We start from the raw sequence: 115,343 nt of genomic DNA on the forward strand, positions 1-115,343 counted from the left end.
GCCACTGACAAGTTTATTATGCGTTCTCGTCACCAGCGTAAGAAATAGGAAAGGCAGTCTAAAGTGGTTCGTTCAGTTTGGAAAGGTCCGTTTGTTGACGGCTATCTTCTTAAGAAAGCAGAAAAAGTTCGCGCTAGTGGACGTAATGAGGTAATTAAAATGTGGAGTCGCCGTTCTACTATTTTACCACAATTTGTTGGTTTGACTTTTGGTGTTTACAACGGCAATAAACATATTCCTGTTTCTGTTTCTGAAGAAATGGTCGGGCACAAATTTGGTGAATTTGCTCCCACCCGGACCTATTATGGGCATGGTGCAGATAAAAAAGCGAAGAGGAAGTAGGAATGGGCAAAGCTAAGGTTCCGCGCCAACTTAAAGATATTGAAGCAAAAGCTGTCGCCCGAACAGTTCGTGTAAGTCCGCAGAAGCTTAATTTGGTTGCTGAAATGATACGTGGTAAAAAAGTTAATATGGCATTGGCTGATTTGGCATTTTCGCGTAAGCGTATTGCTGGTACTGTTCGAAGTGCTCTTGAATCGGCAATTGCTAATGCGGAAAATAATCATAATCTTGATATTGATTCCTTGATCGTTGCAGAAGCATATGTTGGTAAATCTATTGTAATGAAGCGTTTTCATGTTCGAGGGCGTGGTCGAGCTAGTCGAGTGAAGCGTCCATTTTCTCATCTCACTATTATTGTTCGTGAAGTTGTAGAAAAAGGGGAGGTTGCATAATGGGACAGAAGATCAATCCAATAGGACTTCGTCTTGGAGTTAATCGGACCTGGGATTCACGGTGGTATGCTGATAGTGGTGAATATGGGCGTCTTCTTCATGAAGATGTAAAAATTCGCTTGTATGTAATTGAGGAATTAAAGCAAGCTGCCATTTCTAAGGTTGTTATTGAGCGTCCTCATAAAAAGTGTCGTATAACTATTCATTCAGCACGCCCTGGTTTAATCATTGGTAAAAGAGGTGCTGATATTGAGAAGTTGCGTCGCAAGCTTTCAGAAATGACTGATGCTGAAACTTCACTGAATATTGTTGAAATTCGTAAACCAGAAATTGATTCCACAATTATTGCTCAGTCTATTGCTCAGCAACTTGAGCGTCGTGTTGCTTTTCGACGTGCAATGAAGCGTGCTGTTCAGTCTGCTATGCGTCTTGGAGCTGAAGGGATTCGTATTAATTGCTCTGGTCGTCTTGGAGGGGCTGAGATTGCTCGTATGGAATGGTATCGCGAAGGTCGTGTTCCACTTCATACATTGCGAGCTGATGTTGATTATGGTACAGCAGAAGCTAAAACTGCCTATGGTATTTGTGGTGTTAAAGTTTGGGTTTTTAAGGGTGAAATTCTTGAACATGATCCGATGGCTTCGGAGCGTCGTGCTGTAGAGGGTGATCATTCGAATTCTTTATTGAATCGTCGCCGCGAAAATGTTTAATTTTGTGGTTGAGTTAGAAATTTGGAGTAGAGAGCAATGTTGCAGCCAAAGCGCACAAGGTTCCGTAAACAATTTAAGGGGCGTATTCATGGTTCTTCAAAGGGAGGAACAAGCTTGAATTTCGGTGCTTATGGTTTGAAAGCTATTGAGCCAGAGCGTGTTACTGCCCGTCAAATTGAGGCAGCGCGTCGTGCAATTACACGTTATATGAAGCGTTCTGGTCGTGTGTGGATTCGTATTTTTCCGGACGTTCCTGTTACGTCTAAGCCAACTGAAGTTCGTATGGGTAAAGGTAAGGGGAGTGTGGATTATTGGGCGGTGCGTGTTGCACCTGGGCGTGTTATGTTTGAGCTTGATGGGGTTCCTGAGGATGTGGCGCGTGAAGCACTTAGGTTAGGTGCAGCAAAGCTTCCTGTTAAGACTCGTTTCGTACAGCGTATTTCTGAATAAAGAGGTTAGGCAATGAAAGCTGCAGAATTACGAGCGCAAACGCTCGAGCAAATGAAAAATGAATTGGCTAAATTAAAAAAAGAGCAGTTTAATTTGCGTTTTCAGAAAGCAACAGGTCAGTTAGAGAAGACTATACGGGTTAAACAAGTTCGTCGTAATATTGCACGTATTAAAACATTTCTTCGTCAGAAAATGAACGAAAACAAGGCTTAAGGAAGTAAGATATGCCTAAACGCATTTTGCAAGGTGTTGTCGTTAGTGACAAGAGTGATAAAACTGTCGTTGTTAAGGTGGAGCGTCGCTATTCTCATCCGTTGCTTCAAAAGACGGTTCGGCAATCTAAAAAATATAAAGCACATGATGAGAATAATCAGTTCAAAATTGGAGATCGGATTTTTATTCAGGAATCTAAGCCAATCTCGAAAGATAAGCGTTGGATTGTCGTTAAAGATAGTGTAGCGTAGTTAACTAGGTGGGTTGTTTTAAAATTTAATTTTGGTTTATATTCATTGGTGGGTTTTGAAATAAAAACTTTGTCGTTATTTGGCGGGTGAGTTCGGGTATATCAAATATTTATCCGGATATGGGTGTTTAAGAAAAGGTGGCCATTCATGATTCAGATGCAAACAAACCTCGATGTTGCAGATAATTCTGGTGCACGTCGTGTCATGTGCATCAAAGTGTTAGGCGGTTCAAAGCGGAAGTATGCTTTGGTCGGCGACATTATTGTTGTTTCGGTTAAGGACGCTATTCCTCGTGGACGTGTAAAAAAAGGAGATGTGATGAAAGCTGTAGTGGTTCGTACTGCCAAAGATATTCGTCGCGTGGATGGTAGTGTAATTCGTTTTGATAGGAATGCTGCTGTTTTAGTTGATAATAAGAAAGAACCAATTGGTACACGTATTTTTGGGCCGGTTCCCCGTGAGCTTCGTGGTAAAAACCATATGAAGATCATTTCTCTTGCTCCTGAAGTATTATAAGGGGTGGATATTATGCAAAAGATTCGAAAAGGTGATAAAGTGGTTGTCTTGTCCGGTAAGGATAAGGGATGTAAAGGTGAAGTCATCAAGGTGAATCCAAAGGAGAATAATGCTCTTGTGCTTGGGCTTAATATGGTTAAACGTCATCAACGTCAAACGCAAAAGCAAGAAGCTGGAATTATTTCTAAGGAGGCTCCTATTCATTTATCTAATTTAGCACTTTCTGATCCTAGAGATGGTAAGCCTACTCGTGTAGGTTTTCGTTTGAATGCGGATGGTGATAAGGTTCGCTTTGCCAAGCGTTCAGGAGAATTAATTAATGGCTGAGGAAAAACAAAAGCCGCGTATGAAGGCGCGTTATTTTGAAGTGGTTCGTAAAATACTTCAAGAAAAGTTTAATTATAAAAATGAAATGCAAATACCCCGTCTTGATAAGATTGTGATTAATATGGGGATCGGTGAGGCAACGGCTGATTCAAAAAAGCCCTCTATTGCAGCTGGAGATTTGGCATTGATAACGGGTCAAAAAGCTATTGTTACCCGTGCACGTAATTCTATTGCGACCTTTAAAGTACGTGAAGGGATGCCTCTTGGAGCTAAGGTAACACTACGTAAAGATCGTATGTTTGAGTTTTTGGATCGTCTTATTACAATTGCGCTTCCACGGGTTCGTGATTTTCGTGGTTTGAATCCAAAAAGTTTTGACAGTCGTGGCAATTTTGCTATGGGTATTAAAGAGCATATTGTGTTTCCAGAAATTAACTACGATAAAGTCGATCAGATTTGGGGTATGGATATTATTGTTTGTACGACAGCGAAAACGGATGATGAAGCGCGTGAGTTATTACGTGCTTTTAATTTTCCGTTTCGTTCGTAACGGCAAATATAGTGAGGTGAAGTTATGGCTAAAGTGAGTGCTGTTGAAAAAAATAAACGTCGTGAAAGGATGGTGAAGCGTTATGCTGCACGTCGTGCGCGTTTAAAAGCAATAGTGATGAATCAGGAAGTTTTGCTTGAAGAGCGCTTTAAAGCTTCTATTCAGTTGGCACAGTTACCTCGTAATTCTGCAAAAGTTCGTATTCGTAACCGTTGTGAAATTTCGGGTCGTCCGCGTGCTTATTATCGTAAATTAAAGATGTCACGGATTGCATTGCGTGATCTTGGGTCTTTGGGGTATATTCCTGGAATTGTTAAGTCTAGCTGGTAGGGAGAGGTTATTAGATGTCTATGTCAGATCCTCTTGGTGATATGTTAACCCGTATTCGGAATGCGCTTGGTCGTAAAAAAGGAAAGGTCATTACTCCTGCATCTAAACTTCGTGCAGGGGTTCTTGATGCTCTGAAATTGGAAGGTTATATTCGTGGATATAATCAGGTTGATTTAGGTAACGGAAAATCTTCAATTGAAATTGAGCTAAAATATTTTGAAGGTTCAGCCGTTATTCGTGAAATTTCGCGTGTTTCAAAGCCAGGTCGTCGTGTTTATGTTTCTGCTAAAGCTATTCCTCCAGTGGCGAATGGTCTTGGTATTTCAATTTTATCAACTCCTAACGGAGTGATGGCGGATCATGAGGCGCGTAAACAAAATGTTGGTGGAGAGCTTCTCTGTCGTGTTTTCTGATTAATTTAAAAAAAATGGAAGAAAAACAGGTTAAGAATAATGTCTCGTATTGGAAAAAGACCCATTCCAGTTCCTTCTGGAGTTACCGCTATCATTGACGGCCAGTTGGTTAAGGTAAAAGGTCCGAAAGGTGAGCTGAGTTATGTCGTTAATGATGAGGTTTTAGTTAAGCTTGAGGAAAATGTTGTATTAGTAGAGCCACGCGATCAATCAAAGGGTGCTCGTTCTAAGTGGGGTATGTCACGCTCAATGATTGAGAATATTTTTTGTGGTGTAAAAGATGGTTTTGAAAAGAAACTGGAAATTAATGGTGTTGGTTATCGTGCTGCGTTGCAGGGTAAAGATATTCAGTTATCATTAGGTTTTTCTCATGATGTCATTTATAAAGTACCAGCTGACGTTACTATAACAGTTCCTAAGCCGACAGAAATTGTTGTTTTCGGAATTGATAAACAGAAGGTTGGACAAGTAGCGGCAGAAATTCGCAAATATCGTGCGCCTGAACCTTATAAGGGTAAAGGTGTGAAGTATGCAGATGAGCATATTGTTCGTAAAGAAGGTAAAAAGAAATAAGGATTTCATGACATGGTTTCTTCTAAGCGGATTGTTCAACGTAGAGCCCAACGTGTTCGTCGTCAAATTAAAGCGGTTGCTAATGGTCGTCTACGGCTTAGTGTTTATCGCTCAAATCAGAATATTTATGCTCAAATTATTGATGATACACGTGGACATACTCTTGTTTCTGCGTGTACTCTTGAAAAGAATTTAAAGAACTCTTTAAAAAGTGGTTCTGATAAAGAAGCTGCTTTTGTTGTTGGTAAGTTAATTGCTGAGCGTGCGAAAAAGCTGGTGTTAATGAAGTTGTTTTTGATCGTGGGCCATATGTTTATCATGGTAGAATAAAAGCTTTGGCCGAAGCTGCTCGTGAGGGTGGTTTAAATTTTTAAAGTGTATAGCTTAGAAAGTTTAGTAAGGAGATCTTTAGGATATTTCATGCGAGTTCCTTTGATTTCGTGCTGGGACTTTGTTAGCGTGCTTCCGGAAAAGAAAAAAGGAATGAGGAATGGCACAAAAAGAGCGTAGTGATCGGGATGAACGTGATAGTGAGTTTGTTGATAAGCTTGTTCATATTAATCGTGTTTCTAAAGTTGTGAAGGGTGGTCGGCGTTTTGGTTTTGCTGCTCTTGTTGTTGTTGGAGATCAAAAGGGGCGTGTTGGTTTTGGTCATGGTAAAGCGCGTGAAGTGCCTGAGGCAGTTCGTAAGGCTACAGAGTCTGCAAAACGTGAAATGATTCATGTACCGCTGCGGTCTGGACGTACATTACATCATGATGTTGAAGGTCGTCATGGTGCTGGTTATGTTTTGTTACGCGCAGCTTCTGCTGGTACTGGTATTATCGCTGGCGGACCAATGCGTGCTATTTTTGAGACACTTGGTATGCAGGATGTTATTGCGAAATCATTAGGGTCATCAAATCCCTATAATATGGTACGTGCTACCTTTGATGCGTTAAAGCGCCAAGTACATCCTAAAAGTATTGCGGCCCAGCGAGGTATTAAGTATTCAGTATTGCAGTCGCGTCGTCAAAATATGATTGATTCGGAAGAATAATGTCTAGGCTTGTCGAAAAGGGAATTAAAAATGATTCAAAAAAAATCTCAGATTAGCAAGACTGTGACGGTAGAACAAATTAGAAGTGCGATTCGAAAACCGCGAGTTCAATGTGCAACATTAAAGGGACTTGGATTAAATAAAATGCATCGTCGTCGTGTTTTGGAAGATACACCTTGTGTGCGGGGTATGATTGCTAAGGTTAAGCATCTTGTTCGCGTTATAGAAAAAAATTAAAGGTTGCAGGAGTATATAAAATGAAGCTCAATGAATTACGTGATCGTGAGGGCGCAACAAAGAGCCGTAAGCGTATTGGGCGTGGTATTGGTTCTGGAACCGGTAAAACTGGTGGTTGTGGTGTTAAAGGTCAGAAGTCACGTTCTGGTGTGTCGCTTAATGGTTTTGAAGGAGGGCAAATGCCTATTTATCGCCGTTTACCAAAGCGCGGATTTAAGAATTTATTTTCTAAAGCTTACAATGAAGTTTCATTAGGCCGTATTCAGTTAGCAGTTGATGCGGGTAAATTGGATATTGAGAAATCAGTTGATGTTGTTACATTAAAAGAAGCTGGTATTATTAGTCGGGTAAAAGATGGTGTGCGTCTTCTTTCTGATGGAGAGCTAAAAGTTAAGATGACATTTAATGTTTCTGGGGCTTCTGAAATGGCTCGTAAAAAGATTGAAAAGGCTGGTGGTCAGGTTAATTTTTGCAAAGTTACTCAATAATTACGGACTAAATAATGCAGGGAAATATGAACTCTCTTTTACTTCATTGTTTATAAAGAATATTGAGCCTTTCGTTTTTTATATGGTGGTATGAATTCTAAAGATTATGTTTATTTAAGTTAAAGATTTAGCCTATAAACTGGAGAAAATTTATGGCATCGGCTGCAGAGCAATTGGTTTCCAATATGAATTTTGGCGCTTTTTCGCGTGCAACTGAATTAAAAAAACGTATTTGGTTTACTTTGGCTGCGCTTCTTGTGTATCGTTTTGGTACTTATATTTCTCTACCGGGTATTAATATTGATGTTTTACGACAAACATTTGAACATCATGCATCTGGTGTATTAGGGCTGTTTAATATGTTTGCTGGGGGTGCTGTTGGGCGTATGGCAATTTTTGCTTTAGGTATAATGCCTTATATATCAGCATCAATTATTGTACAGTTATTAACATCGATTGTTCCTTCATTAGAAGCTCTCAAAAAAGAGGGGGAATTGGGTCGTAAGATCATCAATCAATATACTCGTTATATGACCGTTATATTGGCAATTTTACAAGCTTTTGGTATTGCAGTTGCGCTTGAAACTGGCATAGGAACAGGTCTCCAAATAGTTATAGAACCAGGTATAATATTTCGTATTTCAGCAGTTATTTCATTAGTTGGTGGCACAATATTTTTGATGTGGCTTGGTGAGCAGATTACATCACGTGGCATTGGTAATGGAATTTCTCTCATTATTTTTACAGGTATTGTAGCAAATTTTCCTTCTACGTTTGCTCAACTTTTAACTGCTCATAGTCAAGCTGATTTATCAACTTTTTTATTAATAGGAGTTGTTGTTGTTGCTGTTCTTATTATTGGAGTTATTGTTTTTGTAGAGCGGGCACAAAGGAGGATTATTATTCAGTATCCAAAGCGTCAAGTTGGAAATCAGATGTTTCAAGGTGATATGTCTCATTTTCCTTTGAAGTTAAATACTGCTGGTGTTATTCCGCCAATTTTTGCTTCATCTTTATTATTATTACCTGCAACTATTAATAATTTTTCTGATAAAATGCCGCAATGGGTTCAAAATATTTCTTTTTTCCTTAGTCATGGACAACCACTTTATATGATTGTTTACGCTGCTTTGATGGCATTTTTTTGCTTTTTCTATACAGCTATTGTATTCAGTCCAAGTGATACAGCTGAACAATTAAAAAGGCATTCTGGTTTTATCCCAGGGATTCGCCCTGGTGAGCGTACGGCTGAGTATATTGATTACGTTTTAACGCGTATTACTGTTATTGGAGCTATTTATATTATTCTGATTTGTTTACTTCCTGAGTTTATGATATCAACATTGCATATTCCTTTTTATCTTGGTGGTACATCTTTACTCATTGTTGTTACTGTTACACTTGATACAGTTGCTCAAATTCAGGGGAGTCTTGTTGCGCACCAATATAAGGGATTGATTGAAAAATCAAAACTTCGTGGAGGTAGAAGAAGACGATGAAGGTGATTCTTTTAGGTCCTCCTGGTGCTGGCAAAGGTACGCAAGCTAAAATGCTTACAGAGGAATATAATATTCCTCAGTTGTCCACCGGTGATATGCTGCGTGCAGTTATTATGAAAGAAACAGAAGTTGGTAAAGAAGCTAAAGCAATAATGGAATCTGGTTCTTTGGTTTCTGATGATATTGTTAATCGAATTGTATCAGATCGTATTAGTGAAAGTGATTGCGTGGGTGGTTTTATATTGGATGGGTATCCGCGGACCTTGGCACAAGCAGAGGCATTGCAGCAAATTTTAAAATCAAAAAATGTACAACTTGATGCGGTTATTGAGCTTGTTGTTGATGAAGATGCGTTGATTGAGCGTATAAAAAAGCGTGTACAGGAAACGGTTGTTTCTGGTGGGCAGGTTCGTTCAGATGATAATCCTGGTGCTTTTGCAAAACGACTAGTTGAGTATCGTGAGAAAACAGCTCCTGTATCAAAGTTTTATTCAGATATTGGATTACTAAAAACGGTTGATGGAATGGCTGATATTTCTGATGTATCGCGCGCAATTAAAGAGCTTTTTAAATGAAGGACTTTATCAGAAATAAATTGAAAAGAGTTGACTTTTATAATGAAATCTATCAGAAATCGCTTTGATTCATTTCAGTAGGAATAACGGGATTCGGAATATTTTTGAACCGAAGCCATTTTTTTCTGTAAAATGCTTCAAGTATTTTATGGTAAACTGTTAACATACTCAAGGAGAATAGGCGTGGCCCGTATTGCTGGCGTCAATATCCCGACAAATAAGCGTGTAGTTATTGCGCTTCAATATATTTATGGGATTGGACAAAAATTTGCTCAGGAAATTATCGAGAAAGTTGGTATTTCTCCAGAGCGTCGTGTACATGAGCTTTCGGATGCAGAAGTTTTACAGATTCGTGAGACAATAGACCAAAGCTATCAGGTTGAAGGGGACCTCCGTCGGGAGGTTGCGATGAGTGTAAAGCGTTTGATGGATCTTGGCTGTTATCGTGGTTTACGCCATCGTCGCTCTTTGCCCGTTCGTGGGCAGCGTACGCATACAAATGCGCGTACACGTAAAGGTCCTGCTAAAGCAATTGCTGGTAAGAAGAAGTAAAAATCTTTAATTGCTTTAATTGATTGTGAAGGTTTTATTTTAGATATTTTGTTTTTGTTGAATATTTAAAACAAGAGCGAATAAGGTGGAGCTGCTGGTATTACGGCAGTAAAGAGATCGTTGAAAGGAAGACTATGGCCAAGGAAGCCACACGTATTCGTCGTCGCGAGCGTAAGAATATTTCATCAGGTGTTGTACATATCAATTCAACATTTAATAATACAATGATTACTATTACTGATTCTCAGGGACATACAATTGCATGGTCATCTGCTGGAGCTCAAGGATTTAAGGGATCACGTAAGTCTACGCCTTTTGCTGCACAGGTTGCTGCAGAGGATTGTGCCAAAAAAGCACAAGAACATGGTATGCGTTCGTTGGAAGTTGAAGTTTGTGGGCCCGGAGCAGGTCGTGAATCCGCTTTACGTGCATTGCAATCTGTTGGTTTTTTAATTACTTCCATTCGTGATGTGACACCAATTCCTCATAATGGATGTCGTCCGCGAAAAAGGCGGCGTGTTTAATTTGGGTATTGTTTTTCATTGTCGGAGGTTTCTCCGATGTTCACGCTGGCCGTTGCGATTGAATGGTAACGGAACTAAAGAACAGGAATAAAAATATGATCCAGAAAAACTGGCAGGAATTAATTAAACCCAGTAAAGTTGAGTTTCACGCGCATAATGATCCGAATATTGTAAGTGTGGTTGCAGAACCTCTTGAGCGTGGTTTCGGTTTGACATTAGGAAATGCATTGCGTCGTGTGTTGTTATCATCACTTCGTGGTGCTGCAGTTACTGCTGTACAAATTGATAGTATTTTACATGAATTCTCGTCAATTCCGGGTGTTCGTGAAGATGTTACAGATATTATTTTAAATATCAAAGAGATTGCTATACGTATGGAAGAGGAGGGGCCTAAGCGGGTTATTCTCTGTAAAGAGGGACCCGGAGTGGTTAAAGCTGGAGATATACAAACAGTTGGAGATATGGCAATTCTTAATCCGGAGCATGTGATTTGCACATTGGATGAGGACGCAGAAGTTCGTATGGAACTTATTGTCAATACAGGAAAGGGTTATGTTCCATCGGAGAGAAATTGTATTGATGATGCACCAATAGGACTTATTCCTGTTGATAGCCTTTATTCGCCAGTTCGTAAAGTATCCTATAAAGTAGAGAATACACGTGAAGGACAGATTCTAGATTATGATAAATTGACATTAACAATCGAAACGAATGGTGCTGTTAATGGTGAAGATGCGATTGCTTTTGCAGCTCGTATTCTTCAAGATCAATTGTTGGTATTTGTTAACTTTGAAGAACCACAAAAAGAATTGGTGGAAGAGCCGGATTCTGAACTTTCCTTTAATCCAGCCTTGCTCAAAAAGGTAGATGAATTAGAACTTTCAGTGCGTTCAGCAAATTGTCTTAAAAATGATAATATTGTTTATATTGGTGATCTTATACAAAAAACAGAAGCTGAAATGCTTCGGACACCAAATTTTGGACGGAAATCATTGAATGAAATTAAGGAAGTTCTCGCATGTATGGGACTCCATCTTGGGATGGAAATTCCTGCGTGGCCTCCTGATAACATTGATGATCTTGCGAAACGTTATGAAGATCAGTATTAAATTAACATTGAAGGAGAAGGCTTATGCGCCACAGTAAATCAGGTCGTAGGCTGAACCGGACTGCTAGTCATCGTAAAGCAATGTTTGCAAATATGGCGGCTTCGCTTATTGAGCATGAGCAGATTATGACGACGCTTCCAAAGGCTAAAGAAATTCGTCCTGTCGTTGAAAAATTAGTTACGCTTGGTAAGCGTGGAGATTTGCATGCGCGTCGGCAAGCGATTTCAGCTCTTCGTGATGCGAAGCATGTTGCGAAATTGTTTGATACGTTAGCGGTACGTTATGCATCACGTAAAGGTGGTTATTTGCGTATTATGAAAGCAGGTTTTCGTACCGGTGATAATGCTCCTATGGCTGTTATTGAGTTTGTTGATCGCGATGTTGACGCAAAAGGTGCTGTTGATCGTGCACGTATGGAAACAACAGCTGTTAAAGAAGAAGCTGCTTCATAAAAGGAGCAATTTTTCTTATTAGCTTTTTAAAAACCGTCTTTTAAAGGCGGTTTTTTTATTAAATTTTAAGGGCGTTTTTTCATTAAAATTGTAGAGCTAATTTTTTCTATTATGTAAAAAGGAGAGAGGTGACTTTATTCGTTGAGTTGTTTAATTTCTAATTGTTTGTTGTTTGGATAAATTTTTTGTGCCTAAATCATTGATTATTTAGTGATGATCACCGATTTTCAAGGTAAGTAAGGAGGTCTTCTTATCTTATTAAGAAGTAAGCTTTTGTTTTTGAAGGAGCTAATAATGAAATATTCTATTTTAATAGGGCTTTTTTTGTGATTATGGCACAAATAACGTTTTGTTATGCGAATGCTCAAATTCCACAAAAACAGTCAGATATTACTTTTTCATTTGCTCCTTTAGTGAAAAAGACTGTTCCATCCGTTGTGAATATTTATGCTGCACGAAAAGTTAGAGTACGTTCGCCTTTTGAGGGAGATCCATTTTTTGAACAATTTTTTGGTCGTTATCAAGGTAAGCGATCTTTGCGTACTCAGTCATCATTAGGATCTGGGGTGATTGTTGATGCACGTGGTTTGATTGTTACTAGTTACCATGTTATTAAGGATGCTAGCGAAATTAAAGTTGCTTTTTCTGATGGCCGGGAATTTGAAAGTAAAGTTATATTAAAGGATGAAACAACAGATATTGCAGTACTTGAAATTAATTCAAAAGATGCTCAATTTCCTGTTCTCCCTTTGGGAGATTCTGATGCAGTGGAAGTTGGAGACCTTGTTCTAGCAATTGGTAATCCTTTTGGTGTTGGTCAGACGGTTACAAGTGGCATTGTTTCAGCACAAGCACGTACGCGTATAGGTATTTCTGATTTTGATTTTTTCATTCAAACAGATGCTGCTATTAATCCAGGTAATTCTGGTGGGGCTTTAATTGATATGAAAGGTCAATTAATTGGGATTAATACGGCTATTTATTCACGTTCAGGTGGTTCTGTAGGGATTGGATTTGCTATCCCAGTTAATCTTATTAAAGTTGTGCTTGATACAGTGAAGCGTGGTGAAAAGTTTCTTGTGCCCCCTTATATTGGGGCATCTTTTCAAAGTATTACACCTGATATTGCAAGTGGTTTGGGTTTAGAACATTCGTATGGTGCGCTCATTATTGAGATTATCAAAGGTAGTCCGGCTGAGAAAGCTGGTTTGAAAGTGGGTGACGTTATTTTGAGTGTGCAAGGAATGCAAATTGAGAGTCCAGATAGTCTTGGATATCGTTTGATGACAACTAGGATTGGGCAGAGCCTTGTTTTAGAATATTTACGGGATGGAAAAATTTTTAAAACAGAAATAACTGTATTATCAACACCAGAATCTGCATTTGCACAATCTGAAAAAATTGTGGGAGAAAATCCCCTTTCTGGTGCTGAAGTATTAGATTTAACGCGGTACAATAGTCGACGATTTCATCTTCCTGTTACTGTGAAAGGTGTGATAATTACTGAGGTTGACCAAAGAAGTAATGCTGCGGGTATTTTTCGTCCTGGAGATATTTTGCATACTGTTAATGGTCATAAAATTCAAACTGTAAGTCAGTTAAAAAAAGTGCTTATGCAAAAACACTCACATATTTGGGAAATAGAATATGAGCGCAATGGTTTACATATTCGTCAATTGATTCATTGAGAGTTTTATTTGAATAAAGATTTTTATACTTTACCCTTTGATTCTTGTGTTAATCAAAATCGTCCCCTTGCAGAAAAGATGCGTCCTCGCTCTCTTCATGAAGTGGTAGGGCAAAACCATTTAATTGGAGCGGAGGGCTTTCTTTCGCGCATAGTTGCGTCTGGCTCTTTTAGTTCTATGATTTTCTGGGGACCACCAGGCACAGGTAAAACGACGGTAGCACGTTTGTTGGCACTTGAAACAAATTTTGCCTTTGAACAAGTTTCTGCTATTTTTACTGGAATATCGGAACTAAAGAAAATTTTTGAAGCAGCCCGAGCCCGTTTGATGTCTGGATGTCAGACATTATTATTTATCGATGAAATTCACCGCTTTAATCGCTCTCAACAGGATAGTTTTTTACCTTTTATGGAAGATGGAACTATAATTCTTGTAGGAGCAACAACTGAGAATCCTTCATTTGAACTTAATGCTGCTCTTCTTTCACGTGCACGTGTTTTAACTTTTCGCGCGCATGATAATGCAAGTTTGGACATACTTTTGAAACGCGCTGAAAAAGTAGAGGGAAGATCACTGCCTTTAGATGATCATGCGAGAGAAATTTTAATAAGGATATCTGACGGTGATGCACGAGCAGCTTTAACATTAGCAGAAGATATTTGGCGTGCTGCACAGTCAGAAGAAGTTTTTAATGCCGAAACTCTGCAAGCCATAATTCAGCGTCGAACTCCGATTTATGATAAAGGACGAGATAGTCATTATAACCTTATTTCAGCACTGCATAAGTCAGTTCGTGGTTCTGACCCTGATGCTGCACTGTATTATCTTGCACGTATGTTTGATACGGGTGAAGATCCTTTATATATTGGGCGTAGGTTGGTTCGCATAGCTATTGAAGATATTGGTTTAGCAGATCCACAAGCTCTTGTAATTTGTAATGCAGCAAAAGATGCCTATAGTTATTTAGGATCACCTGAAGGAGAGTTAGCTCTTGTGCAAGCATGTCTTTATGTTGCAACTGCACCAAAATCAAACGCAACTTATCTTGCTTATAAAGCGGCAATGCATAGTGCTCGCAAAAACGGTTCTTTATCTCCTCCTAAGCACATTCTTAATGCTCCTACAAAATTTATGAAAGAAGAGGGATATGGGCATGGTTATCGTTATGACCATGACGAACAAGATGCGTTTTCAGGGCAAGAATATTTTCCTGAAGAACTTGGGCATCAGATCTATTATCAGCCACAAGAACGTGGTTTTGAGCGGGAAATTATAAAGCGTCTTGATTGGTGGAAGAAGTTACGACAAAAACGAGTTAATCAAAAATAAAATTTTAGAGAGAGTAAGAGAGAATGTATTTTTGATTGTTTTTTTGTATTTAGTCATAATTATTATAATTTTAATTAAGATTCAGATTAAACTAAAAGAACTTACTGCTGTTCTATAGAGTAGGGGGTATTTGATTTATTTAAAGAAAAAGGTATTAACGGTATATAAATTTAGTGTGTAAGCGACTCTCTCTAATATGTTATCTCTTGAAGAAAACGTAGTTTCTTTTAAGTGGAGGGAATTGGATTTCGTTGAATCTAACTAAGAATAAAAGAAATAGTCTGTGAACATCCAAATTCGAGGCTTTAATTAGGCGAAGAGAACAGTATATACTGTATATTAAATTTGTTATAACTCACTAAGGATATAGTTGTGGATAAAACAAAAGCTCTAGAGGCTGCTCTTTCACAGATTGAACGTTCATTTGGTAAAGGCTCGATTATGCGTCTTGGGCAGAAAGAGCAAGTTGTTGAAATTGAGACCGTTTCGACTGGTTCGTTATCTTTGGATATTGCTTTGGGGGTAGGTGGACTACCAAAAGGGCGCATTATTGAGATTTATGGGCCAGAAAGTTCTGGGAAAACAACATTAGCTCTTCATTCTATTGCTGAAGCGCAGAAAAATGGTGGAGTTTGTGCTTTTGTTGATGCAGAACACGCTCTTGATCCTATTTATGCACGTAAACTTGGTGTTGATTTAGCAAATCTCTTTATTTCTCAGCCAGATACTGGTGAACAGGCATTGGAAATTACAGAAACACTTGTTCGTTCTGGTGCTGTTGATGTACTGGTTGTTGATTCAGTTGCAGCTTTGACACCACGTGCAGAAATTGATGGTGAAATGGGCGATTCTTTACCTGGATTACAAGCTAGGTTGATGAGTCAAGCATTACGAAAATTAACAGCATCGATTTTTCGCTCTAACTGTATGGTTATTTTTATCAATCAAATTCGTATGAAAATAGGTGTGATGTTTGGTTCTCCTGAAACAACAACAGGTGGAAATGCTTTAAAGTTTTATGCTTCTGTTCGTTTGGATATTCGTCGCATTGGAGCTATTAAAGATCGTGATACAATTATTGGGAGTCAGACTCGCGTTAAAATTGTAAAGAATAAGTTAGCACCTCCATTCAAGCAAGTTGAGTTTGATATTATTTATGGTGAGGGCATTTCTAAATTAGGAGAATTAATAGATTTAGGTGTTAAAGTTGGTCTTGTAGAAAAATCTGGTTCATGGTTCTCTTATAATTCTCAGCGTTTAGGGCAGGGGCGTGAAAATGCAAAGCAGTTTTTATGTGAACATACAGAGATGGCGGCTGAGATTGAAACAGCTTTACGACAGAATGCTGGTCTAATCGCAATTGAATTGCTAGAAAATTCTGGAGTAGAAAGTACAGAGGGTGAGGAAACAATCTGATATAATATTAGTTTGAATAGGATTCCTTTATTTAAAGTTTGTTCTGTTTTTATTTGTTAGAATTTTGAAGTACAAGATCGTTTACTTTTTATTTTTTTGCAGAGAATATTTTTGTCTTGATTAAAGCACTAAAGCGAGCAAAGAGTGCTGTATTAGGTAGTTATTTGGTTTTGCGATTTTTTACTGTATTCTACAGGTGTAAATATGAATAGTGTTAATAGTATCAGGTCAGCTTTTCTGGATCATTTTCGTCGTAATGGACATGAAATTCTTTCTTCGAGTCCACTAGTTCCACGCAATGATCCTACATTGATGTTTACAAATGCAGGAATGGTTCAGTTTAAAAACGTTTTTACTGGACTTGAACAATACCCTTATAAACGAGCAACAACAGCGCAAAAATGTGTTCGTGCGGGTGGAAAGCATAATGATCTTGATAATGTTGGTTATACAGCGCGTCATCATACTTTTTTTGAAATGCTTGGGAATTTTTCTTTTGGTGATTATTTTAAAGAAGAAGCCATTTTTTTTGCATGGAATCTTTTAACCAAAGAGTTTTGTCTTTCGCAAGATAAATTGTTGGTTACAGTTTATCATACTGATAATATTGCAGCTGAATTATGGCGTAAAATTTCGGGGCTTCCGAACGAAAAAATTATCCGTATTGCAACCAATGATAATTTTTGGTCGATGGGAGATACAGGTCCATGTGGTCCTTGTTCAGAGATTTTTTATGATCATGGCGATGAAATTTTGGGTGGGCCTCCTGGAAGTGCTAATGAGGATGGTGATCGTTTTATTGAAATTTGGAATCTTGTTTTTATGCAATATGAGCAAGTTAATAAAGAAGAGCGAACTGAATTACCTTGTCCTTCTATTGACACTGGTATGGGATTAGAACGCATCGCAGCTGTTTTGCAAGGTGTTCATGATAATTATGATATTGATCTTTTTTGTAAATTAATTCACGCTTCACAGGAGATAACAGGTATAAAGGCAACGGGTGAGTTTGTTGCCAGCCATCGTGTTATTGCTGATCATCTCCGTTCTTCTGCGTTTTTGATTTCTGATGGTGTTCTTCCTTCCAATGAGGGACGAGGATATGTTTTACGTCGTATTATGCGTCGTGCTATGCGTCATGCTCATTTTCTTGGTGCTAAAGAGTCATTAATGGAGAAACTTTTGCCTGTTTTAATACGCGAAATGGGGCAAGCTTATCCCGAGTTAGTGCGTGCTGAGTCCTTAATTTCAGAAATCTTAAAGCTAGAAGAAACGCGTTTTCATAAAACTCTTGAACGAGGGCTTAGTTTATTAAATGAAGCAAGCATTGATCTTAAAGAAGGTGATCATTTGGACGGTGAAGTTGCCTTTAAACTTTATGATACATATGGTTTTCCACTTGATTTGACGCAAGATGCCCTTCGCCGTCGCGGAATATCTGTTGATATTGATGCTTTTGAAAAAGCAATGGAGCTTCAGAAAGCTGAAAATCGCGCCAATTGGTCTGGTTCTGGCGCATCAATAACAGAAACAATTTGGTTTTCTATTCGTGATAAGGTAGGCGCTACAGAATTTTTAGGTTATGAAACAGAAAAAGCTGAGGGCGTTATTACAGCTCTTGTTTGTGATGGTGAAATTGTTGATCATATTTCTTCAGGACAAGATGCTATGCTTGTTGTGAATCAAACACCTTTTTATGCTGAGTCTGGTGGGCAGGTAGGTGATAGTGGCGTTATTTCTGGTGAGTCTTTTGTTTTTGAAGTGCATGATACCCAGAGAAGGGGTGATGGGGTTTTTATTCACATTGGAGAAGTAAAATCTGGCCAAGCACAGATATCTGATTGTGTGGAACTGGCCGTTGATTCTGAACGTCGTAGAAAAATTCGTGCTAATCATTCTGCTACCCATTTATTGCATGAAGCTTTGCGTTGTATATTAGGACCGCATATTGCACAGAAGGGATCTTTAGTATCTCCTAGTCGGTTGCGTTTTGATTTTTCTCACTCAAAGCCAATTTCATCAGAAGAATTAAAAAGAGTAGAAGATTTGGCAAATGATATTGTGCTGCAAAATAGTAAGGTCACAACCCGTTTGATGGCGCTGGATGATGCAATTTTGGGAGGAGCAATGGCATTGTTTGGGGAAAAATATGGTGATGAAGTTCGTGTTGTTTCTATGGGAGAGAGATGTGAACCAACAGAATTAACAAGGCATTGGTCAATTGAGCTTTGTGGGGGCACGCACGTGCAGAGAACAGGTGATATTGGTTTGATTCATATTATTGGTGAAAGTTCTGTAGCTTCTGGAGTTCGTCGTATTGAAGCTTTAACGGGTACAACTGCACGCCTTTATTTACGTCAACAAGATAAGCGAATTTATGAAATGGCGAGTTTTTTAAAAACTTCTCCTGCTAATTTGGAAGAACGTATAAGGAATTTGCTTGATGATCGTCGTAAGTTTGAAAAAGAGTTGAATAATACACGTAAAAATGTTGCGCTGAATGGTGGAGCTCTACAGGGTAGAAAAGAGGACATTACAATTATTAATGGTATTTCTTTTATGGGGGGCGTTCTTAGAAACATTGCGGTGCGGGATCTTAAAGCGTTGGTAGATTCTGGAAAGAAGCAAATTAAATCTGGGGTGGTTGCTTTTATTAGTGTTTCGGAAGATGGCAAAGGAAGCGCTGTTGTTGGGGTTACTGATGATTTAATAAATATGTTGAATGCTGTTGATTTAGTGCGTGTTGTTTCCACTGTTCTTGGTGGCCAAGGTGGTGGTGGCCGTCCTGATATGGCACAGGCTGGTGGTTCTAAAGGAGATAAAGCTGATGAAGCGATTACGGCATTAAAAGCTTTTCTTAAAGGGTAATTTTTATTCTTGTTGTATGTTACAGTTTTTAAGAAAGCTTAAACTGTATATCGTTACATTAAATTTTTGTGTAAAAGCGTAGAAAACAAAAATTTTATGATGCAATAGCTTTGTGTAATGGCACTATGTTTTCATTTTCTGTTTTCGTTGTTTCTTGATCACTCATTAGGCCGCCAGTTTGTAATAATTTATAGAAGCGACCGCCTTTGCTAATCAGTTCTTGAAAGCTACCTTTTTCAATTAAACGGCCATGATCTAAAAATAATATAAGATCAGCATTGCGGACTGTTGAAAGACGGTGTGCTATAATAAAAGTGGTGCGGTTTTGACTTACACAATCGATAGCATCTTTAACACGAGCTTCTGTTTCAACATCAAGAGCACTTGTTGCTTCATCTAAAATAAGGATGGGTGCATTTTTTAAGATAGCACGTGCGATTGCTAATCGTTGTCTTTCTCCACCTGATAATTGTGAACCGCGCTCACCAACTAATGTATCATAACAATCATTTTTTTCTAGAATAAAGTCATGAGCAGCAGCTATCTTTGCAGCTTCATAAAGTTCTTCATCTGTTGCGGTTGTTTTGCCTATTGAAATGTTATCGCGAATACTACGGTTGAAAAGACCAGAATCTTGAAAGACTGTTGCTAAAGCTTTGCGCAAGGATTCACGATTAACTGTGCGTATATCTATTTCATCAATACTGATGTGCCCAATTGTAGGATCATATACGCGTTGTAACAAATTGATTAATGTTGTCTTTCCAGCACCTGTTGGCCCTACAATCGCAACGGTTTGTCCTGCTTTAACTTTAAATGAAATATCAAAAACACCTTGAGAGGAATTAAGAAATTTATAGGACACATGATGAAACTGAATTTCACCTTTAACATTTTGAAGAGAAGGAAGATTTTCTGGTGTATTGATATGAACAGTAGAGTCTTCCATTTCAAAAAAATCTTTTAGTTTTGCTTGTGAAGATATAGCTAAATTGATGAAATTGCTAATTTGATCAAGACGATTAATCATTAATTGAGCAAATCCAACAAAAGCAACAACTTCTCCTACTCGCACTTGGCCTTTTGTTACAAAAAAGGCGCCTAGAATCAGGACACACACTATTGAAATTGTTGAGGCCATTCGATTTAAGCCACTAGCGAGAGCCCACCAATTTAAAACAGGATTTTGGGCTTTAAGAAGATCAGCTGCGTGTTGATGAAGTGTGGAGGTTTCCTCTAATATTCTATTATAACTTTGTACAATCGAAACGTTAGAAATTGAGTCACTGACATGCTTAAAAAGATTATGGTGGTAGCGTTCTACGGCTGCTTGTCCATCTTTTGTTTTTTGCATTACTAAACGTGCAATTAATACATAGATGATAGCGAGGACAAGCAAGACTATTGAAAGACGCCAATTCATTTTGAAAGCTATTGGCACGAGAACAAGTAATGCAGCAAGAGTTGAGAGATGTTGACGCATAAAGTCAAGCCATATGGTTGACATAGAATCTATTGCACGTAGTAGTGTATGAAGAGCATTAGAAGTTCCACGTTGTTGATGCCAGATTAATGGCATAGCAATGATACGTTCAAAAGATTCTATTAAAACAGTCAAGCGACGTCTATGTGCTAAGCGGTCAGCACTACGTGCTACGAGTACGTAAGCAATAATATTAAAAACACCAAAGCCTACCCACATTATGAGGGTCGAAATAATGCCAGATTTATCTGCAATTGCATCAATAACGTGTCCAAATAAAATAGGTTCTATAATCGTAATTATAGCTAAAGTAACATTAGCTGAGCAGATTAAAATGGATGCATTTTTTTCTTTGTTGAGATAAGAAAGAACACGAGCATAAATTTTAAATAAAGACACAGATGATTATCTCCAATTCTCACTCAAGATTCTCTTAGCGATTGGTCTTTGAAACTAATAAAATTTATGCAGTAGGAGAATGCAATTTTGAATACGGATTGTAACGCAGCGTGATAACGTCAATTTATAAAATCATTTTTTGTGTTTATATACAGTAGGATGAGAATGTTAATAACAAATTTTATGATAAGAGAATTATTATGGTGGGCGTAAAAATAAAAAAGGTTGAAGCAGATGAAAATGGAATGCGTTTAGATCGTTGGTTTAAGATGTACTATCCAGATGTTGGGTTTGGATATTTACAAAAACTTCTACGTTCTGGACAGATACGGGTTGATGGTGGACGTGTTAAAAATGATGTGCGCCTTGTTATGGGGCAATCTATTCGTGTGCCCCCTTTACTTATAGATAAAGAGGATAGCTTTCCTGTAATCAATAAAATCGTTTGTGGACAGGACGATGACGTAATCTTAAAAGATATGCTTCTTTATGAAGATTCAAAAATTTTTGTTTTTAATAAACCAGCAGGTTTAGCGGTACAAGGCGGTTCTGGCTTGACGCGTCATGTTGATAGTATGCTTGAAGTATGGCGCAATAAAAAAGGCGAAAAACCGCGATTGGTTCATCGCATTGATCGTGAGACATCTGGTGTTCTTGTTGTGGCACGGTCAAGAGGAGCTGCGCAGGCTTTGACTGCTGCTTTTAGAACACGAGAAACAAAGAAAACTTATTGGGCATTGGTCCGGGGGGTGCCTAGAAAAAAGCAGGATAAAATTTCGACATGGATGGTCAGAGAAATAACTGCACAAGGTGATAAAATGCGTGTTTGTGAACGTAGACAACCAGATTCCAATCATGCAGTGTCTTATTATCGTGTTTTGGATACGCGAGGAAAAGCTCTTTCTTGGCTTGAAATGGAACCCCATACAGGAAGAACACATCAATTACGTGTTCATGCTGCTTATATAAATCATCCGATTATTGGCGATTCAAAATATTTTTTTCTGATAGTAATTGGGACTTGCCAGGAGGAATGCAAAGTCGGCTTCATCTTCATGCACGTCGTATCCGTATTCCTCATCCTTCAGGAGGCATATTAGATGTTACTGCACCTTTACCACCTCATATGGTGCAAAGTTTTAATCTTTTCGCTTTTAACGAAATCGATGGTGATACAGAATAATAGAAACAATACTGTACTTTTTTTCCTTAATATTTATAACTAATTGATTTATAAAGGTAATATATTACTTTATTTTGAATTAAAGTTTAAAATAGAGTAACATTCTCTTATTTCAACCTATCTCATTTTAAAACAAATACAAAATCATTTATGTGTTACAAAAATAGTTAACATATAAATGAAAATCCTTTAAGAACTCTAGAAGCAGTAATGATATCAAGATATTAGATAAAAGTCTTTTAATATATTGATTCTTAAATAAAAATTAATAAAAAATCCAGAAGAAAGATCGTGTGGAAGGATTTTTAAAAATTATCTTTTGAATGAATGATCTATCTTATTAAAACTAGCGGGTACTTACTCAAAAGCATCAAAAGCAATATGCAGTTTAAATACTCAATATGTTTATAAAACATCTTCTATAACTGATATATTATGGTGTTGTGAGTATTATATTGTCGATTGAAATTACATTGCTTTTTAAATTAAACTCTTCCTTATTTTCCTATGAGATGGTGATATTATTACTATAAGTAATATTGGATGAATCTTTTCTACTTTATAAGACATTGCTTTAGCATTTATTGTTCCATGAAAATTAAGGATATTGATTTATAAATCAATGATTATAAGAGCTTATGAGCTGATGTTGATATTATCATACAGAGATATAGTATAAGATTGTTGATAGTTAAATGGCATAATACTTTAGTATTTGTTGGAATGACTGTAGTTGATATGTTTTAAAATTGTTGTACAGTATTTTTGTAGCTAATAATTAATTGCAAATTTTATTCTAGAAACCTTATTAGGCTTGTTGAAAATATTAAAGGTAGAAAAAAATGCGTGAAATTTTAGGTGATGTTGATACGTTATTGAATGAAGGTAATTCTTTTCATCATCCTCAAAAATTATCATGTCGGCCATTGCCTAAGCGGTTTTACGAAAAAGTAGACGTCACCTGTAAAGAAGGAAAATTTTTTATTTTACTAGATGGGAAACTATTAAAGACACCTGCAAAACGTGATTTTTTTCTACCGGTAGAAATGCTTGCTGGATTGGTAGCACAAGAATTTACTGCCCAAAAAGCGGTGATTGATCCAGCAAAAATGCCAATTACGCGTTTGGTTAATACTGTTATTGACGGTATAATTGATAATATGCAAATTATTTTTGAAGATCTGTTGCGTTTTGCTGCATGTGATATGATTTTTTATCGAGCACAAACACCAAGAGAATTAGTGAAACGACAATCTGAAAAATGGGACTTTTTACTTGATTGGGCAGAAGAAAGATTAGGTACACATTTTAATTTAGTAGAAGGTCTTATGCATGTTGAACAACCACCTGAGTCTATTCAAGCGGTGAGCAATTATTTACGCAAGATAGAATCTCCTTATACGTTAGCTGCGCTTCATGCAATGACTACATTGACAGGATCAGCTCTTATTGCTTTTGCTGTAGCTGAGGGGAAGATTTGTACAGATGATGCTTGGGCTATAGCACATTTAGATGAAGATTGGACAATGGAACAATGGGGAGAAGATGAGGAAACAATAACACGTCGTGCTTATAAAAAGTCTGAGTTTAATGCAGCAGCTACAATTATTACTGTTTGCTCAAAATGAAATTCTCATTTCAATTTACTATAGGAGAATAAAGTTACTGTCTAAGGTATTTGTGTACTGCGTAGAGCGCGATTGCTGCAGCATTTGAAACGTTTAATGACTTAATATCTCCAGGCAGATCAAGGCGTGCTAGCGAGTACACATTTTCCCGTGTTTTTTGACGTAAGCCTTTACCTTCTGCTCCTAAAATAAGGGAGATTTTAGTCCCTGTTAACGCTGTTTCTAAAGGAAATTTACCTTCTGAATCAAGTCCAAAACTAATAAAGTTCATTTGGTGAAGTTCTTGAAGTGCTTTAAAAAGATTGCGTACGGTAATGTATTCAATGAGTTCTAAAGCTCCAGACGCTGCTTTGGCAAGTACACCACTTTCTTGTGGTGAATGGCGATTAGTAGTAATGATTGCTCCAGCTTTAAAGGCTACGGCAGAGCGCATAATAGCACCAACGTTATGTGGATCAGTAATTTGATCCATGATAATGATAAGATCGGTATTTGTCAGTTCCGATAAAGAACGTGATTTTAGAGGTTCAGTTTCTAATACAATTCCTTGATGAACTGCTTCCCTTCCTACAAACATTTCCAGCTTTTTCGGTGAGCATGGTGTTATAGGACACGCTATATTTGATTCGTTTATATCAAGACGTTTTAAAGCATTTGGTGTAGCATACAGATGTCTTAAAATTCTTCTAGGATTCTTCAATGCTGCATGAACTGGATGAATACCATAAAGGTAAATTTGTCCTTTTTGTAATGGGATAGGTGGTTGTTTTACATATGTTGTAGATTGAAAAAAAGAGCCTTTTGTATCACGATATCGGCGACGAAGACGAGCATAATGAGAGTCTTTAGGCATATTTTTTTCATATTATGTTTATAATGGATTTGTATATAGAAATTTGTATATAGAAAAAATATAAAATTTTAAATTATTTAATAGAAAATTTGTAAAGAACCATATTTATTTTGTTGACAGATGCAATACTAAACGCCATAACCAACCTTCAGCCAGTCTAAACTTAGTAGAAATAGATTGGTTGTGGTGATGCTTTATCGCCCAGCTCTACCGATGTAATGGAGGGGTGCCCGAGTGGTTAAAGGGGACGGACTGTAAATCCGTTGCGTATGCTACGTTGGTTCGAATCCAACCCCCTTCACCATTCATCAAATAGAGCTGGTATGTGCGGGTATAGCTCAATGGTAGAGCAGCAGCCTTCCAAGCTGAATACGCGGGTTCGATTCCCGCTACCCGCTCCAGACATAAGCTGGCGATTGAGTAAAATGGTGGGTGTTTTCCATCACCATAATAAAGGGACGAATATTTTCGTTTTATGGTTGTTATGCCGGACTGAGGTATTAGTCCGGTTTGATTTGGTTCTGAGAACCTTTTTATACTAACTAATTTAAGACAAGAGATTGACGGCGATGGCAAAGAGCAAATTTGAACGTACGAAGCCGCATGTTAATATAGGTACGATTGGTCATGTTGATCATGGGAAGACTTCATTGACAGCAGCGATTACGAAGTATTTTGGTGAATTTAAAGCGTATGACCAAATTGATGCGGCGCCTGAGGAGCGGGCGCGTGGTATAACGATATCTACTGCGCACGTTGAGTATGAAACGGAGAGTCGTCACTATGCTCACGTTGATTGCCCTGGTCATGCGGATTATGTTAAGAACATGATTACAGGAGCGGCCCAAATGGATGGTGCCATATTAGTTGTTTCTGCAGCAGATGGACCTATGCCTCAAACGCGTGAGCATATTTTGTTGGCCCGCCAGGTTGGAGTTCCAGCGATTGTTGTTTTTCTCAATAAAGTTGATCAGGTTGATGATAGCGAGCTTTTAGAGCTTGTAGAGCTTGAAGTTCGTGAGCTTTTATCGAAATATGATTTTCCGGGAGATGATATTCCTATAGTTAAGGGTTCGGCTTTGGCTGCGCTTGAGGATTCAAATAAGAGTATAGGTGAAGATTCTGTTCGTCTTTTGATGAGTGAAGTTGATAAATATATACCGACCCCTGAGCGTCCAGTTGATCAGCCGTTTTTGATGCCTATCGAGGATGTTTTTTCTATTTCTGGTCGCGGTACGGTTGTTACAGGTCGTGTTGAGCGTGGCATTATTAAAGTTGGTGAAGAGATAGAGATTATTGGAATTCGTCCTACATCTAAGACGACGGTTACCGGGGTTGAAATGTTTCGGAAACTTTTAGATCAAGGTCAGGCTGGTGATAATATAGGCGCTTTGCTTCGTGGAGTTGATCGTGAGGGGATTGAACGTGGTCAAGTATTGGCGAAACCTGGTTCTGTTACACCTCACACTAAATTTAAAGCTGAGGCTTATATTTTAACGAAAGATGAGGGGGGACGTCACACACCGTTTTTCACAAACTATCGTCCTCAATTTTATTTTCGTACGACCGATGTTACAGGTATAGTTACGCTTCCTGAAGGAACGGAAATGGTTATGCCGGGTGATAATGTTGCAATGGATGTTTCTTTGATTGTTCCAATCGCAATGGAAGAGAAGCTCCGTTTTGCGATCCGAGAAGGTGGTCGCACCGTTGGGGCCGGTATCGTATCTAAAATTATTGAATAGGTGAGATAAATTACTTAGGATATATTTAAAATATTTTTCTAAAAGATTAGGGGTATAGCTCAGTTGGTAGAGCGGCGGTCTCCAAAACCGCAGGTCGCGGGTTCAAGTCCTGCTGCCCCTGCCGTAGATTGTGATTTGAATCACAGTTAGAGAGAGGATAGACAGATTGGTTATGTTTATTTTCTTTTTTTTATATAGGGCTTGTCTTTTTGTACATGAATCTGTATTGAGTAAAAGATGATGGGATTGCGTAAGGATTGTTGTAACTTTTCGCATTTTTGTCATGTTTTTTATTGTATAGTTTGCAATAAGATTAGAAAGAATGTAGTGTGATTAATGGTATCTAAAATCAATCCTATTACCTTTTTAAAACAAGTTCGCGCAGAAACAGCTAAAGTAAAATGGCCTTCGCGTCGTGAAACGGTGATTTCTACTGTTATGGTGTTGGTGGTAACTGCATTGGCTTCAGTTTTCTTTTTTGTTGTGGATCAGACGGTAAATTTTGGTGTATGGCAGGGTATTGATCTTCTAAAGTATCTTTTTAGTTGATAGTGCAAGGAAATGTGACTGTGGCTGCTCGTTGGTATATTGTTCAAGCATATTCAAACTTTGAAAAAAAGGTAGCGGAAGCTATTGATAAAGAAGCAAAGCAAAAAGGGCTTGATCATTTATTTAAAAAAATTTTTGTTCCGACTGAGCGTGTTGTTGAAATTCGTCGTGGTCGTAAGGTCGATTCTGAGCGTAAATTCTTTCCTGGTTATATTCTTGTTTGTGCTGAGTTGACAGATGAGGTTTATCATCTCATTAAGAATACTCCTAAAGTGACAGGATTTTTAGGCTCAGATGCGCGTCCTGTTCCTATTTCTGATCGCGAAGCTGAGCAAATTCTTAAACAGGTTAAGGAAGGGGTTGAGTCTCCAAAATCTTCTATGTCATTTGAAGTAGGTGAGCAGGTTCGAGTAGCAGATGGGCCTTTTGTTTCTTTTAATGGTATCGTTCAAGAGGTTGAAGAAGAGCGCTCTCGCCTTAAGGTTGAGGTGTTAATTTTTGGGCGTCCTACGCCTGTTGATTTAGAGTTTGATCAGGTTGAAAAGCTTTGATTGGGCTTAAAGTGATTTTTTTGATCACTTTAAAAATATAGAGAAATGTATTAAGATAGAAGGTGATTTATGGCTTTTGCCAGCTTAATGATCCAGACTATCAAACTGCAGTGGTTTTTTGGCATAATTTAAGTAGCCAATTTACCAGTATAAATTTAGAGGCAGGGTATTATGGCAAAAAAAAGTGTAGGTCAGTTGAAATTACAGATTCCTGCAGGGGCGGCTACTCCATCACCTCCGATTGGTCCTGCTCTTGGGCAGCGTGGTATTAACATCATGGAGTTTTGTAAGGCTTTTAATGCAGCTACGCAGGAAATGGAAAAAGGTGCGCCGATTCCAGTAGTTGTTACTTACTACCAAGATAAGTCTTTTACGTTTTCATTGAAGACGCCTCCGGTATCTTTTTTTTGAAAAAGGCAGCAAATTTAAAAAGTGGTTCTAAAGAGCCAGGTAAAGTGTTTGTGGGGACGATTTCTCGTGATAAGATTCATTCGATTGCGGAGGCAAAGATGAAAGATCTTAACGCAAATGATATTGAAGCAGCAATGCGCATGGTTGAAGGTTCTGCTCGCTCTATGGGCTTAGAGGTGTTAGGCTAATATTATGGTAAAGATAGCAAAGAGAATACATAAAATTCGTGAAGGTGTTGATTTTAATAAGCTTTACGCTTTAACAGATGCTATTTCAATGGTCAAAGAACGCGCTGTTGCTAAATTTGATGAAACAATCGAGATTTCGATGAATTTGGGTGTTGATCCTCGTCATGCAGATCAGATGGTTCGGGGTGTTGCTCATTTGCCTAATGAAACAGGTCGAAATGTTCGTGTTGCTGTTTTTGCGCGTGGCGTTAAAGCCGAAGAGGCTAAAGCTGCTGGTGCGGATATTGTGGGGGCTGAAGATTTATTTGAAACTGTTAATAGTGGAACAATTAATTTTGATAGGTGTATTGCGACACCAGATATGATGCCTCTTGTTGGTCGTCTTGGTAAAATTCTTGGTCCACGGAGTTTGATGCCGAATCCAAAAGTTGGTACTGTAACGATTGATGTTGCTAGTGCTGTTAAGGCTTCTAAAGGTGGTGCTGTTGAATTTCGTGTTGAAAAATCTGGTATTGTGCATGCTGGCATCGGTAAGGCTTCTCTGGGAATTGAGAAAATAGTGGAAAATATTAGAGCTTTTGTTAGTGCCGTTAATAAAGCTAAGCCACAAGGTGCAAAGGGAGAATATATTAAGCGAGTTGCAGTTTCTTCAACCATGGGTGTTGGAATAAAGGTTGATCCTGCAACAGTTCGTTCAGAGACAATATGAAAAACTTGTGGTTTTATTGTGTATCTGATGGCTGAGATTATATTTTAGTTATCAGTTTTAGTTGGCATTCAGTTATCTGAGCTTTATTAAGCTCAGGTCATACCGGGAGAAATTCCGGAATGTCCTGTCCGAGATTGTAGGTGATACCTTGTTTAGGTGTCTTAATTAGAAAAGGCCTGCATGAGATTGGGGTAAGAACTTTGAAGTTAATAAACTTAAAAGGTTTGAGCCAAGATTGCCTTTGATCGTTTATGCGTGAAGAAGGGGGCAGGATCCTCATCGTTAGCATAGAAGAATTTCATGCTATCAAAGGTAACCAACAGATTTGTTTTAATAGATCTGTTAAATGGAGAAAGACAGTGAATAAAGCGGAAAAAGGAAAATTTGTTGCATGGCTTAACAAGACTTTTCAAGAGTCAGGTTCTGTTGTTGTTGCACATTATTCTGGTTTGACTGTTTCGCAAATGAACGATCTTCGTTCAAAAATGAGTGAAGCAGGTGGTGCTATTAAAGTCGCCAAAAACCGTCTTGCTAAAATCGCTCTTCAGGGCACAAAATCTGAAGAAATGATGGATCTGTTCACTGGGCAAACACTTATTGCTTATTCAGAAGATCCAATTACAGCATCGAAAGTTGCTGTTGATTTCGCAAAGGCTAATGATAAATTTGTTATCCTTGGTGGCTCAATGGGTGAAACAAGTTTAAGTGTTGATGCTATAAAATCTTTGGCTTCATTGCCTTCATTGAACGAATTGCGGGCAAAAATTTTGGGTATGGTTTCCACTCCTGCAACCCGTATTGTTCAGGTTATTAATGCGCCTGCTGGTCAGGTTGCGCGTGTTATTGGTGCATATGCTCGAGGAGGATGAAGCAGCTATGCTGTTTTTTGTAATCTAAGCTTACAGAAATTCTTGATAGTTTTCTGTTTTTTTGGATAATTTCTAAACAATAATTCAAATCTTTTAAGTGAAGGAATTTTAAAATGGCTGATCTAGCAAAGATCGTAGAAGATCTTTCTAACCTTACTGTTTTGGAGGCTGCAGAGCTTTCAAAATTACTTGAAGAAAAATGGGGTGTTTCTGCTGCTGCTCCTGTGGCGGTTGCTGCTGTTGGTGCTGCTGCTCCAGCTGCCGAAGAGAAAACAGAATTTGATGTTATTCTTACAGATGGTGGTGCTCAAAAGATTAATGTTATTAAAGAAGTTCGGGCTCTTACGGGGCTTGGACTTAAAGAAGCAAAAGACTTAGTTGAGGGAGCACCTAAGCCTATTAAAGAAGGTGCTTCTAAGGAAGAAGCAGAAAAAATTAAGGCCCAACTTGAAGCTGCTGGTGCTAAGGTTGAGCTTAAGTAAGTTTATTTTATTGGTAAATATTGATGTGTGCCAATTTCCCTGAGAAAAGGGGCTTGATTGAGATAATCCTTTTCCTTACAGTTCAGTAGCTGTAAGGGAATGGGCTGTTGTAAACGGCCCATGGTAAAGTCAAATTAAGTAGATATATTGGTTGTTTAGGTATATAAAAATTAGAGATACTTAAAAGGGTATCAAATGAGCTGGTCTGTATGTATGCAGACTGATGACATAAAGCTATCAAGGTTTAGTCTACCTTGAGCAGTAAAGATCGAGGAGCAACAATGGCTCAGACTTTAGCGATGATGTCCCAATTTAATGGCCGTAGACGTGTGCGTAAATTTTTTGGTAAGATTCCTGAAGTAGCAGAAATGCCGAATCTTATTGAAGTTCAGAAAGCTTCATATGATCAATTTCTTATGATTGAGGAACCGGAAGGCGGGCGTTTAGATGAAGGTTTGCAGGCTGTTTTTAAATCGGTGTTTCCTATTTCGGATTTTTCCGGAACAGCTATGCTTGAATTTGTTCGTTACGAATTTGATCCACCTAAATTTGATGTAGAAGAATGTCATCAACGTGATTTGACATATGCAGCGCCATTAAAGGTGATATTGCGTTTAATTGTCTTTGATGTTGATGAAGATACTGGTTCAAAAGATATTAAAGACATTAAAGAGCAAGGTGTCTATATGGGGGACATGCCTTTAATGACTGATAATGGTACGTTTGTAATTAATGGTACAGAGCGTGTTATTGTTTCGCAGATGCACCGCTCTCCAGGTGTCTTTTTTGATCATGATAAAGGAAAAACTCATTCATCAGGTAAATTTCTTTTTGCTGCTCGTGTGATTCCTTATCGTGGTTCGTGGCTTGATATTGAGTTTGATGCTAAAGATATTGTCTATGTTCGTATTGATCGGCGGCGAAAGATTCCAGTGACAAGTCTTTTAATGGCACTGGGTATGGATGCATCAGATATTTTGTCGACATTTTACAACAAAGTTTCTTATGAACGTACTAAGAATGGGTGGCGTACTCCTTATTCAGTTGATCGTTTTAGGGGCATGAAACTGGTTTCTGATCTTGTTGATGCAGATAGTGGTGAGGTTGTAGCAGAAGCTGGTAGAAAACTAACAGTTCGCGCTGCAAAGCTTTTAGAAGAAAAAGGTTTAAAAGCGATTGAAGTTAGTGAAGATGATTTGTTGGGATCCTATCTTGCAGAAGATATCGTAAATTATCAAACAGGTGAGATTTATCTTGAAGCTGGAGATGAAATTGATGAAAAAACATTAAAGATTTTGTCTGATGTTGGTGCTGATCAGATTAATATTCTTGATATTGATCATATGAATGTTGGTGCATATATTCGTAATACCTTAAAAGTGGATAAAAATGAAAGCCGGCAGGATGCTTTATTTGATATTTATCGAGTAATGCGTCCAGGTGAACCGCCAACAATTAATACAGCAGAGGCTATGTTTCATTCATTGTTTTTTGATCCAGAGCGTTATGATCTTTCAGCTGTTGGGCGAGTTAAGATGAATTTGCGTATGGGGCTTGATTGTCCAGATACAGTTCGCATTTTGCGCCAAGAAGATATTCTTGCTGTTGTTAAAATGTTAGTTGAATTGCGTGATGGTCGTGGTGAGATTGATGATATTGATAATCTTGGCAATCGTCGTGTTCGGTCGGTTGGAGAATTGATGGAAAATCAATATCGGATTGGTTTACTTCGTATGGAGCGTGCAATCAAAGAACGTATGTCGTTGGTTGAAATTGATACCATTATGCCACAGGATTTGATTAACGCAAAGCCAGCAGCAGCAGCAGTTCGCGAGTTTTTTGGGTCCTCACAATTATCGCAATTTATGGATCAAACCAATCCATTGTCAGAAATTACCCATAAGCGTCGTCTTTCTGCTCTTGGTCCAGGTGGTTTAACCCGTGAGCGGGCAGGTTTTGAAGTGCGCGATGTGCATCCTACGCATTATGGTCGTATTTGTCCGATTGAAACACCGGAAGGACCGAATATTGGTCTGATTAATTCTTTAGCAACATTTGCTCGGGTTAATAAGTATGGCTTCATTGAAAGTCCATACCGAAAGATTATTGATGGTAAGGTAACGAAAGAAGTTATTTATCTTTCTGCTATGGAAGAATCAAAACATTATGTGGCTCAGGCAAACTCTTCATTGGATGCAGAAGGACGTTTTACGGAAGAATTTGTTGTCTGTCGTCATGCTGGTGAAGTTTTAATGGCGCCGCGTGATCATATAGATTTGATGGATGTTTCGCCAAAACAGTTAGTTTCTGTAGCTGCTGCCCTTATTCCATTTTTAGAAAATGATGATGCAAATCGTGCGCTGATGGGATCTAATATGCAACGTCAAGCAGTTCCACTTTTGCGTGCAGAGGCACCTCTTGTTGGTACAGGTATGGAAGCGATAGTTGCTTGTGATTCGGGTGCTGCTATTGGTGCAAAACGTGGTGGTATTGTTGATCAAGTTGATGCAATGCGTATTGTTATTCGTGCAACAGAGGATTTAGATCCTTCAAAGTCTGGTGTTGATATCTATCGTTTGCAGAAATTTCAGCGTTCCAATCAGTCTACCTGTATTAATCAGCGTCCTCTCGTACACGTAGGAGATCGGATAGAAAAGGGTGATATTATTGCTGATGGTTCATCTACAGATCTTGGTGATTTAGCTCTTGGGAGAAATGTTCTTGTCGCATTTATGCCTTGGAATGGTTATAATTATGAGGATTCTATTTTACTTTCTGAGCGCATTGTTGCTGATGATGTATTTACTTCGATTCATATTGAAGAGTTTGAGGTTGCTGCACGTGATACAAAGCTTGGGCCAGAAGAAATTACCCGCGATATTCCTAATGTTGCAGAAGAGGCATTAAGAAATCTTGATGAAGCAGGTATTGTTTATATTGGTGCTGAAGTTCATCCAGGTGATATTTTAGTTGGTAAAATTACACCAAAAGGTGAAAGTCCAATGACGCCGGAAGAAAAGCTTTTACGTGCGATTTTTGGTGAAAAAGCTTCGGATGTTCGTGATACTTCTATGCGAATGCCTCCTGGAACTTTTGGTACTGTTGTAGAAGTTCGTGTTTTTAACCGCCATGGCGTAGAAAAAGATGAGCGCGCAATGGCAATTGAACGTGAAGAAATTGAGCGTTTGGCTAAAGATCGTGATGATGAGCAATCAATTTTGGATCGGAGTGTTTATGCACGTCTTGCGGATATATTAACGGGTAAAGTTGCGATAGAAGGTCCAAAAGGTTTTTCCAAAGGAAAGACTCTTGATAGTACAGTGATGGAACAGTATCCACGATATCAGTGGTGGCAGTTTGCTGTTGAGGATGAGAAGCTTCAGAATGAAATTGAAGCTTTGCATAAGCAGTATGATGAATCAAAAAAAGCACTGCAACGTCGTTTTATGGATAAGGTTGAAAAAGTTCAAAGAGGCGATGAAATGCCTCCTGGTGTTATGAAGATTGTGAAGGTTTTTGTTGCAGTGAAGCGCAAAATTCAACCAGGAGATAAAATGGCAGGACGTCACGGTAATAAAGGTGTTGTGTCACGTATTCTTCCAGTAGAAGATATGCCATTTCTTGAGGATGGAACGCATGCCGATATTGTTTTGAATCCTTTGGGGGTGCCAAGTCGTATGAATGTTGGCCAAATTCTTGAAACACACCTTGGTTGGGCGTGTGCGGGTATGGGTAAAAAAATTGGTGATTTAATAAAGCTTTATCAGGAAACCGGAGATATATTGCCTTTGCGTCAACGTATTGAAAATCTCATTCCTGATGATGATCGTAATGAGCCGGTTCGCCACTATGATAATGAAAGTCTTGTTAAGTTAGCACTTCAGATGAAGCAAGGCGTTTCGATTGCAACACCTGTTTTTGATGGAGCCCATGAAGCTGATATTAATATGATGTTGGAAGATGCAGGCTTAGATAGTTCAGGACAAGTTACGCTTTATGATGGTCGTACTGGAGAGCCTTTTGATCGTCCAGTGACTGTAGGATATATCTATATGCTTAAATTGCATCATCTTGTTGATGATAAGATACATGCGCGTTCAATTGGACCTTATTCACTTGTTACACAGCAGCCGTTAGGAGGTAAGGCTCAATTTGGTGGTCAACGTTTTGGTGAGATGGAGGTTTGGGCACTTGAAGCTTATGGTGCTGCGTATACTTTGCAGGAGATGTTGACGGTTAAATCAGATGATGTGGCCGGTCGAACAAAAGTTTATGAAGCTGTTGTTCGTGGTGATGATACATTTGAAGCAGGTATTCCTGAAAGCTTTAATGTATTAGTTAAGGAAATGCGTTCTCTTGGTCTTAATGTAGAGCTTGATGATGCACGTGAACTTATTGCACAACGAGTAATATCTGATTCAGAAGGTTAATTTTGAGGAAGCATATTTAAAATAGTATGCTCTGATTTTTTTATAAAGTTATAATAGAGAAATTTCTATTAGATGGCGGAACATTTTAAAAGTGAAAACAAGTCTCAAATAAAGCTTTAACAAAGAGAAAAGCTATTGTGGCTAGTTTTAGAATCTTTGAAGGAGAACGGCATGAACCACGAGGTCATGAATCTTTTCAATCCTCAGGCACCAGTGCAGACATTTGACTCTATTCGTATTTCCATTGCGAGTCCTGAGAAGATTCTGTCTTGGTCATATGGTGAAATTAAAAAACCAGAGACTATCAACTACCGGACATTTAAGCCAGAGCGTGATGGTCTTTTTTGTGCTCGTATATTTGGCCCTATTAAAGATTATGAATGTTTATGTGGTAAATATAAACGTATGAAATATAAGGGTATTATCTGTGAAAAATGTGGTGTAGAAGTCACTCTTTCACGGGTGCGTCGTGAGCGTATGGGTCATATTGAGCTTGCAGCTCCCGTAGTTCATATTTGGTTTCTTAAGTCATTACCTGGGCGTATTTCTACTCTTTTAGATTTGACTTTAAAAGATATCGAAAGAGTTCTTTATTTTGAGAATTATATTGTTACAGAACCAGGATTGACATCTCTTAAGTTGCATCAGCTTTTATCAGAAGAAGAATATATGCTTGCTGTTGATGAATTTGGAGAGGATCAATTTTCAGCTATGATTGGTGCAGAGGCTATTTATGAGCTTCTTGCGGGAATGGAATTGGATAAAATTGCTAATGATTTGCGTATGGAGTTAGCGGAAACAACTTCAGAATTAAAACAGGCAAAACTGATTAAACGGCTTAAGATCGTTGAGAATTTTCTTGAATCTGGTAATAAACCAGAGTGGATGATTATGAAAACTATTCCAGTCATTCCACCAGATTTGCGTCCATTGGTTCCATTAGATGGTGGTCGTTTTGCTACCTCAGATTTGAATGATCTTTATCGACGTGTTATTAACCGGAACAACCGCTTAAAGCGATTAATTGAGTTGCGTGCTCCTGGAATTATTATCCGCAATGAAAAGCGTATGGTGCAAGAAGCCGTTGACGCGTTATTTGATAATGGTCGTCGCGGGCGTGTGATTACTGGCGCAAATAAGCGTCCATTAAAATCCCTTTCAGATATGCTAAAAGGTAAGCAAGGACGTTTCCGTCAGAATCTACTTGGGAAGCGTGTTGATTATTCAGGTCGCTCTGTTATCGTAACAGGTCCTGAATTGAAATTACATCAATGTGGTCTTCCGAAAAAAATGGCTCTTGAGTTATTTAAGCCTTTTATTTATGCGCGACTTGATGCAAAGGGATATTCATCTACTGTAAAGCAGGCCAAGAAGCTTGTTGAAAAGGAACATCCAGAAGTTTGGGATATCTTAGATGAGGTTATTCGTGAACATCCTGTGTTGCTGAATCGTGCGCCGACACTTCACCGCTTAGGAATTCAGGCTTTTGAACCTATCTTGATTGAAGGGAAAGCTATACAACTTCATCCGTTAGTGTGTACAGCATTTAACGCAGATTTTGACGGTGATCAGATGGCTGTTCACGTCCCTCTCTCTCTTGAAGCGCAGCTTGAAGCTCGTGTTTTGATGATGTCAACCAATAATATTCTTCATCCAGCTAATGGTGCACCGATTATTGTTCCATCACAGGATATGGTTCTTGGTCTTTACTACCTTTCAATTGTTTCTGAAAAAGAACCAGGTGAAGGGATGGCTTTTGCAGATATGGGTGAATTGCATCATGCTCTAGAAAATAAAATTGTAACTTTGCATACAAAAATTAAAGGCCGTTTTAAGGATCTTAATAAGGATGGTGAAGTTGTTTCAAAACTCTATGATACAACACCTGGTCGTTTAATTATTGGTGAACTTTTACCAAAAAATCCGAATATTTCGTTTGATATTGTTAATCAAGAAATGACTAAAAAGAATATTTCTAAAATGATTGACCAAGTTTATAGACATTGTGGGCAAAAAGAAACTGTGATTTTCTGTGATCGTATCATGCAGCTTGGCTTTTCTCATGCTTGTCGTGCTGGAATTTCATTTGGTAAAGATGATATGGTTATTCCTGATAGTAAGTCTCATTTAGTAGCAGAAACGGAAGCTCTTGCTAAGGAATATGAGCAGCAATATAGTGATGGTTTAATTACCCAAAGTGAGAAATATAACAAAATCGTTGATGCTTGGGGTAAATGTACCGATCGTGTTGCCGATGAGATGATGAAGCGTATTCAAGCAATTGAATTTGATCCTAAGACAGGTCGTAAACGGCAAATGAATTCAATTTATATGATGTCACATTCCGGTGCGCGTGGTTCTGCTAATCAGATGAGGCAGTTGGCTGGGATGCGCGGGTTAATGGCAAAACCGTCGGGTGAAATTATTGAAACACCAATTATTTCTAATTTTAAAGAAGGTTTAACTGTTAATGAATACTTTAATTCAACGCACGGTGCACGTAAAGGGCTTGCTGATACTGCTTTAAAAACTGCTAACTCTGGTTATTTAACGCGGCGTCTTGTTGATGTTGCGCAAGATGCTATTATTTCAGCGGTTGATTGTGGTACTATGAAAGGCCTTACTATGCAGCCAATCGTTGATTCAGGACAAATTGTTGCTTCTCTTGGTCAGAGAATTCTTGGTCGTACGGCACTTCTTGATATTTTGCATCCAGTTTCTGGTGAGGTTATTCTTGAAGGTGGTGCAATGATTGAAGAATCTGATGTTGCTAAGATTGAAGAGGCAGGGATTCAGTCTGTTCAAATACGTTCTGCTTTGACCTGTGAAACGCGTCTTGGTGTTTGTGCTAAGTGCTATGGTCGTGATTTAGCACGTGGAACATTGGTTAATCAGGGGGAAGCAGTTGGTGTTATTGCAGCTCAATCAATTGGTGAGCCAGGAACTCAACTTACGATGCGTACTTTCCACTTAGGTGGAACAGCACAGGTTGTTGATTCATCTTATTTTGAGGCGTCTTATGAGGGTACAATAGAAATTCGTAACCGCAACGTGGTTAGGAATTCTGAAGGCCATTTGGTGGTTATGGGGCGCAATATGGCTATTATTATTAAGGATGAGGCTGGTAAAGAACGTGTTGTACATCGTATTAGTTATGGAGCACGTATTTTTGTTGATGATGGTGATGTTGTAAAATGCGGTCAACGTATAGCAGAGTGGGATCCTTATACACGGCCAGTTCTGACTGAAGTCGATGGTTATATAGGTTTTGAAGATATGGTTGATGGTTTATCAGTTACTGAAACAGCTGATGAATCTACAGGTATTACTAAGCGTTTGGTGATTGATTGGCGTGCTAACCCACGTGGTGCTGAGCTAAAACCAGCGATTATCATCTATACAGATAAGAAAAGCGAAACTATTGCTAAATTGTATAAAGGTGGCGAGGCCCGTTATATGATGTCGGTAGAGACAATTCTTTCTGTTGAGCCTGGTTCTTATGTTAAGGCAGGCGATGTTATTGCACGTTTGCCAATGGAAAGCGCTAAAACTAAGGATATTACCGGTGGTTTGCCACGTGTAGCTGAGCTTTTTGAAGCACGTCGTCCAAAGGATCATGCTATTATTGCTGAAATTAGTGGTACAGTTCGATTTGGTCGTGGTTATAAAAATAAACGCCGTATTATTATTGAACCACATGATGAATCCCTTGAACCAATAGAATATTTAATTCCAAAGGGTAAATTATTTCATTTGCAAGAGGGTGATCAGATTGAGAAAGGTGATTATATCCTTGATGGTAATCCAGCGACTCACGATATTTTGGCAATTAAAGGTGTTGAAGCTTTGGCGTCTTATCTTGTTAATGAGATTCAGGAAGTTTACCGTTTACAGGGTGTTTTGATTAATGATAAGCACATTGAAGTGATTGTTCGCCAGATGTTGCAAAAAGTTGAAATTACTGAAGCTGGTGATTCTGGTTATATTGCAGGTGATCATGTTGATCGTATTGAGTTAGACGAAATCAATGATAATCTAATTGCGGAAGGTAAAAAACCTGCAGTAGGTAATCCTATACTTCTTGGAATTACAAAAGCATCTCTTCAGACACCCTCTTTTATTTCAGCGGCGTCATTTCAGGAAACAACGCGTGTGCTTACTGAAGCGGCAGTTTCTGGAAAAATTGATACTCTGCAAGGGCTTAAAGAAAATGTTATTGTTGGTCGGCTTATACCTGCAGGTACAGGTGGTGCGATTGCCCAAATTCGTCGTATTGCTACTGTTCGTGATGATTTGATTATGAATGAGCGCCGAAAATCCAGTGATGACGAAACCACGAAAGCTATGTTAACAAATATGACAACTAGTACTGTTGCAGAATGATTAATAATGCTAAGAAAGATGTAAAGCGCCTGAAATAAAATTAGGCGTTTTTATTAGGCTTTAAAATTCAGAATAGCATTTCTGATAAATGTGTTTTTATAAAAGTTTTATAAGGTGATCTTAGATTTAAGAAATTTTAATGTAAATTAAAATTTTTAATTATAATATTTAGTATTTTGATTGTTCTACTATAAGTTTGCGATATTTAGGTAATTAGGAAGAGAAATTTATTTTTGTATATTGAAAATTGAAAGACCTATAAAATAAATGGTAGTTGTTTGTTACCTTTCAAGGGATAAGATAAAGAAGTTAGATTATTTGATAAAAAAGGTATTCTTTTTAGAAAGTTTTCTTCAGTTTATATTTTTTATCTTTCAAAAGAAAACAAAAAGAAAACAATAAGAAAATTCTAACTAAGATTTGATAAAAAGCCTATACGTTTTGGATAACAATGTAGTTGATTTATTGAACAGATATTAGAATGCAAGGATATTATTCAATTAATGATTTAACTCAAGAGTTTTCAATAACTGCTCGGACTTTGCGTTATTATGAAGAAGAAGGATTACTTACGCCTTTTCGGCGTGGGTGTAAGCGGTTGTATACGCAAATGGACCGTTGTAAATTGAAGCAAATATTACAGGCTAGGAGGGTTAATTTTTCCTTATCTGAGATATCCAATATATTCGCAATAGATAGAAAACCACCTGATAATGAAAAAAAACTTAAAGAATTAATTGAAACTATCAATAAAAAACGTGCTGATTTGCGGCAGATGCAGAGCGATATTACTGATTTATTAAATGATTTAGAATGTATCGAAGAGACTTTTTTTGAGAGTTTAGCTGAATTAGGAGTTAATCGTTAACTTTAAGTTTTATAAGTTTGACTAAAAACTTAGTAAAATTCTATCTCAAAATTAAGGTGTCTTTTAGTGATATTTATACTAATATAAAAAGAAATTACGTGTAATACTAAATATCAAAACTTGGATTGAGAAACACTAAACTCAAAATTGATTTGAGTAATTTTAGCTATTGCAGTAGCCGGAATTGGGGCAGACGGTTATCTTCTTTTTTTGATCTAGGAATAAGAGCAAACTTAGTGTGAACAATTTTTATGTCTTTTCAAGAATAAGTAATACATATTGATATAGTGCACGAAACACTTAAATTATTGATTACAGTATCAAAAATTAATTTGTTGTATAAACACGGAAATTATATCATAGAATTACTATCTGTTCTATGTATTATAATATTTTTGTAAGGAAATAAAAACTTACAAGAGAAGTTGTAGAGATTATAGCAGTCAAATAACAATTTTAAATGCAGTTATCATACTTTATGATAGGATTTTTCGCAAAATAATGTAAATAATAAGCGTTCAAGAGATACCACCGTATTTCTGTTTATGTTTGGTACGATGTATTTTGCCTTGTTCTTTATTTAATATTCTATGTGTTTATAAATTTTTACATAATCATATTTTTTGCAATTAATGGTTCCCGTTGTTAAATAAAATAAGATTTTCAGAAATACATATAGTTGATTTTATTGATAATTTTAATGAGTTCTTCTTAATACCATAATAAGAGCAGATTATGCGGTTTAATGTTGTAATAATAAAGGTTATTTTAAGCTTTATTGAATATTTATGTGCATTATGATACTCGCGCTATTTTTTCCTTATTGTTTTTGTTAAAGCTTGGTGAGTTTTTATATTTTATAAAGATTAGGCAATTGAAATATGCATTAAAGTATAATTTCTGCAAATGATTTTAAAAATATAGAATCTATTGATTTTATCCCATTTTTATATAATTCATTGGTGAGAGAAAGCCATATTAAGCAGAAAAAAAGAGATAAGATTAGCAGATAAAGCATGTAACCAACAAATTTGCCTTATCCAGTGTACTAGAGATCCTAAATTAGGAAGTATAAGAGTTTTTTATTTTTTTCATTAAAGAAGAGCGGCATTTAAATTATCTTTCATATAAGAGAAAGTAAGTACAATGAAGGGTTCTATTGTTGATGTTTTTCAATCTGTTTTATCACGAAAATCAATTCGAGCTTTCACTGATCAACCTGTTAAGCGAGAAGTAATTGAGCAAATATTAAGATTTGCAGCACGGGCTCCATCTGGAACAAATCTTCAACCCTGGAAAGTGATTGTTTTGACAGGGGAAGCGTTGCAGAAAGTTGGAGAGGAGCTTTCACAATTGGTATTATCGGGTATAAAAGGGGAGCGTGAATATCAATATTATCCACGTCAATGGCGTGAGCCTTATCTTTCTCGACGTAGAAAAGTTGGTTTAGATCTTTATAAAAGTCTTGGAATTCAAAAAGGTGAGCAAGAAAAAATGTTACGCCAACAAGCACGGAATTTTTCATTTTTTGGTGCACCTGTTGGATTTTTATTCACAATGGACCAAGATATGGAGATTGGGAGTTGGCTTGATTTAGGTATGTTTATGCAAACCATTATGTTAGTTGCGCGTGGCTTTGGATTAGATACGTGTCCCCAAGCTGCATTTGCTGATTATCATAAGCAATTATGTGTACTTTTGTCAGTACCTTCCGAAGAGCGTATTATTTGTGGTATGGCTCTTGGTTATCGTGATGCAAATGCTCCAGAAAATAATTTTGAGACTGAGCGCGAACCGATCAGAAACTTTGTGCGTTTTATTCAGTCATGTTAGGAGTTATTTTTATTTGTTTGAGTATAAAATGAAGAATTACACAAAATGTTTTATGAAACTTTTCATTTTACATTTTATTTTAATATTGCGTCTTAATACTTATTTTACTATATTTCATATAGTGAGGTGGGGGTGTTTTAGGTTATTGTTTACTCCTTAAGGGTTAGATATGGAAAATGCTATAGAAAAGGATTGCTGGATGGTAGCAAGACGTGCTACGTTCATGTTTGTAGCTATTATTTTTTTTATTTACTTTACAATTTAATTTTAATGAAAAACGTGTACTCAAGATCTGCGTTTGATTTTGAGGTGGGCGGTGTTTTTATCTGTTTTTGAAATTTTTAAGATTGGCATTGGTCCTTCTAGTTCTCATACAATGGGTCCAATGCTAGCTGCTAATACGTTTTTGCAGGAGATTATTGCAAGGAATCTTTCTCAGCCATCGCGTCTTAAGATTTCTCATATTCGAGTTTATCTTCATGGTTCATTAGCTTTTACAGGAATAGGTCACGCTACCGATAGAGCTGTTGTATTAGGGCTTTTAGGGGAAAAAGCATCTACTGTTGATCCTGATTGTATAGGGTTGCTTTTTGAACAAGTGAAACGTGAAAAAAAAGTATGGCCAGAAGGTCATACTGTTTATCGCTTTGATTTAGAAAGTGATCTCATTTTTGAAAGAAAAAGGATTTTGCCTGGACATGCTAATGGTCTCGCATTTGAAGGGCTTAATGCTGAGGGAAGTGTTCTTTTACGACAGATTTATTATTCTATTGGTGGTGGTTTTGTTGTAACTGAGGATGAATTAAATCGTGCAGATTATAACACAAAAGTGAAAACATCACAGGTGCCATATCCCTTTGATTCGGCTGATAAAATGTTATCAATGGCTAAAGCTTCGGGTTTTTCAATTGCTGAAATGAAACGTATAAATGAAGAAACCAAAATGGACCGTGCTGCTTTGAATACTGCACTTGATGAGATTTTTTCTGCTATGATAAATTGTATTGATAGGGGGCTTTTACAAGAAGGTGAGTTACCAGGTGGATTATGTATCCCAAGACGAGCTAAAAGACTTCATGATAAGCTGTTGGAGGACCAGAAAAAAAATTGCAATAAACCACTTTTAGCAAATGATTGGCTTTCTGTATATGCTATGGCAGTAAATGAAGAGAATGCTGCGGGTGGTCGTATTGTTACGGCTCCGACAAATGGTGCAGCTGGTGTTGTATCTGCTGTTTTGCGCTATTATACTCAATTTCATGATGGTGCAGATAAAGAGGGAATTCATAATTTTTTATTAACAGCAGCAGCTATAGGTGGTATTATTAAACATAATGCTTCTATCTCTGGTGCTGAAGTCGGCTGTCAGGGTGAAGTTGGAGCAGCGTCTGCTATGGCAGCAGCAGGGTTGACAGCTGCATTGGGTGGAACGCCAGCGCAGATTGAAAACGCAGCTGAGATTGCTCTTGAGCATCATTTAGGTATGACGTGTGATCCAGTTTCTGGTCTTGTTCAGGTTCCTTGTATTGAACGTAATGCGATGGGTGCTGTTAAAGCTGTAACAGCCTCTTCTCTTGCTTTGCACGGTAATGGAAACCATTTTGTTTCTCTTGATACTTGTATTGAAACAATGCGTCAGACAGGGCATGATATGAGTGAACGTTATAAAGAAACAAGCAAAGGTGGTCTTGCGTTGAATGTTTTATCTTGTTAAATCATTTAGTGTGTAAGAAAGTCATCAACCTAGTAAAGAAATTCAATAATATCAGTAATGTATGCTTTCTTACTTAAGCAGTAATGCACTATTAAGAAAGTTTTTAAGTTATTGAGCAGAAATACTGAATATTTTTGTTAATTTCTATAGGATTTTCTTTTCTGATAATGAAAAATACAATTGAGTTTTTTAGGTCTTAATAGACTAAGGAAATATAATATTTTTCTATTCTCAGCTTTTATTGTAAGGATAATATTATTTTAAAACTGACAGTAAAAAATGTCAGGCTCATTATAATCTTTATAGATTTTAAGATAAGAATTATTCAAATTTATAAAATATTTTTCTGAAATTTAATTGTAAACTATTTATTTGTTGCTCCTAGGCGGAGTTTAATAGGTACATTGCCAGTTTTACTTGCGACACGTAAGTGGATATGTACAGAAGGCATGGTTAAACGACGATTTCGAGTTGTTTGGCAAATGAGAAGGCTGACAAGAGAATGAGTATTCAATGTAGTTGAGTTATATTTTAAATTAGCTAGTTTTGTTGCAGCTTCGTGAAGTGATCGTAATGAAAGAAGAGATGGTTGTTTGAAAAGCTTTTCCTTTTCAGATGGGTTAGTAGCATTATGTGTCATAGCACTATCCTTAACATGGAATTCAAAATTTTTAATAAGCTACAGTATAGCAGTTAAAATTTGCTTTCTTTAAAGCCATACAAGTATTCAGTGCAGCTTTTTTTGATGGAAAGCCAATAAATCGAGCGCGATAATAATGATGTCCATCTTTTTGAAAAGGTTGCATCTGCGGAGATGCATATCGTAAGGTAGAATGAGCAGCATTTGTTGCTTTTGAAAGCATGATCTTAGCTTGCTTTTCACTAGGAAGAGAGCCAATTTGGATAGCCCATCCACTATTTTTAGATAAAGAAGCAGAAATAACTGTATTCATTTTAACAGTCTCAGTTTTGTGAGGATTAGGAATTGGTATAATAACCTGGTTTACGGCAGCTACAGCTGTATTAGAATCGTTAGGCTGTTCTGCAAGTGCTGTTAAAAGGCTAGAAATTTCATCATCAGAATTAATTAAATTGTTTTTTGTAAGAGGTATAGGTGTAGCAGCTCCAGTAGGTAATTTATAGCGAGCAGTAGCCACCAAATGTTCATTACTCTCTACACGGCTTGCTTTTGGCAAATACTGCTTTAATAAATTAGCCATGTGAATGTTACGTGTATTAGATGATTTTCCTCCCATAACGATAGCAACAATAGAACGTCCATTGATACGCATTGATGTTGCTAAATTAGAGCCTGACATTTGTGTATAGCCTGTTTTGATTCCGTCAACACCTTTTATTGTTTTGATTAATGTATTATGGTTATTAATTGTCTGTCCACGAAATGTAAAATGTGTTGTTTTAAATAGCTTGTATTGTTCCGGAAAATGTCTACGTAAGGCTAACGCTAAGGTGGCCATGTCTTGCGCTGTAGAATAATTACGTGTATCTGGGAGGCCTGAAGCATTGGCAAAATGAGTATTTTTCATACCAAGTGTGCGCGCTTTTATTGTCATCATTTGAGCAAATTTTTGTTCACTTCCACCAAGATATTCGCCAATAGCGGTAGCTACATCATTTGCTGATTTTGTAATAAGAGCTTTAGTAGCGGCTTCTATAGAAATTGTTTGTCCTGCCTTAATACCAATTTTTGTTGGTGGGCGTGTTGCTGCATAATTAGAAATAGGAATGGGTGTATTTGGTGTTACGCGACCGTTTTTTATAGCTTCAAAGATCATGTATACCGTCATCATTTTTGTTAAAGAAGCAGGATAACGCTTTAAAGTTGCATTGGCTTGAAATAATGTCTTTCCTGTATTTGCATCTATAACAATAGCTGCATATTTATCAGGATAAGCTTCTTTAGGAGTAGCTATTGCCCAAGAGCAAAAAATAACTAAAACAGTGAGAGCAATTCCTACTTTTTTATAGCAATGCACAATTTCTGACCAGTTGATATACACTTAATAACATCCTATTTATGCTAAAAATTTTTTATTAATATTTACATTTTTAGTTGATTTTATATAATTTAAACGAATGATATTACTAATTTATTTATAAACATCATTTTATGAATTTTTATACCCAATTTAATCTAATTATAAAAAATATCGCCGTCAGAGAGGGCTTTTATTCTATGTGTAATCACATTACAATAATTGTAATTTAAATTCATAATGAATAGAAAATTATCTAAATAAAAAGATTATAATAATGAAAAAGGCAAAAATTGGGGAATAAAAAAATTGTCGCTATTATACATTATATTATCCAAAATTTTAAAGGTTTAAATTAATTATATTTAAGGATCTTTTTATAAAGATCATTGACCAAAATTTTTAAACAGTCATCATTATTAAATGATGTTGAGAAGATTCATCCAAAATTATTTAATATTTTATTGTCGATGGTACATTATAGTCAATTAACAGAATAGAATAGTAAGAAAATTTGATTATTGTATATTTTAATTATGCTATTAGTGCTTAACTCAAATATAGCACAATCAGGTCGTTGAAGTTGTTGAAATGTATCGCAACGATGCTAATATATAAGCAACTAATTAGTTATCTATATCGAAATTTCATAATTAGTCCGATACTATTGTTTTATTTGAAATTTATCTCAATTAATTATCAGTTAGACTGTGCAAAAATCTACTTTTTAGCTTAAGGCACAGTTGATGGATCGAGACGCCAATTTTAAAATAACTAATTTTATAATAACTGGTGAAATTTTATTTGGTAAACTATGAAATAATAGTACAATCGGTATAATTATCTTCAAATTGGATGGAGGAGAAGGGGAGCTGTTGCTAAAACTTCACCTTCTAGTATGTTTACTTGTCTCAAAGTGGGAAAAGTTGATAGTATTTCATTTGTTTCTGTCAAAGAGACAGATCAGAGGAACTTTTGCAATCTAGGGGTGCATTAAAAGGGCTGCTCGGATTTTTTTTGCATTTTCTTCAAGTATTTCTGTGGGTGTTATTACATTAGTATGGGCATTGAGCTCTACTCCTTCCATACGCGGTATAATATGGAAATGAAGATGGTAAACTGTTTGTTTGCTAGCTGCTTCATTAAATTGCATAACGGTTACTCCATCTGCTTCAAAGGCTTTTTTTACTGCTTTGGTGATTTTTTGAACGGCTTTAATAACTGGAAATAATATTTCAGGATCTGCATCCAATAGATTTCTACAGCTTTTTCGAGGAATGACTAGCGTATGACCTTCCGCTTGAGGCATGATATCCATAAATGCAATAATATCTTTATTTTCATAGACTCTAATAGATGGAATTTCATTACGAATTAATCGAGCAAAAATATTATTATTATCATAAATTTGTTGCATGAAGCACTTCCTTTGATAGCGTCCTTAATCCAGAAAGAGTGTTAGTTACAATGGTTTAGATCTTAAAGCAAAAGAAGAAATGTGAAAACTTGGTAGAATATGAATGAATTTTTGTTTTTATCTAAGATATTAGATTTCTATAAAGAAGGGCTTCTATTTCTACTCGATCATAGGAAGAACAGCAACCCCAATAGCAGAGCAAGCATGTTTTCCAGGCTCATCACCAAGGAGGTTTACAAGTAGATCAGAAGCTCCATTAGCAACGAGAGAAATATTGGTAAAGTTGGAACTGCTGCAACAAAGACGCTGATTTTAAGTACTTTTTTATTTTATTTAAATTACCAAGGGCTGTTTTTATTTGTGCAGGGAATAGCTTACACTTGTGCTGAGTTTTGGGCTTGTTTATTGTTGACAGTTGCAGCAATTTTCCCAATTTCTACTGGTTTTCATTAGTAAGAGGTAACTGACTAGAGATAAAAAGCTGATTACCATTTTGTAATACTATTACAGTTTGTAACAGGTTGTAATACTTCAAAAATAATAGTGTTGAATTTTTCTAAATGATTTTCAATTGATTCGGTCATATTTTAGTCTCATGATTATTATATAATAACCTGCTGCATAGTTTTGATTTAATGAAAATGCTGTCGTTAATTAAGGTAGAAGCTTTTCTTGTTTTTGATTATTTGATGGGTATGAGATAAGTCTGGAAGTTAAGAATGCTTAAGTTGTTGTTTATAATAGGTTTTTATATTATTTATTTATGTTCTCTAAGAGCTGAAGAAGCTATTTTTTAGCTCCTCATCGAGTAGTTTATGATTTTCAGATGGATAATGCTTCTTGGGATCCGGTCGTTATAGGAATGTCTGGGCGCATGGTTCATGAGATCAAGGGGTCTGCATGTCAGGGATATACAACACATACTAGCCTTGGTGTTCGCGTTTATACGGAAGGTATGCCTGTTCGTTTAATGAGTCAGGAGGTAAAAACTTATACAACAGGTGATGGTCACAGATTCCACTTTGACATAAAAAAGGTAATGGAAAAAAATGTGGGAAAGAGTACCGAAGGAATTGCTGAGCTTACTAAAAATGGAACTTTAGTTAAATTAAAGAAACCAGAAGAAAATGTGTATAGGCTTGAGAAAGCTGATTTTCCAATTACAAGCCTGAAAAATATTATTCGACACGCAAAGGCTGGTCATCGTTTTTATAATACAACTTTGTTTGATGGAGATAATGGTGGCGATAGAGTGATAAAAGAAAGTGTTGTTATTGGAGAAAAGAAAAAGTCAGTATCTGATTCTAAGATAAAGGAATTGAAAAAATTAGATGAGAGTGGCTATTGGCATGTTATAGTTTCTCATTTTGATGATACAAAAAACAAGGATGGTTTACCGATTTATCGTCAGAGTTTTCATTTATATGAAAATGGTGTAGTGCGTCACTTGCTTATAGATTATAGGGATTTCTCAATACGTTTAAAATTGAAGAGTCTTCAATTTCTCGATGAGAAAAATGATCTGCATAACTGCAAACTTAATAACATTAAATGATGTGCAGAAAATAACTTGAAAAAAAATCAAATGTTATTATGGTAGCATTATCTCACACGCGGATTTTTGGGTGTTCACGGAGTGATTCTAGTGCAGAGTGATTCTGGAAAATGTCCACCGGTAGTAGGTTTGCTTACTTTTTCCGCGGAGGTCAAACCGGAAAGGATAAGATTATGGCATTACCAGATTTTACTATGCGCCAGCTTTTAGAGGCGGGTGTGCATTTTGGTCACCAGACGCATCGCTGGAATCCAAAGATGGCTCCCTATATTTATGGTCAGCGTAATAATATTCATATTATTGATCTTTCTCAGACTGTTCCACTTTTACATCAAGCGCTTAAGGTTGTTTCAGATACAGTTGCACGTGGAGGGCGTGTTTTATTTGTTGGCACTAAACGGCAGGCATCTGATATTATTTCTGATGCAGCAAATCGCTCTGCACAATACTATGTTAATGCACGTTGGCTTGGTGGTATGCTAACAAATTGGAAAACAATTTCTAATTCGATCCATCGTTTACGAAAGTTGGATAAAACTCTTTCTTCTGGGGTGCAGGGCTTTACTAAAAAAGAGCGTTTAAATCTTGAACGTGATCGTGAAAAACTTAATCGTGCGCTTGGTGGTATTAAAGATATGGGATCTGTTCCAGATCTTATGTTTATCATTGATACGAATAAAGAGAATATTGCTATCCAAGAAGCGAAGCGTTTAGGTGTTCCAGTTGTTGCTGTTATTGATACTAACTGTGATCCTGATAATATTGATTATCCAATTCCGGGTAATGATGATGCTTCGCGTGCAGTTACTTTCTATTGTGATCTTATTGCGCGTGCTGCTCTTGACGGTATTGCTCGTCAGCAAAGTACGATGGGAGTTGATTTAGGAGCTCAAGTTGATGCGCCTATGGAGCCTGTGTTAGATGTGCCTGTGGAGCCTGTTTTAGAAGATTCGGCTACTGTTACTGAAGAATAATTTGAAAACTTCTGTTAAAGTACTTTTTTTATAGAAAAGGTTTTGGGTGTGCGTTGGATTTCTCTGTACGCGCTTTCATTATTATCAAATTAAAGAGGAAAATATGAGTATTACCGCTGCACAAGTGAAAGAACTTCGAGAATTATCAGGTGCTGGTATGATGGAATGTAAAGCAGCTTTAGCAGAAAGCAATGGTGATATGGAGGCTGCAGTTGATTGGCTTCGTAAAAAAGGAATAGCCAAAGCAGACAAAAAGGCTAGCCGTACAGCAGCTGAGGGGTTGATTGGCGTTTTATCAAAAGGTTTAAGTGCTGTTTTGGTTGAAGTTAATTCTGAAACAGATTTTGTTGCTCGTAACGATGCATTTCAGGAAATAGTGCGCAATGTAGCAATTGCTGCTTTAGATACGAAAGGAGATGCTGAGTCTGTTTCTGTATCTGTTTATCCAGGTTCTAAAGAGACTGTAGAGACAGTTATTAAAGATGCAATTGGTACAATTGGCGAGAATATGACATTTCGTCGTTCAGCTAAATTATCTGTTACTGATGGTGTTGTTGCTTCCTATATGCATAATGCTGTTGCTGATGGTCTTGGTAAGCTTGGTGTTTTAGTTGCTGTTGAGACTTCTGGGAATAAAGAAGCTGCTGCTGCTTTTGGTCGTCAAATTGCTATGCATATTGCTGCAACTAACCCATTAGCATTAACAGCGCAAGATATTGATGCTAGTGCTATTGAACGGGAAAAGTCGATTTTTTCAGATCAAGCACGTCAATCTGGAAAGCCTGAAAATATCATTGAAAAGATGGTGGAAGGGCGCATGCGCAAGTTTTATGAAGAAGTGGTTTTGCTTTCTCAAGCTTTTGTTATGAATCCCGATATTACTGTTGAAACTGCTTTGAAAAATGCAGAGCAATCCATTGGCGCACCAGCTAAAATCACAGGCTTTATCCGTTTTGCTTTAGGCGAGGGTATAGAGAAAGAAGAGTCTGATTTTGCTGCAGAAGTTGCAGCTGTAGTTAAGAGCTAGTTATTTTCCGAATTATTTGTTAGAAACATCAAATTATAGCACAATAAATATTAAAAATTGTAATTATTTCAGGGGTATTACGTGACAAGATGGTGCCCTTAGTGTATCGAAGACAAAAAGTACAAATGCTTTTTGGGAGATTATAATGACATTAGCTCTTCGATATAAACGTGTCTTATTGAAAGTGTCTGGTGAAGCACTTATGGGAGGACAGAGTTTTGGCATTGATGTTTCAGTTGTAGATCGTATTGCTACTGATATTGCTGAAGTCCGAGCAATGGGCGTAGAGGTTGCTATTGTTATAGGTGGAGGTAATATTTTTCGTGGCGTTGCTGTTGCTTCACGTGGTGTGGATCGTGTAACTGGCGATCATATGGGAATGCTTGCAACTGCTATTAATTCTCTGGCATTATGGACATCATTGACGAAATTAAAGATTGAATCAGTTGTTTTATCGGCAATTGCTATGCCGCAAATTTGCGAAAGTTTTTCGCAGCGCAAAGCAATAAGCTATATGAATCAAGGAAAAGTTGTTATTTTTGCTGGTGGTACAGGTAATCCATTTTTTACCACTGATTCTGCAGCTACTTTACGTGCAGCAGAAATAGGTGCAGATGTGTTGTTGAAAGGAACACAAGTGGACGGTATTTATTCTGCAGACCCTAAAATAGATCCCATGGCTAAGCGTTTTGATAAATTAACGCATATTGAGATTTTACAAGGGGGTTATCTGTTATGGATACAACAGCTGTGACTTTAGCACGTGAGAATAATTTACCTATTATTGTATATTCTATTCATGAAAAGGGTGGCTTGGCTAAGGTGTTGAATGGAGAGGGACAGTTTACGATAGTATCAGAATGAAAGTGATTTTCAGGATACAATGAAGGGAAGCATAAATATGGATATAACACTAATTATGGATGATCTGAAACGTCGCATGGAAGGTGCTATTTCATCTTTTAAACATGAATTAGGTAGTTTGCGGACTGGGCGAGCATCGGCTAGTTTATTAGAACATTTGACAGTTGAGGCTTATGGCTCTATTGTTCCAATAAATCAAGTTGCCAATATTTCTGTTCCGGAATCACGAATGCTGTCAGTCTCTGTATGGGATAAAACGATGGTTGGGGCTGTTGAGCGTGCTATTCGTGATTCTGGTCTTGGTTTAAATCCTATTACTGATGGTGTGAATTTGCGTATTCCTTTACCTGAATTAAATGAAGAGCGTCGAAAGGAATTAGTAAAAATTGCATATCAATATACAGAGCAAGCTCGTATTGCTGCTCGCCATGTTCGTCGTGATGGTATGGATAATTTAAAGAAGTTAGAAAAGGAAGGAAAAATTGGACAAGATGAAGCACGTAGTTTGTCTGAGAAAGTTCAAAAGCTTACGGATGAAACTATAGCTGAGATTGATAAAATTTTGGTTTTGAAAGAAACTGAAATTATGCAGGTTTAGATTTTTATCATTGGACAAGGATATCATATTCTTGTTATCTGCCATTTACTATAGATTAAGAGAATGGTAAAAATATATTATTTCGCAATTTTTTTTATAATCTTTTAATTCTTCAGTAAATGACTTACGATTGTAATAATAAAATATCTTATGTGAACAGAATATAGATATCAAATTTAATTATTTGCGTAAGTTTTTCATGAGTAATGAGCAGAAGTTTTCTGATTTTTAAAATTGGGTAACATATTTTAACTCTCTTTTCTTTTTGTTTCTATTTTAATTTTAATCGATAAAATTTTGAAGTAATTATAGATGATGTTAGTTTTATAAGTGTCATTTTTTATCGAATTTTACTATCATTATTAGTAAATCTTAGAAAAGTACGGGTATAAAATATTGCATAGAAAATTTTGGATATTATCTCTTCACTTGATTCTTCTTTTTTTATCGTTTGGAGATTGTTTTGTCTAATCTTATGTCTCGCATTCTGACAGCCATTATTTTGGGTACTATTACTTTGTATCTAACGTGGTGTGGCGGAACTTTGTTTTTTTTGTTTACGTGGGGAATTGGTGGTTTTATTCTTTATGAGTGGATTGATATCACTGAAGAGAAATGGGGCCTCTTACAAAAAATATTAGCTAGTGTTTTTTATTGTGTTTGTGGTTTCTTGTTGATTTTTAGTACATCTGCTTCATTAGTGTTCAGTGTTTTAATGATTCTAGCAGTATTGTTAGCTCTCCTGTCTATTGGGAATGCTGGTTGGATTTTTGGAGGATTTATATACGCATCTTTTCCAGTAGTGGCTTTGTCTTGTTTACGAGGCTACGATTTATTGGGTTTTTGGAGAGTGATTTTTTTATTTGCAGTAGTGTGGAGTACAGATATCGCTGCGTATTTCGGTGGTCGTGTCTTTGGTGGCCCGAAGTTAGCACCACGATTTTCTCCTAACAAAACATGGTCAGGGGCAATCGTTGGAACACTTGCTGGGCTTTCTAGTGGCATAGTGGTTGTGATTTATGTTTTTGGTATCAGTGCAGTGAATTATTTTGTATTCTTCCTTGCTTTAATATTATCCATTATTTCACAAATAGGTGATTTATGGCAATCATGGCTAAAAAGGCGATTCTCTGTTAAAGATTCTGGTTTTTTATTACCTGGACATGGAGGATTTATGGATCGTATGGACGGGTTGGTGGGTGCTACTTCTCTTTTTTATATAATTGGCTCGTTTATGTTTGATATGAATACTCCTTTAATCTTTTTTATGTGATTTTATTGGAAAATGATACTTTGGAATTTTTAGGTCATATACTTAATGTGGGTGGTCTCTTTTTAAGAGGCTTAAATGTTATTTTTACCATTTTAATTATCGTTTTTGTACATGGGATGGGACATTATCTTATTGGAAGATGGTGTGGTATTCGGGCGTCTGTTTTTTGTTTGGATTTGGATCAGAATTTCTGAGTTATACAGATAAGAGAGGTACAAGGTGGTGTTTAGAGCTTTTTTTATTAGGAGGATATGTAAAATTCATTGAAGATAATAATGGACTAACATCATCGTCCAAATCATCTTCATTTACACCTGGTTCATTTATGGGCGCTCATGCTTGGAAAAGAGCAATGACTGTTTTTGCTGGTCCCTTATTCAAGGTTTTTTTTACTGTTGTTATTTTAACATTTTTTTCTTTTTTTATGGACGTGTAGTTGTTGAACCGGTTTTTGGTTATCTAGAAAAAGATTCTTCAGTTATTCAAGCTGTTTTAATACGGGGGAATCATTTTGGTTGAAATGGATGGTAAACAGATTGAAAGTTTTGGAGATTTAGTAGCTTATGTAATTTTACATGGTAGAGATTCTATAGAATTAAAATAGAGTATGTGGATCAAATTTTAACGGTATTAATTAAACCTATAGTGATCAAGCGAGATGATGGATTTGGCAATCAGGTTTAGGTCGATATGATTGGTGTGAGAGTTTCTATTGTTTTCTATAATTCTGAGCGTTTAGATCCAATTTATAAGAAACATATTTGCTATAATTGGATAGAATCAATAGCAGAGTCATTAAAGAGTACAACATTGATTATTATCCAAAAAAAATCTTTTTTAGTTGTTTAATCGGTGTGCAAGGAAGACCATTGCCAATTAAGCGGTCCCTCTAAAACTGTTTAGATTGCTTGGAAAATTAGTGAAACAGGTTTGTCCTCTACGTTGCATTTTACAACTTTTTTTCAATTCGCATTGGGCTTATTAATCTTTTTCCTATTCCACCGCTTGATGGTGGACATTTATTGTTTTATATTGCTGAAGCTATGACTGGTAAGTCAGTTCCAGCTAAAATTCAGGAAATTGTTTTTCGTATAGGATTTTTTATTGTCATTGTATTTATGATTTTTGCGCTATTTAATGATTATTTTGTTGGTTTTGCTATTATTTATGGAGAATATTGTATAAATTGAGGAATAATTAAAGATTAGCAGGTTGTTTACTATATTCGCAAGATATTGTGGCGTAGTAAGCTAGGGATGGTAATTAAGTGCATAAATAGTTCCTAATAAGGAGTTGCTGTAACTTAACTTATAGGGATATGTGCCTAAAAACAAAGAGAGTATTAAGGTGAAGAGGCTAATGACTGCGAATTCGAGATTTTTAAACGCAACATCTGCATTGGTGCTAGCTATAGTTGCAGTTGTTCCAGCAGCAGCTGTTATGTCAATTGCAATGGTTGAGGAAACACAAGCATCAATTGTTCATTCTATTGAAGTTCGTGGTAACAAGTATGTAGCTGCTCAGACTATTAGAGATAATATGAGAATTAAAGCTGGAAGAAATTTTTCTGAAGGCGATATTGATGCTGAAGTGAAACGTCTTTTTGAGCTAGGATTATTTTATGATATTAAAATAAATCAGGTAGGCAATAAGCTTGTTGTAGCCGTTAAAGAATATGAGGTTGTTAATCGGATACTCTTTCAAGGGAATAAAACATTTAAAGATCCTGATCTTAAACGTTTCATTACTCTAAAACAAAATGAAACTTTCAGTTCTGATAAGCTTTCAGCCGATATAAAAGTGATTCGTGAAGCATATAAGACTGTTGGTCGCAACAATGTTTCTGTTACAGTTCAAACTATTAATTTGGGTAAAGGACGTGTAAATGTGGTTTTCAATATCGTTGAAGGCCAGAGGACAAAGATTGCCGATATTACGTTTCAAGGGAATAATACATTTGGAGTGCGTCGTTTGCGTGATGTGATTTTAACGAAGCCTTCAGGAATATTTTCGTTATTGTTGAAGGGTGACGTTTATACAGAGGATCGTCTAGCTGCAGATGAAGAGGCCCTTCGCCGTTTTTATTATAGTCGTGGTTATGCTGATTTTCGCGTTATTTCATCTAAGGCAGTTTATGATGAAAAAAATAATGCCTATAAAATTCATTTTATTCTTGATGAAGGGGCATGCTATAAAATTGGTGATATTCAGATTGAAAGTGATATTGCTGGAGTTGATACTCAGTCTCTGAAAAAGATTATTAAAACTCGTACAGGCGATGTTTATAATGCGGAACATGTTGAGCAGTCTGTAGCAATTATTAATAATAAAGTTGCTGACTCTGGATATGCCTTTGCTAAAGTTGATCCAAGAGGAAACCGTAATTTTAAGAATAATACAATTTCAATTGTTTATAACATTGAGCAAGGTCCTCGAGCGTATGTCCAGCGAATTGAGATACGTGGTAATGAAAAGACTCGTGATTATGTTATTCGGCGTGAACTTGATTTAAATGAAGGCGATGCTTACAATCAAACAATGGTGCAACGTGCAAAACGTCGACTAGAATCTCTAGGATTTTTTAAATCAGTTAATATTTCAATGGTTACGACCGATCAACCTGATCAGGTTACATTGGTTATAGATGTAGTAGAAGTTCCAACAGGAGATCTTTCTTTCTCTGGAGGGTATACGACAGGTGGTACGAGTCCAGGTATGTCACTTGAAGTATCTGTCACTGAGCGTAACCTTGGAGGGCGTGGTCAATATGTACGTTTGGGGTTAGGGGCTGGTCAAGAAAAATCTCGTAATTATAATTTATCGTTTGTTGATCCTCATTTCTTAGGTTATCGTTCATCTGCGGGTCTTGATATTTTTCGCAGTACTTATCGCGCTGATAAAGCATATGATGTACGGCAAACAGGTGGCTCGCTTCGATTTGGGTTGCCAATTAATGATAAATTATCTGCTAATTTAGCTTATTCTTATGTACAAGAAGAATATGATTTTGGTGCACAATATGATTTAACTGATGACCAAGTCGTAAAAGAATTGTACGGAAAATATTCTGGTGCAATCGTTCAAGCTGCTAAGCATAGCCCTTGGCATCGCTCGTCTATTAGTTATGGTTTAACTTATAATTCCATCGATGATATGAAAAATCCCCATGATGGTATATATGCTCGTCTTCTTCAGGAATATGCAGGGCTTGGTGGGGATGCGCAGTTCTTGAAGACAACTGGTAAGGCAATGATGTACAAGACATTCTCTGATCGAATGGATATGGTCAGTTTATTTTCTGTTGGAGCGGGTTATATATATGGAATAGGAGATGATGGTCTTCGTATTTTTGATATGTTTAAAAGCAACAATGATATGATTCGAGGCTTTAAATATAATGGAATAGGGCCGCGTCAGGTTTCTCAGTTGGGTGAAGTGTATTTCTTAGGTGGTACAACATATATGAATGGAACTGCTGAAGTGCAATTTCCTATACCTATTGTTCCTGATAGTTTAGGATTCCGTGGTGCTGTATTTTTAGATGCTGCGACACTTTATGGTAATAATTATAAGCCTGTTTTGAAAGATGAAACGCCAGTTACAAATTCTCATAGTTCATGGCGAACATCTGCGGGTATTAGTTTAATGTGGGAATCTCCATTTGGTCCGTTGCGTTTTGATTATGCTTGGCCATTAACTAAGCAAGAAGGCGATAATGTACAAAATCTGAACTTTGGTATTTCTACTAAGTTTTAATTTGGATTTTCTCTAGGAGAGTAAACTTTAAGGGAAATTACATTAGACCGGGAGAGAGAGTATTTTGATGGCGGATACATTTTTTTTTACGCCGTCTCGGCGGTTGACAGTTGCTGACGTAGTAAAGTTGACAGGTGCGAAGCTTCTTAATCCAGAGTTTTCTAATACAGTTATAGATACTCTTTCTTCTGTAGAGAGTGCTGGGGAGGGCTCTCTTGTTTTTATAGAGAATCGAAAGTTTTCTGATGCTTTATTAGGGAGCTCTGCGGTTGCTGTCTTTTGTACGAGTGATATTGTTTTTAAAGTGCCTGAAACTATTGCAGTTTTGGTGACATCTACACCGCAACGTGATTTTGCTCAAGTAGGACGTATTTTATTTCCTGCTTCTGTTAGGCAAACACCTTGGTTCGGTCAAAAAGAAATTTCACCGCATGCTCATATTCATCCAAGTGCTAAACTTGAAAATGATGTGTGTGTTGAGGCAGGAGCTGTTATTGGCAGAAACGTTGAAATTGGTTCGGGTACTCTTATTTCATCAACAGCTGTTATTGGAGAAAATTGTCGTATTGGACGTGATTGCTATATTGCTCCTAAGGTAACAGTTCAATATTCTTTAATCGGTGATAGAGTTTATATTTATCCTGGTGTTTGTATTGGGCAGGATGGTTTTGGTTACGTTCGAAGTGCTATTGGTGTTGAAAAAATTCCGCATCTTGGCCGTGTGATCATTCAAGATGGTGTAGAAATTGGTGCAAACACAACGATTGATCGCGGTACATTTGATGATACAATTATTGGCGAGGGGAGCAAAATTGATAATTTGGTGCAGATTGCTCATAATGTGAAAATTGGTCGTTATTGCCTTATTGCTGCTCAATGTGGAATCGCTGGAAGCACATCTATAGGAGATATGTCTCAGCTGGGGGGAAGTGTTGGCATTGCGGATCATATTACAATAGGTGAATGTGTTCAAATTGCTGCTGGCAGTGGTGTTATGAATGATATTCCAGATGGAGAAAAATGGGGAGGCAGTCCAGCACGGCCATTTAAACAATGGTTTCGCGAAGTGGCAGCATTGCGTAGTATCGGAAAAGTAAAAAGGGAGAAACGGTGATATGACCGATACTGAAGAAACTAAAAGTCTAGAATCTATGGATATTGATAAATTATTATCAATATTACCACATCGTTATCCATTTTTATTGATCGATCGTATAATCGAAATTGATGGTGATCAAGAAGCTATCGGCATTAAAAATGTAACAATTAATGAACCCCATTTTACGGGACACTTTCCTGAAAAGCCAGTTATGCCTGGTGTTTTGATTTTAGAAGCTATGGCACAAACAGCGGGAGCGATTTCACTTTTAAGTTTAAATAGTAAGGAATTAGGCTTAGTTTATCTTATGACTGTTGATAATGCGAAATTTCGTAAACCGGTTACACCCGGTGATCAACTGAAAATTCATGTCCGATTATTAAAAAAACGGTCAAATATTAGACGTTTTTTATGTATTGCAAAAGTAGAAGATGTTCGCGTTGCTGAAGCAGAAGTTTCTGCAATGATTGTTGAATCAAAATAAATGATGTAATAGGAATGTGGGAATGTCTGATACAAAAATCCATCCAACTGCTTTTGTAGAAAAAGGAGCGCAACTTGGTAAAAATGTATCAATAGGGCCGTTTTGTCATATTGGTCCAAAAGCTGTAATTGATGATGGATGTCATTTAATGAGTCATGTTGTCATAATGGGCGAGACAGTGATAGGTGCGAATAGTAAGATATTTCCTCATGCAGTTTTAGGTGCAGAGCCACAGAATAATAAACATAAAGGGGGGCATACAACTCTTTTTATTGGTAAAAACTGTATGATTCGTGAGGGTGTTACGATGCATAGAGGCTCGGATTCAAGCTCAGGAACAACAGTTGTTGGTGATAATTGTCAATTCTTTTCTTATTCTCACGTTGCACATGATTGTTGTGTAGGAAATCATGTGACATTCGCAAATAATGCAATGATTGGCGGTCATGTTATAGTTGGTGATTATGTTATTATTGGTGGTGGTGCAGCTGTTCATCAGTTTGTTCGTATCGGACATCATGCATTTATTGGTGGTGTATCTGCATTGGTTGGAGATTTGATTCCTTATGGAACGGCTGTTGGTGTACAAGCGAGACTTGCTGGACTCAATATTATTGGTATGAAGCGTGCTGGTCTTGCACGTAAAGAGATTCACGCTTTACGTCACGCAGTTTCTATGCTTTTTGATCGCAATAAACCGTTTAAAGAACGTGTTAATGACGTTTTTTCTTCTTATTCTACTTCGCAATCTGTAATTGATGTAATTAATTTTATTCAAGAAAAGGGAAAACGTTTTTATTGTACGCCTAAATTTGAAGATAACGTGATAGATTCATAAGGACTAAAAGTGCCTTCTTCTAATGCCAGAAGTTTTCTTTCCGGTAGAACTGCCATAATCGCTGGAAACGGTGTTTTACCTACTGTAGTTGCTCAAGAACTTGAAAAACGTGGACAAAATCCTTTTCTTGTTCTTTTGCGTGGTGAAGCTGATATGGCACTTTATGATTATGAGCATTGTGAACTATCAATTGTAGAATTAGCACGATTATTTAAAATTTTAAAAGCGGCTGAAATTCACAATATTATTTTAGCAGGTGGTGTGAAAAAGCGTCCATCTCTTTTGCAATTACGGCCCGATTGGACAACTTTGTCGGCTTTATCAAAGTTATTTAAGGCATTGAGAAGTGGAGATGATACATTATTAAGAGCTTTTATCCGTATTTTGGAAGACTATGGTTTTTGTGTTATTGGTGCTCATGAAGTTGTACCAGATTTACTCGCTCCAATAGAATTTAATTTAACAGTGCAACGTGCTAATTCCAAGCAGAATGCTGATATTCTTTTGGCAGCTGAAGCAGCAAGAAGCTTAGGTCGATTAGATATTGGACAAGCAGCTGTAGCTATTGATGGCCGAGTGGTAGCAGTAGAAGATTCAAAGGGAACTGATAATATGTTAAAGCGAGTCCAGGAAATGCGGGAAAGGCAGAAAATTGTCCCGCAAGGTGGTGTTCTTGTGAAATGTGTAAAACCACAACAAGATCATCGGGTGGATTTGCCATCAATTGGACCTACAACAGTAATTAATGCTGCTAAAAGTGGATTGTCTGGTATTGCAGTGGAAGCAAAGAAAAGTTTGATATTATCTTTAGAAAAAACGATAGAGGAAGCAAATAAACGTTCTTTGTTTATAGAAACATTTAGGACAACGGATAATGAATAATAGTTCTTTAAAAATTGCTGTTATTGCAGGTGAAGAATCTGGTGATTTACTTGGAGCAGACTTGATTTCTTCTTTATCTAAACAGACAGAATGCAATATTCATTTGATTGGTGTTGGAGGCAGACATTTAGAAGCATTAGGCTTGAAAAGTTTTTTTGACTTTAATGATATTGCTTTAATAGGTTTAGGAGCAGTATTAAAGAAACTGCCATTACTATTGATGCATATTCGTAATTTGTCTAAGTTCATTGTACAGGAACAACCTGATTGTTTAATTATTATTGACAGTCCTGATTTTACTCATCATGTTGCAAAAAGAGTACGCACTTTAGCACCTTCTATTCCTATTATTCAATATGTTGCGCCAACTGTTTGGGCATGGCGGCCAGAACGTGCTAAAATTATGCGTAAATTTGTTGATCATATATTGGCTATTTTTCCGTTTGAAGAAAAGATTATAAAAGATTTGAATGGACCAGATACAACTTATGTTGGGCATCGTCTTTTAACCTATCCCCCGCTTTTAGCTGTTCAATCGAAAAAAAAGCGTTTACGTAATGAACCAATATTGCAACCTACAATTGTCGTTTTGCCAGGATCACGGAGGTCAGAGATACGCAGTTTGATGCCTATTTTTGGACAAGCAATAGAAATTGTTAAACAACGTATTCCTCATTTACGTATTATTTTACCAACTTTACCGTATTTAATAAATGAGATTCATCTTTTAACGCAAGATTGGAAAAATGAGGTTGAGATTGTTGTTGGTGAAGATGAGAAATGGTCTGCTTTTGCAGAAGCTGATGTTGCACTTGCAGCGTTAGGAACAGTTTCACTTGAATTAGCGCTGGCAAGAATTCCGATGATTCTTTGCTATAAACTTGATTATTTTTTTAAATTATTTTTTTTTTCAAAAGTATTACTATGGAGTTCTGCTCTTCCGAATATTATTGCTGATAAGCCTGTTGTGTCCGAATATTTTAATGAATTTTTGCGACCTGGCATGTTAGCAAGGCAGATAGAACAACTTTTACATAACCATTTATTACGGCATGTACAATTTGATTCCTTTGATATAATAGAGACGAAAATGAAAACAGAAGTGCCATCAGGAGATATTGCTGCTCAAACGATTATACGCTTTCTTAAGGAAAAAACAGAGCATAAAAAATTGCTGATACCATAATGTTTATGGCTAATGTTTGATTTTAGCTAGAAAATCACGAGCACGTTGGCTTTTAGGATTAGTAAAAAATGTGCTCGATGTTGTGTCTTCAATAATTTTTCCGTTTTCTAAAAAGAGTATCCTCTCTGAAACTTTGCGAGCGAACCCCATTTCATGGGTAACGCAAAGCATTGTTATTCCGGTATTTGCTAGTTGAGCCATAACCTCTAAGACTTCTCCAACGCTTTCTGGATCAAGTGCTGACGTTGGTTCATCAAAAAGCATTATTTGAGGTTCCATACAAAGAGCACGTGCTATAGCTACACGCTGTTTTTGTCCACCAGATAGTTGTAAAGGATACTTATTACAGTGTTTTTCAACACCAACTTGTGTAAGATAATGGATTGCTTTTTCTGTTGCTTGTTGTTTAGAAAGTTTGTGAACGGTTATAGGTGCTAAGATACAATTTTGTATAACGGTCATGTGAGGAAATAAATTAAAGTTTTGAAAAAGCATTCCTATTGTACGTAAAATATTTTTTTGTTGTTGTATGGGAGCTGTATTAATATCAACATTGTTGACTAAAATTGAACCTTCTTGTGCTTGCTCCAATTGATTAATACAACGAATTAGAGTTGATTTTCCTGATCCTGACGGACCGCAAATAACAATACGTTCGCCAGTTTCTATATCTAAGTTGATATCACACAGTACCTGAAAATCCCCATACCATTTATTTAAGTGGCGGATAGAGATAATCAAACTTTTTGTATTATCAATAGGATGATTATTTTTATTTTCTAGATTCATTTTTCATTTTCTCAATTGATAAATAAATAGATTAATTTAGCATTTTGATTGGGCGAAAAGCTTTTATAATGATTTTTTATCTATCGTAAATATCGGGTTAGATAGTGTTCAATCAAAATAATAACTCGATGAATAAGCTCGACGATAATAAGATAAATAATAGCAGCCCAAACATAAACTTGGAAATCAAAAGTACGTGAGTAAATTAGTTTAGTTGTACCCATTAAATCATAGACAGTTACGAGTGAAGCAATAGCACTAGATTTAGTCATTAAAATAAATTCATTTCCTAAGGGGCGTAATGCTACTACCATCGCTTGTGGAAAAATAATTTTGAAAAATGTTGTAGAGCGATTCAGTCCTAAAGCTTTTGATGCTTCTCGTTGTTCTGCTGCTACTGCTAATAAGCTGCCTCTGAAGATTTCAGCTTGATAGGCAGCAGAATTAAGCGAAAAAATAAAAAGACAACAATACCAAGCATTTTGAAAAAACCACCATAAGCCAATTTGTTGCCAGAAGCTACTCAACGATCCAAGTCCATAGTAGAAGAGAAAGAGCTGTGCCAATAAAGGAGAACTGCGAAAAAAGTAGATATAAGCACGCGCCAAATATTGTAAGGGTTTATTATTAGATAAACGTATGAATGTGATCAATATGCCAAGAAGAAGTCCTATTGAACAAGAAATAGAAACAAGTTTTAAAGTAACAATAAAGCCATCAAATAATTTTAGGCTATAACGGTTTAAAAGTGCAGGATTAAAAAGAAAATAGGGCGCATCAGAAATCATTAGATTAGTACCTTTTATTCCTACTTGAGTGCATTTTATCTAGATAACGTAAAATTGCTGAAGAAACTGCTGAAAATAATAGATAGAGTAAGCATGCTACAAGATAAAACAAAATAGGTTCATTGGTTGCTGTAGCAGCTAAATTAGTTTGTCGCATGAGATCAAGCAGTGAGATAGTTGAAACGAGGGATGTATCTTTAAGCAGAGTAAGCCAATTATTAGACAGCCCTGGTAAAGCATTGTGGAGAAGTTGAGGAAAAACAATCCGGAAAAATGTTGTTGAGCGTGAGAGACCTAGAACTTGCGCTGCTTCATATTGGCTTTTATCAAACATCTTAAATGCCGCAAGCCAAACTTCACAAGAAAAAGCTGCAAAAACCATACTGAATGCAAGAACACCAGCAATAAAAGCATTAATACTAAATATTATGTCAATATTTAAGAAATCAAATATAGCTTGAATACAGTTTTGTAAGCCATAATAAACGAAAAACAATGTTAAAATTTCTGGTAGTCCGCGAAATACGGATGAAAATAAAGTTGCTATAGCTTTAAGTATCCTGATATTGAATTGAATCATTGTTGCGTTCATAAGCCCTAAAGGAAGACCTAAAATTATGGAGCATAGAGCTAATGATAATGTCATTCCTGCACTTGTCAGGATTACCATACCCCACCCACCATTGCTAAATGATAGCAATGATAAACTGTCAATCATCTCCATTCTCCTAATAAAGGTTTGAAGTAATTATTTGCTGAAAACGTAAATCATTTGCTCAATTTGTAATTAATTTTATACTTAATAAGTATCAATTTGGAAGTATTTTTTAGTAATTTTATCATATGTTCCATCATTACGGATTTCTTTTATGGCTTTATTGAACTGATTTTTAAGATCGTCATTGTTTTGGCGTATAGCAATTGCAATAGGAAGTTCAGTTCCTTCAATACTTCCTAAAAAATGGCAACAATCTTTTCCTTTGTGTTTAAACCAATCTAATATTTGTAATTTATCAAGAATAACGACATCAAGGCGGTTACTTAACAAATCACGTATTACTTCTTTTGTTGTGGGATAGAGTTTAATATTCACCCCTTTAGATGCATAATGATTTTCTGCATATATAGCTTGTGTTGTGTTTAATTGTACACCAAGATTTTTTCCTTTAAATGCTTCTACTGAGATTTCTTTAATTTGTGAATCTTTAGGAACAATTGCAGCTAATTCTGTACTGTAATAAGCATCTGTAAAGTCAATTTTTTTTAATCGCTCTTGTGTAGGGGATAGAGATGCAATAATAGCATCATATTTTTTAGCAAGAAGGCCTAGGATAATTCCATCAAAATCTTGAATAGTGATAACACATTCAATTTTCATCTTTTTGCAAAGCGCATGAGTTATATCAATATCAAAACCATGAAGTTTATTATTTGAGTCAATATAACTGAATGGAGGATAGGAGCCTTCAGTTGCAATTGTCAACGTTTTAGCATTAACGAATTGGGAAAATAGTGTTGCACTTATTATGAAAGCTGCAGCCAATAATTTCATTATCCTCTCCTATGAAGTGCACAAAGAGATACTATGCTATGACATATTTTATAATCTGTAAGCTTTATGAAGAGCAATACAAAAATTTATTGGTATTGATTTAATTATAATCATAACAAGCCTTTATCATGTTAGGAGTATATAATATTAGGAGTATATAATATATGTACAGGAAGAAATTCACAGTAAGTAAAATATGAGTTGTATTTTCATTATTTCTATATAAGCATTATTTTAAATTAATGATGCTATAGTTTAATATTTTGGGAATGGCTGGGCACTGTTCTATTATGTTGCAATAAACATGTTTTAATGTTGTCAGTTTGCATTTAGTAAGAAACATATCAAGCATAAAAAACATGATAAATAATTTTAAGAATGGTAAAATATCGATAAAAAGTAGTGATAGAATAGATTTACTAGCTTAACGTCATTTTTTAGTAAAATGATTAAATCTTTCACGGTTTAAAGTAGTTTCTATAGCCTCTTTATTTGTTATTGACATAACATATCTTTAAAGAGCATGGTCTATTAGAATGCAAGTTAAGCCGCGGTTAGGAAGAATTAAATGTAATATAAGACCTTATTTTAACTTAGTATGACGTCTTTATGTTTTTAAAAATAGAAAGATCAATATACTCTATCTGATAAAAATGAGATTGGTAATTGGAAGGAAATACCAAAAAAAATAAAGCCCCAATAAATTAAGGCTTTATTAATTGATTTTTTATTTTTTTGAATTTGTGCGGTTGTTTATCGGAATATATTCACGTGTTGAAGGACCTGTATACAGTTGGCGTGGACGGCCAATTTTTTGTGCTGGATCTTCAATCATTTCTTTCCATTGTGCAACCCAGCCAACACTACGTGCTAATGCAAAGAGAACAGTAAACATTTCAGTTGGAAAACCTAAGGCTTTTAATGTGATACCAGAATAGAAATCAACATTAGGATAAAGCTTTTTTTCAATAAAGTATTCATCATTTAGAGCAATTTTTTCAAGTTCCATAGCAATATCAAGAAGTGGATCATCTTGAATATTAAGTTCTTTTAAGACTTCATGGCAGGTTTGTTGCATGATTTTTGCACGTGGATCATAATTTTTATAGACACGATGACCAAAACCCATAAGACGAAAACGATCATTTTTATCTTTTGCACGTGCGATAAACTCAGGAATTTTTTGAACAGTGCCTATTTCTTGCAGCATTTTTAGACATGTTTCATTAGCACCACCGTGCGCTGGTCCCCAAAGGCATGCTACACCTGCTGCTATACACGCAAATGGATTAGCTCCTGATGAACCAGCAAGACGTACCGTTGATGTAGATGCATTTTGCTCATGATCTGCATGAAGGGTGAAAATTCGGTCCATAGCTCGAGCAAGTACTGGATTAATTTTATATTCTTGGCAAGGAACAGAAAAGCACATATGAAGGAAGTTTGCAGCATAACTGAGATCGTTACGGGGATAAATAAATGGTTGCCCAATACTGTATTTATATGCCATCGCAGCAAGGGTTGGTACTTTGGAAATAAGACGAATAGAAGCAATCATTCTCTGTTGGGAATCTGTAATATCAATGGAATCATGATAGAATGCAGACATTGCTCCAAGGCAAGCAACCATAACAGCCATAGGATGAGAATCACGACGAAAGCCATGGAAAAATCTTGCAAATTGTTCATGCACCATCGTGTGTTGCATAATACGGTAGTCAAAATCAATTTTTTCTTGTTTGGTTGGTAGTTCTCCATAAAGCAAAAGATAACAGCTTTCGAGAAAGTCACCTTTTTCAGCAAGTTGGTCAATAGAATAACCGCGATAAAGTAGGACTCCTTTGTCACCATCGATATACGTGATTTTTGATTCACAAGAGGCAGTTGAGGTAAAGCCAGGATCATAAGTAAAGGTATCAGTTTCTTTATAAAGAGATGCAATCTCAATGACATCAGGGCCAATGGTGCCTTTACGGACAGGTAATTCTATTTTTTTACCATTGACAGTCATATATGCTTTATTTTCGGACATTAAATATTTCCTTTCAGTGCTTCCATTTTTTTAAATTGATATGCTGTTTTATTAGCTATAGCAATTTATAGTTAAAGCTTTTCCTACCTATTTTAAGAATAGATTGACTCTAAAATTTTGTTTATGCAATCTGAAATATTGTTTAGCATAGTTTTTTTTAATATTTATTTCAATTTTTTAAATTAAAAAACAATTTTATTTTTCATTGAGAGAATTATACTTTAATATTTTCTAGTTTTATATATTAAATTAATATACTGTTCAGGTAATTTGGTCATTAATGCGGTTCAGGGACTCATCTTTTCCTAATAAGATAAGCATATCAAAAATTCCTGGTGATGTTACGCGTCCTGTGAGGGCAGCTCGAAGTGGTTGAACAACAGCTCCAAATTTAAGTTTTTGTATTTGTGCATAATGTCGGATGATTTCATCCAAAGTTTTTGCATCCCATTTTTGGCATGACATTAGAATAGGATAAATTCCTTTTAAAATAGTTTGACCATTTTCATCTAAGAGTGTTTTTGCTTGTTCATTAAGAGGCAACGGTCGTTGTGCGAAGATAAATGATGCGTCATTAATAAGTTCAAGCAACGTTTTTGAACGTTCTTTCAGAATTGGTATTGCAGCTAGAAATTGCGCACGATGTTTTTCATCAAGTTGTTTTGTTATTTTTAATTCATTTGCATTTTCTGGTAAAATATTAAGTGCAGCATCACATAGATCTTGATTATTACTTAGACGCATATAGTGTCCGTTGATGGCATCTAATTTTTTGAAATCAAAACGAGCAGCACTTTTATTGATATCATCAATATCAAACCAGGCAATCATGTCTTCTATTGAAATAATTTCATCATTACCATGGCTCCAACCTAGACGAACAAGGTAATTGAGCAAGGCAATGGGGAGATATCCCATTTTCCGATATGCATCAATACCTAGCGCACCGTGCCGTTTTGATAATTTTGCACCGTTTTCACCATGGATGAGCGGAATATGGGCCATAACAGGGATATCCCATCCCATTGCATTGAAGATAATTGCTTGGCGAGCTGCATTTGTAAGATGATCATTACCACGAATTATATGTGTTACCCCCATATCATGGTCATCAACAACAACAGCATGCATGTAAGTTGGAGAGCCATCAGAACGTAAAATTATAAAGTCATCTAGATCTTTATTAGGAAAGCGAATATCACCTTGAACACGATCGTGCAAAATTGTTTCACCATCTTGTGGAGCTTTAATTCGAATGACAGGTTTGATTCCTTTAGGGGCTTCAGAAATATCACGATCGCGCCAGCGCCCATCATAGCGTGCTGGGAGACCTTTTGCAAAAGCATTCTCACGCATTTCAGCTAATTCTTCAAGTGTTGCATAGCAATAATAAGCTTTGCCATCTTTTACCAGTTGTTCAGCAACTTGACGGTGACGCTCTGCTCGTTTGAATTGTGAAATAGGATCTCCTTCATACTGGAGTCCCATCCAGTGCAAACCATCTATGATAGCTTTAACTGCAGCTTCTGTTGAACGTTCTCGATCTGTATCTTCAATACGTAAAAGCATTTTTCCTCCAGTATGTTTTGCATAAAGCCAGTTAAAAAGTGCGGTACGAGCGCTACCAATATGAAGGAATCCTGTAGGAGATGGTGCAAAACGGGTAATAACAGACACAGACATTATCCTCTAAAATTAAGATGTTATTTATGAATTTTATTGAAGAACTATGTTAGCATAGGTATTATGGTGTGCAATAGCCGCATTGCAAGTAAAGTGGGGATTTGCGGATGTTAGATCAAAATAAAGTTAAAGATGATCTACCAGGAGGTTTTTTCTCACAGAGAAAAAGTCTTGTTTTGTTACAGAAGGGTGATCGGTTTGTTATTGATGGTGCAAGCAATGCTATCTATAATAGGAAAGAGGACTCTTTATTTTCCTTTTTTAAGGAAAAAGTAGTTTTTTTCTGGAAGTGGCTGATAGATTGTATAAACAGAGAAATTTCTTTTGGGCTGCTTTTCTTATTAGTTTTTGTCTTTTTTTCTACAGGCATTATTTTTTATTTCAGCTTAGAGCAAGAACCAAGTTGGAGACAATTTGTTATATTGATTATTATATTCCCTAGCCTGTTATATGTTTTACGGTGTTATCGGAAGATATGGTTTATAACTGGATTTTTATTTTGTATTGTATTAGGCGCTTTGGCTGCAAAAATAGAAACATGGCATATGTCTACGCCAATGTTGAGTCGCGATGTTGTTACCATATTAACAGGACGAATTGTTTCTATTAAGTCTGTAGGGAAAGGGGGATTTCGTTTAAAAGTAGATGTTTTGAAGACAGAAAAACCTACTTTATCTTATAATCTCAATCAGGTGTATTTAGTCGCAAAGTCTTTACCAGATGGGTTAACTCCTGGAGATGGCTTATATGGGAAAGTAAAGCTTCGTGCTTTATCTGGAGCGATACGTCCAGGAAGTTATGATTTTAGTTTTCATAATTATTTTAAAAGAATTGGTGCACAGGGATTTTATTTAGGAAAACCCAAAAAGATATCAGTTCTTCAGCCTGATATGATGCTAGGAAAAGTTTTACAAAAAATTGAAAATTTACGCATGCAAATGACTGAAAAAGTTGTTAAAGCGGTTGGTGGAGAAGGAGGGAGAGTTTCTGCTGCTTTAATAACAGGGCAGAGAGGGGGTATTTCACATAATACCAATGAAGCATTACGTATAGCCGGATTGGCACATATTTTATCAATATCAGGTCTGCATATGGCTTTACTGAGTGGTATGGTTTTTATTATTATACGGAGCTTTTTTGCATTTTTTCCAGTTTTTTCCTCTTATTACTCAGTTAAAAAATTTGCTGCCATTGCTGCATTAATAGTTACAGCTTTTTATTTGATATTGTCTGGTGCAAATATTGCTGCACAAAGAAGTTTTTTGATGGTAGCTGTTATGTTGGTTGCTATATTATGTAATCGCTCTGCTGTAACAATGCGTAATTTTGCTATTGCTGGTTTAGTAACTGTAGCTATAAGTCCGCATGAGATATTAGAGCCTAGTTTTCAAATGTCATTTTCTGCAACCGTAGCTTTGATTGCTGCTTTTTCCTGGTGGAGTGGTGGGTATTGCTCTTGTAAAGGAAATACAGCACCTTCTTATATTGGAGGAAAGGTGCTTCGTTTTGTTTTTTTATCCGTTGTTTCAACTTGTATGTCCTCATTAGTAGCTGGTTCTGCAAGTGGGATTTATGCAGCTTATCATTTTTCTAATGTAGCTCTTTTAGGTGTTATCAGTAATGCTTTAGCTTTGCCTATAGTATCAATTTTCATCATGCCATTTGGACTACTTTCAGCTTTTTCAATGTTTTTTGGGCTTGAATGGTGGCCTTTGCAGATTATGGGATTTGGTACGAACCTTATGATAAAAATTGCTTATGCAATACAGGCTATTTCTCCTGTTTTAAATCCTGGATTTATCCCGCTATCTGCATTGATTTTATTAAGTATCGGTTTAGTTGGGCTCACTTTTTTAAAAACGGCTATTAGACTCTTCTTTGTTTTTTTTATTTTGGCAGGTATTCTAGTTTGTATAATGCAGTCACCTGTACAGTTAATCATAGCAGATGATATGAAAATTGTAGGTGTTTTGAATGACAAGATATTATATGTTGATCGTTATCATCCTTCTAAGTTTACAATATCTTTATGGGAAAAATCGTTTCGCATAAATAAAACCATTAAACCAACAAAAATTGGTCCATCTCTCAAAGGACAATTTATTTGTGATGATAAGATCTGTACAACTTTATTAGAAAATGGATTTAAAATTGCTATTTTATACGGAGAGACAGATCATTGCATAAAAGCAGATATCATAATTAAAAAACATGCAACAAGCAATGAAACATGCGATTCAATAAATACAATAACATTTACGTCTCAACAATTATTATCGCGAGGAAGTGTTATACTGACTAAAAACAAAAGCACTCTTTGGTCTTCTGCAGGTTTTTATAGACCATGGAATATTCATAGAAAAAATTTATAAAGGCTAGCTAATTTATAGCCTCTATATAAATTTTATAATAACTTCATTTCACAAATGAGATAATAGTTTTTCTAACATTCACATTCAGCAGAGCTTGCATTGAGCTGACTATATTTCTCTTCTCCCATTGTTTTAAAAAGCTGAAGTTGAGTTTCAAGAAAATCAATATGATTTTCTTCGTCTTCAAGCAATTCATCAAACAATTTCTTTGAGACATGATCAGAAAGCTTAGCACAAATTTCACGTGATTTTAAATAAAATTCTCGAGCTTCATATTCACTGGCAAGATCACATTCTAAAATATCCTTGAGGTTTTTTCCAATACGTAAAGGCTCAGAAGTTTGAATATTTGGATGTCCTTCAAGAAAAGTAATACGCTTAATGAGTTTATCTACATGTTCCATTTCTTCTATAGATTCTTTGCGCTCTATTTTAGCTAATTTGATATAGCCCCAGTTTTCTATAAGAGAAGAATGCAACAAATATTGATTAACAGCACTAAGCTCAAGAGAAAGAGCTTTATTGAGTTGCTCGATAACTTGTGGATGACCTTTCATAGTATTCTATTGTCCTATTTTGTTTTTAGTACTAGATACGACTAATACAAGAAATGATACTTAATATATTGCCTTGATTAAGTGTTGGGCTAGTCCTCTTTATCCTTGATGTGAATGATTCAATAACATGAGGAAAATGAACTGGCACATTTTACTACATCATTCGATTAATTTATAAATTAATTAGAAAGAATCAATAGCTAATAATCATTTTTTTAAAGTAGGCATTTTCTTGATATTTTCCTGCTTTATAAGCCTATAGGAGCATACTTTGTATTAGGATTTTTAAATAATTATTTTATAAATTATAAGCCTTTTATTAAAAAACAGAATAGTTAATTACTGTATTCTATATAACAAGTCTTATTTCCAATAAGCTAACAAATAAAGTTATAGCTGCTTAGAGCGATAAATCGTTTTTTATAATTCATAATAAATATTGCTCATTGAATTGATATAAAGGAAGGTAATGTATGGATATCCAAAAATTAAAAAAAATGGCTGCTGCTCAAGCGCTTGAATTTGTGCAAGATGATATGAATCTTGGTATAGGCTCTGGTTCTACAGTAAATGAATTTATTCGTCTTCTTGGTGAGTGCATTACAAATGGTTTAAGGATAACTGGTGTTGCTACTTCATATCATTCTGAGCATTTATGTCGTCAGTTTGGAGTGCCTATTACTACTTTAGATAAAATATCTAAGCTTGATCTTTGTATTGATGGAGCTGATGAAATCGATCCTCAGATGAGCTTGATCAAAGGAAGGGGTGGAGCATTATTGCATGAAAAAATTGTAGCATCTGCATCTGATGAGATGTTTATTATTGCTGATGAAACAAAGATGGTAAAAACGCTTGGTGCTTCTGGGGTGCCAATAGAAGTTAATCCATTTGGGATGAATGCTACATGCAAAGCGATTGAAAAGGTAGTGAATAATTTAGGACTTTCAGGAGAAATTAAATTACGTATGAATGGAGATATTCCTTTTGAGACTGATGGCGGTCATTTTATTGTTGATGCATTTTTAGGATCTATTCTAAATCCAAAAGAATTATCAGATGCGTTATTGGGAGTTCCTGGTGTTGTTGAACATGGTCTTTTTTTAGGTTTTGCTTCTCGTGTAATTGTAGCTATGGCAGATGGTACAATAAAATTTTTAGAATCATCTAGTAACTGAAAACTTGTTAAAAATTTAAAATAATAAATTTAAACTATAATTCTATGGAGTCATCATTATTATGAGAATAACAGTTTTTTTTCAGAAACTTATAACATTACTTAGTGCAGTTGCTATTTTGATTGTGAATATTCAAATAACTTATGCGCAAGATGTGAGTGATAAACATTTAGATTCAGCTAAAAAGGTGATTAGTGCTATTCGTGCAACTGATCAGTTTGATAGTTTTTTACCAATGGCAGCACGTGATATTAAAGAAAAATTAATAAGTAATGATCCAAACTTAGAAAAAAATATTTCTGCAATTGTTGATAAAGAAGCGCTTGCTTTAGCTAAACGGCGTGCTGATTTAGAGAAAGAAGTGGCCTATGTATATGCAAAGCATTTTAGTCAGGAAGAACTTGATAAAATTTCAGCATTTTACAGTTCTGATGTTGGTAAAAAATTTTTGATGACAGTTCCAGATGTTGCGCGCGATGCTTATTCTGCATTTGATGCATGGTCTTCTACTGTAATACAGGATCTTATAAAAAATGTAGAAAAAGAAATGTCCCAAACACTTAACTTAAGTAATTCTATTACTCCTATGGAATCTACTTCTTCACAATCTCCAATGTAATTCATTAGTTTCATGAGTATTATAAGCGTTTTATTTAAGAGCAGCAGTTAGATACTACTTTAAGGAAGAAGAGTGCTCTGAGAGTATTATCTTTGTATAAAAAAATCAGAAAAAAGAAAAAGCTTTTATTTGTTGACAAAAAGTAGTACTTGTACAGTGAAAACGCGTGGGAAAGGATATTTTATGATGTTTTATGATGTTTTATGATGTTTTATGATGTTTTATGATGTTTTATGATGTTTTATGATTTGTTCGTTATTGGAGGGGGATCGGGTGGAGTACGTGCTGCTCGTCTTGCTGGACAACTGGGGAAGCGTGTTGCTATAGCAGAAGAACATCGTGTGGGAGGAACTTGTGTTATTCGCGGTTGTGTTCCTAAAAAATTGTTTGTTTATGCATCGCAATATGCACACGAATTTAAGGATAGCATTGGTTTTGGCTGGGAATATGTTAATCCAGTTTTTAATTGGAGCAAGTTGATTAAAGGTAAAAATATAGAATTGTCGAGGTTGGAGGCGCTTTATTCTAAGGAATTAGAACTTAACAATGTTCAAATTTATAGGAGTCGTGCTGTTTTTATTGATGAGCATACATTAGAGCTTTCTGCAACAGGTGAGCGAGTAAAAGCAGAAAAGATTTTGATTGCGACAGGGGCAACGGAGCGAGATTTTGCAATAAAAGGCGGTGAGTTATGTCTTACTTCTAATGAGATTTTTGATCTTGAAAAATTACCAAAATCAATAGTTATTGTTGGTGGTGGTTATATAGCTCTTGAATTTGCTGGTATTTTTCACGAATTAGGTGTGAAAACAACATTAGTTCATCGTGGTGATTTATTTCTTCGTGGTTTTGATTATGATTTGCGGCGGTTATTAAATGATGCGATGATTGAAAAGGGAATTTCTATTATCTATGAGGCTACAGTTAATCAGGTTGAATCTCAAAATGGCCACTATAACGTTGTTTTATCGAATGGACAAATTCTTAACACTGATCAGGTTATGTTGGCTACGGGACGTGTGCCAAATACAAAAGGCTTAGAACTTCAGAGGGCAGGTGTTAAACTTAATAAGGATGGCGCTATTATTGTTGATGAAAAAATGACAACAAATATACCTCACATTTGGGCTGTTGGTGATGTAACAGGTCATGTTCAGTTAACGCCTGTTGCTATACATGAAGCAATGTGTTTTATTAAAACTGCTTTTGAAGATACTCCAACGATACCGAATTATAATTTAATTGCGACAGCTGTTTTTTCGCAGCCAGAGATTGGAACTGTTGGTCTTTCAGAGGAAGATGCCATTCGTGATTATAAGCGTATTGAAATTTATCGTACACAATTTCGTTCTTTGCGTAATACTCTTTCTGGTAATGCAGAAAAGATGTTTATGAAATTGATTGTTGATGGTCAGAGCCGTATTGTTATTGGTGCTCATATTTTGGGAGAAGGTGCTAGTGAAATGGCTCAACTTGTTGGAGTTGCCCTGAAAGGAAAGCTGACAAAAGATGTATTTGATGAAACTATGGCAGTTCATCCAACATCCGCAGAAGAGTTGGTAACGATGTATAAGCCGAATTATATATATGAAAATGGAAAGAAATTAGAAAGTTAAATAGCGGATGTTATAGAAAATTATAAAGATTTGCATACTGTAGGCTGATTAGATAGGCTTTAGAGAGGATGCGATGATAAAAAAATAGCTACTTGAATCTTGGAGAGAAAATTAATTAAACAAATTCTAACTTGTCCCGATAAATCTATATTAGCGGAAATTAGAGAAGAATTGAGCAAATATTCTCTTTATTTTTTTATAGTGAAGTGTGCTAGTTTAAAGAATGAGCTAGCAGCTTTATTACGGGGGAGATTGTGCAGAAAGTTTTTCTAAGCATAAGGTTGTTCATATCCGTGATTTTTTTCGTGTATTTTTATACATGGCAGTCATTTTAACTTTAGAGAGTTTTAAGTCAGTTGTTAAAATTGATTATACTGTTGGTGAATTTTCAGAAATACGCTTTTCTGATATGGAAGAAAAGAAAATAAAGAATTGTTTCTTTATAGAGAGAATGTCATTAATGGGACTAAATTTAATAAAACTGCTTATACTTTTAATGAATGTCCATGGTTTATCATTAGTTGAGGGCAACACTTAATTTATTGCGTGCTCTTTAATAAGGCGGGTATGCTAATCTAGAAGATGTCGATAAATGGATATTAGATTTTATTTTAATAGTCCACAACGTTATGAGCTATTAACAAAGCGTATTTCTAAAGTAATCGATTTTATACATTTAATAGGAGGTACAGCTAAAATGAATCTCTCATTACGTGAAGCATGTTCTTATAGAAGCATGTTCTTATATAAGCCACAAAGCGTTTTTGTTAGGCTTTGATAGGAATTAATGCAACCTTTGACAATTGGTATGCGGTATCTGGCCATATGTTATAGATTGCTGATCATGCATGTTATCTTAATCATGTGCATGTAGAACATTATCGTAGAAAAATTCTATTGGATTAAAATGTAATTCTTCTATTAATTCTGATGAGCTTTTGAAATTGATTGATATTCTCAATCCTATAAACAAACCGGAGCGACTTATATCATTATTATGCGTTTTGGTTATGATAGGTTTGGAACTATCTTCTTAAATTAATTGGTGTGGTTAAATGTGAGAATCGTAGTATTGTTTTTGTGATTCAATACATAGTAATACAATTACGGCTAATGATTATAAATGCGTTCTTTTAATTATATTTTAAAAGAATTTGAGAATTTTTTCTCAGTTTATTGGGAAAAGGGGGCTTGCCCAGGGGTATTCATATTGCAGTGATAGGATGCGACGTCACTAAATATACAGACAATATGAAAGCCATTTCAGAAAAAGATATTTCTGATTGCTATAATAAGTACTTCATTGTGATATAAGATTAAACGGGAATCGATTACCTGAATTGGCTTTTTTTGTTGAACTTTTGAAAAAAGTCGTGATGCTGCTTCGGTTATTTTAGAGAGAAGGTTTAGGTAACAATCCTATTCTGTTATTTATTTCCAATTTTTATGGAAGTAAGCACTTTTGGTAAAAAGTCCTTTGATGGTTGAAACTGATTGATAGCCACGCTAAATTGATACAATGACACAAAAACTTATAAAAGACGATTTGCGGATTGTAATTGCTCAATTAAATCCTATCATTGGTGATATTAAGGGAAATTTTTCTCTTGCGAAAATGGCATATCAAAAAGCTTACGAACAGAATGCTGATCTTGTTTTGTTGACTGAGCTTTTTATAAGTGCTTATCCCCCTGAAGATCTTGTTCTTAAATCTTCTTTTACAAAAGCATGTGAAGATGCTGTGAGAAAGTTAGCACAACTCACGAAAGAAGGGCCTGGAATTATTATTGGCGTTCCTTTAAAACGTGATAATAGCCTTTATAATGGTATCATGCTTCTTGATGATGGGCAGGTGATTACGGAACGTTTTAAGTGTGATTTACCTAATTATTGTGAATTTGATGAAAAGCGTGTATTTTCTTCTGGTCCACGTCCTGAGCCTATTGTTTATCGTGGGATAACGTTAGGAGTTGTGATTTGCGAAGATATTTGGAACGATCCTTCTATTTGTGCTGAACTTAGCCATAAAGGAGCCGAGATTATTCTCGTTTCTAATGGGTCCCCTTATTACCGTAATAAAATGCAAAAGCGTTTAGACATTGTTCGTGCACAAGCTATTCAATCATGTGTGCCAATTATTTATGCTAATCAAGTTGGAGGCCAAGATGAATTAGTATTTGATGGAGGTTCTTTTGCACTGGATGAACACGGTCAAATAGTATTTCAAATGAAGCATTTTGAAAGTCAGATTGCCTTGAGTCATTGGCAAAGAAAATCTATTAGGTGGCAATGTATTTCTGGTCCAAATGAAGAACTTTTAGATGGGATCGCTGCTGATTACCATGCCTGTGTTTTAGGTTTAAAGGATTATGTCAATAAAAACCGTTTTAAGGATGTGCTTCTTGGTTTTTCAGGAGGAATTGACTCAGCACTTTGTGCTGCAATTGCGGTCGATGCGTTGGGAGCTGGAAGGGTTCATGCTGTGATGATGCCTTATTATTATACATCACAGGAATCATTAAAGGATGCTAAAGATTGTGCTCATCTTTTAGGATGTCGTTATGAAATAATACCTATTTTTAAACTTGTTGAGAGTTTTTTGAGCATAATGGCTCCTATTTTTTCAGGGTTGAAAGCTGATGTTACAGAGGAAAATCTTCAAAGCCGTGTACGTGGAAGCATTTTAATGGCTCTTTCAAATAAATTTGATTCGATGGTAATAACGACAGGTAATAAATCGGAAATGGCCGTTGGGTATGCCACGCTTTATGGCGATATGAATGGTGGTTTTAATCCCATTAAAGATATTTATAAAACGCAGGTTTATAAATTAGCTGAGTGGCGTAATAAAAATTACTTGCAGAATTTATTGGGACCCAAAGGAATTGTCATTCCAAGTAATATTACAACAAAAGCACCTTCTGCAGAGCTTCGGGACAATCAAAAAGATGAGGATTCTCTTCCTCCTTATCCTGTTTTAGATGATATCTTGCAATCTCTTGTAGAAGATGACATGAGTGTTTGTGATATTCTTAAGCGTGGACACTCACGGCAAACAGTTGAGAAAGTAGAACATTTGCTTTATTTGGCTGAGTATAAAAGACGGCAATCTGCACCGGGTGTGAAAATTAGTTATAAAAACTTCGGGCGTGATCGTCGTTACCCTATTACCAATTATTTTCGCGATAAAAGTTGAGCATTATTTTGATGATAAAAGTTCGTTTTGCCCCATCTCCAACAGGTTATATTCATATAGGAAATACTCGTATTGCATTGTTTAATTGGCTGTACGCGAAAGCGAATAACGGTACATTTATTTTACGTTATGATGATACAGATGCTGAGCGGTCCAAACAAGAATATATTGACGCTCTTATGGTTGATCTCGAATGGCTTAGTATTCAACCAGATGAAGTTTATTATCAGTCTAAACGTTTTAATCGATATGATGAAGTTGCAGAAGTTTTAAAACAACGTGGCCTCCTTTACCCCTGCTATGAAACAGCAGAGGAATTGGATCGACGCCGTAAAATACAACTTTCACGTAAATTACCTCCTGTTTATAATCGTGATGCATTAAAATTGACATTAGAAGATAAAAAAGCTTTTGAGGATCAAGGTCGTAAACCTCATTGGCGGTTTCTTTTGCCTAATTTTGAAAGTAATCCATTTCAAACTAAACGAACAGAAGTTTATTGGGATGATATCGTAAAAGGTAGGCAGATGATTGATTTGGCTTCTATGTCAGATCCTGTTTTAATTCGTGAGGATGGGAGCTATCTTTACACTCTACCTTCTGTCGTTGATGATATAGATATGGCTATTACACATATTATTCGTGGCGGTGATCACGTTGCTAATACTGCTGCGCAGATTACTCTTTTTAAAGCCCTCGATGCAGTGCCTCCAATTTTTGGTCATATTAATTTATTAACAACAGCTTCAGGAGAAGGGCTTTCAAAACGAAATAGTGATCTTTCCATTCGTTCTTTACGCGAAGATGGCTTTGAATCTATGGCTGTGCAGTGTCTTGCAGTGTTAATTGGAACATCGCAAAATGTGCAGATGTATTCTAATCAAGATACTCTTTTAAAGCATTTTCATCTCGAAGATACATCAAAATCATCAGCAAAATTTGATGTGGCTGATCTTCTTGTATTGAATAGTCATTTTGTTCACGAATTAACTTATGAAGATATTAAGACACGACTTGAAAAATTTTCTATTCATGGAGAACAAGCAGAATATTTTTGGAATACGGTAAAAAACAATATTACTAAGCTGAATGATGCAGTCTTATGGTGGAAAATTATTCATACTGATAAGAGCTTTGATATAATTTCACCTGAAGATCGTGTTTATGCACAACAGTCTGTTCATTCGTTACCTGACGGAGTATTGAATGATGAAAGCTGGAAAATTTGGACGACAGCATTGCAGGAAAAAACGGGGCGAAAAGGAAAAGCTTTGTTTATGCCGTTGCGTCAAGCTCTTACAGGGATAACGCATGGGCCTGAAATGGGAAAATTTTTACCACTTTTAGGACGTGAAAAGGTAGTAAAAAGACTGACCACGGTAGGTAGTGGGAAACTCTAAATCCAGTAGAGCATTCGCTATTACTTATCAGTAACCAAATTAAGTATTGTTTTTTATAAGCATAAATGCTGGGATATCATCGCCAAATCCAATTGGAATAGGGCTGTTGTTTTTTTCATGACATTTGTTTGATGATTTCTCTTTATTATCTTTAGTTTCAATGTAAGCTGACTTCTCTTTTTCTAGTATTTTTTTCGTTTGAGTTTTACGTTTTTTTTGAGCAGTCTTCTGTTGTGATTTTGTGGGTTTTGTTTTTGAAACAGTATCGTTTTCTTCATCATGAGCTATTAAAGTAGAAAGATCGCCATTAAGCCACTCAATTTTTTCTTTGCTTATTTCTTCAATGGCACGGATATATTTTTCGTCAGCTTTTGTGACAATGGTAAAAGCTTTACCACTGCGTTTTGCGCGTCCTGTACGGCCGATACGATGAATATAATCTTCCGCATGTATCGGTACATCATAGTTGAAAACGTGGCTGACTGCTGGGATATCCAGACCACGAGCAGCGACATCAGAAGCAATAAGAAGTATAAATTTATTGTTTTTGAAGCTAGCTAATGTGTTTGTGCGTGAATGTTGATCCATATCACCATGAAGTGTACCTACACTGAAATTATGTTTAATAAGATATTGAAAGAGTTCAGAAATATTTTTTTTTCGATTACAGAAAATGATAGCGTTTTTAAGTTCATCACCTTCATTCTGAATAAGTTCTTTTAAAACAGCTTTTTTATCACATGATTTACTTCCAGACTTAACAAGTCGTTGCGTGATTGTTTTCGCTGTTGAAGACGCTTCTGTAATTTCGATATATACAGGAGAATGTAAAAATTGCTTTGTTAATTGTGCAATTTCTGGTGCCATTGTTGCTGAAAAGAATAAAGTTTGGCGTGTAAAAGGAGTCACTTTACAAATACGCTCAACGTCAGGGATAAAGCCCATATTTAGCATGCGGTCAGCTTCATCAATGACTAGAATTTCAACACCTACTAAGAGTAATTTACCACGCTCAAAGTGATCCAGCAAGCGTCCTGGTGTTGCGATCAAAACATCGGCGCCTCGTTCAAGTTTACGATCTTGGTGTTCGAAAGAGACACCACCAATTAATAATGCAACGTTCAAATTATGATTAACACCATATTTATCAAAATTTTCTTTAACTTGGGCAGCAAGCTCTCGTGTTGGTTCTAATATGAGGGTACGGGGAATTCTTGCTCTTGCACGTCCTTTTTCAAGTAAGGTAAGCATAGGAAGGACGAAGGAAGCTGTTTTACCAGTACCTGTCTGAGCAATTCCTAAAACATCTTTTTTTTGAAGAATATGAGGGATCGTCCTACTTTGAATAGGAGTTGGGATTGTATATCCTGCTGATTTTATAGCCTTAATAACCTTTTTTGAAAGGCCTAAATTATCGAAATTGTCCAAAGCTAGTGTCATTCTTTCTTTTTGCTAATTATTTTGCAATTTTAACGATTATCTAGGATATTGGCTAAGTCAACATTCCATTTTCTTGAAGACGGGTTAAGATGCATTTTAAAAAAAGTCAACTATAACTACTATATATCCGCAAAAAGAACGATAAAAAATTAATAACGAAATTGTTCTGATAAGATTCGTTCGTCCCAAGAATGGTCAGGATCAAAAAGGATAGAGACTGTTATTTCTGTTGCTGATGAAATAGTAACTGAATGGACAGATTTCACTTCAATGTTATCAGCAGCTGCATTGACGGGACGTTTGTTATATTCAAGCATATCAAAGCGCACTGTGGCGGTATTTGGAAGTAAAGCTCCATGCCAGGCTCGAGGACGAAAAGGGCTAACGGGAGTAAGGATCATAAGGGGCGCCATGAGAGGTAGAATAGGTCCTTGGGCTGATAAGTTATATGCAGTAGATCCCGCTGGTGTGGCAACAAGAATACCATCGCAAATTAATTCTTCCATGCGAACTTGGTTATCAATACTGATACGAATTTTAGCAGCCTGATATGATTGACGAAATAAGGATACTTCATTGATTGCAAGTGCTTCAATATGTCCTTGAGTTTGTGCATTTGCGATCATGCGTAAGGGATGAATTTCTTTTTTATGTGCAGCAGCAATACGGGCTGGTAATTTTTTTTCATGAAACTCATTCATTAGAAAACCTACTGAACCTCGATTCATACCATAAATAGGTTTACCGGTATTCATGACATCCCGTACTGTTTGCAACATTGTTCCATCTCCACCAAGTGCAACAATGACATCGGCTTCTTCAAGAGAAGAGTGACCATAAATAGATATTAATTTATTGGTGGCGTTGATAGCTTCTTCAGTTTCTGCAGAAACGAAATGAAAGCGACTTGGTAGTGTAGTCATTAAAAATTGTCCTGATATTCACGACTTATTTTTTAGAATTTAAAAACTTTATATAAGGATTGTTTTGATAAAAGAAAGAATTTTGTATGAAAAGTAATTTATTAAAAAAAAAGGAATATGTATGCAAAGTAGCATTAAAAAATAATATAATTTTATCAAGAATAAGCATATATTCTTTATTAAGTTTTTAAAAGGAGTGATTCATCATTGAAGCTGGAAACATGATCAGCTAAAGGAGTATAGCAGTTTTAATCATCATTTAAGCACCCGTAGCTCAGCTGGATAGAGCGCTGCCCTCCGAAGGCAGAGGTCACAGATTCGAATTCTGTCGGGTGCACCAAATTTTCCACTTTGCTGTATATTTCTTATAAAAACTATTTTAAATATTAAATCCAGGTAATGCTACTTTGAATGAACTTGAATCTGTTTATTGGGATGGTAAAATGAGCAAGCTCCATCATGACACACATTTGGCTATTAAAAGAGAAGCAGTGTGTATTGCTGCTGGCAATGAATAAGTTTATGGCATTAATATTGGATTTGGCAAATTAGCCTCAATTAAAACTGATATAGATAATTTATCCATTTTATAAAGAAATCTTATTTTATCACATTATTGTAGAATAGGAACGTCTTCACCTGAAAGTGTTTTATGATTGATGATGACTTTGAAGCTTATTTCTCTTTTGGGACGATGGATTTTAGGTGTTGGTTTGGAATTATCGTATTTACTAGAGAATATGCTTGCAAGTAGAGTTATTCCTGTTTTTCCTGAAAAAGGCTCAGTAGGTACATTAGATAATCTTGTTCCGCTTGCACATATAGCTTCTGTGATGATAGGAGAGGGAAGCGCGTTTTTTCAACATTTTGTATGAATGAGAAGGCTGCACTAGAAAAATCAGGATTATCTGCCATTATTTTAGAGGCAAAAGAGGGGAGAGCCTATGCAATAGACTCAAACATCAACAGTGCTTGTTCTTGCGGTTTTTTTATAGTTATAGTGCACTGTGTGGTGGACTTCTTTCAGAGGTATTAATAACAGATGTTGTTATGGATGCAATGGAACCATTTCACTCTAATATTCATATTCTGCATGGCTATTATTGTGTCACAGACACTAGAGAGGCTTGTAAAAGATTGAGAAATTCGAGGAGCACATTTATGTAAAGGTAACTGTATCCAAGATTCTTATTATATACGTTGCTAACTATACATTTCTTGATATTCTAATAGCAGCAGAAAAAACACTAATTATTGAAACAAATGCAGTTACAGATAATTCATTAATTTAAAGAAATAATGATATTCTACCTGATGAAAATTTTCATACTAAACTTATAGTATAGCATTTGAGTATTTGTTTCTGATCAGATTGTTTTTCTTTACATGAAATAGGATTAATTTCTCAAAGATGTATTGCTCTTAATGGTTGAGCTAACAATTTCTTGCAGATTTTCAGCTTTTTAAGCTAAAATATAAGACTTAATTCCGGTTTTATAATTACTGAGGTGACTGCCGCTTTCATGTTTGAAAATAAGCAAATGGCATATTCTTCTTCAGTTGATTCGAGATAACTTTGACGAATCAAGAAAATCACGTTTCAATGGCTTGCCACGGTTTTTGTCGGTTGTTGGTAATGAGTGGGAATCTTTGTTATTATTGATATCGAAATGCTTGTTGCAGTACAAGGAATTGAATATCACACTCCTTTTAAAACGAGTCCCTTATTGCAATTTGTTATAAGGCACTTACGTCACCGTATTAAGATTCTAGAGAAATATTGTTATATGGCTTCAGATTTTGAGAAGATATGTGCCTTTATGAATAAAGGATATTTTTTATCAGTTTTATCAGAAACAATTTTTCCACTATTGTAGCCATAAGTAAATTAATTTTAAACTATGGTGAGAACATTATAAAGAAAGAGGCTAGAGACTCGTTTTTTTATGATGCTTGCCCATCAGATTTTTTTTTGATAAATTGAAGAGCTACTTAGTTTAAGTGAGAGAGTAGTGTGTGTTGTCATAATACAATTGCCCTATTATCTACATTTCCTTAAAGCTGAAGGGAAAGGAAGAATGCGGTTTTTTTGTTGTAAACGGTATATGTTGCATCACCATATAAAATGAAATTATGCATCTTAGCCGTTGTGAATTGTATTCTTGTATGAAAATATAGAAAATAAAAATTCAAGTCCTTCAGATCTTTTAGAGTTTTTTACATTTCAATCGGCTTCGGTTCTTATTAATCTGCCAATTTTGCTTCTGTAAAAGTTAGGATGATGTTTGAAGAAGGATAGAAATGACAACAAATGAACTTAAACGAGGTATAAATCAGCGTCAGGTTATATTTTTAGCTCTTGGTTCTGCTATTGGAACAGGGTTTTTTTATGGATCGGCACAGGCGATTAATCTTGCTGGCCCAAGTGTTTTAATTGCTTATTGTATTGCAGGTTTAGCTATTTTTATAGTTATGCGTGCTTTAGGAGAAATGATTATTCATAATCCACTGCCTGGTTCTTTTGCTCGTTATGCTACAAATTATATATCACCATTAGCTGGTTTTTTAACAGGATGGACATATGTTTTTGAAGTAGTGCTTGTTGGTTTAGCTGATATTACAGTTTTTGCAACTTATATGAGTTTTTGGTATCCTGATGTTGCTTCTTGGATATGGACATTGAGTATTACTCTTATCATTACTGGTATTAACCTAGCAGCAGTGAAAGTGTACGGTGAGCTAGAATTTTGGCTTTCTTCCGTAAAAATTATTGCCATTTTCGCTATGATTATTTTAGGAATAGCAATTATTTTTTTTAATTGGAATACAAATACATTTTCTACCATTGGGATTCATAATTTATGGCAAAATGGTGGAGTATTTCCAAATGGTTTATTTGGTTTTTTAGCTTGCTTTAGTGTTGTTGTTTTTGCTTTTGGAGGAGTAGAGATTATTGGAATGGCTGCAATGGAAGTACAGGATCCTGATAAAACAATTTCAAGAGCAATTAATTCTATTCCAATTCGAATTGTGCTCTTTTATGTTATGACGTTAGCAGTTTTAATGTCGCTTTATCCTTGGAATGAAATTCGCCTTATTAGTAGTCCTTTTGTTACAATTTTTGAAAGATTTGGTATTTCGTCAGCAGCTCATATTCTTAATATTGTTGTTATCACAGCTGTAGTTTCTGCGATTAATAGTGAAATGTATGGTGCGGTTCGCATGATACATGGTTTGTCGCAGGAAGGTTATGCATTTAAAAAATTCCAATATTTATCAAAAAACGGTATACCGATTTTTATTATTTTACTCGTATTTAGCATCTTTATTTTTGGTGTTATTCTTAATTATTATTATCATGATCAGCTTTTTTTTCTTATTGCGGCAATGGCGACATTTGCGACAGTTTTTGTGTGGGTAATGATTTTGCTTTCGCAAATTTTTATGCGGCTTAAAATGTCTGCAGAAGAACACCGTGATCTAAAGTTTCCAATACCGTTTTGGCCAATAGGATCCATTTTTGCTACTTTATTTATGATCTTTATTTTTATTTTGTTATGGTTTTTTGATAATACGAGATCAGTGTTGATGATAGGTGTTATTTGGCTTTCTTTTCTTGTTGTTTGTTTTTATGCACTTAAACTTTATAATTTAAAGAAAAGAAAAGTCTATCAAGAAGAGAAGAAGATTTAAAATCAAAAAAGTGTAATTTATATAATTATCTATAGTTAAGGAGGCTTTAGAATATAAAAAATGATTGAACGATATGATTTTAAGAGAACGTCGCTATTTAAGAAGAGAGGGTAGTCTTTTTTAAGGTTTTTATACTTATATTGCTTTATTTAGTGAAAAAGAAAACTGATTTCTATAACCCCCATCTTGCAAAGTAACATCAAGTTTTTTAAACACAATTCTCTCCCTAATTGATTATTTAATTTACTTCAAAGTCATAAAATAATTTGCTTTTCGACTATAAATTACAAAACCCACTATGCAGCATAGTGCCAATAAAATGGCAAAACCCCATGGATTATGTCTAGATATTGTTCCAATCATTATTGCACTGAATGCAGCACTTCCTAATTGTAATGCTCCCATGACTCCGGATGCTGCTCCAGTGGCTTTTGGGTGTGATGAAATAGCCAATGCTATTCCTAATGGCAACAAAAAACCATTGCCAAAAGTAAGAATAGAAATGGCTATTAAACTCGTTAGAAGCGGCCACGGACTTACATACATTTGTATAGCAAATAATATGCCACCCATAACAAAAATAACATATCCACGTTGAATAGTACGTTCCATAGACTCTCGCTTAAGAAAGCTTCGCGCTACCAAATTACCCAAGACATAGGTTAAAGAAACACCAATGTAGCTATAACCAATGTATAGAGTTGATAAACCTAAGTTTGTAAGAAAAAAAGGAGATTCTACGATATAAGCAAAGTAGGCTGCATAGGCAAAACATGGAATCAATGCGTAAAAAATAAACTGTTTATTTCTAAGAACTTCCAAATTGTTCTTAATAATTCCTACAGGAGTAAAAGATTGACGTTTTGTAAGAGAGAGAGTTTCTGTTAATACAAAGTGACAAAGGAAAATGGATAAAAGTATAAAAAGGCTTAAAAAGATAAAAATGGATTGCCAATTAAAAGATTGTAATAAAAGCTGGCCAATTAACGGTGCAAGTGCTGGTGATGTTCCGACAAAAGGGAAAATAACCAAATAAAATTTTCCTGCAGCTTCTTTGTCCATTAAATCGTTAATAATAGCGCGACTTAAAACAATCCCTGAACAGGCTCCAAGTCCTTGAAAAAGCGTAGTATTAAAAAGGCTTGGATATTGATTGTATATAGTTCTTGCGTCTTGTGTGAGGTTAATCTTGATTGCTAAGCGCTTACGGGAGGAACGTTTGTGATCTTGTGGGGAAAAAATATTGTGTGGTGATGATGGCGGCTATAGCCGCTTTTTTTATAGCCTTAGTAAGAGTTTTTCGTTTAGTCAAGAAGACTGAACAGCAAAGACAAACAGAAACCCTCATCAAGAGAGCAATAACCCGGCTGGAAATAGAAAATGAAGTTAATCAGCAAAGTGATGGCGGTGTGCGTTCTGATCTTTCTCAGTGAGTGCGGAAGTAGAAGCTTTTCTTGTATCGGTTGGTCTCCTCTGTATTTGGATCAGAAAGATCTCACTGTCATCAGTATCAACTTGGCCAAACAAATCTTGAAACATAACAAATATGTTGAATAGTTGTGTGGATGGAAACAGGTCCAAAAAGTTAAAACACAAAGGTAAAGAGATCAAAAAACAAGACTGATTCGCAATGTATTTTAGAGAAAAATTCAAAATCTTATTCCTTAACCTTTATTTATCCCTAATCTTAAAAAAAGATAAGTAAAATCAGTACGTTATATTTATGTATAAAACGCCTGGTGGGCGTGACAGGGATTGAACCTGTGACCCCTACGATGTCAACGTAGTGCTCTCCCGCTGAGCTACACGCCCATTATATAATGGTAGCATCACATATAAAACTGTAAACGTTAATGCTTGATTGAATTTTTATAATAAAATACGAATAATTAAAAAAAATATCTTTTTCAAGCAGCTATAAGTATTTTTTCGATTTCACTAACCAATTCACGTAAATGAAATGGCTTAGAAAGCACCTTAGCATCAGGAGGAGCATCATGATTTGAATTTAATGCGACTGCTGCAAAGCCTGTAATGAACATTACTCGTAAATCAGGGTCAATTTCAGTTGCACGTCGTGCTAATTCGATTCCATCCATTTCTGGCATCACAATATCAGTAAGTAGAAGAGAAAAGGGCTCTTCTTGTAAGCATTCATACGCGCTAACACCATTATCAAAATCAGTAACTTCATAGCCTGCACGTTCGAGTGCTTTTGCTAAAAAGCGGCGCATATCATTATCATCTTCTGCAAGCAAGATTCGTTTCATCATTATGTCCAATTGCTTTATTTATCAGAATTTATCATATTAATTTATACATTGTAGAGCATTTATAGGAAAAGCTATAAAACATTTATAATGAAAATGAATGGCGAAATGGTTAATTTCTTAGCTGTTATCCAGAATTCACATTATTATTTTTACTTTTTGAATTCGTTATGTACATAATTTGGGTTAAGAATCCGATATTTTGAAGGTTTTAGCTCACTTAATTGCAGATTCTATTTTTTTCCACTTTTGCTGATTCTTATCAGATTGATTATATACATTTTATGATTATGTCAGTTTTAGGAGCTGCTAATTATTGAAACATTAGAAGATTATTAATTATTTTTTATATCGAAAGTTTATATAATCAGGCAATGCTTTTGATTGTGTGAAAACTTATATATTTATTAAAAAATTTTGTGTTTTTGATGGTTGTTAGAAATAAAGCAGTCAAATGCAGACCAAAATTGTTTATAAAAGTATTCTTCACGCATAATTGTATCAAGCTCAGCTCCTATAATTGTAATACTGTCTGTCAAATGTGTTGATCGACATAATTGTCTTGCTTCAATATTATTCGCAATATTATTTTGATTAGCAAGGATAAACAGTGTTGGAATTTGTAACTTCCCATGAAGTATATTTGTTTTCATTGCATCGATTGCATTGAGCGTTGAGGACAGCCACTGAGCCGTTGTTGGATTAAAAGAAAAATTAGATTCTGTGTTTTTCTGTTTTAATTTTTTTCTATCTTTAACAGGTAAAAAGCCAAGGCCTATATCGGAAAAAAATTGTGTTAACTTATGTTGAAAACTGTTTGTTTTATTGCCTAGTGGAGCAAAAAGAGGAGAAACACAAAGCATTCTGTTAAATTGATGAGTGATAAGGCTTAGCCCGTTAAGTGCTATTAGTCCTCCCATACCGTAAGTAAGCATGTAATAAGGTGGAGGGCAATCAGTATAAACAATTATTTTAAGAAATTCGGATAAATAATTGATATAATTATTAATATTAAAATAATTATGTTGATACCATTTTTGTTTGTTCGGTTGGTTCCCTTCTTGACCAAGCCAATCAAATATTGCGGTATAAAAACCGCGTTGAGAGATTTCATTCATTGGTAAAAAATATTCTTCTAGAGTATCTGCATAGTTTTTGAGAATAACAACCGTTCCTTTAGTTTTTTTTATTTCAGAATTTGTTATTGCAAAACGAATCTCATGGTTGTTAGCTGTTTTGAAATAGCTACTATGCATATTAGAAAAAGAAGAATTATGCTCTGGAGAATAAAGAGGTGTTTTCAATTGGCATCCTTTGTTGATGTACGTGCACAAGTTGATGCAAGATAAAAAAATCTGTTACTTGTAATGCTGATGAAGAGTTAAAAAACATTTATTTTATTTATATGTATTTTTGTAAATTAAAATACAAAGGAGTTGAAATAAAAAAGATTTGTTCCCAAATAAATATTACAGTTGCCATATTGGGACTGTTGGTCTGCAAATATATCTGCCATTTGGAGACTTGAAGGATCAATTATAGTCGCTCTAAAGGAGGGCAAGTTTATGCGTCAAGTAGACTTTTCACCATTTTATCGTTCAACAGTAGGTTTTGACCATCTTCTTAACTGGTTTGATTCCAGGACACAATTAGATGATATTTCTTCTTCTTATCCACCGTATAATATTGAGCGTTTAAGTGAGGATTCTTATAGAATTTCTATGGCTGTTGCTGGCTTTTCACAAAATGAAATAGATATTGAAATACATTGTAATCAGCTAACCATTAAGGGTGAGAAAATGCCAGAAAATGACGGTGCAGGGCGTGAGTTTCTTTATCGAGGAATTGCTTCACGTGCTTTTGAGCGTCGTTTCCATTTAGCTGATCATGTTAAAGTTATTGGAGCTGAACTAAGTGATGGTCTTCTCCATATTCAACTTCAAAGAGAAATGCCAGCTGAATTAAAACCAAGAAAAATAGCTGTGCAAGCAGCGACGTCTGCTACTAAAAATAGCAATAATCATAATACATCTACAGAAAATTTAAAACTTAAGGCAAAAGAACAATTATAATTTTCTAAGTTATTTGAACAACACGGGATAAAAGTCCCGTGTTTTTTATATTGTCTTGAAGAGAAAGTCTAAAGATTCTTTGTATAAAAACAGCTATAAATAATTGAAAAAGCAGAATAGATGTTTGAAATTATATATAAAGAAATTTTCTCTTTAGGAAAGCATCCTTTTTTCTTAATTTTGAAGGATGGTCGGAGCGGCGGGATTTGAACCCACGACCCCTTGACCCCCAGTCAAGTGCGCTACCAGGCTGCGCTACGCTCCGAACTATTTAGCACGACTAAACAACTGTTTCTTTAAAGGCAAGAGAAAAACAACATCAAATCTATCAGAATATTCTTTTGTGACAAGAAAGAACCACTAAGATGATGAAAGAAAGATTTTATAGTCCAGTATTTATAATTTATTTGCGATAAGTAATTCGATCACTAAGTTTTTATTTACTGATTTTTAGCAGCCGCTGTATGCAGAGCTTAAGGATTATTAATAGTATGATGATGAAGAAAGTGAATAGTTTTTATGATTTCAAATAAATTTATTTTTATTGCGGCATTAGTGGAAAAGCAAGGATATCTCTTTCATATTTCTGTGTATATTGAGAATCTGTTTTGAGGATAAATCAATTATGTTGACATAATGATAGATTAAATAAAACGAAAAGAACTTTTTAACTACTTTAAAGAGATTGTAAGAGGAATTAAAAATCTAAAGAAATGTATACATAATTTATTTGCTTAATCCGATGCTTGTTTTAATATCAAAAATGGCATTATTGCAGCTAAAATCTTTGTTCAGTGAAAGAATAATAAACGATGAGCCGTTTTTCAGTAATAAATTTGACAGAAGCTGCCATAGATCGCGTTAAAACTATTATGAAAACAAAAAATGCATATGGTATTCTTGTTGGTATCAAGAAAGGTGGTTGTGCAGGTATGGAATATAACATAACTCTTGTAACAGAAGAAATGCATGATGCTGATGTTGTTGAAGTTAACGGTGCTCGTGTTTTTGTCGCACGCGATGCAGTATTATTTTTATTAGGAACGCAGATAGATTATGAGGTAACAACATTACGCTCAGGTTTTATATTCAATAATCCTAACCAAATTTCATCTTGTGGATGCGGTGAATCGGTAGAGATTCGTCCTGTTTCGCAAAATAAGATAAATGAAATATACAAGAAAATTTAGTTAAATAACAAATTGTTATATAATTTTTCTAATTATATCTATTAAGATGTATAAATAATTTTTTATTCTGCATTTTTGGCTTTATTCCAAAGATCTTCCATTTCTTTTAAAGAGACATCGGTTAGCATTTTAGATTGAGCTAGTAGATTTTCTCCAATATTCGCAAAGCGATTTCGAAATTTTGTATTAGTTTTTTTAAGTGCTTTTTGTGGATCAATATTCAAGTGACGTGCGAGGTTCAATAGCGTGAAATAAAGATCGCCGAATTCTATTTCTATATCGGATTTTTTTTCAATTTTTATTGCTTCTTTGAGTGTATTGAGTTTTTCTTTGATTTTTGCAAAAGTTTTATCACTATCATACGACTTAAAACCAACTTCTGCAGCTGCTTTTTGTAATGCGAGGGCTTCTTGATCTGCTGGTTGAGCTGATTTTCTTGGATAAGATAACTTGCTAGTTCATTATCTGGTACACTTATTTTTTCATATTGTTTTGTCTGTTCGGCTTTTTCTATTTTCTTGATATGCTCCCACATTCCTTCCACAAAACCACGGCTTTTTTGCTCTGTATTTCCAAAAACATGAGGATGACGGCGAATCATTTTTGCCGTAATTACATAAACAACATCTTCAAAAGTAAAGCTTCTTTCTTCTGTAGCAATCATAGCGTGATACACTACCTGTAAAAGGAGATCACCGAGTTCTTCACAAAGATCTGTTCGATTACCTCGTTCAATGGCATCAATAACTTCGTAAGCTTCTTCAAGCATATAAGGTATAATGGACTCAAAAGTTTGTTTTATGTTCCAAGCGCAACCACTTTCAGGGTTTCGTAATGCTGCTACAATTGAAATAAGGTCATTGATATCTTTTGATGCTAGCATTAATGTCTCTTTATATAATATAATTATAGGTCCCAGCGTCTATGAAACCACATCCATTGTTCGGGATATTCACGTACCCAAGATTCAACAATATCATTTAGTTTTTGTGTGGCAGCAGGTATGTTAATTTCATTTTTTTCATCAAGTGGTAGGTCTACACGTTCATATAAATCTAGACGATAACGTCCTCCAGTTAATCGGATACAACGTGCTGGATAAATATCACAATTATATTGTCGAGCGAGTTTTATAATTAGGGGATTTGTTTTAACTGGTCGGTTAAAAAATGTTCCAGGAATACCTCGACGGAATTTTTGATCGACAAGAACGCCTGTATTTTCACCTTTTGCTAGTTTAGCAGCTAGTATCCAGACTGCACCAGCTTTGGATGGTACAAGATGTCCCATAGAAGTTTTGCGCGCTTTAAGAACTTTTTTTGCAATATAGGGATTATTGGGTGGCCTAAATAATACTGTGACGTTAAGATCAAAACTTTGAGCGCATATAGGAAGAAGTTCAAAATTTCCAGTATGAGCTGTGAAAAAAATATGTGGTTTTTTTTCGTTCTTTAATCGTTGAAATATTTCAATGCCGTTGACTTCAACCAATCCTGGCTTATCAGCATTAGGATCGAAGTCAAAAATTTTATCAAGAAAAATATATTCGGCTAGAAGTCGCCCCATATTTTCCCACATTTTTATTGCAATTTTACACAATTCTTGTTCTGTTTTTTCTGGATATGCAGCTTTAAGATTAGAAAGTACAATTTTATGACGAGGTACAAGAGGACCAAATGTTTTTGCTAACCAGGAAAAAAAAGAAAAACCAATATTAGCAGGAAGATATCGTAGAATGGCTAAAAAACCGATTAATAGGTGCGCCCATAGAAAATTGAAATAATTTTTTATATTGATTTTAATACGATATATAAAATTTTTAATATAATACTTTAACATAATTAATTGATTTTCAGGATGATTTTTCCAAAAACATCACGACTTTCCATGCGTTTTAAAGCTATATCAATTTGATCAAAATTAATAATTGTATCAATGACAGGATATATAATTCCTTGCGCCATTTTCTCCATAGCATTTGCCATATTTTCCATACGACAACCAAATGAACCAAATATTTTCAGTTGTTGCTGAAATAATTGCATTAAATTCATAGATGTTGAAATACCAGAAGTAGAACCACAAGTTACCAAACGTGCTCCGCGTTTCATACTCAGCATAGAACCTGCCCATGTATCAGCTCCTACATGCTCAAAAACAACATCAACACCTTTTTTTTGCGTTAATTTACGAACAATACCTTCGAAACGTTCTTTACGGTAATTAATAACATGATCTGCTCCGAGAGATTGTGCTTTTTCAATTTTGCTGTCTGAACCCACTGTAGTGATGACTGTACATCCCATGTTTTTTGCAATTTGAATAGCTGCTGATCCAATACCAGAACCACCAGCATGTATTAGAATTGTTTCTCCAACTTGTAATTTTGCATTATCAAACAGCATATGCTCTACGGTTCCAAAGGTAATAGGGGCCACAGCTGCTTTTATTTCATCACATTTTAAAGGCGCTGGCACTAGTAGATGTGCTGGAAGATTGACAAGCTCACAAGCAAATCCATCAAGATGAAAACCATATACACCTTTTACTTGATCGCAAAGATTATCACGCCCTTCGCAGCAGGCTTGGCATAGACCACAAGTATGCGCTCCATAAATTGAAACGAGTTGCCCAACTTGAAAATTTTCAACGCCATCTCCTAATTGAGCAATTTCACCAGAAGCTTCTGCACCTATAATAAGTGGCATTTTTCTTTTTGCAAAGGCCATACCGCGCCATCCCCATACATCAATATGGTTGAGAGCAACAGCCTTTATCCGTACTGTGACTTCACCGGGATTTGGTGGCAGTGGTGGTGGAGTATTAGTAATTTTAAGTTGGCGCTCATTGATTAGTTGCAGTGTACGCATCGTTATTCTCTTTGAATCTCTATAAAGATTGATAGTTTTCAGATCAATTTAAATGATTATCCTTTATACGCTGTAATAACAAGGCTAGTATTTTGACCTCCAAAACCAAATGAGTTAGATAAAATTGCATTTATGCAGGCTTTACGCTTATGATTAGGAACAACATCTAAAGGAATTGTAGGATCAGGATCATCATAATTAATTGTAGGGGGAAGTATTCCTGTTTGGATGGTTAGAAGTGAGAAAACGGCCTCTATGGCACCTGCAGCAGTTAATGTATGGCCAATCATTGACTTATTAGAAGAGACTGGGATGTGTTCTAAAATATCACCAAAAACTGTTGATAATGCTAGATATTCCATTTTTTCATTTTCAGGTGTAGAGGTTCCATGCGCGTTGATATAATCAATTTCATTGATAGTTATTTTTGCATCGGCTAAGGCTTTACGAACTGCTTCAATTGCAGGTGATGCATCGGGCTTTGAACGTGTACGATGAAAATCATCAGCTGTTTCTCCACAGCCTGCCAAAATTCCTAGGATTTCCACTTTACGAGCTAAAGCACTTTGAACAGACTCAAGGACAAGAGCACCTGATCCTTCAGCTATCACAAAACCATCTCGATCACGGCTAAATGGTTTTGCTGCTTTTCCTGCTGGATCATTTTTGGTGGAAAGAGCAGATAATAGTGAAAAACGGATAAGGGATTCTGCTGAAACCGAACCATCCGTGGCGATTGTGAGGGAACGATCTGTTTCACCTCGTCGAATTGCTTCAACACCTAACTGGATAGCTGTTGCACCAGATGCACAAGCGGTTGAAAGGGTAATGGGAAGCCCTTTTGTTCCAAATTTTTCTTGAATTTTTTCTGCAATTGTTCCAAATTGAGTAGCTTCAAAAAGCGCATGATGAGGTTTTTTACTACAAACTTCAAGAAGATGTGCATAAGTAGGTTCATGACTGGATATTACTTCTTTATCAAGAGCGAAACGTGCTTTCCATTCAAGTTCAACTGGAGGAGCAGCTAAAAACAATGGTCCATTAAAATCTTCTTTGTCAAGATTTGCTTGTTCTAAAGCCTCTTCTGCAGCAAGATGTGCTAATCTTTCGGAAAGAGCTGCAGCACCGATTGTACTTTCTTCAAGAAAATCAATCGTTCCTGCGATATGTGTATTTAATCCTTCAACAGGAAAGCGCGTGATTTTATGAATGCCACTAACACCATTAATTAATTTGTTCCAATTTTCCTGTTTTCCTTGTCCTAGTGATGTTACAACTCCTGCTCCAGTGATTGCTACAAGTGGACGTCCAAGATGATCATTATATTTCATCATAGAAACTTTCTTTTAGACAGCGGTAAGGTGCACTATTCCTTCAGCTCTTTTTATACCAATAGTTGTAATAAATGCTTCACGTATTTCTTCAGAAAACAGCTTTTCATGAGAACTCAAAGAGGGAAAGCTACGTTTTTTCCTAACAGCAATAGCAGCTAATGCAAGCGCTAAAGGAAATTGCGCTTCTCGCATATAGCCAAATAATGTCGTAATACCACGGTAAAATATATTAGCATCGTCAAGAGCGCTTTGTTCTGCTCTTGTGGCGTTATGACAACCTGAGGCTGCTGAAATTGTAAATGAAGCTTCAGCCTTTACTGTTTTTAACATTGACGTAATTGTATCTTTAAGGGAATTTTTTGTCCTATTTGTTTGATTCGTAATCATTTGACTAATTTCAGCATAAACACGTGCATTGCGTTTTTGAGCTTGTTCACCATTTTCAAGAACAAGAAAAACACCACCAGAGCCAGTAATTAATCCACCACCAGGGCATTTTTTACGGGACCAAACTGGTGTCCATTCACCACGTGTTAAAAGTCCTCCAAGCTCATGAGCTAACAGCATATCGTAGCTTTGTGCATTATAAGAGCCACCTACCAGTACGTGTGTGCTTTGTCCTGAGCGAATACGTGCAGCAGCAATTTGAATAGCAGAAAGTCCACTTCCTTCTTCACCCATAAATGTACGAGAAGAACCGGTTATTTTATGAACAATCGAAATATTCCCAGCTAGAAGATTTGATAGCTGCGATAAAAATAAAGTTGGCCGAAGCTCAGTCGAAAGGGCTAAATTTAACATAGGCTCATAATGAGTGATTGTACGGGCTTTTGCAAGAATTTGCGTATCAACAGTAATGTCACGTTCTCCTCCACTCGCTGCAACGATCATATCCATTGTTGATGTTAACTGATGATCATTTTTCATATCTGCATCATCAAGAGCAAGACCAGCTGCATAGGTACCAAGGCGTTGCCATATTCCCATTTGTCGTTGGTCACTTCGCTTTGGGATTTGCAGATTCCAATCGACTTCTGTCAATTGATGAACAGCATAGGGTGCGAAAGTTGTACAATCAAGGTTCGGTTTAATTGCAGGGTTATTTAATTGATTCCAATGATGAACAACTCCTTCACCTAAAGAGCTTATAATTCCTATACCAGTAATGAATACAGCATGATTCTGCATAGCAAAAAATTAGTTAGCTTGTTTTAAAGCAATGAGTTCATCAATTTTTGTGCAAAGGTTTTTAAGAACAAAGTACTCTTCAGTTGCGACTGAACCTTCATTGATTTCTTGTGTCCACTGTTCTAGTGGGATTTTAATTCCGAAGGCTTTATCAATGGCAAAAACAATATCAAGAAAATCAAGACTATCAATTCCTAAATCATCAATTGTATGGCTTTCGGGTGTAATCATGCTCCGATCAATTTCACTGATTTCTGCAATAATATCAGCGACTTTGTCAAAAGTATAAGACAATGTATGATTCCTTATTATGTTAGTAGCTTTATAAAAGACTTCAGTTACGATTCTATCTAACCTTTTTTATCTTAAAAAAAAAGGCTTAATCCAAAATAGAATTGCCTTTTCAATATTGAAAATGAATTTACAATAAATTTAGCTTGGTTTCTAAAGTGTTTCTACAGGAGACTTTTAAGTTTTATCTACATGAGAATCTTTTGTTTTCATTTGTTTTATTGTAAGATTTTTTCTATTTGCAGCAAGGACTGCTAGAGCTGTCATATTGACAACACCCCGTGAAGTTACTGAAGGTGTTAGAATGTGTGCGGGACGTGCAGCTCCAATCAAAATAGGGCCTACATGCAGTGCATTTGTTAAATTTTTTGCGATATTAAGCGTGATATTGGCTGCATCAAGTGTTGGAAAGACTAGCAAATTAGCTTCGCTTGTAAGGCGTGAAGCAGGGAAAACACGATCACGAAGAATTTTGGAAAGTGCAGAGTCACCATGCATTTCCCCATCTGCTTCCAAATTTGGATATAATTCAGCAAGGATTTCGGTAGCACGACGCATTTTGCGCGCGCTTGCTGTATTTTTGGAACCAAAATTTGAGTGTGATAATAAAGCTGCTTTTGGTTTTATACCAAATGCTTCAATTTCTTGCGCTGCTAGGATTGTCATTTCTGCTACTTCTTCCGCAGAAGGATTTTCATTAACGTAAGTATCCGTTAGAAAAAGAGTACCACGTGTAGAGATAAGGAGACTAACGGCAGAAAAATGATTAACATTTGGATTAAGCCCAATGATTTGTTCAATTAATTCAAGATTACGTTCGAAACGTCCTTCTAGACCACAAATCATTGCATCAGCTTCACCACGCATAACTGCAAGAGCTGCAATAGCTGTAGTTGATGTTCTTACGATTGTTTTCGCAACTTCAGGTGAAACTCCACATCTGCCTGTATAATGTAGAAATAAATTGACATAGTCACGAAAACGTGGATCATTTTCTGGATTTGTGATTTCAAAATCTATGCCAGGACGAATTTTTAAACCAAAGCGTTTTAATCTTGTCTCTACCACATGTGGACGACCAATAAGAAGAGGAATAGCTGTTTGTTCTTCAAGAACAATTTGTGCGGCACGAAGAACACGTTCATCTTCACCGTCAGCATAGATTACACGTTTACATCTTGCTGTTTTGGCTGCTGCAAAAACAGGCTTCATTATAAGACCAGAACGGAATACAAAACGATTAAGAGTATCATTATAGACCTCCATGTCTTCAATCGGCCGTACTGCCACACCCGATTCCATTGCTGCTTTAGCGACAGCAGGGGCAATGCGTAGTATTAAACGCGGATCGAAAGGCGAAGGAATGAGGTATTCAGGCCCAAAACTAGGTGGCTTTTTTGAATATGCACATGCTGCAACATCTGAAGATTCTTCACGGGCGAGGGCAGCAATCGCATGAACTGCGGCTATTTTCATTTCTTCATTAATTGCAGTTGCACCAACATCTAATGCACCACGAAAAATATAAGGAAAACAAAGGACATTATTAACCTGATTAGGATAATCGGAACGCCCTGTGCAGATCATCGCATCGGGTCGTACTGCACTTGCTTCTTCTGGCATAATTTCCGGTGTTGGGTTGGCAAGTGCTAGAATTAAAGGCTTTGAAGCCATCTTTTTCAAATATTCAGGTTTCAAAACTCCAGCTGCTGAAAGGCCTAAAAAGATATCTGCATTCTCTATGATGTCGGCTAGAGTTCTCGCATCAGTTTTTTGTGCGTAGTTAATTTTCCAACGATCCATAAGTGTTTTGCGACCCTTGTACACGACACCATCTAAATCGCTAAGCCAAATATTTTCTACTTTTGCTCCAAGACGGACTAAAAGGTTAATACAAGCCAAGGCAGCTGCGCCTGCACCTGAGGAAACCATTTTTGCATTTTCAATTTTTTTGTTAGCAAGACTTAAAGCGTTTAACACCGCTGCACAAACAATAATAGCAGTTCCATGTTGATCATCATGGAAAACCGGAATATTCATTTTAGCACGAAGTTGTTCTTCAATTTCAAAGCATTCTGGAGCTTTAATATCTTCAAGATTAATTCCACCAAATGTCGGTTCTAATGCAGATACAGTTTCTATCATTTTTGTGATATCGGGTGCATCAAGTTCGATATCAAAAACATCAATATTTGCAAATTTTTTAAATAGAACAGCTTTTCCTTCCATAACCGGTTTAGAGGCGAGTGGGCCAATATTTCCTAAGCCAAGAACGGCAGTTCCATTTGTTATAACAGCGACTAAGTTAGAACGAGAAGTATACTGAGATGCAAGTTTTGGATCATCATAAATCGCAAGACATGGCGCAGCAACGCCTGGAGAATAAGCAAGCGCTAGATCACGTTGATTATCTAAAGGCTTTGTTGCTTGTATCTCTAGTTTTCCAGGCTTCGTATGTTGGTGATAAAAAAGTGCTGAGCTTTCAAGTTCAGTTTGTTGCAGACGAGTATTGCTATTTTGTTTTTTAGACATTTTGATAATATCCGAGTTAGTCTATATTTATAGAAGCGTTGCTATTTATAATCAGTTTTATCCATTACGGTTCTGATTTCTTTTCATATCACAAGGTAAGGGTAGGTTAATTTTTCCAGATTACGAAACCACTTTCTGAGAGTATATTAATTAATAGGTTCACTAATATTAGTAGTATTATTTTGTCCTTCTGACAGAATTTCTATAATTTTTACAATTTTAAATAGATTATGCTTTCAGTAAAAGTATAATATAATTATATATAATAGATAAAATTAAAAAGAAAAAAGGCGAAAAAGAAAAACTTTTTCACCTTTCTTTTTATTTTATTGAATTCGTCCACTTACATGAGCAAGCATAGTATAAACTTTTCCAGTATCTGATGTTAAATATTGGCGGGCTAAATGGGTATTTCCAGAATTGCGAGATATATCACGTAATAATTTTTCAAACTCTGAAATATATTGATTAACTGAATCTTTAAAATCTATATCATTTAGATATTTTTTTCTAATTGTTTCAAATATTATTTTTCCATTCGGTGTATAAAGATGTTCAGCTATGATATTTTTTTGTCCACGTTTATAACGATTCCATAACTCGACAGCAGCATTATGATTAATGGTTTGAACAATACTATTTACTAGTGAGTTCAGGGATTCATTCATAGAATCAGACTTTTCTTTTTCTGGTGAGGAAGAGAAATTATTATCTTTTTCTGAGTATAATATTTCTTCACGTGAGACTCTTTCTAAAAGGTCTGATACCCATTTATTTTGTTTTGTTTTGTGTTGTCCTGATTGTACAATAGGCTGTGGTGGCACTATTTTTTTATTGACTCCAGAAGTTGCACTATTTGACATTAACGATGGGGATATTGTTGGTGTTGATTGTTCTTTTTCAGTATTGTGCATAATATTCGTTAAGTCTTTTAATGCTACAATTTGTTCACTTAAGGCATGTCGAATTGTCTGTGTTGTTTCTTTCGCTTTTTCTGGTAATTTTTGAATACTTTCATTAAAATCATTATTAACTTTTGAAAGTTCTGAGCGAATTTCATTGGCTGAAAAGCGTATATTTTCTGCAGCATCTGAAAAACGTGTTGAAGCTTCATTAATCAATTCATGAAGTGTTCGTTGCATTAAATGTGTCGAGTTACGTGTATTTTCATCAGCACGTTCAAATGTTAAGCTAAGAACATTTTCGTAATGTTTTATAAGTTGATTAACCTCATCAGATTTCGAAATAAGGGCATTGCTTAATACGGAAAGTGCATTTTGCTTTTCTTGGAGTGTTATATTAAGTGTGTTTTCTGATTGCTCAAGAACGCGAATAGCTTCAGAAAGCGTTTTAGCATGTTCACCAAAATTGTTTGTTATATGACTAATTTGTTCAAATGTATTTTGAGAAAGTCCTTGTAACGTCTCTACATTGCTATTGAGCTCTTGATTTGACGTTGATAAGTATTCTGCTACTTGATTGGTATTATGGAAGAAATTATTAGCAGTTTCATTCAACTGACCGTCAAGGCTTTGAACCGTTGATATCAAAATGTTACTGTTTTCATGAATATTATAAATGGATTGGTTCAATTGCTCGATGACACCTGACACATTCTTAATAAGATCTTCTTGTACAGTAGCCATAGTTTGAATAGTTTCGGAATTTTTTTGTGTAAGAGTATTCACTAAGGATTCATTTTGTGCATAAATTCTTTGTTCAACTTCTTGTGTTGAAAGCGAGAGCTGTTCACCAATTTGCTGGGTTAAGTTACTAACCGTTTCAGTTGTATTGTATACTGTTTGATTCAAATAATCTGTTAATTCTGTTAATTGTTCCATATGTCCTGAAATTTTCGCGGATGTTTCATCTTTTGCTTCTTCTAAGCGATTGTTTACATTAGCTAATTGATGACTTAAATTATTTTGAAAATCTAACATCGATTGATGAAGAACATTAGAACGTTCACTGAGTAATTGATTAACTGCTTCTGCTGAAGCATGAATTGTTTCATTAATCAATGCTTGCGCATCATTACTTACTGTTGTGAAGGCATTTGCAGTGTGAGCTGTCTGCTCAGTTAGGGCAGAAATGACTTTCTCACTAGTTTCATTGACCGTTTGTTCAACATTCAATGCAATACGGTTACTAGATTCTGAGATAATATTTGTTGCTTTGATAACAACATCAGCAAAAGATGAAATAAATTGATTACCAGCAGTAGCAAGAGAAGCCTCTGACTTTTCTGTTTCATTAGCTATTATTGATACTAATTTTTCAGAAATATTGGTAAACTTCTCTTGTACGTTATCTGTAACTGTATCAACAGAATTTTCCAATGAGAGACGTATGTTATCTGCACTTTCTTCTAGTGCTTTTTGGATTGCTTGATTATGTTCATTATTAAGGACTATAGATTTTTTTAGGTTATTGGATCGTTCTTCAAAAGTAGATGTTTGCATGTCGATGGTTTCACATACTTTCTCAAGTTTTTCGGATAACGTTTCTTCCAATGTAGCGGCACGTTCAAAAACTTGACGTGCACGACTTTCCAAATTTTCGTCGAATAATCCTACGCGTGTCTGAAGAGTATCAAGGAATACATCATGTGATTGAGAAAGAGTGTTCTTAAGGAGATCAGTATGTCCTTCAAGATTTTTTATATGGTTTTGAACGGTTTCAGTAACGGCTTTGTTATTATTAGTAATTGCATTTTCGACTAAGTCTGCTTGTTGTTTTAATGCCATATCAACATGTATATCGCTTTTAGCGATGATATTATGAATTGTTTCCATACGTTGCTCAAGTGTGCGCGCTTGATCTGCAAGAACTTCATTAAGAGCAAAACTATTGATAGCTAAGGAATCACGAAGAGCATCGGCACGTATATCAATATTTTTAATTTGTTCTTCTAAAGCATTTTTAGTTGTATCACAGCTTTGTGTGATGGATTCTTGTAGTTTTTCTGTACACTGAATTATGTTATTAGCATGATCTTTAGCATGTTGATCAACAATTTGAATATTTTGACTCAACGTCTTTTCAACATCTGAAACATTTTTGGTCAATACATCAATTTGATCTTTTAATGTGTCAGCAATTTTATTGTTTTCGCTGTCCAACATGCTCGCCATGACATCTCTTTGATTAGCGATTTGTGTTTTAAAGTCTTGCGAGCGCTCATTTATTATGTCTATAATTGCATTATCGACATTTTTGATTTCTTCTTGTAAAACTTTTTTGCTTGCATCAACTGCAGAAAAAATCTGATCATGTCCGTTTGTAAATACATTACTAATATCAGTAGTTATTTCTTTAAGATTTACGTTGATTTGAGAGGCATGAGCTTCCAGAAAGTTACCAAGCTTTTCAGCGTTGTTTTCTAATTCTTTACTACGTGCAACGAAGGATTCGATAATGGTATCACTGTGTTCTTTAAGAGATAAGTCAACGTTTACTAGGCGATTTCCAAACGCTTCAATTGCTTCTGAGGTGATATTATCAAATTTAGAAGAGAGTTTATATGCTTGTTGATCAAGCTGCTTAATTTTTTCATCAAAATCTTGTAATGATTGATTATTACGGTCAATAATTGCTTCATCTAATGTTTTAAATTTCTCATCAACACTATATAAAGTTTGGTCTGTTGCAGTTTGTATACGCGTTGCAAGCTTAGCAATATGCAATTCAGCTTTAGCAGCTGTTTCATCGAAAGTTTTTTCTAATTGTTTTTCATTATTATCAAAACGCTCTGCAAAAGTATCAAAGGTTTTTCCTAATACATGAAAAAATTCTGTATTTTTCTGCTGAACTTGTAATGTTGTTTCATTAAATTGTTCAAAGAGTTGATTTGTTACACCATCACCTGCGTAAGAGAGCTTTTTAACAAGATCTTCCCCTTGTTGTTGTAAGGTTTGGGTAAGAGTTTGCGCAAGTTTCTCAACATTGGTTGCAATTTTGGAAGTAGCTAAGTCAAATTCATCACTCAGTTGCTCTTGTGTTCCTTTGATTACTGTTTGTACGCGATCAGCATGATTCAAGATTGCTGTACGTTCATTATTTAACTCCTTAATTAAGGTATAAATACGTGATTCATTTTCAGAATAGGCTCGTTCAAGATTATGAACTTCACTTTGAATGATAGCTTCGAGTTCAACAGCACGGCCGAGGGTGCGTTCGATTCCTTCATTCATCGCAGCTACTTCTTTACGAAGAGTTTGACTTATAGCAATTGCTTGTTTTTCAGAAATATTCTGTGGTTCGCTAAGGCGTTGTGCAGCATTGGTCATAAGAATGGCAATATTACGCAATTCATTTGAACGTTTTATAAGTTGGGTAACTCCCCAAGACATAAGGATAGGAATTGTAGTTCCTGCCGCTACAGCTAATCCGAGGGGGGATGTAATAAAAGTAATTATATTTGCTAAAGAGCTTAGACCAGAAGGAGCTAGTTTATGAGCAATAAAAGCACCACCTGTTGCCCATAGAGCACTGAGAGCTGTCGTGCTCCAATAAATTCGAGAAGCACCATTTTGTTTTAATGATTTGAAATTGAAAGGTACTGTTATATCATCATTAGCAGGGAGAGGTTGTGTAGGTAATAGTGTACCACGTACAGTTCCACCTGAAAGCTCATGAATCGGTTTTTGACCAAAAAGTAATTCAGCAACTGATTCATCAACAACAGCATTATCATGAATATTAGATGAGGTGAGAACTGAAGTTTCATTTTCAGAAAGGATTTCTTCTTCTGAAGTTGCAATTTTTTGAATCAAATCATCTACATTAATTAGATTTTCAGAGTCACTTGATATTATTTCTTCGATCTCTGCGTTATCAAAGTCAAAGTTCATTGCTTTTTCAAGAGCTTCTTCGACTTCGATTTCAAATGTTTGCAATTTGGTTCTGCGTGCCATACTCGCCTCATACTCTTACAGATGGAAAAGGAATACGCCCTTATCCAGATATTTCTATATACTAACCGTTAATTGTTTAGAAAGGAATATGTTTAAGGAAAAATTTAAAAACTTATCAAGATAAAGTTAACGCGGCTTTTGTTTTATGCTAAAAAACAATAAAAAACATATTAAAAACAATATCATATAAAATTATAACTGTAATGGAACTATCTATAGATAATTTAAATTGATAGAAAATATTACAAATTTAGCGCATTTAATTGGGAGCAATTTAATAGAAATTGTATTTAAAATAATGTTCTAGAGATTGTTGCAAAACGTAATGAGTATGTCGATATACAAAAAATAATATTATAATGCGATATTTGTATTGAGGAGAAATTTCTGAAGCACATTAATTTCTTTTATAATAAGAAGACATAATCAAAGTACTATATTTCTAAATTAGATAGTCTAATCGTTTATTCCTTATAAAATAAACATGGTTGTTATTCTTTCAGTTAAAAAATATCGTATTTTTACTGAAAATTTTATTGAAAAATAGTAAAGTGAATCTTTAAATAATATTTATTAACGCCAAGTAAGTGCTAAAAAGTTATCATACTTTGTATCTGAATTTGCTAATATTTATGCTCATAATTCATAAATATTATATTCGATGTAATATAAGATAATATCTTATAAAATTTTTAGTACCGATACATTGACAAGTTAGTACTTTCAGTCAATATATATTAAAAAATATTGTGATAAATATTTATGCATTTCACAACACAAGGTGTAAAAATAATGGCAGAACGATCACAACACCTGCAAGATATTTTTTTAAATACAGTTTGTAAGCAAAAAATTTCTCTTACAATTTTTCTTGTAAATGGTGTTAAGCTGACAGGTATTGTTGCATCATTTGACAGCTTTTGTATCCTTCTACGCCGTGATGGGCATGTGCAGTTAGTCTATAAACATGCTATTTCTACAATTATGCCCGGGCAATCTGTACAGCTGTTCGAAAATGAAGATGATCAGTAAACAGCCTACAGTATTGTATATCTTTTATCCTTTTTATAATTTTTAAGTTGTCATGATATGTAAAAATAAGAAATCTGGGAAGTTTATTTCACAGATTGAGCAGCAGATGCGTGTTGCTATTTTTGTACCGATCTGTTCTGATGGATACAAGCAGAAAAAGACTTTCAATGAACGCTCAGTAGATTCTCGAATAAGAGAAGCGTTAGGATTAGCACGTGCTATTAAATTGAATGTTGTTCATTATGAAATTATCAATATTGCTAAGCCATGTTCTTCAACTTTGTTTAGGATAGGTAAGGCGAATGAATTTGCTCATTATATAAATGAGCATCATATTATGCTTTCGATTGTTGATCATTTTCTAACACCAGTGCAGCAGCGTAATTTGGAAAAATTATGGAATTGTAAGGTTATTGATAGAACAGCTTTGATTCTTGAAATTTTTGGTGATCGGGCGCGAACAAAGGAAGGGGTCCTACAAGTAGAATTGGCTCATTTATCTTATCAAAAAAGTAGGCTTGTTCGTAGTTGGACACATTTGGAGAGGCAACGTGGTGGTACTGGCTTTTTGGGTGGTCCTGGTGAAACTCAAATTGAAGCAGATAGACGTCTTTTGCAAAATAAAATTATTAGTATTCGTCGCGAATTAGAAACTGTTGTTAAAACACGTGCTCTTCACAGAGCTAAAAGAAAAAGGATACCTCATCCTGTTATTGCTTTGGTAGGATACACAAATGCGGGGAAGTCAACACTTTTTAACCATTTAAGTGATTCTAATGTATTGGCAGAGGATATGCTATTTGCAACTCTTGATCCCACTTTACGTAAAATTGTTCTACCTCATGGGCAAACAGTTCTTTTATCTGATACTGTAGGTTTTATATCTAATTTACCAACACATTTAATTGCAGCTTTTAGAGCAACCCTTGAAGAAGTGATAGAAGCTGATTTAATTCTTCATGTAAGAGATGTATCCGATCCTGATCATTACGCTCACGCTCAAGATGTTTTTGAAATACTTTCAGATCTTGGTGTTGATATTAATGACACGGATCATATCGTGGAAATTTGGAATAAAATTGATACGTTAGATCAACACGCATTGGGCGTTTTGCAGACAAATTCAAAAAAAATGTTAAATTCTGCACTGATGATATCAGCCCTTACTGGTAAAGGTTTAAGTCAATTGTTAGCACTTATTGAAAAGAAGATTTTTGGGGATATACAAAGTGTTGAGTTGATTTTAAAGCCTGATGAAATGAGGATTATTGATTGGTTCTATAAGAACTCTGGTCAAATAGAACAAAAAAGCAACGATGATGGCTCTATTACTATTAAAGCAATGCTTACTGCTGAGGCAAGAAAACGATTGAATTATATAAAACAAAATATGTACTAAAGTTATCGTAAATAAAAAGTTTTTATATTTTCTTATCTTGAACGAATATAGGCTGTAGTCGAATATAGGCTGTAGTTAAGAGGAGTGTTCCTATTATCTCTTAAATAAAAGAGAGTAATATATTTTTCTGGTTAAAATAAAAATGAATCTTTAAATACGATAAAAAATTGTTAGTGCGCATAATGTAGCAAAAAACTCTTATTGCTTTTTTAATAACGATACATTGTGTATTGTGAATTTTGTTTATCCAAAACCTTACCAAGCAATATTAACATTTATATTATGCGCTTCTGATAGAATACTATTATCGATTATCGACTGATAAACAAAATAATATTATCCCATTACTATTTTCTCAACCGGTTTTTCTAAATTATTCAAGTTCTGATAGAATAATTTTCTATGATATAGACGTGAAAGAGTTTATAAAAATATCCAATTATTACGCGAAGGTGATTTTATTGATCTTTCTTTTGAAGCAAAACTGTTGAAGATACCTGACAGGGCTTAGAAACCTGATTTTCTAACTTTTCTGAAAAAATCATGAAGCGAGATCAAATACGATAAAAATACACTTTTCATATCTTAAAGACATTTCATTCATCTATTGTTTCTATTAAAATCATGTATCAACAAGAACAATCTCTATTATCTTTAATTTATAATGGATAATTCTGTTGTTATAGCTATAAAGACTAAACTTGATTTTTGAATACATAAAAAGCTCATATGGCTTTACAATTAGGCTTAATGGCTGCGTCAAATCAAGGTAATGATTGGTAGAAATAGAGGAACTTTTTGCTCAGTTAGAAAGTAAAATTTCCCAGATTGTTGATCAAATTCATTGGGATGGGATCATTGCAGAAAGCTTTAAAACACAGTTAAGAGAGAAAATTAATACTTTTGTGAAGGAGCAATCTCAATCCTTATCACTTGTGGAGAAGGGCTATTACTGCAAAAATATTCTGTAACAAAAAACACTTAGAGAAAGAAAGTTTTAAAAGCAATGGTAGTACCTTCTGATTTAAGGCAAAAAGAAGCTCTTAAATTTTGAGTGCAATAAAAAAATTATCAGTTTGCTTAAATTATGTGTTTCAACAGTTTTTTCAATCATCTGACCAGAAGTTGCAAGAATAGCAGAAAAATTATCTCTTCTTATCAAGGAATATAAAATAATCTTGTTGGTAGATATTTCTTGGCAACAAATAGAAAAAGCGATGAGCTCATGTTCAGGGGTGATGTTTTAAAAGAATGTCAGCAATTGCATGATGTTATTTATCATGATTATGATACGGGAGTTGATATTTTTCCGTGGGGGACAATGAATTGCTGAGCGCGCAAAAAAAATTCAAATGCTACCCTTAATTATATTACAAGAACTTAAAAAAGATTATGATTTTATTATTTTAGAGATGACTGTTGAGCCTCAATATAGATTTGAAGAAATTGCAGAATTGACAGATTATTATGTTTGTGGTGTTCTACTTTGTAAACATAATTGGATAGTGCAGACGATATATAAATTCTCAAAGAATATTTATTGTATCAATTCATAGTTGTAATGTGCAAAAACAGCGCTAATTATATCTTATAGCAGGGCTTTGGTGTTTTATAGGGCATTTTTGTAGTTGTAGATAAACTGGAGATAATCAGAAATGACAATAAAAAGGTTGAATGACATAGTTTTGACGCCACTACAAAAACAAAATCGAAAACAAATACAGATATGGCTTTATGCTATTTTATTGCTTTGTTTAGCGATTGTTTTAATAGGCGGAGCTACTCGTTTGACAGGATCTGGGTTATCAATAACTGAATGGAAGCCGATTTATGGTATAATTCCACCGATTAGTGTAGAACAATGGCAGGAAGAGTTCTTAAAATATCAACAGATAGCACAGTATAAAGTACTCAATCGTGATATGACTTTAAATGCATTTAAAGTGATTTTTTGGTGGGAATGGGGTCATCGTTTTCTTGGTCGTTTGGTTGGTCTTTTAGCTTTGTGCGGTTTAATTTGGTTTTGGGCAACTAAGCGTATCGAAAAAAATATTCTTCTTCAGCTTGTATCCGTACCAGTTCTTATTGCTGTTCAAGGTGTTATTGGCTGGTGGATGGTAGCTTCTGGTTTAGGATCAAGTAATTTAACAAGCGTTAGTCAATATCGTTTAGCGATTCATCTAATAACGGCATGCTTTGTGATTATTTTTGTTACTTATTTATCTCGAGGTCTTACAGAATATTTAGAACAACCGGCAGATCAAACTGTACAACGTTTTGCAGGTTGGCTTGTTTTTTGCATTTTAGTTGAGATTTATTTTGGTGCTTTAGTTGCAGGTCTTCATGCAGGCAAGGTTTATAATACATGGCCATTAATGGATGGACAAATTATACCTGATGGATTGCTGAACTATAATCCCGTTTGGCTCAGTTTATTTGAAAATCCTTTAACAGTGCAATTTGTACATCGTTTTTTTGCTTATTTTTTATTTATTATGGCGATTATTCACGTTTTGTATGTAAGCAAAAGAAATCCTCACTCAACGCATGCTCGTCGTGCATTTTTGTTATTTGTTATCATAGTTTTTCAGGCATTTTTGGGTATTATTACATTGTTAAATGAAGTGCCAATTAGTTGGGGCCTTATTCATCAAAGTATTGCTTTAGCAGTATTGTGTTTTTCAGTTGTTCATTGGCGGGCTACAAAGGGGTCATATCTTGTTCTTAAATAAGAACTTTTTAAAAAAATTTCAGCCTGAAAGCATTAAATCAAGATTTTGAACAGCGGATCCGGATGCTCCTTTTCCGAGATTATCAAATATAGAGCAAAGATTGAAAATACCGTCATTGTCGTTGCCAAAAACAAAAAGTTTCATACTATCTTTATGTGCTAAGGATTCTGGGTTTAGTTTGGTTAGTATTTCGGTTTCTTCTTGTGATGCAATAGATATTGTATTTTGTTTATTGTAATGGACATGAAAAATTTCACGAAGATCAGAACAGTTAACTGATTTTGTAAATAAGGTGCGATGTAGGGGAATATTAACAATCATTCCTTGAGGAAAACGGCCAACACTTGGCACAAAAATAGGTGTTTGGCTAATTTGCCCATGAATTTTGATTTCGGGAATATGTTTATGATTAAGATTTAGACCATAAATAAAATAGTTTTCTTTCAGAGAATCTTTTTTAGATTGATTTTCCATTTGAGCAATTAATTGTTTGCCACCGCCTGTGTAGCCAGATATAGCATTAATTGATATTGGGTAATCAGAGTCTATTAAACCTGCTTCACGTAATGGTCGAATCAAACTAATTGCGCCGGTTGGATAACATCCAGGATTTGCAACATAGTGCGCTTCTTGGATACGTTTTTTTTGTCCTGTTGTCATTTCAGGAAAGCCATAAACCCAGTCTGCAGCAGTGCGATGCGCTGTTGAGCTATCAATAATTCTAATTTTTTTATTATTTTTAAGGAGGTTAACAGTTTCCTGTGCGGCTTCATCCGGAAGACATAAAATAACAATGTCAGCTTGATTAAGGTAGTCTTTTCGAGAATCAAGCTTATGGCGATCTTTGTGAGGGATAGATAGCAATTCTAAATCAGAACGTTTCGCCAATCGCTTTTGTATTTGCAGTCCGGTTGTTCCATGTTCACCATCAATAAAAATTTTTGTTGCCATCTATTATCCTTAAATTTAATTTTTACTGTTAGATCCCATTTTTAGTATTCTATTCAATTAAATAATTGGATATTTTAGAACTGCAAGCTTATTATTTTCTTGTTTGAAAAGAGTATAATAACATTACGTAATATAAGTTTTAGAATGTAATTTGTTTGTCATTTATTTTTTTGAAGATAGGATTTTATTATTACAAAAATAAAGATATAGACTGAACTTTTGCTGTATTTACAGTTTTTGAAATTAAATTTAAAAGATTTTGTCTATAAGATTTGCTGTGTTACCTTCTATTACCTTAATTTCTAATATTAGGACATGTTTATGACCAAGCAAGCAAATGATCTGCGGAAGTGTTTTTTTAATGATAGTTTACAAGTTACTGATTCTGTGGTTTTTGATGCAATCAGTGGTGAGCTTGGACGGCAGCGCCATGAGATTGAATTGATCGCCTCAGAAAATATTGTTTCAAGGGCAGTTCTTGAAGCTCAGGGATCAATTTTAACCAATAAGTATGCAGAAGGTTATCCAGGAAAGCGTTATTATGGTGGTTGTCATTTTGTTGATTTAGTTGAAGAATTAGCAATTGAGCGAGCAAAAAAGCTTTTTGGTGCAGCTTTTGTAAATGTGCAGCCTAATTCTGGTAGCCAAATGAATCAGGCTGTATTTTTAGCTCTGCTCCAGCCTGGTGATACATTTATGGGGCTGGATTTGAATTCTGGTGGCCATCTCACCCATGGTTCATCTGTTAATATGTCAGGCAAATGGTTTAATGTTGTTTCTTATGGTGTTCGTCAAGAAGATCAACTTCTGGATATGGAGGAAATAGAGCGTTTAGCAAAAAAGCATAAACCAAAGCTTATTTTAGCAGGTGGCACAGCCTATTCGCGCTTATGGAATTGGAAATTGTTCCGTGAAATTGCAGATGAAATTGGAGCGTATTTGATGGTTGATATGGCTCATATTGCGGGTTTAGTTGCTGGAAATGCTCATCCTTCACCTGTACCATATGCTCATGTTGTCACTACAACAACGCATAAATCGTTGCGTGGTCCCCGTGGTGGTATGATATTGACAAATGATGAAGCCTTAGCCAAAAAAATTAACATGGCAGTTTTTCCAGGTCTTCAAGGTGGCCCTTTAATGCATGTTATTGCAGCTAAGGCTGTTGCGTTGGGAGAGGCTTTGCAACCTGCTTTTAAAGACTATATTGCTAATGTAGTTATTAATGCTAAAACTTTAGCAGAAAGCTCAAAAAATAATGGTTTTAATATTGTTTCTGGTGGTACAGATAATCATTTATTTTTAGTCGATTTGCGTTCTAAAAATATAACAGGAAAGAGTGCAGAACAAGCTTTGGGCCGTGCTAATATTATTTGCAACAAAAATAGTATTCCCTTTGATCCCGAGAAACCATCAATAACTTCAGGGATTCGTTTGGGTACACCTGCTGCAACAACACGTGGTTTTTCAGAACGTGAGTTTACTCAGATTGGAAATTTTATTGCAGAGGTTCTTGATAATCTTAGCTTGGCACGAAATGATGGAGAGAATACTTCAGTTGAAAGAGCTGTCAAAAAGAAGGTACATGATATGACAAGTGAATTTCCTCTTTATTCTTATTTAAGTTCTTGTTGAGGTATAAAAAAGATGCGGTGCCCTTATTGCCAATGTGAAAATACACAGGTTAAGGATTCACGTCCTACGGAAGAGGCAACAGTTATCCGTCGTCGGCGTGTATGTTCCGTTTGTGGTGGTCGTTTTACAACTTTTGAACGTGTCCAGCTACGTGAGCTTTTTGTTCTCAAAAAAAGTGGTCGGTGTGAGTTGTTCGATCGTGATAAATTAATGCGGTCGGTTAATCTAGCAATACGTAAACGTGATATTGATTCTGAGCATATTGAACAGGCAATTTCCGGTATCGTGCGACAGCTTGAGAGTTTAGGAGAACCTGAGATTTCTTCAGAAAAAATTGGTCATCTTGTACTGGAATCTTTAAAAGGTATTGATGATATCGCTTATATTCGTTTCGCTTCTGTATATCGTGATTTCCGTAACGCAAGTGATTTTCATAATGTGATAGATGAATTATCAAAAGACGCAACAGATATAGAATCTGGTTTTGATGAATAAAGCAGAACAAGATAAGCGATTTATGGCTGCTGCTATTCGTTTAGCAGAACGTCATATTGGTCTTACGGGTGAAAATCCTTCTGTCGGTGCGTTAATTGTACAAAATAAAGGGGCAGGTGCGTCTATTATTGGTTATGGCGTAACTGCTATTCAGGGGAGACCTCATGCTGAAGTGCAAGCTTTACTTATGGCAGGCCCTTTGGCTTGTGGCGCGACTGCTTACGTTACTTTAGAGCCATGTTCACACTATGGAGAAACTTCACCATGTGTTAATGCACTTATTAATTCAGGTATTACTCGAGTTGTCATTGCTCTTTCTGATCCGGATCAGCGAGTTTATGGTTGTGGTATTGCTCTCTTACGCGCAGCAGGTATTGAAGTTGTTGAAGGGGTTTTAGCTGAAGAGGCTTTTGAAACATTAAGTGCTTATTTATGTGTAAAGAAGTTGCAGCGCTGTGAAGTTACTTTGAAAATGGCTATTTCTGCAGATAATGGCATAGGCAAAAAAGGGCAAGGGAGTGTAAGGGTTAGTGGAGAAATTTCTCGTACACAAACTCATATTTTGCGTGCCCAAAATAATGTTATTATGGTTGGTATTGGCACTATATTAGCAGATGATCCACAATTAGATTGTCGTTTGCCAGGACTTGAAATGCGTTCACCTATACGTGTTATTTTGGATAAAGATTTACGCATTCCTCTTGATGCAAAAGTCGTTCAAACAGCAGCGAATATCCCTACATGGGTTATTTGTAGTACAGGTTCTTTGAAAAAAAGAAAAAAAATAGCTTTAGAACAATGTGGTATAACCATATGTTCAGTGGATACTAACAATAATTTGTTATCACCTTTTGCTATTTTACAGTTACTTTATCAGCGTAAAATCAATAGTGTTTTACTTGAGGGAGGAGCAAAGACAGGAAAAATATTTTTAGATGCCGGTTGTGTAGATTGTTTAATATGTTTTTATGCGCCGATTATTTTAGGGAAAGATCGAATTAAGGCTCCTCATTTTCAATCTTATCTTTCAGAATTTAATAAAGTTGAAATGAGAATGTTGGGGAATGATCGTTTGTATAAATGGAGACGTAAGATATTATGTTCACAGGGATCGTAACGGATGTTGGTTGCATTGAAGATATTCAACTTTTAAAACAGGGAATGCGTTTAAATATTTCTACTCATTATGATGTGGAGAGTTTAGAAATAGGTGCATCAATTGCATGTTCAGGTATTTGTTTAACAATTGTTGAACGCGCATTAAAACCTACAGATTCTCATTGGTTTATTGTTGAAGCATGGGAAGAGGCATTGCGTTTAACTAATCTTGCACAATGGACAAAAGGAACTCTTATTAATTTAGAGCGCTCACTACGACTTGGTGACGAAATGGGAGGACATTTAGTTTTTGGCCATATCGATGGCCTGGCTGAGATTATTGAGAAAAAAAATGAAGGTGGTGCAACTCGTTTTCGTTTGCAGGTTCCAATGCAATTAGCTTCATTTATTGCAGAAAAAGGTTCTATTGCACTTAACGGAACATCATTGACTGTTAATTATGTTGAAAATAATATTTTTGATGTTCTTATTATTCGTCATACACTTGAAATGACAACTTGGGGGCAAGCTGATGTTGGAGATCAGGTGAACTTGGAAGTTGATCAATTGGCTCGTTATGTAGCTAGACTTTCAGATTTTAAAATGAATAAGTCGTAAAATTGTTTTGTTTTTTTAAAAACTTGAGATTACAATAATTTCAAGTTCCTTTGTTTTTCTGATAGGAGCCACATGACAAGAAATAGGCATAAAAAGTTGCGTGTTTTAATTGTTGAAGCGCGTTTTTATGATGAAATTTCCGATTCTCTTCTTGCGGGTGCGGTGAGTGTTTTGCAAAAAGCTGAAGTGAGTTATGATATCATAACAGTTCCTGGCGCATTAGAAATTCCTTATGCAATAACTCTAGCTGAAAAAAATAATGAAATATACTACGATGGTTATATAGCGCTTGGTTGTGTTATTCGGGGAGAAACATATCATTTTGAAATCGTAGCTGATAATTCTTGTCGCGCATTGATGGATTTAACCGTTTATCAACAATTAGCTATTGGCAATGGAATTTTGACTGTTGAAAATGAATTACAAGCATGGGAACGTGTAAGAAATGATGAAAAAAATAAAGGTGGTTTTGCTGCTAAAGCCGCTTTATGTATGATTGCTCTAAAGAAAAAATTTGGAGATAATCATTAAATATGGATGATGTAAAAGGCAAGGACTCTCTACGCTTAGCTAATAAACGAGGGGCAGCAAGACTCGCTGCTGTACAAGCGCTTTATCAAATGGATATGGTTGGCATTGGTGCTATGGAAGTAATAGCTGAATATAAGGCTTATCGTTTAGGAAAAGATATTGACGGTAACCAATATCTTGATGCTGATTTTCAATGGTTTCGCTCTATTATTGTTGGAGTTGTAAGAGATCAAAAGCAACTTGATCCTATGCTTCATCAACAACTTTCTGAAGAATGGGCGCTTTCACGTCTTGATTCTACATTACGAGCAATTTTGCGTGCGGGTTTATGGGAATTAATCAACCGCAAAGGTGTGCCTATTGCTGTCATTCTGAATGAATATATTGATATAGCTAAGGCTTTCTTTGACAATGATGAACCAAGGCTTGTAAACGCAGTCCTTGACAGTATAGCAAAGGAAATGTGCCAATAAACTTGTCAAAAAATCCCGATATTATCGGGATTTTAATTGAACATTAAAAACTAGCGGTTAATAACTGGATCATCAGTAGGGTCTGGAGCACCCTTGATAAGTTGAATTAAAAATGGTTGATCATTACCACCAGTTGGTGTTGTTTGTGTGATAAAATCAAAAATTTTCCCATCTTGTAAACCGTAGTTAGCTATTTTTGTAACTTGACGATCTTTGTTAAAGTAGATTGCCAAAACTTTGCGATCAGTAATTTTGGTTTTCATAAATTGCATTTTTCGGTATCGAGTTTGTGAAATATAATAGAAAACTTCATTATTATATTGCGTTTTCAGAGAAGGAGATCCTAAAGCTAAAAGAACTTGCTCTTGACTTGAGCCAATAGAGATAGAATCAAGAGCATTTTGATCAAGAATATAACCTTCTTTATATATTTGGCTTGAATTAAGGGAATTATATATTTGACTTGAGTTTAAATAACTAAGTGGATTGCAACCTGCTATTCCTATTATACTTACTATTGAGAGGCTCATCAGTAATTTGCGTTTAGTGTTTACTGTGTGGGGTATTTGAAACAATGATATCTCCATTTTACACTTAGTAATATATGATGAAAAGGTGATCTCAAGTCTTTCTTAAATTTTTGATTTAATGATTATTCACCATATCTTACGATAGCTTTTCTTGATTATAATGCCATATAGAGTTTCTTTAGAAAAGAAAAAAATTCATAAAATATAATCTGGTCAAACAGAAGGTGCAGTATAATATATTCTTTTTTATATTTTGGAGTCGCTAATGACTATTTCA

General features: G+C 35.7%; 95 protein-coding genes, 6 tRNA genes and 9 pseudogenes (2 of these 110 only partly in view). 80 read left to right on the top strand and 30 right to left on the bottom strand.

Translation table 11 applies throughout. The features are described 5' to 3' along the window. The 27 genes and pseudogenes from rplB to alaS all read left to right on the top strand — a co-directional run. On the top strand, positions 1-48 hold the end of the coding sequence (rplB, locus tag Bra60_RS01990; RefSeq protein WP_078673667.1) for a 50S ribosomal protein L2. The gene continues 786 nt to the left of window position 1, outside the view; the window shows 48 of its 834 coding nt (coding positions 787-834); its start codon lies beyond the left edge, outside the window; its stop codon occupies positions 46-48. A gap of 15 nt (positions 49-63) precedes the next feature. Next, positions 64-342, top strand: coding sequence for a 30S ribosomal protein S19 (gene rpsS, locus Bra60_RS01995; RefSeq protein ID WP_035006078.1), 279 nt, complete (start codon positions 64-66; stop codon positions 340-342). A gap of 2 nt (positions 343-344) precedes the next feature. Beyond that, positions 345-734 carry a 50S ribosomal protein L22 gene (gene rplV, locus Bra60_RS02000; protein WP_035006076.1) on the top strand — a complete coding sequence of 130 codons (390 nt, stop codon included), beginning with the start codon at positions 345-347 and terminating at the stop codon, positions 732-734. Next, positions 734-1,444, top strand: coding sequence for a 30S ribosomal protein S3 (rpsC, locus tag Bra60_RS02005; RefSeq protein WP_078688451.1), 711 nt, complete (start codon positions 734-736; stop codon positions 1,442-1,444). The genes rplV and rpsC overlap by 1 nt, the downstream gene beginning before the upstream one ends. A 36-nt stretch (positions 1,445-1,480) precedes the next feature. Further along, positions 1,481-1,894, top strand: coding sequence for a 50S ribosomal protein L16 (rplP, locus tag Bra60_RS02010; protein ID WP_078688452.1), 414 nt, complete (start codon positions 1,481-1,483; stop codon positions 1,892-1,894). 12 nt (positions 1,895-1,906) lie between these two features. Further along, on the top strand, positions 1,907-2,107 hold the full coding sequence (gene rpmC, locus Bra60_RS02015) for a 50S ribosomal protein L29 (RefSeq protein ID WP_078688453.1): 201 nt from the start codon (positions 1,907-1,909) through the stop codon (positions 2,105-2,107). An 11-nt stretch (positions 2,108-2,118) separates the two neighbouring features. Beyond that, a complete protein-coding gene (rpsQ, locus tag Bra60_RS02020; protein ID WP_035006070.1) occupies positions 2,119-2,358 on the top strand; it encodes a 30S ribosomal protein S17 in 240 nt (79 codons plus the stop codon). Between the two features lie 147 nt (positions 2,359-2,505). Beyond that, on the top strand, positions 2,506-2,874 hold the full coding sequence (gene rplN / locus Bra60_RS02025) for a 50S ribosomal protein L14 (RefSeq protein WP_013545242.1): 369 nt from the start codon (positions 2,506-2,508) through the stop codon (positions 2,872-2,874). 12 nt (positions 2,875-2,886) lie between these two features. Then, a complete protein-coding gene (rplX, locus tag Bra60_RS02030; RefSeq protein ID WP_035006067.1) occupies positions 2,887-3,201 on the top strand; it encodes a 50S ribosomal protein L24 in 315 nt (104 codons plus the stop codon). Further along, positions 3,194-3,751 carry a 50S ribosomal protein L5 gene (gene rplE / locus Bra60_RS02035; protein ID WP_078688454.1) on the top strand — a complete coding sequence of 186 codons (558 nt, stop codon included), beginning with the start codon at positions 3,194-3,196 and terminating at the stop codon, positions 3,749-3,751. Before rplX ends, rplE begins: the two co-directional genes overlap by 8 nt. Positions 3,752-3,775: 24 nt before the next feature. After that, positions 3,776-4,081: a 30S ribosomal protein S14 gene (gene rpsN / locus Bra60_RS02040; RefSeq protein WP_035006064.1), complete on the top strand. Its 306-nt coding sequence runs from the start codon at positions 3,776-3,778 to the stop codon at positions 4,079-4,081. A 14-nt stretch (positions 4,082-4,095) separates the two neighbouring features. Beyond that, positions 4,096-4,494, top strand: a complete 399-nt coding sequence (gene rpsH, locus Bra60_RS02045; protein WP_035006063.1) for a 30S ribosomal protein S8 — start codon at positions 4,096-4,098, stop codon at positions 4,492-4,494. A gap of 39 nt (positions 4,495-4,533) precedes the next feature. After that, positions 4,534-5,067, top strand: a complete 534-nt coding sequence (rplF, locus tag Bra60_RS02050; RefSeq protein WP_078698035.1) for a 50S ribosomal protein L6 — start codon at positions 4,534-4,536, stop codon at positions 5,065-5,067. Between the two features lie 12 nt (positions 5,068-5,079). Continuing rightward, positions 5,080-5,441: pseudogene (rplR, locus tag Bra60_RS02055) on the top strand (50S ribosomal protein L18). A gap of 116 nt (positions 5,442-5,557) precedes the next feature. Continuing rightward, complete coding sequence (gene rpsE / locus Bra60_RS02060; protein WP_035006058.1) at positions 5,558-6,106, top strand: 30S ribosomal protein S5; 549 nt, start codon at positions 5,558-5,560, stop codon at positions 6,104-6,106. Positions 6,107-6,136: 30 nt separating this feature from the next. Further along, positions 6,137-6,343 carry a 50S ribosomal protein L30 gene (gene rpmD / locus Bra60_RS02065; RefSeq protein WP_078673671.1) on the top strand — a complete coding sequence of 69 codons (207 nt, stop codon included), beginning with the start codon at positions 6,137-6,139 and terminating at the stop codon, positions 6,341-6,343. Positions 6,344-6,363: 20 nt separating this feature from the next. Continuing rightward, complete coding sequence (gene rplO, locus Bra60_RS02070) at positions 6,364-6,831, top strand: 50S ribosomal protein L15 (protein ID WP_035006055.1); 468 nt, start codon at positions 6,364-6,366, stop codon at positions 6,829-6,831. 152 nt (positions 6,832-6,983) lie between these two features. Beyond that, positions 6,984-8,330: a preprotein translocase subunit SecY gene (gene secY / locus Bra60_RS02075; RefSeq protein ID WP_078688458.1), complete on the top strand. Its 1,347-nt coding sequence runs from the start codon at positions 6,984-6,986 to the stop codon at positions 8,328-8,330. Further along, on the top strand, positions 8,327-8,905 hold the full coding sequence (locus tag Bra60_RS02080; protein WP_035006051.1) for an adenylate kinase: 579 nt from the start codon (positions 8,327-8,329) through the stop codon (positions 8,903-8,905). The genes secY and Bra60_RS02080 overlap by 4 nt, the downstream gene beginning before the upstream one ends. A 183-nt stretch (positions 8,906-9,088) precedes the next feature. Then, the gene (gene rpsM / locus Bra60_RS02085; RefSeq protein ID WP_035006050.1) at positions 9,089-9,457 is read left to right on the top strand and encodes a 30S ribosomal protein S13; all 369 of its coding nucleotides are present in this window, start codon (positions 9,089-9,091) and stop codon (positions 9,455-9,457) included. A gap of 134 nt (positions 9,458-9,591) precedes the next feature. Further along, complete coding sequence (rpsK, locus tag Bra60_RS02090) at positions 9,592-9,981, top strand: 30S ribosomal protein S11 (RefSeq protein WP_035006048.1); 390 nt, start codon at positions 9,592-9,594, stop codon at positions 9,979-9,981. A 95-nt stretch (positions 9,982-10,076) separates the two neighbouring features. Next, on the top strand, positions 10,077-11,090 hold the full coding sequence (locus Bra60_RS02095; protein WP_035006046.1) for a DNA-directed RNA polymerase subunit alpha: 1,014 nt from the start codon (positions 10,077-10,079) through the stop codon (positions 11,088-11,090). A 23-nt stretch (positions 11,091-11,113) separates the two neighbouring features. Next, the gene (rplQ, locus tag Bra60_RS02100) at positions 11,114-11,542 is read left to right on the top strand and encodes a 50S ribosomal protein L17 (RefSeq protein ID WP_035006041.1); all 429 of its coding nucleotides are present in this window, start codon (positions 11,114-11,116) and stop codon (positions 11,540-11,542) included. A gap of 332 nt (positions 11,543-11,874) precedes the next feature. Beyond that, positions 11,875-13,230: a DegQ family serine endoprotease gene (locus Bra60_RS02105; protein ID WP_078698036.1), complete on the top strand. Its 1,356-nt coding sequence runs from the start codon at positions 11,875-11,877 to the stop codon at positions 13,228-13,230. Positions 13,231-13,239: 9 nt separating this feature from the next. Then, positions 13,240-14,559, top strand: coding sequence for a replication-associated recombination protein A (locus Bra60_RS02110; protein ID WP_078698037.1), 1,320 nt, complete (start codon positions 13,240-13,242; stop codon positions 14,557-14,559). A 372-nt stretch (positions 14,560-14,931) separates the two neighbouring features. After that, complete coding sequence (gene recA / locus Bra60_RS02115) at positions 14,932-15,975, top strand: recombinase RecA (RefSeq protein WP_078688461.1); 1,044 nt, start codon at positions 14,932-14,934, stop codon at positions 15,973-15,975. 204 nt (positions 15,976-16,179) lie between these two features. Then, positions 16,180-18,843, top strand: coding sequence for an alanine--tRNA ligase (gene alaS, locus Bra60_RS02120; RefSeq protein ID WP_078698038.1), 2,664 nt, complete (start codon positions 16,180-16,182; stop codon positions 18,841-18,843). Positions 18,844-18,937: 94 nt separating this feature from the next. Here the strand turns inward: alaS and Bra60_RS02125 are convergent, their stop codons facing one another. After that, positions 18,938-20,725: a glucan ABC transporter ATP-binding protein/ permease gene (locus tag Bra60_RS02125; RefSeq protein ID WP_078688463.1), complete on the bottom strand. Its 1,788-nt coding sequence runs from the start codon at positions 20,723-20,725 to the stop codon at positions 18,938-18,940. A gap of 200 nt (positions 20,726-20,925) precedes the next feature. Here Bra60_RS02125 and Bra60_RS02130 point away from each other — a divergent pair. Both Bra60_RS02130 and Bra60_RS02135 read left to right on the top strand, forming a co-directional pair. Beyond that, positions 20,926-21,908, top strand: a pseudogene (locus Bra60_RS02130) (RluA family pseudouridine synthase). Between the two features lie 842 nt (positions 21,909-22,750). Then, positions 22,751-23,536, top strand: a complete 786-nt coding sequence (locus Bra60_RS02135) for an ATP12 family chaperone protein (RefSeq protein WP_078688465.1) — start codon at positions 22,751-22,753, stop codon at positions 23,534-23,536. A 34-nt stretch (positions 23,537-23,570) separates the two neighbouring features. Here the strand turns inward: Bra60_RS02135 and Bra60_RS02140 are convergent, their stop codons facing one another. Further along, a complete protein-coding gene (locus Bra60_RS02140; protein ID WP_078688466.1) occupies positions 23,571-24,389 on the bottom strand; it encodes a TrmH family RNA methyltransferase in 819 nt (272 codons plus the stop codon). Positions 24,390-24,609: 220 nt separating this feature from the next. Here Bra60_RS02140 and Bra60_RS02145 point away from each other — a divergent pair. From Bra60_RS02145 to Bra60_RS02215, 15 genes and pseudogenes are all read left to right on the top strand, one after another. Next, positions 24,610-24,693: transfer RNA gene (locus tag Bra60_RS02145), tRNA-Tyr, on the top strand. A gap of 23 nt (positions 24,694-24,716) precedes the next feature. Further along, positions 24,717-24,790 (top strand) — tRNA-Gly (locus Bra60_RS02150). 168 nt (positions 24,791-24,958) lie between these two features. Further along, complete coding sequence (tuf, locus tag Bra60_RS02155; RefSeq protein WP_035006025.1) at positions 24,959-26,134, top strand: elongation factor Tu; 1,176 nt, start codon at positions 24,959-24,961, stop codon at positions 26,132-26,134. Positions 26,135-26,182: 48 nt separating this feature from the next. After that, positions 26,183-26,255 (top strand) — tRNA-Trp (locus Bra60_RS02160). 215 nt (positions 26,256-26,470) lie between these two features. Continuing rightward, complete coding sequence (gene secE, locus Bra60_RS02165) at positions 26,471-26,683, top strand: preprotein translocase subunit SecE (protein ID WP_035006022.1); 213 nt, start codon at positions 26,471-26,473, stop codon at positions 26,681-26,683. 20 nt (positions 26,684-26,703) lie between these two features. After that, entirely contained in the window at positions 26,704-27,234 is a 531-nt protein-coding gene (gene nusG / locus Bra60_RS02170; RefSeq protein WP_035006021.1) for a transcription termination/antitermination protein NusG, read from the top strand. 171 nt (positions 27,235-27,405) lie between these two features. Then, positions 27,406-27,833: pseudogene (gene rplK / locus Bra60_RS02175) on the top strand (50S ribosomal protein L11). Positions 27,834-27,837: 4 nt separating this feature from the next. Beyond that, complete coding sequence (gene rplA / locus Bra60_RS02180; RefSeq protein ID WP_078673683.1) at positions 27,838-28,542, top strand: 50S ribosomal protein L1; 705 nt, start codon at positions 27,838-27,840, stop codon at positions 28,540-28,542. 359 nt (positions 28,543-28,901) lie between these two features. Next, positions 28,902-29,411 (top strand): 50S ribosomal protein L10, encoded by a 510-nt coding sequence (gene rplJ / locus Bra60_RS02185; protein ID WP_078674090.1) that lies wholly within the window; start codon positions 28,902-28,904, stop codon positions 29,409-29,411. 113 nt (positions 29,412-29,524) lie between these two features. After that, a complete protein-coding gene (gene rplL / locus Bra60_RS02190; protein WP_035006015.1) occupies positions 29,525-29,893 on the top strand; it encodes a 50S ribosomal protein L7/L12 in 369 nt (122 codons plus the stop codon). 281 nt (positions 29,894-30,174) lie between these two features. Beyond that, complete coding sequence (gene rpoB, locus Bra60_RS02195) at positions 30,175-34,323, top strand: DNA-directed RNA polymerase subunit beta (RefSeq protein WP_078688467.1); 4,149 nt, start codon at positions 30,175-30,177, stop codon at positions 34,321-34,323. A 171-nt stretch (positions 34,324-34,494) separates the two neighbouring features. Next, positions 34,495-38,706 carry a DNA-directed RNA polymerase subunit beta' gene (rpoC, locus tag Bra60_RS02200; RefSeq protein WP_078688468.1) on the top strand — a complete coding sequence of 1,404 codons (4,212 nt, stop codon included), beginning with the start codon at positions 34,495-34,497 and terminating at the stop codon, positions 38,704-38,706. Between the two features lie 481 nt (positions 38,707-39,187). Next, on the top strand, positions 39,188-39,574 hold the full coding sequence (locus Bra60_RS02205; protein ID WP_078688469.1) for a MerR family transcriptional regulator: 387 nt from the start codon (positions 39,188-39,190) through the stop codon (positions 39,572-39,574). A gap of 1,146 nt (positions 39,575-40,720) precedes the next feature. Continuing rightward, positions 40,721-41,407, top strand: a complete 687-nt coding sequence (locus Bra60_RS02210) for a nitroreductase (protein WP_078688470.1) — start codon at positions 40,721-40,723, stop codon at positions 41,405-41,407. Positions 41,408-41,723: 316 nt separating this feature from the next. Next, complete coding sequence (locus Bra60_RS02215) at positions 41,724-43,121, top strand: L-serine ammonia-lyase (protein ID WP_078698039.1); 1,398 nt, start codon at positions 41,724-41,726, stop codon at positions 43,119-43,121. Positions 43,122-43,485: 364 nt separating this feature from the next. Here the strand turns inward: Bra60_RS02215 and Bra60_RS02220 are convergent, their stop codons facing one another. The 4 genes and pseudogenes from Bra60_RS02220 to Bra60_RS07725 all read right to left on the bottom strand — a co-directional run bounded on the left by Bra60_RS02220 (position 43,486) and on the right by Bra60_RS07725 (position 47,119). Beyond that, positions 43,486-43,761 carry a hypothetical protein gene (locus Bra60_RS02220; RefSeq protein ID WP_078688472.1) on the bottom strand — a complete coding sequence of 92 codons (276 nt, stop codon included), beginning with the start codon at positions 43,759-43,761 and terminating at the stop codon, positions 43,486-43,488. Between the two features lie 31 nt (positions 43,762-43,792). After that, complete coding sequence (locus Bra60_RS02225; protein WP_078698040.1) at positions 43,793-45,142, bottom strand: D-alanyl-D-alanine carboxypeptidase; 1,350 nt, start codon at positions 45,140-45,142, stop codon at positions 43,793-43,795. Between the two features lie 958 nt (positions 45,143-46,100). Beyond that, positions 46,101-46,535 (bottom strand): HIT family protein, encoded by a 435-nt coding sequence (locus Bra60_RS02230; RefSeq protein ID WP_078673687.1) that lies wholly within the window; start codon positions 46,533-46,535, stop codon positions 46,101-46,103. Positions 46,536-46,694: 159 nt separating this feature from the next. Further along, positions 46,695-47,119 (bottom strand): annotated as a pseudogene (locus tag Bra60_RS07725) (RidA family protein). 242 nt (positions 47,120-47,361) lie between these two features. On the opposite strand from Bra60_RS07725, the gene Bra60_RS02240 reads away from it, so the two are divergent. The 13 genes and pseudogenes from Bra60_RS02240 (at position 47,362) to lpxB (ending at position 61,071) form a co-directional block, all read left to right on the top strand. After that, a complete protein-coding gene (locus tag Bra60_RS02240) occupies positions 47,362-48,090 on the top strand; it encodes an EipB family protein (RefSeq protein ID WP_335617767.1) in 729 nt (242 codons plus the stop codon). A 173-nt stretch (positions 48,091-48,263) separates the two neighbouring features. Next, a complete protein-coding gene (gene rpsB / locus Bra60_RS02245) occupies positions 48,264-49,064 on the top strand; it encodes a 30S ribosomal protein S2 (protein ID WP_078688475.1) in 801 nt (266 codons plus the stop codon). 103 nt (positions 49,065-49,167) lie between these two features. Further along, the gene (gene tsf / locus Bra60_RS02250) at positions 49,168-50,091 is read left to right on the top strand and encodes a translation elongation factor Ts (RefSeq protein ID WP_078698041.1); all 924 of its coding nucleotides are present in this window, start codon (positions 49,168-49,170) and stop codon (positions 50,089-50,091) included. Between the two features lie 145 nt (positions 50,092-50,236). Continuing rightward, positions 50,237-50,955, top strand: a pseudogene (gene pyrH / locus Bra60_RS02255) (UMP kinase). A 37-nt stretch (positions 50,956-50,992) separates the two neighbouring features. Further along, on the top strand, positions 50,993-51,553 hold the full coding sequence (gene frr, locus Bra60_RS02260; RefSeq protein ID WP_035005993.1) for a ribosome recycling factor: 561 nt from the start codon (positions 50,993-50,995) through the stop codon (positions 51,551-51,553). 463 nt (positions 51,554-52,016) lie between these two features. Next, complete coding sequence (locus Bra60_RS02265; RefSeq protein WP_035005991.1) at positions 52,017-52,826, top strand: phosphatidate cytidylyltransferase; 810 nt, start codon at positions 52,017-52,019, stop codon at positions 52,824-52,826. A gap of 20 nt (positions 52,827-52,846) precedes the next feature. Next, positions 52,847-54,016 (top strand): annotated as a pseudogene (locus Bra60_RS02270) (M50 family metallopeptidase). 169 nt (positions 54,017-54,185) lie between these two features. Beyond that, positions 54,186-56,582 (top strand): outer membrane protein assembly factor BamA, encoded by a 2,397-nt coding sequence (gene bamA, locus Bra60_RS02275; RefSeq protein ID WP_078688477.1) that lies wholly within the window; start codon positions 54,186-54,188, stop codon positions 56,580-56,582. A 67-nt stretch (positions 56,583-56,649) separates the two neighbouring features. After that, positions 56,650-57,696, top strand: a complete 1,047-nt coding sequence (lpxD, locus tag Bra60_RS02280; protein WP_078688478.1) for a UDP-3-O-(3-hydroxymyristoyl)glucosamine N-acyltransferase — start codon at positions 56,650-56,652, stop codon at positions 57,694-57,696. A 1-nt stretch (position 57,697) separates the two neighbouring features. After that, the gene (gene fabZ, locus Bra60_RS02285; RefSeq protein WP_035005988.1) at positions 57,698-58,165 is read left to right on the top strand and encodes a 3-hydroxyacyl-ACP dehydratase FabZ; all 468 of its coding nucleotides are present in this window, start codon (positions 57,698-57,700) and stop codon (positions 58,163-58,165) included. A 22-nt stretch (positions 58,166-58,187) separates the two neighbouring features. Further along, entirely contained in the window at positions 58,188-59,003 is an 816-nt protein-coding gene (lpxA, locus tag Bra60_RS02290) for an acyl-ACP--UDP-N-acetylglucosamine O-acyltransferase (protein ID WP_035005987.1), read from the top strand. 9 nt (positions 59,004-59,012) lie between these two features. Further along, a complete protein-coding gene (locus Bra60_RS02295) occupies positions 59,013-59,885 on the top strand; it encodes an LpxI family protein (RefSeq protein ID WP_078673690.1) in 873 nt (290 codons plus the stop codon). Then, positions 59,878-61,071 (top strand): lipid-A-disaccharide synthase, encoded by a 1,194-nt coding sequence (gene lpxB / locus Bra60_RS02300; protein WP_078688480.1) that lies wholly within the window; start codon positions 59,878-59,880, stop codon positions 61,069-61,071. The genes Bra60_RS02295 and lpxB overlap by 8 nt, the downstream gene beginning before the upstream one ends. A gap of 9 nt (positions 61,072-61,080) precedes the next feature. Here lpxB and Bra60_RS02305 read toward each other — a convergent pair whose 3' ends face one another. From Bra60_RS02305 to gltX (Bra60_RS02330), 6 genes are all read right to left on the bottom strand, one after another. After that, positions 61,081-61,860 carry an amino acid ABC transporter ATP-binding protein gene (locus tag Bra60_RS02305; RefSeq protein WP_078688481.1) on the bottom strand — a complete coding sequence of 260 codons (780 nt, stop codon included), beginning with the start codon at positions 61,858-61,860 and terminating at the stop codon, positions 61,081-61,083. A gap of 80 nt (positions 61,861-61,940) precedes the next feature. After that, on the bottom strand, positions 61,941-62,648 hold the full coding sequence (locus Bra60_RS02310; RefSeq protein ID WP_035005982.1) for an ABC transporter permease: 708 nt from the start codon (positions 62,646-62,648) through the stop codon (positions 61,941-61,943). Between the two features lie 4 nt (positions 62,649-62,652). Continuing rightward, positions 62,653-63,366 (bottom strand): ABC transporter permease, encoded by a 714-nt coding sequence (locus Bra60_RS02315; RefSeq protein WP_078688482.1) that lies wholly within the window; start codon positions 63,364-63,366, stop codon positions 62,653-62,655. Positions 63,367-63,447: 81 nt separating this feature from the next. Then, on the bottom strand, positions 63,448-64,200 hold the full coding sequence (locus Bra60_RS02320; protein WP_078688483.1) for a transporter substrate-binding domain-containing protein: 753 nt from the start codon (positions 64,198-64,200) through the stop codon (positions 63,448-63,450). A 727-nt stretch (positions 64,201-64,927) separates the two neighbouring features. Beyond that, positions 64,928-66,232, bottom strand: a complete 1,305-nt coding sequence (gltA, locus tag Bra60_RS02325; RefSeq protein WP_078688484.1) for a citrate synthase — start codon at positions 66,230-66,232, stop codon at positions 64,928-64,930. A gap of 261 nt (positions 66,233-66,493) precedes the next feature. Next, the gene (gene gltX / locus Bra60_RS02330) at positions 66,494-67,909 is read right to left on the bottom strand and encodes a glutamate--tRNA ligase (RefSeq protein ID WP_078689033.1); all 1,416 of its coding nucleotides are present in this window, start codon (positions 67,907-67,909) and stop codon (positions 66,494-66,496) included. Between the two features lie 113 nt (positions 67,910-68,022). Here gltX (Bra60_RS02330) and Bra60_RS02335 point away from each other — a divergent pair, with 113 nt between their 5' ends. Further along, positions 68,023-70,287 carry a ComEC/Rec2 family competence protein gene (locus tag Bra60_RS02335; RefSeq protein ID WP_078688485.1) on the top strand — a complete coding sequence of 755 codons (2,265 nt, stop codon included), beginning with the start codon at positions 68,023-68,025 and terminating at the stop codon, positions 70,285-70,287. A gap of 71 nt (positions 70,288-70,358) precedes the next feature. Here Bra60_RS02335 and bfr read toward each other — a convergent pair whose 3' ends face one another. Next, the gene (gene bfr, locus Bra60_RS02340) at positions 70,359-70,844 is read right to left on the bottom strand and encodes a bacterioferritin (protein ID WP_035005977.1); all 486 of its coding nucleotides are present in this window, start codon (positions 70,842-70,844) and stop codon (positions 70,359-70,361) included. Positions 70,845-71,317: 473 nt separating this feature from the next. Between bfr and rpiA the strand changes: the two genes are divergently transcribed. The 6 genes from rpiA to gltX (Bra60_RS02370) all read left to right on the top strand — a co-directional run bounded on the left by rpiA (position 71,318) and on the right by gltX (Bra60_RS02370) (position 78,853). Further along, positions 71,318-72,022 carry a ribose-5-phosphate isomerase RpiA gene (gene rpiA, locus Bra60_RS02345; protein WP_035005976.1) on the top strand — a complete coding sequence of 235 codons (705 nt, stop codon included), beginning with the start codon at positions 71,318-71,320 and terminating at the stop codon, positions 72,020-72,022. A gap of 61 nt (positions 72,023-72,083) precedes the next feature. Next, the gene (locus Bra60_RS02350; protein WP_078688486.1) at positions 72,084-72,641 is read left to right on the top strand and encodes a DUF2059 domain-containing protein; all 558 of its coding nucleotides are present in this window, start codon (positions 72,084-72,086) and stop codon (positions 72,639-72,641) included. Positions 72,642-72,877: 236 nt separating this feature from the next. Continuing rightward, positions 72,878-74,257, top strand: a complete 1,380-nt coding sequence (gene gorA / locus Bra60_RS02355) for a glutathione-disulfide reductase (RefSeq protein ID WP_078688487.1) — start codon at positions 72,878-72,880, stop codon at positions 74,255-74,257. A 289-nt stretch (positions 74,258-74,546) separates the two neighbouring features. Then, on the top strand, positions 74,547-74,795 hold the full coding sequence (locus Bra60_RS07730) for a hypothetical protein (RefSeq protein ID WP_442856039.1): 249 nt from the start codon (positions 74,547-74,549) through the stop codon (positions 74,793-74,795). Between the two features lie 981 nt (positions 74,796-75,776). Continuing rightward, positions 75,777-77,453: an NAD+ synthase gene (locus tag Bra60_RS02365; RefSeq protein WP_078688488.1), complete on the top strand. Its 1,677-nt coding sequence runs from the start codon at positions 75,777-75,779 to the stop codon at positions 77,451-77,453. Positions 77,454-77,464: 11 nt separating this feature from the next. Then, a complete protein-coding gene (gltX, locus tag Bra60_RS02370) occupies positions 77,465-78,853 on the top strand; it encodes a glutamate--tRNA ligase (RefSeq protein ID WP_078688489.1) in 1,389 nt (462 codons plus the stop codon). Positions 78,854-78,892: 39 nt separating this feature from the next. Here the strand turns inward: gltX (Bra60_RS02370) and Bra60_RS02375 are convergent, their stop codons facing one another. Further along, complete coding sequence (locus tag Bra60_RS02375; protein WP_078698042.1) at positions 78,893-80,293, bottom strand: DEAD/DEAH box helicase; 1,401 nt, start codon at positions 80,291-80,293, stop codon at positions 78,893-78,895. 149 nt (positions 80,294-80,442) lie between these two features. Next, positions 80,443-81,216 carry an NAD kinase gene (locus Bra60_RS02380; protein ID WP_078688491.1) on the bottom strand — a complete coding sequence of 258 codons (774 nt, stop codon included), beginning with the start codon at positions 81,214-81,216 and terminating at the stop codon, positions 80,443-80,445. A gap of 263 nt (positions 81,217-81,479) precedes the next feature. On the opposite strand from Bra60_RS02380, the gene Bra60_RS02385 reads away from it, so the two are divergent. The 3 genes and pseudogenes from Bra60_RS02385 (at position 81,480) to Bra60_RS02395 (ending at position 84,909) form a co-directional block, all read left to right on the top strand. Then, positions 81,480-81,556 (top strand) — tRNA-Arg (locus tag Bra60_RS02385). 43 nt (positions 81,557-81,599) lie between these two features. Beyond that, positions 81,600-83,093 (top strand): annotated as a pseudogene (locus Bra60_RS02390) (aromatic amino acid lyase). 424 nt (positions 83,094-83,517) lie between these two features. Continuing rightward, positions 83,518-84,909 carry an amino acid permease gene (locus Bra60_RS02395; protein WP_078688492.1) on the top strand — a complete coding sequence of 464 codons (1,392 nt, stop codon included), beginning with the start codon at positions 83,518-83,520 and terminating at the stop codon, positions 84,907-84,909. 243 nt (positions 84,910-85,152) lie between these two features. Here the strand turns inward: Bra60_RS02395 and Bra60_RS02400 are convergent. Beyond that, positions 85,153-86,072, bottom strand: a pseudogene (locus Bra60_RS02400) (MFS transporter); the annotation flags it as partial. A 90-nt stretch (positions 86,073-86,162) separates the two neighbouring features. Here Bra60_RS02400 and Bra60_RS02405 point away from each other — a divergent pair. Then, positions 86,163-86,342 carry a hypothetical protein gene (locus tag Bra60_RS02405; protein WP_078698207.1) on the top strand — a complete coding sequence of 60 codons (180 nt, stop codon included), beginning with the start codon at positions 86,163-86,165 and terminating at the stop codon, positions 86,340-86,342. Positions 86,343-86,646: 304 nt separating this feature from the next. Here Bra60_RS02405 and Bra60_RS02410 read toward each other — a convergent pair. From Bra60_RS02410 to Bra60_RS02420, 3 genes are all read right to left on the bottom strand, one after another. Next, a tRNA-Val gene (locus Bra60_RS02410) sits at positions 86,647-86,721 on the bottom strand. Positions 86,722-86,816: 95 nt separating this feature from the next. Next, complete coding sequence (gene cpdR / locus Bra60_RS02415) at positions 86,817-87,179, bottom strand: cell cycle two-component system response regulator CpdR (RefSeq protein ID WP_035006684.1); 363 nt, start codon at positions 87,177-87,179, stop codon at positions 86,817-86,819. 407 nt (positions 87,180-87,586) lie between these two features. Next, complete coding sequence (locus Bra60_RS02420; protein ID WP_078673701.1) at positions 87,587-88,483, bottom strand: serine aminopeptidase domain-containing protein; 897 nt, start codon at positions 88,481-88,483, stop codon at positions 87,587-87,589. A gap of 261 nt (positions 88,484-88,744) precedes the next feature. On the opposite strand from Bra60_RS02420, the gene Bra60_RS02425 reads away from it, so the two are divergent. Further along, positions 88,745-89,251 (top strand): Hsp20 family protein, encoded by a 507-nt coding sequence (locus Bra60_RS02425; RefSeq protein WP_078688494.1) that lies wholly within the window; start codon positions 88,745-88,747, stop codon positions 89,249-89,251. Positions 89,252-89,439: 188 nt separating this feature from the next. On the opposite strand, the gene Bra60_RS02430 is transcribed toward Bra60_RS02425, so the two are convergent. Beyond that, a tRNA-Pro gene (locus tag Bra60_RS02430) sits at positions 89,440-89,516 on the bottom strand. Positions 89,517-90,063: 547 nt separating this feature from the next. Between Bra60_RS02430 and Bra60_RS02435 the strand changes: the two genes are divergently transcribed. Beyond that, positions 90,064-90,441, top strand: a complete 378-nt coding sequence (locus Bra60_RS02435) for an iron-sulfur cluster assembly accessory protein (RefSeq protein ID WP_078688495.1) — start codon at positions 90,064-90,066, stop codon at positions 90,439-90,441. 62 nt (positions 90,442-90,503) lie between these two features. Here Bra60_RS02435 and mazG read toward each other — a convergent pair. From mazG to Bra60_RS02475, 8 genes and pseudogenes are all read right to left on the bottom strand, one after another. Next, positions 90,504-91,324, bottom strand: a pseudogene (gene mazG / locus Bra60_RS02440) (nucleoside triphosphate pyrophosphohydrolase). Positions 91,325-91,347: 23 nt separating this feature from the next. Beyond that, on the bottom strand, positions 91,348-92,280 hold the full coding sequence (locus tag Bra60_RS02445) for a lipid A biosynthesis lauroyl acyltransferase (protein ID WP_035005959.1): 933 nt from the start codon (positions 92,278-92,280) through the stop codon (positions 91,348-91,350). A 2-nt stretch (positions 92,281-92,282) separates the two neighbouring features. After that, the gene (locus Bra60_RS02450; protein ID WP_078688496.1) at positions 92,283-93,311 is read right to left on the bottom strand and encodes a zinc-binding dehydrogenase; all 1,029 of its coding nucleotides are present in this window, start codon (positions 93,309-93,311) and stop codon (positions 92,283-92,285) included. Between the two features lie 56 nt (positions 93,312-93,367). After that, positions 93,368-94,642: a beta-ketoacyl-ACP synthase gene (locus Bra60_RS02455; protein ID WP_078689035.1), complete on the bottom strand. Its 1,275-nt coding sequence runs from the start codon at positions 94,640-94,642 to the stop codon at positions 93,368-93,370. 15 nt (positions 94,643-94,657) lie between these two features. Beyond that, entirely contained in the window at positions 94,658-95,833 is a 1,176-nt protein-coding gene (locus Bra60_RS02460; RefSeq protein ID WP_078673704.1) for a beta-ketoacyl-ACP synthase, read from the bottom strand. A 9-nt stretch (positions 95,834-95,842) separates the two neighbouring features. Further along, a complete protein-coding gene (locus tag Bra60_RS02465; protein WP_078688497.1) occupies positions 95,843-96,127 on the bottom strand; it encodes an acyl carrier protein in 285 nt (94 codons plus the stop codon). A gap of 174 nt (positions 96,128-96,301) precedes the next feature. Next, the gene (locus Bra60_RS02470) at positions 96,302-98,656 is read right to left on the bottom strand and encodes an NADP-dependent malic enzyme (RefSeq protein WP_078688498.1); all 2,355 of its coding nucleotides are present in this window, start codon (positions 98,654-98,656) and stop codon (positions 96,302-96,304) included. A 326-nt stretch (positions 98,657-98,982) separates the two neighbouring features. After that, positions 98,983-103,572, bottom strand: coding sequence for a hypothetical protein (locus tag Bra60_RS02475; protein ID WP_078698043.1), 4,590 nt, complete (start codon positions 103,570-103,572; stop codon positions 98,983-98,985). A gap of 792 nt (positions 103,573-104,364) precedes the next feature. Here Bra60_RS02475 and hfq point away from each other — a divergent pair. The 3 genes from hfq (at position 104,365) to Bra60_RS02500 (ending at position 108,735) form a co-directional block, all read left to right on the top strand. Next, positions 104,365-104,604 (top strand): RNA chaperone Hfq, encoded by a 240-nt coding sequence (gene hfq, locus Bra60_RS02480; RefSeq protein ID WP_035005952.1) that lies wholly within the window; start codon positions 104,365-104,367, stop codon positions 104,602-104,604. Positions 104,605-104,656: 52 nt separating this feature from the next. Then, positions 104,657-106,003, top strand: coding sequence for a GTPase HflX (gene hflX, locus Bra60_RS02485; protein WP_035005951.1), 1,347 nt, complete (start codon positions 104,657-104,659; stop codon positions 106,001-106,003). A gap of 1,655 nt (positions 106,004-107,658) precedes the next feature. Beyond that, positions 107,659-108,735, top strand: a complete 1,077-nt coding sequence (locus Bra60_RS02500) for a COX15/CtaA family protein (RefSeq protein WP_078688501.1) — start codon at positions 107,659-107,661, stop codon at positions 108,733-108,735. 18 nt (positions 108,736-108,753) lie between these two features. On the opposite strand, the gene argC is transcribed toward Bra60_RS02500, so the two are convergent. Continuing rightward, complete coding sequence (argC, locus tag Bra60_RS02505) at positions 108,754-109,686, bottom strand: N-acetyl-gamma-glutamyl-phosphate reductase (protein ID WP_078688502.1); 933 nt, start codon at positions 109,684-109,686, stop codon at positions 108,754-108,756. Positions 109,687-110,007: 321 nt separating this feature from the next. Between argC and glyA the strand changes: the two genes are divergently transcribed. The 6 genes from glyA to nusB all read left to right on the top strand — a co-directional run bounded on the left by glyA (position 110,008) and on the right by nusB (position 114,536). Beyond that, positions 110,008-111,321: a serine hydroxymethyltransferase gene (gene glyA, locus Bra60_RS02510; protein ID WP_078688503.1), complete on the top strand. Its 1,314-nt coding sequence runs from the start codon at positions 110,008-110,010 to the stop codon at positions 111,319-111,321. A 12-nt stretch (positions 111,322-111,333) separates the two neighbouring features. Next, entirely contained in the window at positions 111,334-111,816 is a 483-nt protein-coding gene (gene nrdR, locus Bra60_RS02515; protein WP_035005941.1) for a transcriptional regulator NrdR, read from the top strand. Next, complete coding sequence (gene ribD, locus Bra60_RS02520; protein WP_078688504.1) at positions 111,809-112,933, top strand: bifunctional diaminohydroxyphosphoribosylaminopyrimidine deaminase/5-amino-6-(5-phosphoribosylamino)uracil reductase RibD; 1,125 nt, start codon at positions 111,809-111,811, stop codon at positions 112,931-112,933. Before nrdR ends, ribD begins: the two co-directional genes overlap by 8 nt. Beyond that, positions 112,915-113,532 (top strand): riboflavin synthase, encoded by a 618-nt coding sequence (locus tag Bra60_RS02525; RefSeq protein WP_078688505.1) that lies wholly within the window; start codon positions 112,915-112,917, stop codon positions 113,530-113,532. The genes ribD and Bra60_RS02525 overlap by 19 nt, the downstream gene beginning before the upstream one ends. Before the next feature lie 72 nt (positions 113,533-113,604). Next, positions 113,605-114,063 carry a 6,7-dimethyl-8-ribityllumazine synthase gene (locus tag Bra60_RS02530; RefSeq protein WP_078698044.1) on the top strand — a complete coding sequence of 153 codons (459 nt, stop codon included), beginning with the start codon at positions 113,605-113,607 and terminating at the stop codon, positions 114,061-114,063. A gap of 2 nt (positions 114,064-114,065) precedes the next feature. Further along, entirely contained in the window at positions 114,066-114,536 is a 471-nt protein-coding gene (nusB, locus tag Bra60_RS02535) for a transcription antitermination factor NusB (protein ID WP_078673710.1), read from the top strand. A 50-nt stretch (positions 114,537-114,586) separates the two neighbouring features. Here the strand turns inward: nusB and Bra60_RS02540 are convergent, their stop codons facing one another. Further along, complete coding sequence (locus Bra60_RS02540) at positions 114,587-115,102, bottom strand: outer membrane protein assembly factor BamE (protein ID WP_078689036.1); 516 nt, start codon at positions 115,100-115,102, stop codon at positions 114,587-114,589. A gap of 229 nt (positions 115,103-115,331) precedes the next feature. Between Bra60_RS02540 and Bra60_RS02545 the strand changes: the two genes are divergently transcribed. Beyond that, on the top strand, positions 115,332-115,343 hold the beginning of the coding sequence (locus Bra60_RS02545; RefSeq protein ID WP_078688506.1) for a YceD family protein. The gene runs 546 nt beyond the window's last position; 12 of the gene's 558 nt are visible here — the first part of the coding sequence; the start codon lies at positions 115,332-115,334; its stop codon lies beyond the right edge, outside the window.

Source organism: Bartonella sp. Raccoon60, assembly GCF_002022585.1.
In the GTDB taxonomy this organism is placed as follows: Bacteria; Pseudomonadota; Alphaproteobacteria; order Rhizobiales; family Rhizobiaceae; genus Bartonella; species Bartonella rochalimae.

Bases quoted from the DNA above. Each gene is read 5' to 3' on its own strand.
- rplV (WP_035006076.1), top strand. From the start codon at position 345: ATGGGCAAAGCTAAGGTTCCGCGCCAACTTAAAGATATTGAAGCAAAA.
- rpsC (WP_078688451.1), top strand. From the start codon at position 734: ATGGGACAGAAGATCAATCCAATAGGACTTCGTCTTGGAGTTAATCGG.
- rplP (WP_078688452.1), top strand. From the start codon at position 1,481: ATGTTGCAGCCAAAGCGCACAAGGTTCCGTAAACAATTTAAGGGGCGT.
- rpmC (WP_078688453.1), top strand. From the start codon at position 1,907: ATGAAAGCTGCAGAATTACGAGCGCAAACGCTCGAGCAAATGAAAAAT.
- rpsQ (WP_035006070.1), top strand. From the start codon at position 2,119: ATGCCTAAACGCATTTTGCAAGGTGTTGTCGTTAGTGACAAGAGTGAT.
- rplN (WP_013545242.1), top strand. From the start codon at position 2,506: ATGATTCAGATGCAAACAAACCTCGATGTTGCAGATAATTCTGGTGCA.
- rplX (WP_035006067.1), top strand. From the start codon at position 2,887: ATGCAAAAGATTCGAAAAGGTGATAAAGTGGTTGTCTTGTCCGGTAAG.
- rplE (WP_078688454.1), top strand. From the start codon at position 3,194: ATGGCTGAGGAAAAACAAAAGCCGCGTATGAAGGCGCGTTATTTTGAA.
- rpsN (WP_035006064.1), top strand. From the start codon at position 3,776: ATGGCTAAAGTGAGTGCTGTTGAAAAAAATAAACGTCGTGAAAGGATG.
- rpsH (WP_035006063.1), top strand. From the start codon at position 4,096: ATGTCTATGTCAGATCCTCTTGGTGATATGTTAACCCGTATTCGGAAT.
- rplF (WP_078698035.1), top strand. From the start codon at position 4,534: ATGTCTCGTATTGGAAAAAGACCCATTCCAGTTCCTTCTGGAGTTACC.
- rpsE (WP_035006058.1), top strand. From the start codon at position 5,558: ATGGCACAAAAAGAGCGTAGTGATCGGGATGAACGTGATAGTGAGTTT.
- rpmD (WP_078673671.1), top strand. From the start codon at position 6,137: ATGATTCAAAAAAAATCTCAGATTAGCAAGACTGTGACGGTAGAACAA.
- rplO (WP_035006055.1), top strand. From the start codon at position 6,364: ATGAAGCTCAATGAATTACGTGATCGTGAGGGCGCAACAAAGAGCCGT.
- secY (WP_078688458.1), top strand. From the start codon at position 6,984: ATGGCATCGGCTGCAGAGCAATTGGTTTCCAATATGAATTTTGGCGCT.
- Bra60_RS02080 (WP_035006051.1), top strand. From the start codon at position 8,327: ATGAAGGTGATTCTTTTAGGTCCTCCTGGTGCTGGCAAAGGTACGCAA.
- rpsK (WP_035006048.1), top strand. From the start codon at position 9,592: ATGGCCAAGGAAGCCACACGTATTCGTCGTCGCGAGCGTAAGAATATT.
- Bra60_RS02095 (WP_035006046.1), top strand. From the start codon at position 10,077: ATGATCCAGAAAAACTGGCAGGAATTAATTAAACCCAGTAAAGTTGAG.
- rplQ (WP_035006041.1), top strand. From the start codon at position 11,114: ATGCGCCACAGTAAATCAGGTCGTAGGCTGAACCGGACTGCTAGTCAT.
- Bra60_RS02105 (WP_078698036.1), top strand. From the start codon at position 11,875: ATGGCACAAATAACGTTTTGTTATGCGAATGCTCAAATTCCACAAAAA.
- alaS (WP_078698038.1), top strand. From the start codon at position 16,180: ATGAATAGTGTTAATAGTATCAGGTCAGCTTTTCTGGATCATTTTCGT.
- Bra60_RS02135 (WP_078688465.1), top strand. From the start codon at position 22,751: ATGCGTGAAATTTTAGGTGATGTTGATACGTTATTGAATGAAGGTAAT.
- Bra60_RS02140 (WP_078688466.1), bottom strand. From the start codon at position 24,389: ATGCCTAAAGACTCTCATTATGCTCGTCTTCGTCGCCGATATCGTGAT.
- tuf (WP_035006025.1), top strand. From the start codon at position 24,959: ATGGCAAAGAGCAAATTTGAACGTACGAAGCCGCATGTTAATATAGGT.
- secE (WP_035006022.1), top strand. From the start codon at position 26,471: ATGGTATCTAAAATCAATCCTATTACCTTTTTAAAACAAGTTCGCGCA.
- rplA (WP_078673683.1), top strand. From the start codon at position 27,838: ATGGTAAAGATAGCAAAGAGAATACATAAAATTCGTGAAGGTGTTGAT.
- rplL (WP_035006015.1), top strand. From the start codon at position 29,525: ATGGCTGATCTAGCAAAGATCGTAGAAGATCTTTCTAACCTTACTGTT.
- rpoB (WP_078688467.1), top strand. From the start codon at position 30,175: ATGGCTCAGACTTTAGCGATGATGTCCCAATTTAATGGCCGTAGACGT.
- rpoC (WP_078688468.1), top strand. From the start codon at position 34,495: ATGAACCACGAGGTCATGAATCTTTTCAATCCTCAGGCACCAGTGCAG.
- Bra60_RS02205 (WP_078688469.1), top strand. From the start codon at position 39,188: ATGCAAGGATATTATTCAATTAATGATTTAACTCAAGAGTTTTCAATA.
- Bra60_RS02210 (WP_078688470.1), top strand. From the start codon at position 40,721: ATGAAGGGTTCTATTGTTGATGTTTTTCAATCTGTTTTATCACGAAAA.
- Bra60_RS02220 (WP_078688472.1), bottom strand. From the start codon at position 43,761: ATGACACATAATGCTACTAACCCATCTGAAAAGGAAAAGCTTTTCAAA.
- Bra60_RS02230 (WP_078673687.1), bottom strand. From the start codon at position 46,535: ATGCAACAAATTTATGATAATAATAATATTTTTGCTCGATTAATTCGT.
- Bra60_RS02240 (WP_335617767.1), top strand. From the start codon at position 47,362: ATGGATAATGCTTCTTGGGATCCGGTCGTTATAGGAATGTCTGGGCGC.
- rpsB (WP_078688475.1), top strand. From the start codon at position 48,264: ATGGCATTACCAGATTTTACTATGCGCCAGCTTTTAGAGGCGGGTGTG.
- tsf (WP_078698041.1), top strand. From the start codon at position 49,168: ATGAGTATTACCGCTGCACAAGTGAAAGAACTTCGAGAATTATCAGGT.
- frr (WP_035005993.1), top strand. From the start codon at position 50,993: ATGGATATAACACTAATTATGGATGATCTGAAACGTCGCATGGAAGGT.
- bamA (WP_078688477.1), top strand. From the start codon at position 54,186: ATGACTGCGAATTCGAGATTTTTAAACGCAACATCTGCATTGGTGCTA.
- lpxD (WP_078688478.1), top strand. From the start codon at position 56,650: ATGGCGGATACATTTTTTTTTACGCCGTCTCGGCGGTTGACAGTTGCT.
- fabZ (WP_035005988.1), top strand. From the start codon at position 57,698: ATGACCGATACTGAAGAAACTAAAAGTCTAGAATCTATGGATATTGAT.
- lpxA (WP_035005987.1), top strand. From the start codon at position 58,188: ATGTCTGATACAAAAATCCATCCAACTGCTTTTGTAGAAAAAGGAGCG.
- lpxB (WP_078688480.1), top strand. From the start codon at position 59,878: ATGAATAATAGTTCTTTAAAAATTGCTGTTATTGCAGGTGAAGAATCT.
- Bra60_RS02305 (WP_078688481.1), bottom strand. From the start codon at position 61,860: ATGAATCTAGAAAATAAAAATAATCATCCTATTGATAATACAAAAAGT.
- Bra60_RS02310 (WP_035005982.1), bottom strand. From the start codon at position 62,648: ATGATTTCTGATGCGCCCTATTTTCTTTTTAATCCTGCACTTTTAAAC.
- Bra60_RS02315 (WP_078688482.1), bottom strand. From the start codon at position 63,366: ATGATTGACAGTTTATCATTGCTATCATTTAGCAATGGTGGGTGGGGT.
- Bra60_RS02320 (WP_078688483.1), bottom strand. From the start codon at position 64,200: ATGAAATTATTGGCTGCAGCTTTCATAATAAGTGCAACACTATTTTCC.
- gltA (WP_078688484.1), bottom strand. From the start codon at position 66,232: ATGTCCGAAAATAAAGCATATATGACTGTCAATGGTAAAAAAATAGAA.
- Bra60_RS02335 (WP_078688485.1), top strand. From the start codon at position 68,023: ATGTTAGATCAAAATAAAGTTAAAGATGATCTACCAGGAGGTTTTTTC.
- bfr (WP_035005977.1), bottom strand. From the start codon at position 70,844: ATGAAAGGTCATCCACAAGTTATCGAGCAACTCAATAAAGCTCTTTCT.
- rpiA (WP_035005976.1), top strand. From the start codon at position 71,318: ATGGATATCCAAAAATTAAAAAAAATGGCTGCTGCTCAAGCGCTTGAA.
- Bra60_RS02350 (WP_078688486.1), top strand. From the start codon at position 72,084: ATGAGAATAACAGTTTTTTTTCAGAAACTTATAACATTACTTAGTGCA.
- gorA (WP_078688487.1), top strand. From the start codon at position 72,878: ATGTTTTATGATTTGTTCGTTATTGGAGGGGGATCGGGTGGAGTACGT.
- Bra60_RS02365 (WP_078688488.1), top strand. From the start codon at position 75,777: ATGACACAAAAACTTATAAAAGACGATTTGCGGATTGTAATTGCTCAA.
- gltX (WP_078688489.1), top strand. From the start codon at position 77,465: ATGATAAAAGTTCGTTTTGCCCCATCTCCAACAGGTTATATTCATATA.
- Bra60_RS02375 (WP_078698042.1), bottom strand. From the start codon at position 80,293: ATGACACTAGCTTTGGACAATTTCGATAATTTAGGCCTTTCAAAAAAG.
- Bra60_RS02380 (WP_078688491.1), bottom strand. From the start codon at position 81,216: ATGACTACACTACCAAGTCGCTTTCATTTCGTTTCTGCAGAAACTGAA.
- Bra60_RS02395 (WP_078688492.1), top strand. From the start codon at position 83,518: ATGACAACAAATGAACTTAAACGAGGTATAAATCAGCGTCAGGTTATA.
- Bra60_RS02405 (WP_078698207.1), top strand. From the start codon at position 86,163: ATGATGGCGGCTATAGCCGCTTTTTTTATAGCCTTAGTAAGAGTTTTT.
- cpdR (WP_035006684.1), bottom strand. From the start codon at position 87,179: ATGAAACGAATCTTGCTTGCAGAAGATGATAATGATATGCGCCGCTTT.
- Bra60_RS02425 (WP_078688494.1), top strand. From the start codon at position 88,745: ATGCGTCAAGTAGACTTTTCACCATTTTATCGTTCAACAGTAGGTTTT.
- Bra60_RS02435 (WP_078688495.1), top strand. From the start codon at position 90,064: ATGAGCCGTTTTTCAGTAATAAATTTGACAGAAGCTGCCATAGATCGC.
- Bra60_RS02445 (WP_035005959.1), bottom strand. From the start codon at position 92,280: ATGTTAAAGTATTATATTAAAAATTTTATATATCGTATTAAAATCAAT.
- Bra60_RS02450 (WP_078688496.1), bottom strand. From the start codon at position 93,311: ATGCGTACACTGCAACTAATCAATGAGCGCCAACTTAAAATTACTAAT.
- Bra60_RS02455 (WP_078689035.1), bottom strand. From the start codon at position 94,642: ATGAAATATAATGATCATCTTGGACGTCCACTTGTAGCAATCACTGGA.
- Bra60_RS02460 (WP_078673704.1), bottom strand. From the start codon at position 95,833: ATGCAGAATCATGCTGTATTCATTACTGGTATAGGAATTATAAGCTCT.
- Bra60_RS02470 (WP_078688498.1), bottom strand. From the start codon at position 98,656: ATGTCTAAAAAACAAAATAGCAATACTCGTCTGCAACAAACTGAACTT.
- Bra60_RS02475 (WP_078698043.1), bottom strand. From the start codon at position 103,572: ATGGCACGCAGAACCAAATTGCAAACATTTGAAATCGAAGTCGAAGAA.
- hfq (WP_035005952.1), top strand. From the start codon at position 104,365: ATGGCAGAACGATCACAACACCTGCAAGATATTTTTTTAAATACAGTT.
- hflX (WP_035005951.1), top strand. From the start codon at position 104,657: ATGATATGTAAAAATAAGAAATCTGGGAAGTTTATTTCACAGATTGAG.
- Bra60_RS02500 (WP_078688501.1), top strand. From the start codon at position 107,659: ATGACAATAAAAAGGTTGAATGACATAGTTTTGACGCCACTACAAAAA.
- argC (WP_078688502.1), bottom strand. From the start codon at position 109,686: ATGGCAACAAAAATTTTTATTGATGGTGAACATGGAACAACCGGACTG.
- glyA (WP_078688503.1), top strand. From the start codon at position 110,008: ATGACCAAGCAAGCAAATGATCTGCGGAAGTGTTTTTTTAATGATAGT.
- nrdR (WP_035005941.1), top strand. From the start codon at position 111,334: ATGCGGTGCCCTTATTGCCAATGTGAAAATACACAGGTTAAGGATTCA.
- ribD (WP_078688504.1), top strand. From the start codon at position 111,809: ATGAATAAAGCAGAACAAGATAAGCGATTTATGGCTGCTGCTATTCGT.
- Bra60_RS02525 (WP_078688505.1), top strand. From the start codon at position 112,915: ATGTTCACAGGGATCGTAACGGATGTTGGTTGCATTGAAGATATTCAA.
- Bra60_RS02530 (WP_078698044.1), top strand. From the start codon at position 113,605: ATGACAAGAAATAGGCATAAAAAGTTGCGTGTTTTAATTGTTGAAGCG.
- nusB (WP_078673710.1), top strand. From the start codon at position 114,066: ATGGATGATGTAAAAGGCAAGGACTCTCTACGCTTAGCTAATAAACGA.